Annotated in this window: 70 protein-coding genes and 12 pseudogenes; 54 read left to right on the top strand and 28 right to left on the bottom strand. The window is 59.5% G+C overall.

Features of this window, described 5'->3' with window-relative positions; all coding sequences use genetic code 11:
* The 6 genes and pseudogenes from CGZ66_RS16600 to CGZ66_RS16575 form a co-directional block, all read left to right on the top strand.
* Positions 1-1014, top strand: a pseudogene (locus tag CGZ66_RS16600) (hypothetical protein); the annotation flags it as partial.
* Positions 1011-1448, top strand: coding sequence for a hypothetical protein (locus CGZ66_RS16595; RefSeq protein ID WP_095084957.1), 438 nt, complete (start codon positions 1011-1013; stop codon positions 1446-1448). The pseudogene CGZ66_RS16600 and the gene CGZ66_RS16595, both read left to right, overlap by 4 nt.
* 218 nt (positions 1449-1666) lie before the next feature.
* The gene (locus tag CGZ66_RS16590) at positions 1667-2593 is read left to right on the top strand and encodes an ArdC family protein (RefSeq protein ID WP_095084956.1); all 927 of its coding nucleotides are present in this window, start codon (positions 1667-1669) and stop codon (positions 2591-2593) included.
* Positions 2594-2741: 148 nt separating this feature from the next.
* A pseudogene (locus tag CGZ66_RS16585) lies at positions 2742-2945 on the top strand (zincin-like metallopeptidase domain-containing protein); the annotation flags it as partial.
* Between the two features lie 53 nt (positions 2946-2998).
* Complete coding sequence (locus CGZ66_RS16580) at positions 2999-4843, top strand: ParB/RepB/Spo0J family partition protein (protein WP_095085307.1); 1845 nt, start codon at positions 2999-3001, stop codon at positions 4841-4843.
* 192 nt (positions 4844-5035) lie between these two features.
* On the top strand, positions 5036-5770 hold the full coding sequence (locus tag CGZ66_RS16575) for a metallophosphoesterase (protein ID WP_167392135.1): 735 nt from the start codon (positions 5036-5038) through the stop codon (positions 5768-5770).
* Positions 5771-5811: 41 nt separating this feature from the next.
* Here the strand turns inward: CGZ66_RS16575 and CGZ66_RS16570 are convergent, their stop codons facing one another.
* Positions 5812-6063 (bottom strand): hypothetical protein, encoded by a 252-nt coding sequence (locus CGZ66_RS16570; RefSeq protein WP_095085303.1) that lies wholly within the window; start codon positions 6061-6063, stop codon positions 5812-5814.
* A gap of 121 nt (positions 6064-6184) precedes the next feature.
* Positions 6185-6388 carry a hypothetical protein gene (locus CGZ66_RS16565; protein ID WP_095085301.1) on the bottom strand — a complete coding sequence of 68 codons (204 nt, stop codon included), beginning with the start codon at positions 6386-6388 and terminating at the stop codon, positions 6185-6187.
* A 576-nt stretch (positions 6389-6964) separates the two neighbouring features.
* On the opposite strand from CGZ66_RS16565, the gene CGZ66_RS16555 reads away from it, so the two are divergent.
* Positions 6965-7195 carry a hypothetical protein gene (locus CGZ66_RS16555; RefSeq protein WP_095085297.1) on the top strand — a complete coding sequence of 77 codons (231 nt, stop codon included), beginning with the start codon at positions 6965-6967 and terminating at the stop codon, positions 7193-7195.
* A gap of 10 nt (positions 7196-7205) precedes the next feature.
* Here the strand turns inward: CGZ66_RS16555 and CGZ66_RS16550 are convergent, their stop codons facing one another.
* Genes CGZ66_RS16550 through CGZ66_RS16535 form a run of 4 tightly spaced genes read right to left on the bottom strand, consistent with a single transcriptional unit; the run spans position 7206 to position 10552 of the window.
* On the bottom strand, positions 7206-7517 hold the full coding sequence (locus tag CGZ66_RS16550; RefSeq protein WP_143748772.1) for a hypothetical protein: 312 nt from the start codon (positions 7515-7517) through the stop codon (positions 7206-7208).
* Between the two features lie 14 nt (positions 7518-7531).
* Entirely contained in the window at positions 7532-7894 is a 363-nt protein-coding gene (locus CGZ66_RS16545; RefSeq protein WP_095085293.1) for a hypothetical protein, read from the bottom strand.
* Positions 7891-9852 (bottom strand): type IV secretory system conjugative DNA transfer family protein, encoded by a 1962-nt coding sequence (locus tag CGZ66_RS16540; protein WP_167392134.1) that lies wholly within the window; start codon positions 9850-9852, stop codon positions 7891-7893. Before CGZ66_RS16540 ends, CGZ66_RS16545 begins: the two co-directional genes overlap by 4 nt.
* Positions 9853-9856: 4 nt before the next feature.
* Positions 9857-10552: a transcription elongation protein SprT gene (locus tag CGZ66_RS16535; RefSeq protein ID WP_095085287.1), complete on the bottom strand. Its 696-nt coding sequence runs from the start codon at positions 10550-10552 to the stop codon at positions 9857-9859.
* A gap of 84 nt (positions 10553-10636) precedes the next feature.
* Here CGZ66_RS16535 and CGZ66_RS16530 point away from each other — a divergent pair, with 84 nt between their 5' ends.
* The 21 genes from CGZ66_RS16530 (at position 10637) to CGZ66_RS16435 (ending at position 42647) form a co-directional block, all read left to right on the top strand.
* The gene (locus CGZ66_RS16530) at positions 10637-11746 is read left to right on the top strand and encodes an ankyrin repeat domain-containing protein (RefSeq protein WP_143748771.1); all 1110 of its coding nucleotides are present in this window, start codon (positions 10637-10639) and stop codon (positions 11744-11746) included.
* 406 nt (positions 11747-12152) lie between these two features.
* Positions 12153-12548, top strand: coding sequence for a plasmid mobilization protein (locus tag CGZ66_RS16525; RefSeq protein ID WP_095085279.1), 396 nt, complete (start codon positions 12153-12155; stop codon positions 12546-12548).
* Positions 12529-14097, top strand: a complete 1569-nt coding sequence (locus CGZ66_RS16520) for a relaxase/mobilization nuclease domain-containing protein (RefSeq protein ID WP_095085273.1) — start codon at positions 12529-12531, stop codon at positions 14095-14097. The genes CGZ66_RS16525 and CGZ66_RS16520 overlap by 20 nt, the downstream gene beginning before the upstream one ends.
* Before the next feature lie 105 nt (positions 14098-14202).
* Complete coding sequence (locus CGZ66_RS16515) at positions 14203-14478, top strand: hypothetical protein (protein ID WP_095085269.1); 276 nt, start codon at positions 14203-14205, stop codon at positions 14476-14478.
* A gap of 9 nt (positions 14479-14487) precedes the next feature.
* A complete protein-coding gene (locus CGZ66_RS16510) occupies positions 14488-14736 on the top strand; it encodes a hypothetical protein (protein ID WP_095085261.1) in 249 nt (82 codons plus the stop codon).
* A gap of 133 nt (positions 14737-14869) precedes the next feature.
* Entirely contained in the window at positions 14870-15982 is a 1113-nt protein-coding gene (locus CGZ66_RS16505) for a tyrosine-type recombinase/integrase (RefSeq protein WP_245331123.1), read from the top strand.
* Positions 15983-16650: 668 nt separating this feature from the next.
* Entirely contained in the window at positions 16651-16887 is a 237-nt protein-coding gene (locus CGZ66_RS16500; RefSeq protein ID WP_095085245.1) for a helix-turn-helix domain-containing protein, read from the top strand.
* 52 nt (positions 16888-16939) lie between these two features.
* A complete protein-coding gene (locus tag CGZ66_RS16495; RefSeq protein WP_095085243.1) occupies positions 16940-17701 on the top strand; it encodes a hypothetical protein in 762 nt (253 codons plus the stop codon).
* Positions 17688-18233 carry a DUF1788 domain-containing protein gene (locus CGZ66_RS16490; RefSeq protein ID WP_095085241.1) on the top strand — a complete coding sequence of 182 codons (546 nt, stop codon included), beginning with the start codon at positions 17688-17690 and terminating at the stop codon, positions 18231-18233. The genes CGZ66_RS16495 and CGZ66_RS16490 overlap by 14 nt, the downstream gene beginning before the upstream one ends.
* 11 nt (positions 18234-18244) lie before the next feature.
* Positions 18245-21661: a BREX system P-loop protein BrxC gene (gene brxC / locus CGZ66_RS16485; protein WP_095085237.1), complete on the top strand. Its 3417-nt coding sequence runs from the start codon at positions 18245-18247 to the stop codon at positions 21659-21661.
* 4 nt (positions 21662-21665) lie between these two features.
* Complete coding sequence (locus CGZ66_RS16480) at positions 21666-25040, top strand: Eco57I restriction-modification methylase domain-containing protein (protein WP_095085229.1); 3375 nt, start codon at positions 21666-21668, stop codon at positions 25038-25040.
* On the top strand, positions 25037-27307 hold the full coding sequence (gene pglZ / locus CGZ66_RS16475; protein WP_095085225.1) for a BREX-1 system phosphatase PglZ type B: 2271 nt from the start codon (positions 25037-25039) through the stop codon (positions 27305-27307). The genes CGZ66_RS16480 and pglZ overlap by 4 nt, the downstream gene beginning before the upstream one ends.
* Positions 27308-29356 carry a protease Lon-related BREX system protein BrxL gene (gene brxL, locus CGZ66_RS16470; RefSeq protein WP_206073718.1) on the top strand — a complete coding sequence of 683 codons (2049 nt, stop codon included), beginning with the start codon at positions 27308-27310 and terminating at the stop codon, positions 29354-29356.
* 251 nt (positions 29357-29607) lie between these two features.
* Complete coding sequence (locus CGZ66_RS16465) at positions 29608-34629, top strand: AAA domain-containing protein (RefSeq protein WP_095085221.1); 5022 nt, start codon at positions 29608-29610, stop codon at positions 34627-34629.
* Complete coding sequence (locus tag CGZ66_RS16460; protein ID WP_143748765.1) at positions 34616-36031, top strand: hypothetical protein; 1416 nt, start codon at positions 34616-34618, stop codon at positions 36029-36031. The genes CGZ66_RS16465 and CGZ66_RS16460 overlap by 14 nt, the downstream gene beginning before the upstream one ends.
* Before the next feature lie 290 nt (positions 36032-36321).
* Complete coding sequence (locus CGZ66_RS40790; protein WP_245331122.1) at positions 36322-37311, top strand: FtsB family cell division protein; 990 nt, start codon at positions 36322-36324, stop codon at positions 37309-37311.
* Complete coding sequence (locus CGZ66_RS40785) at positions 37301-37954, top strand: IS66 family transposase (protein WP_425352295.1); 654 nt, start codon at positions 37301-37303, stop codon at positions 37952-37954. Before CGZ66_RS40790 ends, CGZ66_RS40785 begins: the two co-directional genes overlap by 11 nt.
* A 393-nt stretch (positions 37955-38347) precedes the next feature.
* A complete protein-coding gene (locus tag CGZ66_RS16450; RefSeq protein ID WP_095085211.1) occupies positions 38348-39463 on the top strand; it encodes a Fic family protein in 1116 nt (371 codons plus the stop codon).
* A complete protein-coding gene (locus CGZ66_RS16445; RefSeq protein ID WP_143748764.1) occupies positions 39447-40691 on the top strand; it encodes a hypothetical protein in 1245 nt (414 codons plus the stop codon). The genes CGZ66_RS16450 and CGZ66_RS16445 overlap by 17 nt, the downstream gene beginning before the upstream one ends.
* Before the next feature lie 54 nt (positions 40692-40745).
* On the top strand, positions 40746-41258 hold the full coding sequence (locus tag CGZ66_RS16440) for a hypothetical protein (RefSeq protein WP_095085206.1): 513 nt from the start codon (positions 40746-40748) through the stop codon (positions 41256-41258).
* Positions 41259-41309: 51 nt separating this feature from the next.
* On the top strand, positions 41310-42647 hold the full coding sequence (locus CGZ66_RS16435) for an IS1380 family transposase (protein WP_095085205.1): 1338 nt from the start codon (positions 41310-41312) through the stop codon (positions 42645-42647).
* A 371-nt stretch (positions 42648-43018) separates the two neighbouring features.
* Here the strand turns inward: CGZ66_RS16435 and CGZ66_RS16430 are convergent, their stop codons facing one another.
* Positions 43019-43474 carry a hypothetical protein gene (locus CGZ66_RS16430; RefSeq protein ID WP_245331121.1) on the bottom strand — a complete coding sequence of 152 codons (456 nt, stop codon included), beginning with the start codon at positions 43472-43474 and terminating at the stop codon, positions 43019-43021.
* Positions 43475-43573: 99 nt separating this feature from the next.
* On the opposite strand from CGZ66_RS16430, the gene CGZ66_RS16425 reads away from it, so the two are divergent.
* Positions 43574-44887, top strand: coding sequence for an IS701 family transposase (locus tag CGZ66_RS16425; RefSeq protein WP_425352252.1), 1314 nt, complete (start codon positions 43574-43576; stop codon positions 44885-44887).
* A gap of 188 nt (positions 44888-45075) precedes the next feature.
* The gene (locus tag CGZ66_RS40775) at positions 45076-45306 is read left to right on the top strand and encodes a helix-turn-helix domain-containing protein (protein ID WP_245331120.1); all 231 of its coding nucleotides are present in this window, start codon (positions 45076-45078) and stop codon (positions 45304-45306) included.
* Here CGZ66_RS40775 and CGZ66_RS16415 read toward each other — a convergent pair.
* From CGZ66_RS16415 to CGZ66_RS16405, 3 genes and pseudogenes are all read right to left on the bottom strand, one after another.
* Positions 45297-45500 carry a helix-turn-helix transcriptional regulator gene (locus CGZ66_RS16415; protein WP_095085203.1) on the bottom strand — a complete coding sequence of 68 codons (204 nt, stop codon included), beginning with the start codon at positions 45498-45500 and terminating at the stop codon, positions 45297-45299. The genes CGZ66_RS40775 and CGZ66_RS16415 overlap by 10 nt on opposite strands.
* 127 nt (positions 45501-45627) lie before the next feature.
* Positions 45628-46470, bottom strand: a pseudogene (locus CGZ66_RS16410) (Ti-type conjugative transfer relaxase TraA); the annotation flags it as partial.
* Positions 46470-46787 carry a LexA family protein gene (locus CGZ66_RS16405; protein ID WP_095081630.1) on the bottom strand — a complete coding sequence of 106 codons (318 nt, stop codon included), beginning with the start codon at positions 46785-46787 and terminating at the stop codon, positions 46470-46472. The pseudogene CGZ66_RS16410 and the gene CGZ66_RS16405, both read right to left, overlap by 1 nt.
* 33 nt (positions 46788-46820) lie before the next feature.
* On the opposite strand from CGZ66_RS16405, the gene CGZ66_RS16400 reads away from it, so the two are divergent.
* The 3 genes from CGZ66_RS16400 (at position 46821) to CGZ66_RS39150 (ending at position 49600) form a co-directional block, all read left to right on the top strand.
* Positions 46821-47945: an IS630 family transposase gene (locus CGZ66_RS16400; protein ID WP_095085327.1), complete on the top strand. Its 1125-nt coding sequence runs from the start codon at positions 46821-46823 to the stop codon at positions 47943-47945.
* A 325-nt stretch (positions 47946-48270) separates the two neighbouring features.
* Positions 48271-49404 carry a hypothetical protein gene (locus CGZ66_RS16390; protein ID WP_143748762.1) on the top strand — a complete coding sequence of 378 codons (1134 nt, stop codon included), beginning with the start codon at positions 48271-48273 and terminating at the stop codon, positions 49402-49404.
* Positions 49355-49600: a hypothetical protein gene (locus CGZ66_RS39150; protein WP_143748760.1), complete on the top strand. Its 246-nt coding sequence runs from the start codon at positions 49355-49357 to the stop codon at positions 49598-49600. Before CGZ66_RS16390 ends, CGZ66_RS39150 begins: the two co-directional genes overlap by 50 nt.
* A 6-nt stretch (positions 49601-49606) precedes the next feature.
* Here CGZ66_RS39150 and CGZ66_RS16385 read toward each other — a convergent pair whose 3' ends face one another.
* Positions 49607-51139: a Fic family protein gene (locus CGZ66_RS16385; RefSeq protein ID WP_095085198.1), complete on the bottom strand. Its 1533-nt coding sequence runs from the start codon at positions 51137-51139 to the stop codon at positions 49607-49609.
* A 1189-nt stretch (positions 51140-52328) separates the two neighbouring features.
* Between CGZ66_RS16385 and CGZ66_RS16370 the strand changes: the two genes are divergently transcribed.
* The 3 genes from CGZ66_RS16370 to CGZ66_RS16360 all read left to right on the top strand — a co-directional run bounded on the left by CGZ66_RS16370 (position 52329) and on the right by CGZ66_RS16360 (position 56192).
* Entirely contained in the window at positions 52329-53219 is an 891-nt protein-coding gene (locus CGZ66_RS16370; RefSeq protein WP_095085197.1) for a SctD/MshK family protein, read from the top strand.
* A gap of 292 nt (positions 53220-53511) precedes the next feature.
* Complete coding sequence (gene sctV / locus CGZ66_RS16365; protein ID WP_095085195.1) at positions 53512-55647, top strand: type III secretion system export apparatus subunit SctV; 2136 nt, start codon at positions 53512-53514, stop codon at positions 55645-55647.
* Entirely contained in the window at positions 55644-56192 is a 549-nt protein-coding gene (locus tag CGZ66_RS16360; protein ID WP_095085194.1) for a tetratricopeptide repeat protein, read from the top strand. Before sctV ends, CGZ66_RS16360 begins: the two co-directional genes overlap by 4 nt.
* Before the next feature lie 310 nt (positions 56193-56502).
* Here the strand turns inward: CGZ66_RS16360 and CGZ66_RS16355 are convergent, their stop codons facing one another.
* A complete protein-coding gene (locus CGZ66_RS16355; RefSeq protein WP_095085192.1) occupies positions 56503-56751 on the bottom strand; it encodes a DUF982 domain-containing protein in 249 nt (82 codons plus the stop codon).
* A gap of 159 nt (positions 56752-56910) precedes the next feature.
* Positions 56911-57273 carry a DUF982 domain-containing protein gene (locus tag CGZ66_RS16350; RefSeq protein ID WP_095085191.1) on the bottom strand — a complete coding sequence of 121 codons (363 nt, stop codon included), beginning with the start codon at positions 57271-57273 and terminating at the stop codon, positions 56911-56913.
* Positions 57274-57286: 13 nt separating this feature from the next.
* Here CGZ66_RS16350 and CGZ66_RS39905 point away from each other — a divergent pair.
* Positions 57287-57427: pseudogene (locus CGZ66_RS39905) on the top strand (IS6 family transposase); the annotation flags it as partial.
* 145 nt (positions 57428-57572) lie between these two features.
* Here the strand turns inward: CGZ66_RS39905 and CGZ66_RS16345 are convergent.
* The 3 genes from CGZ66_RS16345 to istA are packed head-to-tail and all read right to left on the bottom strand — an operon-like array spanning position 57573 to position 60056.
* Entirely contained in the window at positions 57573-57794 is a 222-nt protein-coding gene (locus CGZ66_RS16345; RefSeq protein WP_095085189.1) for a hypothetical protein, read from the bottom strand.
* Positions 57791-58567 carry an IS21-like element helper ATPase IstB gene (gene istB / locus CGZ66_RS16340; protein WP_206073656.1) on the bottom strand — a complete coding sequence of 259 codons (777 nt, stop codon included), beginning with the start codon at positions 58565-58567 and terminating at the stop codon, positions 57791-57793. The genes CGZ66_RS16345 and istB overlap by 4 nt, the downstream gene beginning before the upstream one ends.
* Entirely contained in the window at positions 58557-60056 is a 1500-nt protein-coding gene (gene istA, locus CGZ66_RS16335) for an IS21 family transposase (RefSeq protein ID WP_095085188.1), read from the bottom strand. The genes istB and istA overlap by 11 nt, the downstream gene beginning before the upstream one ends.
* Before the next feature lie 846 nt (positions 60057-60902).
* Here istA and CGZ66_RS16330 point away from each other — a divergent pair.
* A pseudogene (locus CGZ66_RS16330) lies at positions 60903-61088 on the top strand (IS6 family transposase); the annotation flags it as partial.
* A gap of 184 nt (positions 61089-61272) precedes the next feature.
* On the opposite strand, the gene CGZ66_RS40770 reads toward CGZ66_RS16330, so the two are convergent.
* Entirely contained in the window at positions 61273-64890 is a 3618-nt protein-coding gene (locus CGZ66_RS40770; protein ID WP_245331119.1) for a Ulp1 family isopeptidase, read from the bottom strand.
* A 216-nt stretch (positions 64891-65106) separates the two neighbouring features.
* Here CGZ66_RS40770 and CGZ66_RS16320 point away from each other — a divergent pair.
* Positions 65107-65455 (top strand): annotated as a pseudogene (locus tag CGZ66_RS16320) (DDE-type integrase/transposase/recombinase); the annotation flags it as partial.
* Positions 65456-65565: 110 nt separating this feature from the next.
* Here the strand turns inward: CGZ66_RS16320 and CGZ66_RS16315 are convergent.
* Complete coding sequence (locus CGZ66_RS16315; protein WP_167392133.1) at positions 65566-66333, bottom strand: host specificity protein; 768 nt, start codon at positions 66331-66333, stop codon at positions 65566-65568.
* Between CGZ66_RS16315 and CGZ66_RS39145 the strand changes: the two genes are divergently transcribed.
* On the top strand, positions 66332-66541 hold the full coding sequence (locus CGZ66_RS39145; RefSeq protein ID WP_143748758.1) for a hypothetical protein: 210 nt from the start codon (positions 66332-66334) through the stop codon (positions 66539-66541). The two genes, CGZ66_RS16315 and CGZ66_RS39145, sit on opposite strands and share 2 nt — an antisense overlap.
* 159 nt (positions 66542-66700) lie before the next feature.
* Here CGZ66_RS39145 and CGZ66_RS40765 read toward each other — a convergent pair.
* The 3 genes and pseudogenes from CGZ66_RS40765 to CGZ66_RS39895 all read right to left on the bottom strand — a co-directional run.
* Positions 66701-67045: pseudogene (locus CGZ66_RS40765) on the bottom strand (class I SAM-dependent methyltransferase); the annotation flags it as partial.
* A 21-nt stretch (positions 67046-67066) separates the two neighbouring features.
* Complete coding sequence (locus CGZ66_RS16300) at positions 67067-69475, bottom strand: hypothetical protein (protein WP_425352294.1); 2409 nt, start codon at positions 69473-69475, stop codon at positions 67067-67069.
* 1570 nt (positions 69476-71045) lie between these two features.
* Entirely contained in the window at positions 71046-71231 is a 186-nt protein-coding gene (locus CGZ66_RS39895) for a hypothetical protein (protein ID WP_167392131.1), read from the bottom strand.
* Between the two features lie 102 nt (positions 71232-71333).
* Here CGZ66_RS39895 and CGZ66_RS16290 point away from each other — a divergent pair, with 102 nt between their 5' ends.
* From CGZ66_RS16290 to CGZ66_RS40760, 4 genes and pseudogenes are all read left to right on the top strand, one after another.
* On the top strand, positions 71334-72671 hold the full coding sequence (locus CGZ66_RS16290) for a serine hydroxymethyltransferase (protein WP_095085172.1): 1338 nt from the start codon (positions 71334-71336) through the stop codon (positions 72669-72671).
* Between the two features lie 58 nt (positions 72672-72729).
* Positions 72730-73905 (top strand): methionine adenosyltransferase, encoded by a 1176-nt coding sequence (gene metK, locus CGZ66_RS16285; RefSeq protein WP_095085167.1) that lies wholly within the window; start codon positions 72730-72732, stop codon positions 73903-73905.
* A gap of 104 nt (positions 73906-74009) precedes the next feature.
* On the top strand, positions 74010-75002 hold the full coding sequence (locus CGZ66_RS16280; protein WP_095085315.1) for an adenosine kinase: 993 nt from the start codon (positions 74010-74012) through the stop codon (positions 75000-75002).
* A 239-nt stretch (positions 75003-75241) separates the two neighbouring features.
* A pseudogene (locus CGZ66_RS40760) lies at positions 75242-75552 on the top strand (Ros/MucR family transcriptional regulator); the annotation flags it as partial.
* A 66-nt stretch (positions 75553-75618) separates the two neighbouring features.
* Here the strand turns inward: CGZ66_RS40760 and CGZ66_RS16270 are convergent.
* Positions 75619-76665 carry a YopT-type cysteine protease domain-containing protein gene (locus CGZ66_RS16270; RefSeq protein WP_245331118.1) on the bottom strand — a complete coding sequence of 349 codons (1047 nt, stop codon included), beginning with the start codon at positions 76663-76665 and terminating at the stop codon, positions 75619-75621.
* Positions 76666-76804: 139 nt separating this feature from the next.
* Between CGZ66_RS16270 and CGZ66_RS40755 the strand changes: the two are divergent.
* Positions 76805-76921: pseudogene (locus CGZ66_RS40755) on the top strand (MucR family transcriptional regulator); the annotation flags it as partial.
* A gap of 230 nt (positions 76922-77151) precedes the next feature.
* On the opposite strand, the gene CGZ66_RS16260 reads toward CGZ66_RS40755, so the two are convergent.
* The gene (locus CGZ66_RS16260; protein WP_095085166.1) at positions 77152-78012 is read right to left on the bottom strand and encodes a MurR/RpiR family transcriptional regulator; all 861 of its coding nucleotides are present in this window, start codon (positions 78010-78012) and stop codon (positions 77152-77154) included.
* 1026 nt (positions 78013-79038) lie between these two features.
* On the opposite strand from CGZ66_RS16260, the gene CGZ66_RS40750 reads away from it, so the two are divergent.
* From CGZ66_RS40750 to CGZ66_RS16240, 4 genes are all read left to right on the top strand, one after another.
* Positions 79039-79188 carry a hypothetical protein gene (locus CGZ66_RS40750; protein ID WP_245331117.1) on the top strand — a complete coding sequence of 50 codons (150 nt, stop codon included), beginning with the start codon at positions 79039-79041 and terminating at the stop codon, positions 79186-79188.
* Positions 79189-79388: 200 nt separating this feature from the next.
* The gene (locus CGZ66_RS40370; protein ID WP_206073717.1) at positions 79389-79712 is read left to right on the top strand and encodes a hypothetical protein; all 324 of its coding nucleotides are present in this window, start codon (positions 79389-79391) and stop codon (positions 79710-79712) included.
* Positions 79713-80978: 1266 nt separating this feature from the next.
* Complete coding sequence (locus CGZ66_RS16245) at positions 80979-82259, top strand: M16 family metallopeptidase (RefSeq protein WP_245331116.1); 1281 nt, start codon at positions 80979-80981, stop codon at positions 82257-82259.
* 4 nt (positions 82260-82263) lie between these two features.
* Positions 82264-83664 (top strand): M16 family metallopeptidase, encoded by a 1401-nt coding sequence (locus tag CGZ66_RS16240; RefSeq protein ID WP_095085311.1) that lies wholly within the window; start codon positions 82264-82266, stop codon positions 83662-83664.
* An 878-nt stretch (positions 83665-84542) separates the two neighbouring features.
* Here CGZ66_RS16240 and CGZ66_RS16235 read toward each other — a convergent pair.
* Together CGZ66_RS16235 and CGZ66_RS16230 are read right to left on the bottom strand one after the other, a co-directional pair.
* Positions 84543-85811: a CaiB/BaiF CoA transferase family protein gene (locus tag CGZ66_RS16235; protein WP_095085164.1), complete on the bottom strand. Its 1269-nt coding sequence runs from the start codon at positions 85809-85811 to the stop codon at positions 84543-84545.
* A 260-nt stretch (positions 85812-86071) separates the two neighbouring features.
* A complete protein-coding gene (locus CGZ66_RS16230; RefSeq protein ID WP_167392130.1) occupies positions 86072-87202 on the bottom strand; it encodes a CaiB/BaiF CoA transferase family protein in 1131 nt (376 codons plus the stop codon).
* Between the two features lie 393 nt (positions 87203-87595).
* Here CGZ66_RS16230 and CGZ66_RS40365 point away from each other — a divergent pair, with 393 nt between their 5' ends.
* The 3 genes from CGZ66_RS40365 to CGZ66_RS16215 all read left to right on the top strand — a co-directional run bounded on the left by CGZ66_RS40365 (position 87596) and on the right by CGZ66_RS16215 (position 90394).
* On the top strand, positions 87596-88141 hold the full coding sequence (locus CGZ66_RS40365; protein WP_245331115.1) for a DUF4143 domain-containing protein: 546 nt from the start codon (positions 87596-87598) through the stop codon (positions 88139-88141).
* 665 nt (positions 88142-88806) lie between these two features.
* Positions 88807-89121: a helix-turn-helix domain-containing protein gene (locus CGZ66_RS16220; protein WP_095085309.1), complete on the top strand. Its 315-nt coding sequence runs from the start codon at positions 88807-88809 to the stop codon at positions 89119-89121.
* Between the two features lies 1 nt (position 89122).
* Positions 89123-90394: a type II toxin-antitoxin system HipA family toxin gene (locus tag CGZ66_RS16215; protein WP_095085162.1), complete on the top strand. Its 1272-nt coding sequence runs from the start codon at positions 89123-89125 to the stop codon at positions 90392-90394.
* An 873-nt stretch (positions 90395-91267) separates the two neighbouring features.
* Here the strand turns inward: CGZ66_RS16215 and CGZ66_RS16205 are convergent.
* From CGZ66_RS16205 to CGZ66_RS16195, 3 pseudogenes are all read right to left on the bottom strand, one after another.
* Positions 91268-91416: pseudogene (locus CGZ66_RS16205) on the bottom strand (IS630 family transposase); the annotation flags it as partial.
* 980 nt (positions 91417-92396) lie between these two features.
* Positions 92397-93497: pseudogene (locus CGZ66_RS40745) on the bottom strand (recombinase family protein); the annotation flags it as partial.
* Positions 93498-93710: 213 nt separating this feature from the next.
* Positions 93711-93979 (bottom strand): annotated as a pseudogene (locus tag CGZ66_RS16195) (transposase); the annotation flags it as partial.
* 2260 nt (positions 93980-96239) lie between these two features.
* On the opposite strand from CGZ66_RS16195, the gene CGZ66_RS16180 reads away from it, so the two are divergent.
* Entirely contained in the window at positions 96240-98324 is a 2085-nt protein-coding gene (locus CGZ66_RS16180; protein WP_095085158.1) for a prolyl oligopeptidase family serine peptidase, read from the top strand.
* A 180-nt stretch (positions 98325-98504) separates the two neighbouring features.
* Entirely contained in the window at positions 98505-99200 is a 696-nt protein-coding gene (locus CGZ66_RS16175) for an OmpW/AlkL family protein (protein WP_095085157.1), read from the top strand.
* Positions 99201-99408: the final 208 nt, after the last annotated feature.

The raw sequence follows: 99408 nt of genomic DNA, 5'->3' as shown, positions 1-99408 counted from the left end.
ATGCGCGACAGCGAGGTTCAGGCCATGCAGCCGGGCTGCGTGTCGCTGGTGCGAAGCGCCGACGGCCTGGTCGAACGCTATCGGGTGCGCAGCACCGTCTACAAGCGCCATGGTCCGCGCGGCGTAACGGCCGACTGGATCACGATCGAGCCGGTAGCCCGCGCCGTGGAAGTCATGGAAGTGCTCTCGGCACGCAACCGCAAGGAGAAGGGGCTCTCGTCCCTGTGGGTGACCCTGAAGGACTGGCCCTGGAGCGCCGATCATCTCGGCATAGGTGCGGCGCCGACGCTCAATCTTTTCCGCGACGGTGTCGATGCGCATGCGCAAGACGGGCCGGCCATCCCGCGCATTGGTGACGAGCCCTGGAAGTTCACGACGCGGCAATTGCGCCGCACGGTCGCCTGGTACATCGCCAACCGGCCGTTCGGTACGGTCGCCGGCAAGATCCAGTACAAGCACGCCTCCGTCGCCATGTTCGAGGGCTATGCCGGATCGAGCCAGGCCGATTTCCGGCTCGCTGTCGAGCGCGAGCGCGCGCTCGGCCAGCTCGACGATATCGTCGCCCATTACGAGGCGTTCCTTCGCCAGGAAGGTCCGGCCGGACCGGGTGCGGCCCGATTGCGACGGGAGTTCGTCCGCGTTGAGGGCGAACTAGGCGATCTCCCCGGCCGGATGATGGACCGCAAGCGGCTGCGCACCATGCTTGCCCATCTCGGGCGGACGCTGCATGTCGGCTTCCTCAACGACTGTCTCTTCGAAGCGGCGACCGCGCTTTGCCTCACCGGCGTGTCGGACTCCGAACGAACGGCGCCGGCCTTGTCGCGATGCAGCCCGGACCGCTGTCCCAACGCCTGTCTGACCGTCCGGCACCTCGGGCCTTGGCAGACTTCGATCGCCGAGGGCGAAGCGCTCCTTTCCGACCGGCGCCTGTCGCAGCTGCAGCGCACGGCAATCCTTAAGGACAATGAGCGGAAGCGCCGACTGGTAGCACCCCTCCTGGAGGGTGACGCATGACAGCGCTCGGGCCGAAGAGCGAAGCCGCGTTGAGGGCGGCCATGGCGCGGCTTCTCGACGGCCGCCCCGAGCGCACCGACGGGGCGCTGACCATCGCCAATCTGGCACGCGAGGCCGGCATCAGCCGGGCGACGGCGAACCGGGCCGGTGATCTTCTCATCGAGTTCCGGACCGCCGAGGTCCGCCAGCGACGATCGTCGCCCAGCGCCCTCAAGGAACGCGTCCGCGCTCTCGAAGCGGAGCTGCGCGCCGTGCGCGGTGCCGAGATGGCCGAGCTGCGGGCGCTCGCCCGCACGCTCGCGCAGCATATCCAGGTGCTGACATTGCAGGTCGCCGAGCGCGATGCCGTGATCGACGGTCTGCAGGACGAGCTGGCACGATCCGTTGACGCCAGAGTCGTGCCGCTGCGGCGTCCGCCTCGTGGTGGCGGCTGAGAGCCGCGCGTCATCCTCATCGATCCGGTCTCGGCGCGCCGGTCATGGCCGCCTCCTCAAGCTCGCCCGTCGAGGCAGGGCTCGGGTTGTGGCAGACGCTGCCGGCCCGTCAACCCTGTTCCGCACCAGCACCGAGAACAGGGTGTGACGGGCCGGCTTCCCGCGTCTGCCTCTGCCGCCTCGCCCTCGACGGAGAGGGCGAGCTTGAGGAGGCAGCCATGACCACGAATCGCACACATGAGACCCGGACCGACATCTACGAGCGCGTCACCAGCCAGATCATCGCCGCCATCGAGGCCGGCGCCGACGACTATCGGATGCCCTGGCACCATGACGGATCGGCCATCACCACGCCCGTCAACGTCGCCTCGCAGAAGGCCTATCGCGGCGTCAACGTCATCGCACTCTGGGCCGCGGCTCACGGGGTCGGCTATCCCGCCGGCATCTGGGGCACCTATCGCCAGTGGCAGGCACTCGGCGCCCAGGTCCGCAAGGGCGAGCGCGGCCATCTGGTCGTGTTCTGGAAGATTGCCGATCGCCACGGCGAGGCCGACGCCGAGGACGGCGACGAAGATCGCGACGAGCCTGCCCGGCGCATGTTCGCCCGCGGCTACACGGTTTTCAATTGCGCCCAGGTCGATGGCTACACGCCGCCCGAGATGCCGGTGCTGCCCGAGGCAGAGCGTATCGAGCAGGCCGAGCGGTTCTGTGCGGCGCTTGGCATCGACATCCGGCACGGCGGCTCACGAGCGTACTACAGACCGTCCACGGATCACGTGCAGATGCCCGAGTTTGCCTGCTTCCGCGATGCCGTCGCCTACTACGCCGTGCTGCTCCATGAATGCGGGCATGCCTCCGGCGTCAGCCATCGCCTCGACCGCGATCTCTCCGGACGTTTCGGCTCGGCGGCCTACGCCATGGAGGAATGCACGGTCGAACTCCTGAGCGCCATGATCTGCGCCGACCTCAACCTCAGTGTCGAGCCGCGGCCCGATCACGCCGCCTATGTCGCGTCCTGGCTCGAAGTGCTTCGTGCCGACAAGCGGGCCATCTTCACCGCCGCGGCTAAGGCGCAACAGATCGCCGACTGGATGCACGCCGAGCAGGCGGGCGCTCGCCAACACAAGGTCCGGGGCGCCGCATAGGCCCTCAAACTCGATCGGTTGAGCAGCCGCATGGCGCTCGCACCACCCCTGGAATCTGTCTCACGCGCCCCAGACCGATCGAAGTGCGCGGATCTTCAGGCAAATGCCTCCGCAAAATCCGCCTGAGACAGCTTGACTGTTCAGATAAGTCGCCGAACTTGGTGCCGCGTTTCTCTCCGCCGATCTCGACCTGACGCCGGAACCGAGGCCGGACCATGCCGCCTATATCGGCAACTGGCTGAGCGTCCTGAAGAACGACAAGCGGGCGATCTTTACCGCTGCATCGCACGCGCAGCGCGCCGCAGATTTTCTTTTGAACCTCAACCCCGCCGTCCGGAAGGAGGCCGCGTGACGGCGGGACTCATCCTTTTTTCATTTCAATTTTCAACAACGGAGAAGACGACCATGAACACCGCACTCAATCAGATTGACATTCCCTTGAACAAGCTTGTCCTGTGGGACGGCAACGTCCGCAAGACCGGCATCGAGGCCGGACTCGATGAACTCGCCGCGTCGATTTCGACGCACGGGCTGCTGAATCCGCTGCTGGTCCGAAAAGGCCCGAAGGGCCGATATGCCATCGTCGCCGGGCAGCGGCGCTATCTCGCCATGCAGAGGCTGGCCAAGGCCGGAACGATGGAGAAGGCCGCGCCCGTGTCCTGCCATCTGCGTTCCGACGATCAGGACGACGCCGAATTGAGCCTCGCTGAAAACGTCGTGCGCATCGCCATGCATCCCGCCGACCAGTTCGACGCATGGCGCGGCCTGATCGACGGCGGCGCGTCCGTCCCGGACATAGCCGCCCGTTTCGGGGTGGCGGAATCGACTGTCAGGAAGCGGCTGGCGCTGGCGCGAGTCTCGCCAGCGCTTCTGGCGCAATACCGCGATGGCGCGATATCGCTCGAAGCCTTGCAGGCATTCACTATCACGGACGACCATGCCCTTCAGGACAGCGTGTGGAAAGGCCTCTCGCAATGGCAGCGCGACGATGCCAGCGCTATCCGCGAGGCTCTGACGGAAACTGATGTGCCGCGCCGTGACCGCCGCGTGTGCTTTGTCGGTCTTGAGGCCTACGAAGCGGCGGGCGGTGCTGTGCGCCGCGACCTGTTCGACGCCGAAGGCGGCGGGTACGTGAAGGACGCGGCGCTGCTCGACACGCTGACGCGCCGGAAGCTTGAAGCCGTCGCCGATCAGGTCAGGGCCGAAGGCTGGAAGTGGGTTGAAACCCGTATCGCGTTCGGATGGGAAGAACGGCAGGACTTCCAGCACGGGCGCAAGGCCGAGATCGCGTTGCCTGACGCGGTTCAGGCGGAAGCGGATGCGCTTGAAATCGAACGCGAGGCTTTGCGAGGCGACGATTTTGACAACGAGGACGACGAAGCCAAGGCCTGTGACCGCATCGAAGCCATCGAGTCCCGGCTTGGGGACATTGACGACCTGACACGCGTCTGGACCGATGAGGTCATGGCGTGCGCAGGGGCGATTGTCCACCTGACGCATGACGGCACACCTGACATAGAGCGCGGCCTGATCCGCAAGGGCGATGCCGCCGCGTTGCAGCGGGGCGACGAACACGGCGCGACTGTCGAAGACGGCAGCGCCGGGACAAAGGCCCCCGGTCAGGCATTGCCCGCTGCTCTGGTGGAAGACCTCACGGCCCAGAAGACCGCCGCATTGCGGATCGAACTGGCGCGTTCGCCTGACGTTGCGCTGGCCGCTGTCGTCCATGCCATTGCGACGAGCGCCTTCTACCATTCCAGCGGCTCGGCCCTGAAACTAAGCCTGACGACACGCGGGCTCCAGCGCTCGATCAAGGAGCATGAATCCTGTCGCGCCATGCTGGCGCTCGACGTGGAGCGTGACCGGATCATTGCCCTGCTGCCAGAGGATCAGGCCGATCTGTGGGACTGGTGCCTCAAAGCCCTGCGCGACGATCTGCTCGACGTGCTGGCGGTCGCGGCGGCGCACAGCATCGATGCCGTTGAAAGCAAGGCCGACGCGAACCGTTCCGGCAGGGCGCAGGGCGAGGCCTTGGCGGCTGCGCTCGGCCTCGACATGGCAGACTGGTATCGGCCAACGGCGGCGGGATATTTTGCTCGGATCAGCAAGGACGCGATCCTGACCGATCTTGAACAGGCGCGGCAGACTCCCTGCGCTCCCGCATGGTTCAAGATGAAGAAGGGCGAACTCGCCGTTCTTGCCGAGCGCGACACAGCCGAACGCGGCTGGCTTCCCGCGCTGCTGCGATAAAGGAGTTGCCGGGAAGCGCCGCTGGCGCTTGCCGGTTTTGTGCGGCCTTCGCCGCGCTTTTGTTCGCCGCGCCCCGTGCCGCCCCGCGACCCCGCCCGCCCGGCGAAGTTTCTTCGCCGGGCCTTTCTTTCGTCTCGCCCGCAGGCTTAGTTTGGTTGCCGCAGAATGCGGCCCGCTTGATCGGTGATCGTTGTGCAGTACAGGCTTGTCTCCGACATTCATTCCGAGCTTTGGCCCGAGAATTTCTACAGGGCGGCGAAATTCGCCGACCGCATCCTGCCGCCGCATGCTGAGGATGCGGACACCATTTTGCTGCTCGCCGGTGATACCGGCTCGCATCGTCGGCGCAACGTCTACAAGGCGGTCATCGACCGGCTGTGCGACCGGTTCCGCGCCGTCCTCGATATTCCCGGCAATCATTTCTGGTACGGCGGCACCGATTGGGATGTCTGCGCTGCGCCGAGCGCGCGCGACAACTATCATTTCGGGCACACCCTGTCGGCGTTTGGCGTCATAACGGCGACGCTCTGGACCGACTTCGACGGGGGCGATGCGGAGGCCGAGCGGCAATGCCAGGAGGGCATGAACGACTTCCGGCAAATTCCCTTCCTGACGCCCGCCGTCGTCAAAACGCGGCATGCCGCGCACCTTGAATTTCTACGGGAGAACATCCGGCCCGGATGTATCGTGATGACGCATTTTGCGCCGTCCCGGCAGTCGATACCGGAGGCGGACAAGGCGGACCCCGTGAGCGCCTACTATGCCAGCGACCTTGAAGCGCTGATCGCCGACGCGCGCCCGGCGATCTGGGTTCACGGCCATATTCACAGCCGATCGGACTACCGTATCGGCTTGACCCGGATTGTCTGCAACCCGGCGGGATATGACGGCAAGGGGCACGATCCGGCGCTGACATTTACGGTATAGGGGTTCGCCAGTTCAGATAAGGCAATGGCGGGCGCGTGCTTTCAGCGCCGCGACCGCGCAGCCTCGATCATCCGCCTGACATTGACGAAGGGAAATATGCGCTCGATCTCGTGTTCCCACGGGTACGCCAGCCAAGCATCAGGATCGTCGGGGTCGAAGCCTTGGTCGATCTGGGCAATCTGCCGTGCGTCCATGCCGAGGACGTAGAACAGCAGATGAAACTGCTCTTCCCAGGCGTCTGCATCGCCGTTTGTGAACAGCTTCGGGCGCGGCACCGGCCTGTGGTCATTCATTGATATGCCCGTCATTAAGATTTAGCGCCATGCGATCCGCATCAGCAGCGTCATGGACGCCAGATTGTCGCCCGACATTCATTCGGAATTGTGGCCGGAAACGTCCACCGCGCCGCGAAGGTCAGGGCCCCTTGATGAGATTGTTCAAACGGGCCAGCGCGTATGCGCAGAATTGCGGCGACCGCCCCTTGGCGTGATAGTCACGCGCTATGCTGATCCCGTCGGCGCCTGCCCTGATGCCGAACTGCCGGGTCAGGAAGCCCTGCATCTCCGCCACGTATTGATCGAAGGGGATGCGCTCGCGCTCGTTCTTTGTGTTTTGCATTGTGGTTCTCCATTTGGTTTCGATGGAGAGCCGTGGGGAAAGCGGGGCCAGGCACGGCCAACAACAGGTTACACGGGAGGCCCTTGACCGAAGGGATATGGCCGAATGGATCGGGCCCCTGTTCGTGCAGCCGGGACGCCGCGCTTACGGTGAATTCTCGAAGCCCAGGGGAAACACCTCTTCAAAACGCAACGTGCGATGACGCGCCTTCGCAGCCTTTGTGGCGCAGTGCAGGGTCCATACCTTCCTCATGAATCGGCAGACCGCGACGCGGGCGGTCACAGGTCTATCGCGCGTATCGAAGCCAAGGTCGTGCCGGTGTGTTGTCTGCGAACGCGTTTGCTCCGGAAGCCGCCCTTGCCTGCCATTGAAGCTCCCCTCGATCGGGCTTTGATCCCTCATGCCAGCCTTAGAGTGCCAAACCTGACAGAACGCGGCCCTGGTGGCCGCAAGCACTTCTTCGGTTCCCCCTGAAGGTCTCCCCCAAACAAGTGCTTGCGTCCGGGCCTATGCGTCCCGCCGACGGAAAGGCACGGCTGGCATGAGGTCAGCCCGAAACTCAAAAGGAGCAAGACAATGGCAAACGGCAAAAGCAACACGAAGACGGCACCGAAACGCGAAGCGACACCCCCGGCACTCATCGCCTGGCACATCGCGGAACGCGGGGAAAAGAACTTCTGGACCCGCATCGGCGCAGCCTGGAACCACGAGGACGGCGAAGGGATGACCCTGCAGCTCGACCTCATCCCGGCAGCTGGCGGCCGCATCATCCTGCGCACGCCGAAGCAGGAAGAGGAAGGGGCTTAGGAGCCGGGGCTTAGGAGCCCCTTCTTTCACCATCGCGGGCCGATGCACCCGGAGCGTCCTCCGGGTGCATCTTCAGCCACCATTCGGAGGGATGGTTGACCACGGCTGGCCCGCTCAAGCCAAAGAACATGACCTCCGGGCACTGAAAATTCGGCATCATGTCCGGCGTCACTTTCCACCGGCCGTCGATGCCGAAATATTCGCACTCCAGATAGAATTCGCAGTTTTCATGCCGGTCGGCGATGCAGCGGACCTTGTTCAGGTCATGCGGGGTTCCGACCGTCAGGGCCATCACCGCCAGCCCGACGGCGACGGCGGCCATTGCCAGCACCAACTTCATAGCGGGTCTCCCTTGGTGGCAATGTCGGTGACCGGCCGACGCAGCACTGGATGAGTGCCCATCCCCAAGCCTAGAAGCTCCATGTGGAAGTGCTCGTTCAGGACGAACGCGCAATAATTCCGCGCCAGTACGTGAAGTGTCTGGGGATGGAGTCCCTGCACCGGCCAGGGCGAAGGACCGCCCTTTCCGCGCAGCTCCATGCGTCGGCGCAGCTGAAGCCACGCCATCAGCATTTGCGTCGCTTCCGGCATGTCGAGGATGATGCGGCGCTTACCCTTGCGCTCATCATCCTGAGTCCGCAGGAGCTTCTGGACGAGATCGACCAGTTCGAGGACTTCACGCTTCAATTCTGCAGTCATTGATCCTGCTCCTCTGTTTCTTTTTCCGGTGTGGATTCCGTCTTCGGGCGATCGTCCTGCGCATCTGCCCTGGCGGCGCGTTCCGCTTCCGCTTTCTTGTCGAGCCAGTCGGTCAGCGACTGGACGAGACTGAACGAACCGCGGCTGTTTGGTTCGAGCGGGTCAGGCGAATACTCATTGCGTTTGAACACATGGTCGTAGGCTGCACGTCCCAGCAGGAAGGTGTCGCCCGACTCCGTGAACACCGCCGCCTTGGTGCTTTCGCGGCTGGTCGCCTTGCGAAGCTCAAGAGCGTCGCGCAGGCTGGCCACACCCGAGATTTCCCACTCGAAGCCCTGCGGACCGCGCATCTTCCGCCACAGCACGCGCTTGCCCAGCCGCTCCGACAGATACTGCGCCGTGGCGGCATCGTTCATCGCGAACGCCTGCCATAGCCCCGCATTGCCGAGGAAGGTTTCCCAGTTCTGCGGATACAGCTCCTGCACCTGACCGATATTCTGGATGATCGGCCACAGCTTCACGCCGTATCCGGCCAGCACCCCGGCGCTTTTCGCCAGTTGCTGAAGGCGGCCGAGAGCGTAGAACTCATCCAGCAGAAAGAGCGTCGCATGCTTGCCCTTCCGGCCTTCGGTGGCCGCCTGGAGCGCGAGGTTCACGAACAGCCGCAGAAAGCGACTGTGCTTGTCGAGGTACTGCGGCGGCAGCACCAGATAGATTGTCGTGTTGCCGCCGTTCAGGTCCGTCAGGCTGAAGTCTGACGTGCCAAGAGCCTTTTGCATTGCCGTGCTATCGAGCCACTCAGTGTGGGTGATCGCGGTGAACAGCACGTCCGCCGTCGCGTTCTGACCGCCCAGCAACTGACCGGCAGCGCCCGCCTGCGCCAGGCCGCCAAGCTCCGACATTTCCTTGATCGGCGGGCCGTCCGGATGGACGAGCAGCCCACGCACCGTCGCGAGATTGCGCTCGTTCGCTGGCACGTTCGGCGAGACCACCACGTAGTCGATCAAGCCGCTGATGAGCGCGCGTGCCGCGTTGTCGAAGAAGCTGTCCTTGCCGTCCGACGACGGGACAACAAGAGCGTCCGCAATGACACCGACGCGCTCGGCATAGTCGTTGGCACGCAGATCGAGCGCGGCCAGCGGATTGAAGCGGGCAACATAAGACTGCAATTCCGGGTCTTTGATTTCTCCGAACGGGTCGAGTATCCGCACCGTCTGGCCGAGGCACTCGGACAGGTCGCCGCCACTACCGCGCTTGAGCGCCGTCACACAGGCATTCTGCCCCTTGGGATCGATGACGAGCGCCGAGCCCGGCCACGTCAGCAGATTGGGGATGATGACCGACCGGCCTTTGCCCGCCCGCGTCGTGGCGATGGTCGCAACGTGCCGGTCGTCCTTGATGCCGACGAGCCATTTGGGGTCGTACATCGAGCGTCCAAGCAGGACGTCACCGGGTTCCCACGGGTTTGCCCACTCGTCGAACAGGCCCACGAAACGCGACGACCCGCCCATGCCGAAGTGACGGAAGGAGAAGAGCCTGCGTACAGGGCGCGTGGCGCGGCCAAGGAAGATCTTGGCCGGACGCCGGGCCCTCCACGCAAAGATCGCGGCGATCCCGCTCCCGATAATGCCGGTGTCGCCGTCCAGGGTGCGCTCCATCGATGCCGAGGCGGTGAACAGGGCAGCGTACAGGAGCGCGCCTGCCGTCAGGCCGATTACCCTGCGGACCAGCGCCGAGTTCCAGAGGCCATCGCCCCAGCGGGCACGGCCGATGGACCCGGAGATCATCGACAGAAGAAAAAACAGAACGATCAGGACGCCCGCGAAGATAATCGGTCCGTTCTGGTAGAGCGCCAAGGCGTAGGCAGGCGGGCCGAACATCCCCAGCAGAAGCGAAAACATACCGGCATACTGGAACCAGACGTACCCGAAGGCCGCCATCACGATCAGGCGCAACATGGCGCTACTCCGCAGCTTGATTTTTGAGGTCGGAAGAAGTGTCGCCGGATGCCTCCACGTCATGCGGCAACGGCGGCGTCGTCATGGAGCCGTGCCTGGGGCAGTGCGGCGCGCCCAGATCGGCGAGCCACCGCGCGGCTACCCGCACCGTGTAGCCACACCCCTTCGCAAGGCACTCCGCCTTGAGCATCCGCGTCGTCTGTTTCTTGGGTCGGTCGGCGACTTCGATGCCGGACAGCGTCACGCGGTCGAAGTTCAGCCGGGCGTGCGGCAGGGGGCCGAGGGCGCCCGCCAGCTCGTTTAAACGCTCCCGCAGGGCAGCGCCCGGCAGGGCGTTGCGCATCTGCCCCTCAAGACCAAGACGGAGCGCTGCATCTCGAAACAGCTTGCCGTGCTTCGCTTCCGGTGGCAGCGCGGCATGGGTCAGCTGATGGGCGAGAATGCCGAGCACATCGAGCGGATCGGCGAAGTCCGCCCGAACGATCAGTTCGCAGTGGCCGTCGTCCGTCGCCGAGGCAGGCCACACTTCGCCCGCGACCTTGCTCTTCTTCCCCTGCGAGGTGAAAGCGATCGAGAAGCGGATCGCCTCCGGGATCGCCAGCCCGAGCTTCGCGAAATATGGCCGAAGCTCGTTCGTAGCGGCACGCAGCCAGGCTTCACGGCTGCTGTGATCGTTGCTAGTATTGCGCGGCTTTTGCATGTCCGACTCCAAGTTCCGAAAACCTGAAGCCGACTGTGATGCAAAGGCGCTGGACAAGTCCTAGTCACAGAAGGTGCGCAACGAGTGTCCGAATCTGACGGCCGAATGGAGTTTGATACGGCTGCGCGTGATCGCGTTCGCCGCCAGATTCAGCACTACATGACGGCGCACCGTATCGGGGTGCACCGTCTGGCTGATCGGATTTCAAAGGCCAACACTCGAAAGCCTGAGATACCCATTAAGACGCTGCAACGCTTTCTGGCCGGCCGCCATCGGACGAACGACATGTACGTCCAATTTTTCCAAAAGTTTGCCGAAGGCTTGCCGGAGCCGGACCCGATCGGGGAGCTGGGACGAGCGATGGCCGCGTTTCACGGAACGCAAGAGGCCGGGCCGTTCAGCGGCGAATACATATCCGACATGGTCAGAGTCGGAGTCGGCACAACTGCCGCCGCTTATCGGTCCGATCTAAAAATAACGGCCGACAAAACGTTTTGCCGTGTCGTCGAGCAGGGCGTCGATGGAACAGCGAAATCGTATGAAGGTGTGCTCATTAGCAATGGCGTGACAGCGATCATTGCCCTTCAGGATCGCTCGACCAGAACACCTAAACAGTATCTAATCCACCCAGATGGTTCCGGTTACACGGCAAGAGGAACGGAAGCCATATTCGGTCCAAGCAACAAGCACATCGTCCATTCACTGTCGGGACGGATAATTCCACGTGACGGGCCGATGGCGGTGTTTGTAAAAGGGGTATTCCACAAAGAGGTTTTGCCAGATGATCCGATCAGATCGGGGCAGCTTGTCACGGCCCCTAGCAAATCGACAGATGATGAGAATAGCGAACGGGATGACGTGGTTGATTCAGACTTCGAAGTAGTGATGAGCGACGAGGATATTCAAAGGGCGTTCCTCGTTGCGGCCGATCAGGCTGACGAAGATGAGCTGCGTCGTCTCGTTGAAGAAGTCACAGATATCAATATTCCAGACGCCGCAACTGGCATGACGGCCCTGCATTTGTCGATTGGACGAAACGCGATGGGCGCTGTCCGTCTGCTCGTGGAACGTGGCGCAAAGTTTGTGCCGGACAAGTTTGGAAGGATGCCCTCAACGGTCGCCGTCGAGTGCGAAGCCAGCGATGAACTAATCGACTTCATCGTAGACGCCGAGGCCAGGGCAGAAGGCGTTTAAACGACCTCCAGTCTCTTTCGGCCCCTTTAAGACCCAGCATCACACAGTTCATTTGATGCCAGATCGTTGCCCGTTCTAGTCTGGGACGATCCTGCTGCGTCTCGGTATCTTGGTTGAATTGAGCATTGTTCGATTTGCAAATTTTCACATGCAAAGCCATAGAGTGACAACGAAATAATCATAACACCTAAGTTTGCAGAATTGGAATGAACGTGAAAGTATTGCACTAGAAAATAAATCTGTTTCGTCTCTTGAATGACTTTACCGTCGATCCTTTATTTCTTGTAGTCGGTGGTTTTATAGCCCTAAGCTTGAAGGAAGGGCGATAGCGAGCAATGTTTTTGTTTCACAAAAACGCTCGTCAGGGGGGCACCCCCTGAAACCCCGCTGAAGGGCGACGACTGGCATGACGAACGACACGCCTGTCTTTCGAAAAGGCGGACGGCCTCGAAAACCGGACCTCGACAAGCGCGGTCTAGTCGTCGCGGCGCGTGTGCGTCCCGATGAGCTGGCCGCCATCGAGGAGCGTGCCGCCGCCAGCAACCGGCTCGTGTCCGATTTCCTGCGCGAGCAGGCGCTGACCGGAAAGGTGCTGGTCCGCGCGTTCAACACGCTCAGCGCCATCGACCGGCACGACCTGGCCCGTATCGGCTCGAACCTGAACCAGATGGCCCGCGCTTTCAATACGACGGGCGATACCTATCGCGCCCGCAATATCGAGAGCCTGCTCGACGAGCTGCGCGCGCTGCTCGATCGCCTCAGTCCGGCCGGAGGGTCCGACCATGAACTGGGCGAAAGGTAGGAAGACGCGCGGCCGGGGTACGTCGTTCAAGGGCGCTTTGACCTACGCCCTTCATGACAAATCCGCGACCACGGCTGAGCGGGTCGGGTTTGTCGAACTCCGCAATCTCGCCACTGACGATCCGAACCGCGCCTGGTCCGAGATGATGGCGCTGGTCGATGCGGCCGACGACCTGAAGCGGCGTTCGGGGGTGAAGGCGACGGGCCGCAAGATGACCAAGCCCGTCTATGCCTTTACCCTGAACTGGCACGAGGCCGATAATCCTGACGCGGCCCACATGCGCGAGACGGCGCTTGATGCCTTGAAGGCGCTCGGCATGGAGAACATGCAGGCCGCGATCATCGAGCATACCGATCGCCCGCACAGGCATGTCCATGTCATCGTCAACCTGGTTGACCCCGAGACAGGCAAGGCCGTCTCGTTATCAAATGACGAGCACAAGCTCGATCGCTGGGCCGACGATTACGAGCAGGCGCAGGGGGTCATCCGGAGCCCTGATCGGCGGGCTAAATTCGCGGCGCTCGATCAGGGCCGCGATCCTCCCAAGCGACCGAGCCAGGCGTCCAGCCGCGAGGAGTGGGAAGCCACGCGCGGCGTGAACAGCCCGCAGGCCAAAGAACGCGCCGCCGCCATCAAGGCGGCCTACGCGGCACAGGTCAGCCAGCTCAAGGCTGTCCTCGCTGAACGCTATCGTATGCGCCGGGCGGAAGGCGATCGGCTCTGGAATGGTCATCGGGCCGACAACAAGGCGATCCGGGACCGCTATCAGCCCTTCATCGACGCGATCTACAAATCACGCCGGAAGGCTCCTCCACATCCCTCCACCGAGCAAGCCCTTCGCGACTTGCAGGACACCGCGGAATGGAAGGAACTGGGGCGCCGTCAATTCGCTCGCCGCAAAACTTTCAACAAGCGTGAGCGCCATTTCTTCGGCTTCCTGGCCAACATCGTTAGCCTTCACGATGCTGCTCGCAGACGGGGCGACAGATCGTCTTTCTTCTTGCTGGCGGTCAGTCTCAGCCGCCGCAGGGCGTCGTTCGAGCAAGGACAGGAACACGAAAAGCAGATGCTGCGGCAAACGCAGGCGCAACGCCGCAAGGGCCTTGCCGACACGCTGAGGGCGGCATGCCGTCACGAGCTGGCGCAGCACGCTGGAGAGTTCAAGCAGCGGCGCAAGGCGTTGTCCGAACGCCATGCCGGCGAGGTCGTCGCCGAGAGGTCCGAATGGCGGAACATAGCGGTCGAGCGGGACAAGGCGTGGGCCGAGTTTCGGCGGGAGTTCAGCGAGCGTGATGTTCGGCGGGAGGAGGCGGCACCCACTCTGCGGCGGCAATTCAATGGCGCGGCATCTGGCGAAGAACGCTCGGCTAAACAAGCAAAATCGGACGGGAGGGCCGAGGGCAAGCAGGGTAATGGCTCGGTTGGTTCTCATCCCGTGCAGCAGGAGGAGGCGGGATGGCGCAAGCGGCGCACGGCCGCCGAACGGAAGGCCGATGGAAGCTATAAACCTCGTGAGCGCGGTGGCAGGGATCGGGGCCGGACACGGTAAGATACGCCCCCGCTTCGCTGCACCGCATCAACCAAGGCAATCAGAAAGTTGCGTCGATACACCTAAAGATTGTATTATGGAAATATACTTTAGGATATTTGGATAATGAAGGACTTTAACAGCAAATCCCGAATCTCCGCCACGATCGAGTACGCGGCGCTTGGAACTGTTTCAATTGATCAACTGACGCAGGCGCTTTGGGAAGACGTCAAAGCGCTTCAAGACTTCTACGGGGTGAGGTTTGTCACCGGTGCGAAGCTCATCATTCCATCGACGAACGAGTATGGCCATCCGATGCTTATCAAGCATCCGGACGGGCGGGTCGTTCGCCGCTACGATACGCACTACTACCGCCCTGCCTGTCTCGATTACAAACTGTGAGGGCAAGGCATGCGGCACATTGAATACATCGATATCGACCAGGCACGCGAAGCGCTCATGCAAATTGGCATTGAGCTTACACGGCGTCAGATGAAACGTGCCGCCGACAAAGACGCCACAGGGGTGCGCAAGCTGCCCTTTTTCCTAGATCCCATAGACGGCCGCTTGAAGATTGAGAAGAGCACCCTCTTGAAAATTTACTTCAAGCGCCAAGTAGATGCCGAAAATACTTGGCGAGACGCGGGGCCGACGCTATAAGTAATCATCAATTTTATACTTGGTAAGCATGGCTGATATAACAAAGAAAACTGGGAAGAAGGGAGCGAGTTACCAGGTTCGGTATGCGACACCGTCCCGCAAATCGGGCTATTCCTATAGAACCTTCGCTTCCATGAAGGAGGCGCGCGCCTTCCTCGAAAGCGGGGCGACACAGCGACAGACAAATGTCGCTATTGAAGGTCCGAACACCGTAGAAGCTGCCACTGAGTTATGGCTGCGGATATGCGAAAAGGAAGGCCTGAATGGCCGGGAGCCGGTCACCGCATACACCTGCGAGAACTACGCCTACCGCGCCGAGTTTATCAAAGCCTATCCCTGGTCGAAGCCGCTTCAAGAATTGAACACGCCAGACATCGTCGCCTTCCGCTCCTGGCTTCTCAACGGCGAGGCGAGCCGCATTGTCGCCAGCAAAGTCCTTTCCTCGTTCCACTCCATAATGAAGGAAATGACAATCCGTGGGCACATGCACCACAATCCTGCAATAGGCGTCTCGATCCGAGCCGAGAGCCGCTACAAGGAAGCGGTCAATATCCCCACGAAACGCGACATCGTTGCGCTTCTGGCGGCAGCCGACGCGCTGGCAAACTCAAAGAACCTGACGGTCGGAGGCGCCTGGAAGCGATACCGGCCCATGCTGTATCTCGCTGTCGACTCCGGCATGCGGCCGCAGGAATACATCGCCTTAGGGCGGTCCGCGATCCACCCGACCGGGGTCCAGGTCGAGCGCGCTCTCGATGGCAGCGGACGCTCCATTTCCGTAACCAAGACAGCGGCTGGACGGCGCTTTATCGATCTAAGCCAAGACACGCTGGACATGGTCAACCACTATGCTGATCGTCATGCAGTGGCCAACAAACATGATCTGGTCTTTCCCTCGGAGAGCGGCGGCTGGGTGTGCCGCCGGAACTGGCAGCATCGCGGCTTCGAGGTCGCATGTGAAAAGGCTGGCTTGATGGAAGAGGTCGAGAGCGACGGAGAAACGGTCAGCCGGGCAAAATTCCGTCCCTATGACCTGCGTCACTTCTTCGCTTCGATGCTCATCGAGGAACGCACTAACCTCAAAAAGATACAGAAGCTGATGGGGCATGCCAACATCGAGACGACCCTCAACGTCTACGGTCACCTGATCGAAGACGCGGAGGCGGGGCCAAAACAGGCTGTCGGTCTGCTCGGTCGCCTAAGCCAGAGCAAAGGCGTCGAGACCGTGCCGGCAGCGGCCGAGTGATCAAATATTACGGGTGGAAATTCATATCAAAAAATGCCATGTTTATTGCAAGGTCCAAGTAAATATCGGGCCGAGTACGATTTGTTGTTGCAAATTTGTGGCAAGACCAGCCTAAGACCCGCAGAAATCCGCCATTTTTTATTCATGGGGTGCAAGGGGTCGCAGGTTCGAATCCTGTCACTCCGACCATTTTAAAATCAAAGACTTAGCCAAATACTACGGAAAGAAATGCAGTTGTAGCGCGAAATTTGCCACAACTTGGTGCCCTCCGGAAACCCGCAGAAATCCGCCATTGTCCTAATGGGTCTGGCTCAGCCTGTGGCACGTTTGTGGCAAATCCACATATCGAGCATTCTGCCCACTCTGGCCGAAGGGGTATCCGTCGCGGTTCAGACGGAGCACTGCCCGAATGAGCGAACTCTATGGCTGCGAGACCTCGCTGTCTGCCGCCCTTGCCGGCTCCCAGAAGCGGGTGGCCTGCCACAACTGTAAACGAGGTAGACATATTCCACCGGGGCTACCGGCAACCGCGGCACTGAAATAAGTTACCAATCCGCCATTTGAGAGCGAGAGCCACGTTTCCACAGCTTCACAATTCGTATCTTTTCTCTCCAAATTTCTCTGATTTTCTCTATAATCGCGCGGCTGTAGCGGGGAAAATCAAGGCCATGAGCGAGATTCTCACGGTGCGGGAGGTAGCCGCCCTGCTCAAGATCAATGTGAAGACAGCGTACAAGCTGGTGGCCAAAGGGGAAATTCCCGGCTTCAAGGTGGGCGGATCATGGCGTTTCGACCGGGGTAAAATTGAAAGCTGGATACGACGTAAAATGGAAAGGCACGAGGATGGCGGCTCAACACGCCAATCGAAACGCACGAGAGGCAACACGGATCGCAATGTCGGATAGCACCGCGCCAACTGAGCTCGTTTGGTTTGGTCCCCGTACGAACGTGACCGCAATGGCGGCATTCGGACTGAGGCTCGCCGGAGGCGGTGCGCATCAATCAAAAACGATGATGTTTCAAGAGATCGACGCGGTGCTCGCGTCGGGCTTCACTGATCTCGCGGACATCAAGCGCTCTGTAATCGAAGAGAACATTCTCGGAAAAGCAACGGCGAACAACCGTGCTCTGACCTACAGACACTTGGTATCGCTTTACGCCGTCAGCCACGGAGTTCCGCTTTTTCAGGCTTTGGCGGCGCTGTGGAAGGTCGATGCGCCAGGTCGGCGATTGCTAGCATTGCTGGCCGCATTGGCGCGTGATCCGCTCCTTCGCGATACGGTGCCTCCCATCCTCGGAGCGACAATCGGAGAGCCTCTCCCCAGAGAGCTTTTTGAGGCCGCCCTCCTGAAAGCCAATCCAGAACGGTTCAGCGATAAAATGCTTCGTTCTCTGGCACAAAATTGCGCGTCCACTTGGACCCAATCGCGCCACTTGGAAGGCAAGGTTCGCAAGATTCGACGCCGCGTGACAGCCTCCCCCCAGGTTGCCGCCTTTGCGGCTTTATTGGCGACCGTAAGCGGCTTTGGCGGGCCTGCCATCCTCAACTCTTTGTGGATGCGAGTCCTCGACCTTTCTCCGGATCGCGCCTTGGACTTGTTGCGGCAGGCAGAAGGTCAAGGGCTTGTCCGTGTCCGATCCGCCGGAGACGTGACCGAAATTTCCGTGCGTCAGCCAATGGCAATAGCGTTAGGGATAGGCCAGCTTGAACACGTTTGACGACATTCTGACCGCCTACACCAGGCAAGTTCAGCTTCCATGGGCTGACGACACGCCGCCGGCTGGCCGGGTGTGGATCGTTTGGTATGAGAAGGCCCTTCAGCGCCGCTTCACCGGGCGCCTCGGCGAATTCGAGCATGCGACTTTGTCCGCTGGCCACGGATGGCGTCATCTCAATCTGTCGTCGTGGTTTGGAAATTGGATTGCCCGGCACGAGTTTTTTGGTGCGCTTGTAAGCCAACCACGTGAGTTGCGGGGACTGCTCCCTGACATCGAAAATGAGCTTGTGTCAAAGCTGCGGCAGGAGCTTGCACAATGCACCCGCAACGATGTGCTTGCGGTTGACGGATGCGGATCGCTGTTCGGTGTCGCCCGCGTATCCAATCTAATAGGACGGGCCGCTGACGCCATTCCGGGCCGACTCGTCGTCGGATTTCCAGGGAAGCACGCCGGAAGCGTCTATCGCCTTCTCGATGCGCGTGACGGTTGGAACTATCACGCTATTCCCATTCCGCCAGACAACGCCGCATGAGGCCAATATCAATGCTCAACAAAGATACATTTCAAACGAACCCGGCGGACTACCGGCTTGCCAACCAGGGTGTCGCGAAGATTTCTTTTCCGCCGACCCCGGAGGCACTCGAAACGCTGCGCGGGGAGCTCTCCACATTTGTCTGCGACGGAGCTTATGCAAATGGACTCAGCCGCATCCTTGAAGCCTATCTGGGGTCAGTCGGCAAAGGTGGGAGCGCGCCTGCGGTCTGGATTTCCGGCTTCTATGGTTCAGGTAAATCGCATCTTGCGAGCATGCTGGCTTCACTGTGGACCAATCTTGAGTTTCCCGACGGAGCAACGGCGGAAGGGCTGATCCCGCATCTGCCACCGGAAGTCTCAGCACCACTGAAAGAGCTGCGGATCGCGGCCCGGCGGGTCGGTGGTGTCGTCGCCGCAGGAGACACTTTGGGCGCGGGTCCGACCGACCCCGCCGAAGCGACGTTGGGCATCATCCTCCGGGCTGTGGGGTTGCCGAGTGACATACGGGCAGCGCAGGTCGCGTTGTGGCTTGCCAGCATTGGCATTCTGGATGCCGTGCGCGCCGACCTCGGGCAGACGTTCCAAACAGATATCCGCAACTTTATTCTATCGCCACGGTTCAGTGCCGCCGTCCTTCGCGCCAAGCCTGAATTGGCGGACAACCCACGCGACCTCAGTGCCATGATGCAGGCACAGTTTCCTGAGCCGCCGCCAGTCACGGTCGATCTTTTGGAGACGATGGGGCGGCAGGCTCTTCTCCTGGGCCGCAAGGAAATACCGCTCACCCTTATCGTTCTTGACGAGGTGCAGCAGTTCATCCGTCAAGACCCTGGCCTGACGCTAAACATCCAGACCATCGCAGAGCGGCTAGCGGGCCGCTTTGACGGAAAAGTCCTTCTTGTCGCCACCGGGCAGCAAGCTCTTAGCGATGTTCAGAACCTTCAGAAGCTTCTCGATCGTTTCCCTGTCCAGATCGCCCTAGGAGAAGCCGACGTCGATGCGGTGATCCGCAAGACGGTGCTGCGCAAGAAAACTGGCGCGGAAAAAGACATCAGTGCGATGCTGGCCGCGAATGCGGGTGAGATCAGCCGTCACCTTCGCGGTAGCCGTTTGGCGCACACCGTTCAAGACGACGACGAGGCGGTACTGGATTGGCCTTTGCTCCCGTCGAGGCGACGCCTTTGGGAGCGCATTCTCAGAGAACTCGACAGGACGGGGTTGGGGGGAACGCTCCGTGGTCAGCTGCGCACGACGCTTGATGCCGCCAAGACCTATGGCGAGAAGCCGCTCGGCAATGCCGTCCCGGTCGATTTCCTGTACGGACGCTTTGCCACGGAGGCATACAACGCCGGCCTTCTGCCTGGCGAGACGCGGAACAGAATTGAAGCCTTGAAGGCTGGCTCTGCCGCCGACCAACTGAAGGCGCGCGTGCTCATGCTGGTCTATATGCTCGGGCGCATTGCCCCCGAGGCTGACCATCACGGGGTTCGCGCCCAGCCCGAAACCATTGCCGACCTTCTGGTTGTCGACCTGTCCGGCGATAGCGAATTGCGGCAGAAAGTCCCGGCACTACTCCAGGAGCTTCGAGCCGATGGAGCCGTGATCGAGGTTTCAGGTGAGTGGCGGCTCCAGACAAAAGAAAGCGCAGAGTGGGAATCGGCATACCGCGCCGAAGAGAAAACGAGCCTGTCCGATCAGGCCGGAACGGCCCGGACGCGCCGCGATCTTCTTGGCCAAGCCATAGAAACGGCGCTGACCGGCGCCAGCAGCGTCACGCAAGGGGCCAGCAAGCAGCCGCGCCGGATTCATCGTCTGCAACCGGACGACAAGGCTCCTTCCGATGGTGTTACGCTCCGGCTCCGCAGCGGTTGGGACGAAGACCTAACAGCCGTCGAGAAGGTTATCGCCGCATCACCAACGACGGACGCCACTGTCCACCTGCTTATTCCCCGTCACAGGGCAGATGAATTGGGACGCGCCCTTGTTACACGCAGAGCTGCAGAGCACGTGCTTCAGCTTCGCGGCGTACCGCAAACGGATGCTGGCCGCGAGGCGCAATCGGCAATGCTGTCCCGGTCTGCGAAGGCGCTATCGGCAGCGAATGAAATCCTGCGCGAGGCCATGACACAGGCGCGTGTCGTTCAAGCAGGTGGACGTGTTATCACCGGTGCACCGGCCGATGCCGTCAAGGAGGCGGCAACCAACGCGCTTGCTAGGCTCTATCCGCAATTCGCCGACGGCGATCACAGCCAATGGGACAAAGTGCGCGATCGGGCAATGCGCAAAGACCCGGATGCGATGAAGGCCGTTGATCATGGCGGCGCGCCGGAATCTCACCCTGTTTGCAAAGCGATCCTCGCTTACTTAGGGCCGGGTCGCAAAGGGTCCGACATTCGATCCCAGTTCATCAGCACGCCCTACGGTTGGTCACAAGACGTCGTTGATGGCGCGCTCGTTGTGTTGGCCAATGCCGGCCAGGTTCGTGTAGTCGGCGAAGACGGCAAGCCCGCGTCGCTTCCGGACATTCCACGTCAGAAAATGGGCACCTGCACCTATCGTGCGGAGACGACCATCATAACCGTCGCGCAACGCGTGGCGGTGCGTGGACTCCTGACTGAAGCCGGAATGCCATTTGAGAACGGACAAGAGGCATTTGCCCTCTCCGCATTGCTCGATCGTTTGCAAAGCGCCGCTCAGCAATCCGGAGGTCCCGCGCCTTCACCGGAACCGGACACCGTGCCCGAACTGCCTAGATACAAAACTCTATCCGGAAACGATCTTCTCGCCGCACTGGCTGAGAATGCCGTCTCTCTCCGCGAGAAACTCAAGGCATGGCAGGCGGCGGCTTCAAAGGCGAACCTGCGCTTGCCCAACTGGCATTTGGCAGAACGCTTGGTTCGATTGGGCGCTGACGCTCAGGATTCCGAACTGTCCGCTATGCGCACGGGGCGAAAGCTACTAGTAGACCCCGATCCCGTTCCGCCGCTGGTAAGCGCGGCGGCGGATACGCTCCGCGAAAAGCTCAATGCAGCGCATGCCGCATGGGATGCGGCCTGGAAGCGTGGCGAAGATCGGCTCGTAAACTCCGAAACCTGGGGGCGGCTAACGCCCGACCAGAAGCGTGCGATCCGCGAAGACAACCGCATGCTCCCGGTCACAAAACCCACCGTCGACACGCCGCAAGCCATCGCCGAGGCTTTGGCGCAGCGCGGCCTCTCCGAATGGGAAAACATGAGCAAGGCCCTGCCTGCACGTGTCGATGATGCCCTGGCGGCGGCGGCGGCGTTGCTGGAGCCCAAGGCGCGCACCGTGAATCTGCCAGGCGTCATGATGAAGTCGGAAGCCGAGCTCGACGCGTGGCTTGCAAAGGTTCGAGCCAAGATTGCCGAAGCCCTGGGCGACGGCCCTGTAATTCCGAAGGTGTAGCGGCATGAGCAATCACTATCTGCCTACAGCCTTGCGCCGCGCCTTAGAGAAGACAATCAAGGAGGCGCGTGTTGTTGCCGAAGAGGGGGCACGGGACGCTATCCGCCGTCTAGGTGTCGCTGACGGCAAGGCGCCGAGCTATTTGAACGATGACGAGAAAGAGCTGCGTCGGCGGTTGCGCGCCCATGCACGTGCGCTTGGTGACGAGTTTGATCGCCCGACGGAAGTGCAGGAGACTAAGCACCTTATCGAGGGAGCGGCCTATGCTCATTGGCATCGTATGCTCTTTGCGCGGTTCCTAGCAGAGCGGGGACTTCTTAGGCATCCGGAGCATGACGTTGCTGTGACACTCGAAGACTGCCGCGAATTGGCGGCCGAAGAGGGATTGACGGACGCGTGGGCGGTGGCTGAACGATATGCCGCGAGTATGCTTCCTGCTGTTTTCCGGGTCGATGATCCGGTGCTCGCTCTCGACCTCGACCCGGTGCACACGCAAAAGCTCAACCGCATGGTAACGGGCCTGGACGCAGACGTGTTCCAGGCAGAGGACAGTCTCGGATGGACCTACCAGTTCTGGCGCGCTGCGGAGAAGGACGCGGTCAACAAGTCTGGCGTCAAGATCGGCGCTGATGAGCTGCCGGCTGTCACTCAGCTTTTTACCGAGCCGTATATGGTGCGCTTTCTGCTCCACAATACGCTTGGCGCCTGGTGGGCTGGTAAGGTACTGGCGGCCAATCCGACGCTTGCGCAAACAGCAGTCGACGAAACAGAGTTACGCGCCGCGTGTTCGCTGCCGGACTACAGCTTCGACATGCTTCGGTTTGCACGCGAAAGTGAGAATACGCCCTGGCGACCCGCGGCGGGCAGATTCCTCGCATGGCCGACAGAAGCTAAAGCCATCACCACGCTCGATCCGTGCTGCGGCTCAGGTCACTTCCTTACTGAGGCGTTGGCAATCCTGGCGTCGCTGCGAAGCGTCGAGGAAGGACTATCTGCGGCTGATGCCGTCGCGGCAGTATTGCGCGACAATCTTCATGGACTAGAGATCGACGGGAGGTGCGTTCAAATCGCGGCTTTCGCTGTGGCACTTAGCGCGTGGCGCATCGGTGGCTGGCAAACGTTGCCTCTACCTCATATTGCTTGGGTCGGCGCTCCGCCGCCGCTGCCCAAACGTGAATTCGTCCAGCTTGGCGAGGGCGATCGCGAGCTTGAGTACGCGCTTGCTGCTCTTCACGATCTATTCGATCAAGCGCCTATCCTCGGCACACTTTTGGAACCATCCGGTGGCGATCTCTTCGAAGCCGCGAAAATGAGGCAAGTCGAGCTATTCCTCAAGCCGCTGATAGAAAAAGCACGGCGTGCCGAACCTGAGAAGGCAGAGGGAGCACTCGCTGCACGAGGAATGGCGGACGCCGCTGCCATGTTGCATCGCAAGTTTGTGTTGCAAGCAACCAATGTTCCATTTCTCGGGTACAGAGAGATGTCACAAGATCTGTTGGGATTTATTCAACGGCGATTCCCGGAGACTAAGGGCGATCTTGGTTACTGCATGTGGGATCGTTGCTATCGTCTATCTGAACGCGGCGGCTCAATCGCGCTAATCTCCCTTCAGCATTGGCTTTCCCTGACTTCTTACGAGGCTTTTCGACGGAGAGTGCTGACCACAAAGAGCCTCAACATTATATCTCACCTTGGAAGCGGAGCGTTTGAGACTATCTCTGGAGAAAAGGTCAACGTGACTCTTACTGTCTCCACTAACTCTGCGCCATCAGTCGACACTAGTATGGAACTTATTGACTGCAGTTCTAAGGAATCAATCAATGAGAAGTCGCTTTCCCTAATAAATGAGCTCCCAAATAAAATCCTTCAAAACAAGCAACTGTCGAATTCCTCAGCGACAATTGTATTTCAGGAGCTTGGACCCGGAGTTCCGTTGAATAAGATTGCCGATAGTCTTGCCGGGATAATGAATGGTGATACACCAAGATTTGTCTCGAATTATTGGGAGCCCTTCAGAATCAAGCCAGAGTGGGCATATTTGCAGTCGACAACTCAGGGAGGTTCTTTCTCAGGAGGCTTCTTCAAGATAATTCGTTACGATGAAGAGAACGGTCATCTTCGCGAAGAACGCACGATACGGCGTGCAAACCTTCATGACTCTGATCAGAGAGGCAATAGCGTTTGGGGAAAGCTCGGCATCGCAGTGAATCAGATGGCCGATCTTTCCGTTAATTACTATTTCGGGAACAAATTTGATTCGAATGTTGCCGTTATTTGCCCCAAGAATCCGGAAGACTTGTTTGCCATCGCTGCTTTCGCCGCATCGAGCGACTTCGAGGAACAGGTACGCATCGTCGAAAAAAAAATGAACATTACGAATGCGACATTTGGGCGGGTTCCAATGGACCTACAGAAGTGGCGCGACCGCGGCAAGGTAATCTATGCGAACGGCTTTCCGGGTGCGTTCGCGCAAGACCCGACGCAGTGGACATTTCACGGGCATCCCGAAGCAAGCAAAGATGGCATGGCACTCCATGTGGGTCTGGCTAGGCTATGCGGGTATCGCTGGCCGGCGGAAAATGACACTGACATTCGCGTTTCGGATGAAGCACGTGCGTGGGTAACGAGGGCCGCGGAGCTTCCCCAAGGCGATAATGACGGCCTTCTCGGTGTCCCTGCGGTTGCCGGAGAGAGATCGCTCGCCGACCGACTGCGCGCCTATCTCTCTGCCGCTTTCGGCCAAAAGTGGTGCGACGACTTAGAGCGTCGCCTGGTTGCGGAAGCTGACGAGGTGGTGGACAAAAAGAAGGCCCGCGATGGTTCGTTTGAAGCCTGGCTTCGAGACCGCGCCTTTCGCCAACACTGCGCCTTGTTTGGTCAGCGCCCATTCCTGTGGCATATCTCGGACGGGCTGAAAGACGGCTTTTCGGTTTTCATCCATTACCATCGATTTGATCAGGCCACGCTGCGCAAGCTCACCTACACCATGCTTGGCGACTGGCTTGCGAGGGCAAGGGCCGAGGGCAACGAGCTGCGCTACGAAAAGGGCCGCGAGTTGCAGCAGATGCTTGAGAAGGTGTTGGAGGGTGAGAAGCCGTACGACATTTTCGTGCGCTGGAAATCACTTGACCAGCAGCCGTTGGGCTGGGAGCCCGACCTCAATGATGGTGTCCGCCAGAATATCCGGCCGTTTATCGAAGCGGGTATTTTGACCCACGACTTGTCGAAGATATTGAAGGATAAGGATCGCGGCAATGATGTTGCCTCAGCGCCCTGGTATTCGACGTTTAAAGGTGAGCGCAGAAACGACCACCATACGACACTTGCTGAAAAGCAGGCCGCCCGCGAGTTGGTGAAAAAACGAGTGGGGGCGAAGTGACGACGCCTCTCGATGCCCTCATAGCCGCCCTGCATGAAGCCGCAAGTTACAACGCGGCGGCGGAAGCGCCGCCCGAAACCGTTGTGTGGTGTGACGCAGCCGGAGAGTTTCTGTCGATTTTGCCGTCGCTGCGCGAGCGCCTGCCCGAACTTCTGACCTATGGTGAATACGATCCAGCGACTAGGACCGGCCCGGCCGTATGGATAAGGGGGGTTCTGGCCGGTGCCGTATCGGAAGTGGGTTGGCCCGACAGTGCGGTCCCAATCCTCTATCTGCCGGGGATTGGTCGTGAGGTCCTGAAAGGGGCGGAAGATTGCCCGCAACTGCTGCAACCGCTCGTTTGGTTCACAGTGGCTGGAAATCTGTTTGGTCATGTCAACGGCAAAGACTGGACGCTTCGTGGGTTCCTCGCGGCAGATCGTGGGGCGCTAAGACTGAACATAGCCGACGATTCCGCGACACGGGCGGCGCTGGCGCATGCGGCGGCACGATTCTGCATTCGCCCGGTCGAAGAGTTGCGCAACCGGCGATGGGACGCCGATGCCTTCAACGTGTTGCTCGCTCCCGATCTCGATGCCGACATGCTCGATTGGATGAACGGCGGCTTTACGGAGAAGGCTGATACGGGGCGCTTCGCCGCTTTCGCAAACATCGCCGACAAGGAACTTCGTTTCGACCCAAGGAAGCTATCGCGTCAGGATGCGGCCGGCCGCCTTGCTCAGCGAAAAGGGAAGTGGAACGGGATTTGGAATCGCTTCGCCAGTAGTACCGGCTATGAAGGCATTGTTCAGCTACTTGCTGCCGAAGAGCCGACCGATCTTCTTGCCGACAAGGCTCCGTTCCCGAAGGTCAACGCGCAGGAAGAGAAGGCCCTGCGCGAGGCGCTTGCTAAGCTAGCGGATGTCGCGCCTGCCGAGGCGGCGGCGCGCATCCAGTCACTTGAGATCACGCATGCCTGGCGGCGCGACACCGTTTGGGGCCGCCGGGGTCAAGCGCCCTTGGCCTATGCTCTCGCCCAGCTTGCACTCGTTGCGGATGCTAAGGCGCTTCCAGCCCATGATGGGGCAGCCCTCGCGGAGGCCTACGCCGAGGATGGTGCGCAGATCGACCGGGCGGCAATGGCCGCCCTGGCCGCAGCGCCGCGAGAGCTTGACCGCGTTGCCGTGACGGCCGCCCTCCGCGTTACCTACCTTCCCTGGCTGGACGATGGTGCACATGCGCTCCAGGAGCTTGTCCGGATTGGCAAGGTAAGGCTTTCTGTCCCTAGCCCCGCCACTGGAGCCACCACGATCCTCTTCGTTGATGGGCTGCGCATGGACCTCGCCCAGGAGCTCGTGCGGGTTCTTTCCGAGGAGGGGCTCGCGCCTCAACTCCGGTGGTGCTGGTCCGGTTTTCCAACCGTGACCGCCACCTGCAAGCCGCTCGTTTCACCGGTAGCGCAACGGATGAGCGGCTCCGCAACGACCACGGACGTTCTTCCCCACGCTCCCGACGGCAAGGCTGCCACCAAGCCCGTGCTTTTCAAGCTCATGGAGTCGGAAGGTTGGGCAACCGGCGATGCGCTGTTGGCGGAACAAAAGCTCTGGACCGAATCAGGCCGCTTCGATGAAGAAGGGCACGCCCTCGGCGCTCGCCTGGCCGAACGCCTGGCCGCCGGTATCAGAGACGCGGCCGACCACGTCCTGCAGCTGGTTCGCTCAGGAAGAAACGTGCGGATAGTGACAGATCACGGATGGCTGCTCATGCCTGGTGGGTTGCCCCAGGCCGCATTGGACGTTGGGCTGGTGGAGCCGCAAGGCAAGCGCACCCGCTGCGCGATGGTGAAACCCAAGGCACAGACTTCGTATCTTCAGATACCCTGGTCTTGGAACGCCGACGTGTTCGTCGCTACGGCAAGCGGCGTGCGCTGTTTCTACGCCAGTCAGGAATATTCGCATGGCGGTGTAAGTCCGCAAGAGTGCGTTCTTCCCATCATCGAAATCGCGAGCAAGAGCGAAAGGCCGGATATTTCCATCGTCCAGGCGCGATGGGAGGGCTTGCGGCTTCGCATAGAGGTTCAAGGCGGCGCGGATTCTCATGTCGATCTGCGTCTTGGCGCGGTCACGAGCGGTCCAAGTCTAATCAAGGGTGGCCGTGTACTGGACGAGTCCGGACGGACGTCCGTTCTTGTCAGTGACGAACACGAAGGAGCGACAGCGTGCTTGGTCATTTTGGATGACGACGGTCGGGTCCGTGCCCACCGGACATTAACAGTAGGGGGAGAATAGATGGTGCAGCTCGACGAGTTAGATCAGAAAGCTGCGGCGGCTTTCCCAGGCCATATTGTCCGCAAGGATTTGGTGCGGCGCTTCCGCGGGCAGTTCCCTGTTCCGACCTATGTGGTCGAATTCATGCTTGGCCGGTATTGCGCAAGCACGGACCCTCAAGAAATCGAAGAAGGCCTGCAGATGGTGCAGGCGCAGCTTTCCGATAGAACCGTCCGGGCGGGCGAGGAAGAACTATTTAAGGCACGGGCCCGAGACCGTGGATCAGTCCGCGTCATTGAAATCGTAACGGCTCGCCTGGACGCGAAGACAGACAGCTATCTGGCGACCTTGCCCAGCCTGCGCCTCAATGATGTGCGGATCGGTGACAAGATAGTTCAGAACCACGAACGAATGCTCACGGGAGGATTCTACGCCGAGGTTGAGTTGGGATACGACGCGAGCATCGCCCAAGAGAAGGGCGGGCGGCCTTTCGAGGTTCTGAACCTTCGGGAAATTCAGCTTTCGACTCGCGACATTCTTGAAAAAATTGCCGAAGGCCGCGCCAAGCTCTCGACCCAGGAGTGGAAGCACTTTCTCCTTCGGAGCGTTGGGCTGGAGCCTGGCAATCTTAGTACCCGAGCCCAAGACGCCATGCTCCTCCGGATGGTTCCGTTCGTAGAGACGAATTACAACATGGTGGAGCTTGGACCGCGTGGAACCGGCAAGAGCCATCTATTCCAGCAGGTCTCTCCATATGCCCACCTCGTATCCGGTGGAAAGGCGACCGTCGCCCGGATGTTTGTAAACATGGCGAACGGTCAGCGGGGCCTCGTGTGCCAGTATGACGTCGTGTGCTTCGATGAGGTCTCTGGCATATCCTTCGACCAGAAGGACGGCGTCAACATCATGAAGGGCTACATGGAGTCCGGCGAATTCTCGCGTGGACGCGAGAGCATTCGCGCCGAGGGCAGCATCGTCATGGTTGGAAACTTCGACGTGGATGTTCAACACCAGCAACGTGTTGGACATTTGCTCGGACCGCTGCCTCCGGAAATGCGCAACGACACCGCCTTCATGGATCGCATTCATTGCTACCTGCCAGGATGGGATATCCCAAAGGTGAGCAAGGAGCTTTTCACTGATCGCTTTGGCCTTGTCAGCGATGTCTTGGCGGAGTGCTTCTCGCGGCTGAGATCGCAGACGCGGGTAAACGTACTACAAGGGCGCGTTCATTTCGGCGGAGCGTTGTCGGGTCGCGATCAGAATGCTGTCAACAAAACAATTTCAGGTCTGCTCAAGCTAATGTACCCGGATTCCGCGATCGCCATCCCAGATGAAGATTTGGAATGGGCGGTGCGGCTCGGCCTTGAAGTGCGTAGACGCGTCAAGGAACAGCAGAAGCGGATCGGATCGGCCGAATTCAGAAATACCCAGTTTAGCTATGTGATGGGTATGGACGGGGTCGAGACTTTTGTGGCGACGCCTGAACTTCAAAGTGAGGACAGCATAGGCTCTGACCCTCTACCGGCGGGACAGGTATGGGCGATCAGTCCCGGCGGACAAGATGAGGCGAACGGCCTCTTCCGTATCGAGGTAACAGAGAGCCCTGGAAGCGGCGTTCGAATCCTAAACCAATCGCCGCCCGCTCCCTTTCGCGAATCCGTGAAAATTGCCGAACAAAATCTCTATGCGCGGTCACGAGAATTGGTGGGCGACAGAAATCCCCGAGAGCACGAGTTTGCTGTCCAAGTTCGTTCGTTTGATGCGGCCAAGAACGGCACACAGGTTGGTGTTGGCGTCCTTGTAGCGTTGTGCTCTGCCCTATTGGGGAAGCCGCTCAAGGGTGGATTGATAATCGTGGGTGGGATCAATCTTGGCGGTTCAATCGAACCGATACACAATCCTATTGATGTTGTTGAGCTGGCACTTGAGAAGGGAGCCGCAACGATAATGATGCCCGTCTCCTGCCGGCGCACGCTCGTGGATTTATCTGACGATGTGGCGACGAAGATTCAGACGCTTTTCTACGCCGATGCGGCAGATGCTCTGCGAAAGGCCCTGCACGAATAAACGTTCTCGTGAGCTCCGGTCCGATGAATATGAACAAACCCTGTCCTGAGTATCAGTAGATCGTCGCGGATGACATATGCTGTTCTGAGGACAGAATACCTGATCTATGGAGTGATTGATTAAAATTACGGGAAAGAATTCCGCAGCGACACAGCGCACAGGTTGTGTCCAATGCCACCGTTTTCAGGGAAAAGTCTTTAATAACAGCGGTCGCCTGGTTATATTGAGCAGGTTGAGAGGGATTTAGACCTATGCATGTGACAATTTGCGGTCGCGGCGTTCATAAGCGCGAAGTAAAAAGCATTGAACGGCTGAAGAAAGACTTGCCAGCGGAGTGGTATGGATTCACCAATCTTGATCTGGTTCTGGGCCTGGGAAAGACGCGCGAGGTCGATCTCGTCATCGTCAGTCCGCATCGCATTTTCTTGATTGATATCAAAGAATGGCACGGAAAGATCGAAAACAAGGATGGGCGGTGGTATCAGAACGGCGAAGATAAAGGCCCGTCCCCCGTAAAAAAAATAAGTGATATCTGCCGGGAAGTTCTCCCGTTGCTGTCATCCGCCCTGAAAAGTCGTCCCGTCGACAAGAAGGGCGGTGTCCCGAAGTTAGAGGGTCTTGTGATCCTCTCGGGTTCCGCGACGGCTGCCCACCTTGATGGATTGGAGAGGGCGAAAGTCCTTACGCTGGATCAGTTCGTTAAACTTATGGGCGATGAACGGCGTATGACGGAGATTTTTGGGGAACCTTTCGCGCAGTTTCGGTACACGCCGCTCACGGAGCAAGGCTGGAAGCATATGCTGCATAGCTTCTTCAATGCCTCATCGCCGACATCTCCATTCACCCATGGGAAGCGGCGCTTCCAACGATACGTGGCTGACGATGAGCCTTGTTTTGAACACCCGCGCGAGATTTATCAGGAGTTCGAAGCCAGCGAAGAGGATAGCAAGAATAATCTCGGTATTCTTCGACTTTGGGATTTTACCAAGTGTAGCGACGGTCGGTTTCAAACCGAAGACGGCCGCCTCGAAATAGCAGGGCGAGAGAAGCAGGCTTATCACTGGCTTCTGGACCGAGATCAGGATTTTGAACGCACACTGCTGACGCCGCGTTTGGATGATCCCGATCGTGGCGCACGTTACTGGGAAATCTTCGACCGCCGCCGCCGCATGGCCCGACTCAAGGACTATGCGGTGAGTGAGTCTACTTCATCTTTGCCTGGGGCTCGCGTCGAGCTGGCCCGCCAGTTGGTGGCCGCCGTTGCTTCAATGCATCGTCATAACGCGGCTCACCTCGATCTGGGAGGTCACAGCATTTGGCTCGAGGCGCCGACCTCCGTAAAGCTTTCGCATCTCTTTGCAGCACGGTTTCCCGATACAAAATCGCTAGGCGATGCCCGATATCAGTTCCTGGCCAGCGTAACCGTTCCTGAGGATATTCTTGGCGAGGACAAGGGACCAAAAAGGCGGGATGTTTTCCTGCTCGGCGTCGCAGTTCACGAGCTGTTGTTTGGGCGTATTCCGGCTGGCGATCCTGCTGAATGGGACGAATTAGTCGATACCAGCGGCGAATTCGAAATGCTGCATAGCTGGATCGCTGAGGCATTGGAGATCAACCCAGCGAACCGATTTGCAGACGCAGTCGTCGCGTTGAGCTCCTTCAACAAGGCTACGGCGGCGCGGCCCTCCCTGGAGGAGGTGATGTCCGGATTGGAAGCCCTTCGCGGCTCCATTCGAACCAGCCGGCAACTTTTCCAGGCCTTCCCTGATCAGGGCGACGTCATCAAAGAAAGTGATGCGCTGGATGTGTGGCGCTCTGAGGAGGATGGCGAGCCGGTCATCGTCAAGCACTGGAAGTCAGCCGCGTGGGGGTCGCTCCAGCATGAAGGCCGCACCGTCCTGTCGTTCTTGCACAGGGCATCATCCGTCATGGCAGATAAACTGCCCGGAATGCCGAATGTGCGCGGCGTGCATTGGCTGGGCGACAGTATGGCCATCATCCAGGACTGGATCGACGGTACCGTTCTCGACACCCTGTTGAACAAGTCGTCATCAGAAATGACAGACCCGGTATGGTCAATTGAGCTCGCACGCTATCTGGTGAGGACGGTTGACGACCTCCATGAGCATAATTTTTCGCATGGAGACATCACGCCTTCAAATATAGTTATAAATAACGGGGGGAATCCCATCCTTATCGACGCACTGGATTTTGTGCCCCGCGTGGATGGTGAACTTAGTACGTCTGCCTATGCTCCTGATTCCGGTAATCGCTTCGAGCGCGACCGATTTGCCGTGACGAAAATCGTGGAAGAGATATGCGCGTGCAGCGCGCTAGAGGCGCTGGACGCTGCCAGGCTGTTGGCTGCTGCGCGGGAATGCCGGGACAGGGACCCAAAGCTGGCGACACTTCTGCCGCTGCAAGAGGCTCTTGATCTCGCCTTCGAGCGACTTACCGCGCCGAAGGAAGTTGTAGCGAAAGAAAAGCGCGCGCAGATTGACGTTTCTATCGTGAGAGAAAACGCGGGGCCTATCGAGCCAGATGAAGGCAAACTCTACATTAGTTTGCATCGCCGTCCCGATCGATCCCAGGTAACGCTATCCCTTCGAGGAGCGTTTGAACGCATCGAAGTCACCCTCGACGACACCGGCAAACCTGTGCGCGCTCGCCGTTGGCCCCTTGAACAGTGGCGGATAGCTCAACTTGCGAGGAACGAGTTTCATTCCATTGATGCTGATCTCACCGTCGTACGGTCCGATATCAATGACTTTTCGGCGCTGTCAGGTGTTCTGGAAGACCCGGTCGTTGCAGCGGAACTGCTCACCTATATGGCTGGTTCTACCAATGAGCCGCTGAAGAAGCTGCCGGACGATGCCGACATCGCCCCGGAGGAAGATGAGGCGGAGGACGCGCTTGCTGAGGAGATCGCGAGCGTCCCGGTTCAGCAGAAGCCCGTTGATGTCGATGTCCGTGCTCTATGGCGCACGCTCACGGATGTTGAAAACGAACTTACCACGGATGGAATAGCACTGCTCGACAGCGTGTACGATAGGTCGTTGCAGCGGCATAAAGTTGCTCTGGAACTGGAAACAGGTGACTTTGATTTCTCGCGTGAGGATACAGTGGGCGTCCAGCGGCAGGACCCGAAGGGGAATTGGCGTAGAATCGGCGATCTCGATTTGAATCGGTCCCGGCCTGATTTGGCGGTCATCAGCGCCCACACCGGCAATGCCGTAGGATCGCGCATTGTTGAGGAAGGACAGCGGCTCCGTTTCGTTAGCCATTTCGAATTCCAGAGCCTCAAGCGCAGAACGGATGCGGTTGATCGCATTCTTGAAGGAAACGGGCGGGCGGCGAACCTTCTATCGGTTTTTGACCCGCGATCGGGCGCATCTCCGCAGTTGACCAATCATATTCCAGACGAAGAAGTCTTAAGAACTTACGGACTGAACGAGGATCAGAAACAGGCTTTCCGGCGCATTGTCAAAACCCGGCCGGTCGGCGTTCTCCAGGGTCCGCCCGGAACGGGGAAAACACGGTTCATCGCTGCGCTTGCCCACTATGCCATCACGGCAGGTCTGGCACGAAACGTGCTGCTGGCCAGCCAGTCACACGAGGCGGTGAACACCGCAGCCGAGTCAGTACTCGCACTATTTCGAAATGCAGGCGAAGACCCGAGCTTGCTGCGCGTGGCCATGAATGACGGTCAGGTTTCAGCACTTCTACGGCCTTTTCACACCGCCAGGGTGGAGCAGAGTTACAAGGATCGCTTCAGTGCGTCCTTTGCTGAGCGACTGGCGGTAGCAGGAAAAGCCCTGGCCATTCCAGAAGATGCGATAACGGTAGTTGTAAAACTGGAAACGACTCTGCGGCCGATCATCGTGCGTATAGCCGAGCTCTGCGGTGACAGCGACCCCGATTACCAGCGGATCAACAGCCTAATCCAGACGCTTACGACGTTGCTGGCAGACATCGGCATCAATGTGAATCTGCCAGAGGAACGTATTGAAAGCGAATGGCTTGCGGTCCTTGACGATGTGGCCAAGGCTGTTGCGGATATTGCCCGCAAGGAACACGCTGTGTCCGCTGACAAGATCGCGCGGCTGCGGGCTGTTGCCGGTTTGGGACGAGACTTTATTGGCAGCGTGTCCCGTGCTGAACGCAGCTTTGATACCTTCCTTGCTGGCACGCGTCAGATTGTAGTGGGAACCTGCGTGGGCCTTGGACGCTCGTCGCTTGGTTTGACGGCTACCGCGTTCGATCTTGTCATCGTGGACGAAGCCGCGAGATGCACGGCAGGTGAACTTCTGGTGCCATTGCAGGCAGCCCGCTGGGCGGTTCTTGTTGGTGACCAGGCACAGCTCGAGCCGCAGCACAAAGCCGAAGTCGTCAACCTTGTTGCTGATCGCACAAGGATATCAAAACGAGAGATTCAGCGAAGCGACTTCGAGCGGGTATTCCTGACTGAGTATGGACGAGATGCCGGTGCCAGGCTGAAGACTCAATACCGGATGTTGCCGCCAATCGGACAACTTGTGTCCGAGTCCTTTTATCCTGACCTCGCCCTGGAAGCCGGACGATCGGTGCCGATCATTCCCTCGCAGGTACTGCCAGAGGAACTGGAAAAACCCCTGGTCTGGATCGACACCCAAGGTCTGGGTTCCGCAGGCCATGAGCAATCCGTGGGCAGTAGTCGCATCAACAAGGCAGAGGCCGATTCTATAGTCGGCCTTCTGACCAAATGGCACGAGAACGAGTCTTTCCGCTCGTGGCTGCAAGAGCAAAATACGCACCAGACGGGTGTTGGCGTCATTTGTATGTATGCGGCGCAACGAAACCTAATTGACAGGACGTTGCGACAGTCGCCGCTCGCGTATCTACTGGATCGCCATATCAAAATCGGCACCGTTGACAGCTATCAAGGCAAAGAAAACCCCATAATCCTCCTGTCACTTGTCAGAAACAATTCGGCGGGTCCCATGGAGGCCGGGGTTAAGAAAATTCAAGAGGGCTTCCTGGCTACACCTAATCGTATCAACGTCGCGGCCAGCCGCGCTATGGACCGTCTGGTAATCATAGGTGCGCGGCATCGGTGGCGCGAAGGCGGCCCTATGAGCCTCCTGTCGTCAAGTTTTGCCCGTCGCGCGGTCGAGGGCTCCGCTCAGGAAATCGCGGCGGAAATTTTGTTCGGCGTCGACGAAGTTGCCAATCGCGCTGAGCAACCTTCTTCAAAACCTAGACGCGCCGAAGGAGGTGCCCGTGGGAACGCTTAGCCGTCCGCTCCTGAGCTTGAAGGGTCACGAACTGGTACCGCCCGACGAAGACCGTAAAGTGGAACTGGATATCATAGATGTCCTGCTTCCCTGCCGTACCTATGAGATGAAATACAAGGTCGCTGTCGCGGCCCAGGTCAGCCCCACACTTGAATTTCTTTTGAGGCTGCTGAAGTCGGCGCCAGGGATGAATGAGCCCGACGTGGCGGAGTTTTTCGGTTTCAGCGCAAATGAGTTGGAGTACGTCCTCAACGAAGCCTCCGAGCCTGGATATATCGAGCGCAGGCAGGGTCGTTTGTGGTTGACCACAGCGGGAGACAGTTTGTTTCGCGCGGATGAGAAGGAACCGTCGATCTATAGCGTCGAGTCGCGCCGACGGGGCGTAGGGTTCGATCTGGTGGCTATCGCGCCGCAGCCACGAAAGCGACCGGACTCTATCGAAAGGTTCCTGCCAGAACTCGGTCTTAGCGACCCGGCAGGGTCGGGGCGCATGACACAACAGTTACCGGCGCGCTTTGAGCGGTTCTTTCGCGAGATCGCCGATCAGGTTGATCGAGGGAAAGGCGAGAAGCGTCAGTTATACTCAATCGATCCTGTCATCGTTCCTCAAGAACGGTATCAGGTTCCGTTGCGAATCCGCACATACGCCCGCGCTTCCAGCCCCAGTGTACCTGAAATCGATCTCAGCTCGTGGCGTCCTGAGCATGAGATTGCCGACCGGCCGGAAATTGAGCACGCGGTTGCTTTGTTTATCAAAGATCTCGCAACACCAGTAAGCCAATTGGATTCTATTGCTTCTTATGAAGCTCTCGTCTCATTGGCTCCCGAATTCTTAAAAGAATTCACTGTCAAGGCCGGCCTTAACGAACGACGGTACTGGAGGGAAGCTGTAGGGCGTGCGGGTGAAGTCAGAAGTGACCGCAAAACAATTCCGCTGGTCGGGTCTTTGCTGCTTGAGGATAATCTGCAGCGCTTTCTTTCCATCCTGGAGTACGGCGTAACAAACGCAACGATGGTACCGGAGCGTATCATCGCGGTGGCGCCGCAGACGCGTCATTGGGGAGCAACAACGCAGCTTCGCGGACTGCTCACCCTAATCAAGGAAAAAGTGGGCAAGACTGATGCAGGTGATGCGATTTCCGAGACGCTCAGCACGTGCCTGACCAGAGCTGCGCCCCCGCGTTTCATCGCAGAAACGTTTGATGAGATTGCTGAAGGACACGCAGCGCCCTTCCCGCGCGGGCTGGAGCTTTATCTCGTTCCATCCATCGCCATGGCCGCGATTGTTCATGCACCTGTAGGAGCGTCGATCGGCAATACTGTCCCTCTGGGCATTGCCTCCTTCGATCCGGCAGTGCTGGAACGCTGTGAACAGTACCTCGAAGACAACCGGTCTCGATAGCCGTGGTTCAAGGCGATGCATATTTGCCAGAAAACGCACTGCTAGGGGACAGCGAACCGATACCCGGTCGTTGCACTTCGGGCGAGTTGCTCTGCCCAGAGCCGCGGCGCTTAGCGCGGTCTTAATAATTTATATCGCACAAACAATGACATAAGAGTTCTCAGTTTCATCCTGTCGGGCGCGCCATTTACTGTGAAAACAGGTGGTTAGCAAGGCCTCTTTGTAACCGGGGCAGATTTCCGGGCGGAGGTGGGGTTTGCAGGGGGGCGGGTTTGTGATTCACCCTTTGCGTGACTCTGCCGCCGAATGATTCGCTTGAAGGCCTGTCGCTGGCGGAACTCCGCGGGCTGGTTGGGACGCTGCTCGGCGAAGTGCGGGGTCTTCACGGACAGGTCGAGAGCCTGCAGATGGAGAACCAGGCGCTGCGCGCCGACAACCAGAGCCTGAAGGACGAGATTAAGCGTCTGAAGGACCTGCCTCCGCGGCCGCCAATCAAGCCGTCCAAACCGTCGGGGATGGAGAAGGCGACGGGGGCGAAAGCGGCCAAGGGCAAGCGTCGGCGGCGCGGCGCCAAGCGCGACAGCGCTCGTGTGAGCCGCGAGGTGACGGTTGCGGTGAGCTCCCCTGCGGGCTCCCGCTTCAAGGGGTATGAGACGATCCTGGTGCGCGATCTGGTGTTGTCGGCCGAGGTGGTGCGCTACCGGCGCGAACGCTGGGTGACCCCGAGCGGCGAGACGATCGTGGCGCCACTGCCGTCGGGGATTGTCGGCGGCTGGGGCGCGAACCTGCGCCGCTTCATCCTGGCCTGCCATATTCAGGGCCAAGTGACGACGGAGCGATTAACCGCACTCTTGACGGGCATTGGCGTCGACATCTCGAAGCGTCAGGTGGTGCGGCTGATTTCGGAGGGCCTCGAGGTCTTCGTTGCAGAGGATCGTGACGTGTTGCGCACCGGACTTGCCACGGCGCGCTGGATCACGGTCGATGATACGTCGGCGCGCCACGCCAACCAGGACGGCTACACCGCTCAGATCGGCGATGACCGCTTCACCGCGTTCCGCACCGGGCGATCGAAGTCACGGGGGGCGTTCCTGGCAACGCTGCGCGCCGGGCACGGCGATTACGTCATCAATGACGAGGCGTTGGCCTATATGCGCGGCCGCAACCTCGCTGGTCCGGTGATCGACCGGCTGGCGGCTTTCCCGCAAAAGGTGTTTGCCGACAGCGCCGCCTGGCAGGCGCATCTGGCAGCGCTGGACCTCGACCAGCTTGCTGGTTGAGCCGAACCCGGTCAAGATTGCCACCGAGGGGGCGATGTGGGGGGCGATCCGCCATCATGGCTTTCTTGCCGACGCCGTTATCGTCTCCGATGACGCCGGCCAGTTCCGCATCGCCGACCATGCTCTGTGTTGGGTCCACGCCGAGCGGCTCGTCCACAAATTGGTGCCGATGACGCCAGACCAGCGCCAGGCCGTTGACGTCATGCGCCAGTTGATCTGGTGGTTCTATCACGACCTGAAGAGCTATCAGCGGTCACCTTGTCCGCGTCGCGCGGCGGCCTTGCGTGCCCGCTTCGACCGCCTGTTCAAACGACGAACCGGCTACGTCATGCTCGACAGGCTGCTCACCCGGCTTCACCGCCGCAAGCATGAACTCCTGCGCGTTCTCGATCGCCCCGAGATCCCACTCCACACCAACGGTTCGGAAAACGACATTCGCGCCGTGGTTATCAAACGCAAGATCTCCGGCGGAACCGTCAGTGACGCAGGCAGAGATGCCCGCGATGTCCTGCTCGGCCTGATGAAGACCTGCACCAAGCTCGGCGTCTCCTTCTTCGCCTACCTCGGCCACCGCCTTGGTATCCCCACACAAACCGCCGTTCTGCCGCTTCCCGATCTCGTCAGCCAAGCCGCTCCAGCCTGATCGCCCGGAAATCTGCCCCGGTTACGGCCTCTTTTCCGCAAGAAGAGGGCGGGAAATACGTCGCGGAAGCACCACGGAAGCAGTCGGTCGGGGTGGCGGGCCTAGCTGCTGTGGCTTTATCTCCTGCGGGCCGGTATCTGCCCGCGTTGCCGCCAGCGTGCAGTATTTTTCAGCCGTATTCGGCATCGCCGCCGCGTGTTTTCTTTTCGGCGACCGGCTCGGCGCGATACTCGCTTGAGCTCGGTTTCACGAGAGCCCGTCCGGCTTTGGCGGATGCGCCCCAGGATATGGGTATTTTACGGCCACCTATTGGGTACTGACTGAGGTATAGATAAGATTGCTATAGCTCACTTTTTTCGCTATTATGAGTTATAGAAAGGCGTTCTATAGCTCATGGCATGGAATTGGGAACAGGCCGACTGGCCGCATTTTACCTACGACAAGATGGCATTGGACCCGCTGGAAAGCGAGTTCCTATTGCGATCGGGCGAGTTCCTCGGCGTCTTTCGTCACGTCGGTTCCGAGGATCGCGATCAGATCCGCATCGAGCTTATCAGCGAAGAGGCCTTGAAGACATCCGCCATTGAAGGGGAATACCTCAACCGCGAGAGCCTGCAATCGTCCTTACGGCAGCAACTTGGGCTTGGAGGTGAAAACAGACGCATTCCTCCAGCGGAGCGAGGCGTCTCCGAAATGATGGCCGACGTGTACTTGCATTTTGCGCAGCCGCTTTCGCATCGCACCCTCTACGCCTGGCACAAGATGGTGATGTCGGGTGAACGGCGTATCGAGACTATCGGCAATTACCGCCAGCATGCCGATGCCATGCAGATCGTCTCCAATCGGCTGGACAAGCCCAAAGTGCATTTCGAAGCGCCACCCTCATCGCGCGTGAAGGCCGAAATGGACGCTTTTACCATCTGGTTCAACGATGCCGCGCCCAAGGGCCAGGCTCCGCTACCCGCGCTGACGCGCGCCGGTATCGCCCATCTCTATTTCGAGAGCATCCACCCGTTCGAAGACGGCAACGGCCGCATAGGGCGCGCCCTTTGTGAAAAGGCGCTGGCGCAAAATCTGGGCGAGCCGAGCCTCATCGCGCTAGCCTATACGATCGAGCGTCATCGCAAGGCCTACTACGACAGCCTGGAAGGCAGCAACAAGAGCAACGCGATTACCGACTGGCTGCTCTACTTCGCCAACACGATCCTTGAAGCGCAGCGCGTAACGCTTGCTCGTGTCGAATTCTCCATCGCCAAGGCCAAGTTCTACGAGCATCATCGGGGTCAGTTCAACGAGCGCCAGGAGAAGGTGATCGCTCGCATGTTCCGGGAAGGTATCGACGGTTTCAAGGGCCATCTCAGCGCTGAGAATTACATCGCCATCAGCCAGGCGTCGCGTGCCACGGCGACGAGGGACCTGCAGGATCTGGTTGCCAAGGGTGCGCTGACAAGAACTGGTGAACTCCGACACACACGTTACACGCTGAATATTCGTGACGATCGTGCGTAAATCCCATCAGCGAACGAAGGGACAGGCTGTCAAAGAGCCGGCTTGTCTCAATATCGGTGAGTGGCGGGCAGCTACCCGGCAGGAAGTTGTGGAATGGGTTACCCGCGACCGGAAGCCTAAGAAAAGAGATGGCGGTGCCATTCTCGCGGTCAGGGCACGGCTCAAGCCGGTAGACATCTATTGTTATCTGAAAGCTCGCTTTGGCGAACCGAATGGTTTTCAAAACTTCCTGCGCAAGGACGACAGCGATAACTGGATACACTGGGACTACAGCCTCAAGGCCGGCGGGACCGACGTGTATGTCTGCGGCATGTCGCGCGAGATTCATATCATGGTCGGCGAGGCGCTCACGCACCAGCAGTGGCGGGACCTGATTGTCGGTATCAGAACGGATTATGCGAGGATCGGTCCGCAGAAATCCGCCGTACTACAGAGCCTAGAAAAATTCGTCGTCTTCCAGAACAAGTTTGTCAGTATCGCAGGCCTGTGCGCCGACTTGCACGCAGCTATTGTCGATGCCCCGGCAAAGACTGCTTTTCCAAAGAGATCGCCGGCTGCCAAATCGCGGTTGAAAACTTTGGAAAAAGCCATGCAAGGCGTATCCGCACGCGCAAACGATCTCTTCGGCAACTGTCTAAAGCTTCACCTTCTGATGCCGGTTATGGCCGAGGCCTTCATCAATATGGTGATCCTCATGTTCACGCGCGATGAGATCCGAAATGCCCCGGAGGCCTATCAGGCCTTTATCCGGGCCAAGATTCCCGACCGCCTCGCGCTGCTCAGCCAGCATTGCGATGGCTTTGCACGCGACATCGACAAAAGCACCAACGCCTATGCGCATTTCATGCGCGTCGTCGATAGGAGAAATTTCGCATTGCACGGTAATGTCGATCCTATCCGCGAGCAGATCGAGGTGGTCTATTTCGATGGCAGACGCCCGCTCTTCAATACGCCGGGAAACCATGTCGAACGATTCTTCGAGCATCTCGAAGCGATTCATCGGCCCGAAGAGGTCGTCTCCGATTATGAGGCCGTTCACGCATTTCTGTGGGAAATTACGGAATGCCTGAACCCTCGCACGCAGGCTTTCTTTAAGCAGGTCATTGGGGATGCATACCCCGGGTTCGAAGTCCATAAGAAGCGGGCTACCCGCATCCTGCCCGACCACGTGATGATGGGTATGTTGCCAAGTATGCTCTACGACGACGACCTGAATGTTAAGTGGTGAGCGAGGAGAGTTCTTTGGAACAATTGCTCTAGCCCACATAAGAATTTGCGCGACATGACAAACATGGAATTGGAAAACGCAGGGCGACCAAAGGCGCGTTCTCTCGAAAAAATATTTGATGACTTGCGTGTTCTCGCGCAGAGCGCTGGGGCTTTGCATGATATTTCTGCTATCGTGTATCGCGATTGGATCGTTGCTATTGATTTGCGCGAAGGTAAGGTCGCCGACGATCCAGAAAAGCGCTGGTCTACCACCAAGCTAAACAGCAATGAGTTCATGCTCTTGCTCGGGCTGATGGTTCAGTCCGCGTCGGATCGCACCTACTCCGTTGTCAATCTTGAGAACGATTTTGCTGACACAGCCGACAAGCTTCTCAGAGAATTCCACGACCGGCTTACACTGGATTCGATGCCGGATTTCAGTGATCCTGCAAAGATCGAAAGGGCTCTCGGTGCCGCTGCTCGGGAAGCCATTTACTATGGAGCTGACAGCTTTCTTTCTCCATCAGCTAGCCCGGAAAATTCATGGGGGTTGGCGGATGTGGTGCAAGCCGTTGAAATGACGTAGGATTTGGTTGCTTAAGCCGATCCGAACCATTTCCCGGAGACCACACCCGCGATGAATGATCTTATGCTGCCGTTGAGCGGTTTGTCATCAGTCGGCGGCAAGTCCGTCGTCGCCCGTTTTGACGGCGGCATGCTGTCGTCCAACAGTGGGGTTCTGGCTCTGGCCGAGGTGGAAAAGCGGCTGCGTGTCGCCGAGCGTCTGGCGCGCTGCATCGATGATCCGCGCCGCCCGGACCAGGTCATCCATAGCGTGGCCGATATGATCGGCTTTCGCATGAAGATGATTGCCGCCGGCTACGAGGATGGCAACGACGCCAACCGGCTGCGCTGCGATCCGATCTTCAAGATGGCCCAGGATGCGCTGCCTTCGGGTCGGGATCTGGCCTCTCAATCGACGATGTGCCGGCTTGAGAACCTGCCTGGCGTGCGGGAACTGGTCGTTATGGGCCGTGCGATGGTCGACCTCTATTGCTCTTCCTTCCGCCAGGTTCCGAAGCGGATCGTGCTCGACATTGACGACACTTTTGACGCCGTGCATGGCGGCCAGCAATTGCGGCTGTTCAATGCCCATCACGACGAATACGGCTTCCAGCCGATTGTTGTGTTCGATGGCGACGGCCGGTTCGTCGGTGCGGTCCTGCGACCAGCGAAGCGGCCGAGCGGGGCAGAAATCCGCCCCCACCTGCGCCGCCTGGTGCGGGCGATCCGGAGCAATTGGCCGAACATCCGCATCCTGATCCGGGCCGACAGCCACTATTGTAGTCCGCAGGTCATCGACTGGTGCCGCGCCAACGATGTCGACTTCATCCTCGGCGTGGCGCCCACCACGACCCTGCGCAAGCATGTCGCGGACCTGGAGAGCAGCACGATGGCGCGCCTTGAAGCATCGAAGACGAACAAGGTCCGCCGCTTCAAGGAGTTTTTTGACGGCGCCGCCAGTTGGAGCCGCGTAGAGCGCATCATCGCCCGCGTCGAGGTCGGCGCCCAAGGTGCCGATACCCGCTTCATCGTCACCAACCTTGCAAGTGGCAAGGCCAAGGCGCTCTACGAGGATGTCTACTGCCGGCGCGGCGCTGCCGAGAACCACATCAAGTCGTGGAAGACGCATCTCGCCGCCGACCGCACCTCCTGCACAAGAGCGACGGCCAACCAGTTCCGGCTGTTCCTGCATGCCGGCGCCTACTGGCTGATGTGGGGCCTGCGCGCCGCGATGCCGAAACGCTCGAGCTTTGCCGTCGCCCAATTCGACACGCTGCGATTGCGCCTCATCAAGATCGCCGCCCGCGTAGTCGAGATGAAAACCCAGATCCGCCTGCACCTGCCGACATCCTGCCCCGACCAGCGCATCCTGCGCATCGTCCTCAATCGCATTGCGCGGCTCGTGACATAGCCGACGGGGCGCAGACGTCCCGAAACAAACCCGCCGACCTCAACCCGCAAACCCCCTTCCATCACGACGGATGATCGCCGGCGCCCGACGAGGCTTGTCAAAATGCACCCCAAGGGCGGCCAGATGGCCATGCAGGCCGCCGAAAGCCGATCGCCGTGCATCAAGCGGGCTAGAGCGTTTTGCCCGAGACCGGTAAGGTTGAACACGCAGCTCGAGTGCTGTTTGGGATGGCGGTTCAAGTTCCAATGCGGGAGGGGTGCACGGGGAACCCCAAATGAAGACTAGCGGCCTGGTTTTCCAGATCGATCAGGTTGGCCGCCATCGCTTGATATTGCCTGCAGTCCGCCTGAACGACGGATCGCTCAGGCCGTTCAAGCGGCAGGCTCCCGGCGATTTCCTTTAAGTCGGCAAGGACCGAAGCAATATGCGGCCAGCGAAAAGTCTGTTGGATCGTCGATGTCACGATCCGCGCCAGCGATGATTTCGAGCTTAGCGACTACGCCAAGAAGCGAATGCGCCCGTATGTCAGGGATTTTGTCTTGAAGCTTCAAGGCAGCAGTCGTGGCCTCGACTTCCGCTTGGCAGGCGATTGAATAGCCGACCTTCTTATCCATCGCGTTCGGGGCCGCAGCGTCGAGCACGCGTCTCTCTAGACGCTGTTGAAGTCGGCAAAGGACATTCGAAACGTGCTGTGCCCGCGACCAGCCTCGCAGCAGCAGAATTGCTGGGTCTGTATCCTCAAAATGTCTTGACGCATTTGCCGTCTGCCGATCGCGTCGGCTGGTCGTGACGGAAGGCAAAGTCGTGCTATTGTCGGAATCAGTCATGATCCGAGCTCCTAGCACTACTTTGGCATTTTTTTTAGCAACGGGTGAGTTTTTGTGATTCCCAAGAGAGGGTTTGCGTGATTCATGGGAGGTCGGCTTATGGAGGGCCGATCAATGGAGGTGGACTGGCAAGCCGATCTGGATCGCTGGCTCGGGCCGTTTGTCGCGGCGCTACGGCACAAGACGAGGGCACGGATGTGTCCGGCCTATATCGCTGGGTTGATTGGCCCAGGAGACCGCAAGAGCGTTCAGCCGATGGCGGCGCGCGCTGGCGAGGTCGGCTACGATCAGCTTCATCATTTCGTCGCTGCCGGAGTTTGGGACAGTGCTCCACTCGAGGCTGCCCTGCTGAAGGAGGCAGATGGCCTGGTTGGCGATGAGGCTGGCTTTCTTGTCATCGATGACACGGCGTTGCCCAAGAAGGGACGTCACTCGGTTGGCGTCGCGCCACAATATGCCTCGTCGCTTGGGAAGACGGCCAATTGTCAATCGCTGGTCTCGGTAACGCTGGCCTCGCGCGAGGTGCCGGTGATGGTGGGCCTGCGGCTATTCCTGCCCGAGAGCTGGACAGATGATCCTGAGCGCATGGCGCGAGCCCATGTGCCGAAGGATAGACAGACTGCTCTGACAAAGCCGGAGATTGCGATCGAGGAGATCGACCGCGTCATCGCCTCCGGTGCGCGTTTTGGCTGTGTGCTTGCCGATTCAGGGTACGGCTCCAGCGGGCCTTTCCGTCAGGCTTTAAGCGAGCGCGGTCTGCTGTGGGCGGTGGGTCTGTCGCGACGCCAGAACGTCTATCCCGCCGACGTTGCCCTGATTTTCCCCGTCGCGAAGACCGGAAAGCCCCGCAAATACCACATCCCTGATCAGCCCCCGGTCTGTGCTGAAGCGTTGTTGGCCGGAGGGAAATGGCAAAGGGTCAGCTGGCGGCGGGGCACCAAAGGTCGGCTGACATGTCTCTTCGCGGCCCGCCGTGTCCGCGTTGCGGATGGCCATAAGCACCGCATGCTCGATAATCGTATGCAGTGCATGCCCGGCGACGAAGTCTGGCTCGTCGGCGAGCGCCGGTCGACTGGCGAGCAAAAATACTATGTGTCGAACCTGCCGGCCGATGCGAGCCTCAAGATGCTCGCTGCCACGATCAAAGCCAGATGGGTCTGTGAGCAGGCGCATCAGCAGCTCAAGGAGGAACTCGGCCTCGACCACTTCGAAGGCAGATCCTGGACCGGGTTACACCGACACGCCCTGATGACCATGATCGCCTACGCCTTCCTCCAAGCCCGCCGCCTCAAAGCAGCGGGCCGGAAAAAAAAGAGTCGGAGGACCGCCGCCACAACCGAGCATGCCGGCCATCAGGCAAGCCATCCTCGACCTCTTCGCACGGCCGCCACCCAGGCGATGCCCCCACTGTGAGAAACTCCTCGCCGACGCCGTCGAACCTAAAGTGCCAAAGTAGTGCTAACAGCTTGGGGCGTGGCAAGGCTGCTGAGGGTGGTCGTAACACCATCAGCAGCCGCAGTAAGCGACTCCCATAATCGTATCAGGGTTACGATATATCAAGTGGCGATGCAGATCAACATAAATCGTATCGATGTTACGAAATGAACATCATCCAGTGCAAGATGGCGCGGGTTGCCCTGGGTTGGGGGACGAGAGACTTGGCTCGGAATGCTGGAGTTTCACCGGATACTGTCGCCCGGTTTGAGCGGGGAGAGCAACTGAAGGGCACTACCGTCGCAGCACTCCGGAACACATTTGAAGCCGCTGGGATAGAATTCATTCCGGAGAATGGCGGCGGTCCTGGTGTTCGTTTGGCTCGCACTCAGAACTGACGCCCTGTTCGCCATGCAACAGGATCGGCGATCCATCGATCGACATCGGATTCTCTCCAGCCCGCCCCGTTTATGCTGATCTTGATCTGCGCGGGGAACGTGCCTTCGGCAATCTTGCGATAGAGGGTTGAGCGGGACAGGCCAGTCCGGTCAAGGACGGTTCTGAGGCGTATGATACGATCTGGCTCGGGCATAGCTCGCCTGCTTTTCAACGGCTGTTGCCGGCATCCGCTGGGACAACAGTGCGAACCAATGCTGGACGCAATCAGACTTTTCGCCTGACCCGCCTCTGGCGTGGAAACGGCGGCAAATCGGAGGGGTTCAGATTCCTATTCCGCGTCCCCTGCCGATGCCATAGCTAAATGCGAGCTCCGCAACGAGGCTACGGCCGGAATCGGTATGAATGCCAAGATCACGTTTGCGGTTGGCAAGGAGCGATTCCAGCTGTGGATCGCGTTCAAGGCTCTTGGCCATGTCGGACATGGCCGAGCGGGTCGACTGGTAGCCCGACATGTCGCCGGCCTGGTATTGCGTTAGGCTCGTGCGATCGAGCTTTTGCCAGCGTTCCACGAAACGGGCGGCGCGGCGGCCCGGATCAGTGTCCAGCCCAGTGCGGATTTCGGTTTCAAGCTGGAGAGCCAGCACGATGCGGTTGACCCGGCCGGCCCCCGCCTCACGGACAAGCTCGGGATTTTTCGCATAGGCCGCTTCGGCATCGCGCCAGCCGTGCGGCCGAACCTTCTCGAAAGCACTGCGGGCATCCCTCAATTCGCGCATCTGCTCGGGACTACCCTGCCCGTCCGCATTTCCAGTGCTGAGGATCGCGTCGAGCGCGCGTGCGTGGCGCACAAGCGCGTTCGTGCGAGCGCGGCGCAACGCCGCTTCCGCGTCCATCGGCATATCCGTGTCGCGCGACACTCCCTTGGCGGGAGTATTTCTTTCGGGCGTGGAGCCAGCGTCAGCGATTTGCGCTCCAACATTCTCCCTTCCCGGACTGCGTCCACGGTCCTGGCCGGGCTCGGCGTCTGCGGGCGAGCGCCACCCGTCCAGCAGCCCGTCGATCCGGTCGCGGAGCTTTTCCGGAACAATCCGGCGCACGATCTCGACCACACGCTGGCGGAAGGTGATACCGCGCCGCTCGGCATAGCTCTGTACCGGATCGACTAGTACCTCTGCACAGAGGTTATGACGGGTTGAACCGGCTGAAGTTTGGGTAGGATGTCGTGGTCGACGAGCAGTTGGATGCTGCGCGCGACACCTGGTTGCCTGCGGATGAGGCCGGAGCGTTCGAGGGTTAGCACCATCTGGTGGACGGACGGCGGGGTGACACCGAAATAGCGTTGCATGTCGCGTTCGGCCGGCGGCTGGCGGTTGATCTGCATATAAGCCCAGATGAAGGCGAGGTACTGGCCCTGTTTTTCGGTGAAGCTGGGACCCGCAGGCGTTTGCCCGTCAAGTAATTGATTCAATTTTCGATTCATCCGGAACCCTTGGCAACCGAGGAGGCTTTCTGGATGAATCTACGCTATCGTGTCGATCTCGACCAACCCGAACGCGATGAACTCACAGCGATGCTGGCAGGCGGCAAGCAGCCGGCTCGCAAGCTCAAGCGGGCGCAGATCCTGCTCGCCGTCGACGCGGGCTTGGGTGACGAGGCCATTGCCGCGACGGTGGTGGTCGGCGGCTCCACTGTCTATCGCACCAAGCGCCGCTTCGTGGAGATGGGTCTGGAGGCGGCGCTCAGCGAAGAGCCACGCGCAGGCGCGCAACGCAAGCTGACGGGCAAGGAAGAAGCCTTGCTGGTGGCCACCGCCTGTTCCAGTCCGCCGCCGGGCCGCGCCCGCTGGACCCTGGAACTGCTGGCCGGTGAGTTCGTCAAGCTGACCGATCACCAGGAACTGTCGCGCGAGACGGTGCGCCGACGCTTGGCAGACAACGATCTCAAGCCCTGGCGCAAGGACATGTGGTGCATCCCCAAGGTCGACGCCGAGTATGTCGCGCGCATGGAGGACGTGCTCGACCTCTATGCCGAGGCACCGGACCCGAAGCGACCGGTGGTGTGCTTCGACGAAAGCCCGACCCAACTCATCGGCGAGGTGCGACAGCCGATCCCGGCCGAACCGGGCCGGCTTGAGCGGTATGACTGCGAGTACAAGCGCAACGGCACCGCCAACCTGTTCGTCTTCCTCGACGCACACCGCTCCTGGCGCAAAGTCAAGGTCACCGAGCGGCGCGCCGCGGAAGACTTTGCCCATTGCATGCGCGACCTCGTCGATATCCATTACCCGCAGGCCGAACGCGTCAGGGTGGTGCTCGACAATCTGTCAACCCACTCGGCCGCCGCGCTCTACCAGGCTCTGCCTGCTTCAGAGGCGCGACGCGTCCTTCGACGGCTGGAATTCCACTACACGCCCAAACACGCCAGCTGGCTCAACATGGTCGAGATCGAAATCGGCGTCCTGCGCGGCCAGTGCCTCGATCGTCGCATCAATAGCTATGATCGCCTCGTCGCGGAGACCGCTGCCTGGGAGCACCTGCCAAACACCAGTGGCGCTCGCATCAACTGGATGTTCTCTACCGAAAACGCACGCCTTAAGATGGCCAAAGCCTATCCCAAGCCGACTTCCAAAGAGTCATAACCTCTGTGCAGAGGTACTAGCTCGTAATCGGAAGCCATGTCCTTGGCGCGGTCACGCGATAGCGTGCGGACAAGCCGTTCGCGGGTCGCGAAGTCGTCGCCGCCGTAATGCAGGTCCATCCCATCTCGATGCCGCGACAGCGCAACGTAGCTGCCATGTGCGTCCAACGTCGGCCACAGCCACCGACGTTTCGTGGGAGTTGATACTGGCCCACTGGGATGACCAAACGGAACTGCTTTACATTAGCAGCACTGGGCCGACTGCGTCTGATCAGCTTGCAAAAGCGCTCTGTGGCGATGACACGACACGCATCAGGGATCAGGCAGTGTTTCGTTGCTTCCACGATTTCAACCAGCTGGTCATCCGCAACTTGGGCATGACGCACCGCCAGGGCGGTGGAACGCGCTACTCCATGCTCATGGGGATCGACGTTAGCGACGGTATAGACAGTCTGATGAAGGCGGAGCGCATTCAGAACAACATCTTTGGTTGTGGCTATGAAGACGGCGAGCCGCGTACGTTTGGTTGTTCGATCAAAGGAAAGTTCTGGTCACAGTCCCGCATCCACGATCTCACCGACTGGACTGCGTGGTGTCATCGCCTGGGTGCGCTCCTTGACAACGACACCATCCCGGAGTCAGCGGCGTTCGCGTCTGCCATGCGACCCCGCCTCATTGCTGTACGCCCAGATGCTCACCCGCTGGTGATTCATTGGCCTATGAGCCTTCTGCTGTCCTTCGAGGAGCGAATTGAAATTTCATTCGGCGAGAGTTCTTATCCGTTTGCAGAGTGTGATCTCGCACTCTCGAACAACGCTCGTAGCGGTGCGCTCAAGTTTGACGTGCGCGCGCACGACAAGAAGGCGGAGTTTGAAATCGGCTTCACGGCGACCGACGCGACTTATAGGCAAACATCGGGTCCGCCTTGCCGGATAAAAACGCATCGGCATGACCGGACGATGGCGGAGTCTTTTGCGGACGATGCTCCGCAAATCGACTTTGGCGACGGATCGTTCCTGATCTACTCACATCTCTACGTTCCGCCGAAGGAACTGGACTTAACGCCCATAATGGATAGTGCCATTGTTCCTTGGGACTGGACTGGAACAAACCCGCGCATCGAATCGCAGGGTCCGGAGCGCCGTACGGACTCTGTACAGTACCGCGTCATTCAAGAACTGAAGAAAAGCGATTACGACATCATCTTCGATGACGACGGTACCGGCGAGTTTGCTGACGTTATAGCGATCAAAGTCCGGGAGACATCGGTCGATGTGCTGATGTGCCATTGTAAATATGCTGGTACCGATGCGGGCAAGGCGCGGCTGGACGATCTCTATGAGGTTTGCAGGGCAAGCGTTGAAGTCAGTGCAGTTTTGCCACAAGCCAAAACGCTTCCTTCGGAATATGATGAACCGCGAGAAGCGTCGGCTGGAGCGTGGGGAGTCGACACGCTTTGACCGTGGTACGCTGGGGGTCTTGAGAAGGCTGCATGCGAGCTGGAATCAGTATCGCTTCGAATACAAGGTTTGGATCGTGCAGCCAGCAATCTCAAAAGCTGCAGCGACGCAGCCTATTCTCCAGTTGCTTGGCTTCGTGGGAAAGGCGCTGATCGATCATCGCCGCATCCCTCTGACCGTCGTCACCAGAAGCTGACGCTTCTCAGGCGCTTCGATCGGCAGACCAAGTAACCCGCTCGGCCAGAAACGCCGCAAACGGCTTCACATTCATGTTGCCGCTCGCCTCTTCCAGGCCCGCCAGGTACGCCTTGCGGTCTTCCACCCTGACAACAGTCCACGGATAGCCACCGGACGCCAGCATGGCATTCATGAGGAACCGCGCCATACGGCCGTTGCCGTCCGGATAAGGGTGCACATAACCTACAAGCCAGTGCCCCAGCACGGCGCGCACGGAAGCGTCTTTCTCCGTTTCCAGCAAGTCAAACAACTCGTTCATGCCATCGGGAACAGCCTCTGTTCGCGGCGGTACATGCTGCGAACCGCGCAGGTACACCGGGTGGTTCCGATAACCGGCAAGTGCACTCGCCCTGAGTATGCCAGCCGTCACGGACGGCGCGAACAGCTCCCGGTACCACTCCCTGTGTGTATCGCGCGTCAAGGCTCCTGCTGGCGCGCCATCAATGATGGCCGCCACGGACTCTTTGACTTTCTGAAACGCGAGATAGTAGCCGCGCGCGGCGAGCGCATCGCGGTTTTTCCGGTCCGCTTCATCGATCTCCGGATTCCAGCTTCCTTCGCGCACGCGGTCGATGAGCTCGGGCGTCACGCTGTAGCCTTCGATCGACAGCGAGTGATAAGCGTCGCTCTCGTAGATATCCTCCACGAACTTCATGTAAGCGTTCTTGTCGGACGGAAGGCCCGGCGCCTTTGGGAATATCTCTATGATCGCTTCGCGCTGGGATTCCCAGATTGCGCGCAGGCGCGCGACCAGCGGCGGCACACCCGCCGCTATGGTCGTAACCCCGGTCCGACCCGCGAACGGATCGGACTCGCGCACGTCGTACCCGGCCGCTTTGAAGGTTGCCACAATTTCATCAGCGAAGGCATCACGCCCTACGCGGCGGAATGCGCCCGCGAGTCGCCCCGCCACGGCGGAATGGCCGCCATCAAGAAGGAGGGCCAGTACCGTCGATACATCGCGCACGGACGCCATGGCGACCTGCATTTCGATAGGCGCGCGCTGGAAGAATCCTTCCGGTACACGGATAAGCGCGGCCTCAACGGTAAGCACCCGCTGACCGTTCTTCTCCGTCAGCTGTTCCGGCATTTCCTTGACCGCAAGGTCGTAGAGGGAGGTGCCGAACAGCAGGTCGATCCTGTTGTTCTTTCCTTTCGGGGTATTCACCACCACCTGTGGAGGGATGGTCGGCGCTTCCGCATGCAGCAGGAGGGACTGTTCGGGAGACAGGAACCAGTCTTTGCCGAACCGGTCATTGCAGTACAGCGAACAGAATTCCCAGAAGCTTGGGTACCAGGGGGTGGTGTCCTGTTGCTGGGCCTGAGGGCCGGTGGACATGACCCAGCCTTTGATCACATCGCGCAGAAATCCGTTCGCCACCAGCCGCTCCCGGTGGACGCGCGTCAGCTCGTCTGACTTGAATATGCGCCGCCCTTGCTCCTGCAGCTCTTTGAGGATGGCTAGGGGCTCTGCGAGTTTTTCATGGGGCTTGGCCACGGACGTGCCTTTGCAAGTTTTTTGTGTTGTGCGAATACAAGTATATAATGCTGCACCAGCACAAGTCAATGATGCCGTGTAATCGCAAGTTTATTAAGTTGTGGAATCGCAAGTTTATTATGCGAAAAAGATTTAAAATATAATTTCTTCAATGCGTTAGCCTCGCAGGACGCACCCGGCCGACCGCCGAGTCCCTAGAGGCTTTTAAGAGGCCAGCAGATAGCTAAGGCTCCCGAAGCTAAACCTCTACGCCCAATAGGGCTGCCGCCTTGGGATCGTACCGGTAGCCGGTGATGGTCCTGTTCCTGATGCGGTCAACGGCCTCGTCCACACACAAGATCGTGCGCGACCATTCATTTTGCAACAGCGCCGCAGCCGCTTTTTGTTGAGACTGGTCAGCTTCTCGAAAGCTCGCCCTCCTAACGTTTGATGAAATTGATCTTCTACGCCTCGCCGTTAACGGAAACAGATGTGGGAATACCTGATGATAGCAGCAATTGGCGATAGACTTGGATCCTTGGCCCGCACCGGGCATGGACATTCGAATGGACAGTCGCGGCACGCATCCAGCGAGCCCTCTGGTCATAGCAGCGGGCCTTCTGGTCCTACCAGGCCGGGTGGCGAGATCGGTCGAGCGGACAGTCCGACCTTTTCTGGGGATGGCTCGCAAGCTGCATCTGAAAGCGATGCCTTCGAGACGGCTCTCCGTTCTGTTGCGCTAACTATTGTGAACGATGCCATGGCTGATGCCGACGACGCTCTGGCAGACACTGAAGAAGATGCCTGACGTTGGGTGGTCCGCGTCGGGAGGTGCGTGCCGTCGGTGACGGCACAGTTCGAACAGAAGGGAAACGATATGAGTAAAATAGGTACTCTTGGTAGTTTGGGTGGTGCTGGCGCTGCGGCTGGTGCGGACGTAGCTTCCAAAGCCGCTGGGGCTGCCGCATTCCAGCAGCAAATCCAGGAGCTAACGGCGGTTAGCTTGGAGGCTACGGCTAGGAGTATAGAGCTGCGCACTGTTACGACCAACTTGCAGACAATCAAGAAAGCGGCCGACGAACGCGTTCAGTAATCTCGGAAACGGGGTTCTGGAAACCCTCGATCGCTGCCCTGGGTGGCGCGATGTGTGACCGAAATGAGCCGCATGGTAATTGCCATGCGGCTTCTTTCCTGATTCGGGAGATCATCCTTGAATGACGCTGTTTCCCTTCATTTCGAAGTTCTGTCGGGGGTCTATTGCGGGCTGACCGGTAAGCCGACTCTTGAAACGAACTTAATCGGCAGTGGCCTCGACGCCGATATAATCTTCGTCGAGCAAGGACTGGCGCCACATCATTTTCGTATCACTCTTCTTGGGAATTCGATCGAGGTTGAGGCGCTTGCAGGCGGACTCAGCATCGAGGACAATCGGAATATTGCAGCAGGCGAGTGCGTTGTGCTGCCCCTTCCTGTCATCATTCACGCCGGCGCGATGTCCATTCTCTGGTCAGCGCAGGATGCAGCGCCGACTGGTTCGACCGCCAGACCACGCCTCTCGATCCTTATGCTCACCTTGGTGTTACTCGGCTCTCTCGGGATCGGCGCACTCTCGGCTATGTTCTCCTATTACGGCACTGCTGATGCATTGAACGCCAAGTCGCCAGGTGCCGAACTTGAATTCAAGCTGACCAATAACCGCGCTGATGATCAGGCTACCGTGGCTGTGGCCAAAGACCTGCAAGAGGAAGTCGATAAAGCGGGCCTTCACAATATTATGATCGGCTCCGCGAAGGGCGTCGTGACCGCTGAGGGCACCGTCACGTCAGCATCGATCAGCAGTTGGCAGAGGGTTCAGCAGTGGTTCGATCATCGCACGAACGGCGCTCTCACACTGGTGAATGGAGTGGTTATCAAGGAGGAGAAGGCGCCATCCGCCATCGCGGTTGAAGCAGTTTGGCGTGGGCCCCTTCCGTATCTGATAATCGCTGGCGAGAAGTATTTTGTCGGCGCGCTTTTGGATGATGGCTGGACGGTCGATCGGATCGAGGAGGGTCGTGTGCTGATGAGCCGAAATGGTCGCGTTGCTGCTCTGCCGTATTAAGGGCTTTCAGCTTCGCGGGCCGTATTCAGGAGAACTCCAATGCTCAAGCTATCCCCCTGCTGCGGCTTCTCGCCTATCCGCTCATCCCGGAAGGTTTCGGCGATGAGGCACCGATGGTCCTGACCACACTGGATACGCCTAACCGGGGATCCTCGCGCTTTCCTCTGACTACCCTCGCGTGGCGATGCGCTGCGTGGGACCGGCCGCAGGGACGAGGCGCGCGCGGCCTTCGAAAGCTACGTTTCACTGCGTGGTAGCCCAGTAATTCTCAAACGACCACAAAGGGGCCCACATGCCCAACGTCCTGCGTAACTTCATCGACCGTGCGCCGGCCAACCCCGACTTAATGGTCGCGTTGATGCTGCTGCTGGCGATAGGTATGATGGTCATGCCAATCCCGCTCGTGGTTGTCGACACGCTTATCGGATTCAATTTGGGTTTGGCCATATTGCTGCTGATGGTTGCCCTGTATGTCAGCACGCCGCTTGATTTTTCGTCTTTGCCGGGCGTCATTTTGATTTCCACGGTGTTCCGTCTGGCGCTTACCATCGCAACGACACGACTGATCCTGGCCGAGGGAGAGGCAGGCAGCATCATCCACACGTTCGGCGACTTCGTAATCTCAGGCAATATCTTCGTCGGCTTTGTCATATTTCTGGTCGTGACCATGGTCCAGTTCATGGTCCTCGCGAAGGGTGCCGAACGCGTAGCGGAGGTGGCGGCCCGCTTCACGCTCGACGCTCTGCCGGGCAAGCAAATGGCGGTCGACGCAGAGCTTCGCAACGGCCACATCGATGCCAACGAATCTCGCAGGCGGCGTGCCGCATTGGAGAGGGAAAGCCAACTTTTTGGCGCGATGGATGGCGCGATGAAATTCGTAAAGGGCGACGCCATCGCCGGGCTCGTGGTGATCTGCATCAACATGCTGGGTGGAATTTCCATCGGCCTGCTTTCGAAAGGCATGTCCTTCGGCGAGGTTCTGCAACACTATACTCTACTGACCATAGGTGACGCGTTAATCTCGCAGATTCCGGCCCTGCTGCTTTCAATTACAGCGGCAACCATCGTCACGCGTGTAACGGGGGCCGCGAGGCTCAACCTTGGGACCGACATAGTCAATCAACTCACGGCCAGCAAGCGAGCATTGCGGCTGGCGGCCTGCGTCTTGGTTGCGATGGGGTTTGTTCCCGGTTTCCCTCTGCCCGTCTTTCTTACGTTGGCCGCAGTCCTCGCCGTCGCAAGCATTGCCAAGGGCGATGGGCAGGGCGCCGACAATACCAATGCTACAAGTGCAGATCAAGTAGAGCCTCAAAAACAAACCGTGCCTGCGCAGGCAAGCCCGCTCGCCTTCTTTCTTGCGCCGAGCCTTACGCATGAGATCGACCAAGCCGAATTGGAACAGCACATTGCACGCGTTTCGCAACTCGTCTCAGCTGATCTCGGCATTATCGTTCCGCGCATTCCAGTTGCGGTCGACGAGCAGCTGCCCGAGTCGCAATTTAGAATAGATGTCGAGGGCGTGCCAGTCGAACAGGATTTGATTGATCCGACACTGCTAGAACTCGCAGACGGTCTGGCGAACATTGAACTTAGCGGCATCCCCATTCGGCATGATCCAGAAGCGGACAGAATCTGGGTCGAACAAGGCCATGCACCGGCTCTCAACGCTGCCGGCATCCGCTATCACCGAGCGAGCGAACTCCTTGCCTCGCGTGTCCATGCGACGTTGACCCGCTATGCACCGCACTTGGTGGGTATCCAAGAGACCCGCGAATTGCTGGGCCGAATGGAGCACGATTATGCTGATCTGGTGAAGGAGGTGCTGCGCACGACGCCTGTTCCCCGGGTTGCCGATGTGCTGCGCCGCCTGCTGGATGAAGGTATCCCTATCCGCAGCACCCGCCTCGTCTTGGAGGCATTGGCCGAATGGAGCGAACGTGAGCAAAACGTCGCGATGCTCACGGAATATGTTCGCTCCGGCATGAAGCGGCAGATCTGCCACCGCTATGCCAACACACAAGGTATCGTGCCCGCCTTTATTATCGAACGTGAGAGTGAGGATATGGTGCGGAGTGCGGCTCGAGATTCGGCTGCGGGCCCCTACCTCGTGTTAGAGGATCTGCAAAGCGAAGCGCTGCTGTCACAGATGCGCAGCATCTTTTCCAGCACAGCACCGGATCAGACCCGCCCCGTCATATTAACTTCGATGGATGTTCGACGCTTCGTCCGCGGCTTTCTCACCCGAAACGGGATCGATCTGGCTGTGTTGTCTTATCAGGACCTTGCCTCCGACTTCACGATTCAACCCGCCGGATCCGTCAAGCTCCCCCCTGGAACAGAAGGGGAAATGTCGGGGGACTCTCGCAGTATCCGCGTTGCCGCCAACTCAAAGGCACAGCACTCTATGACAGCTGAGAACCAAACATGAATTCACATGAGAATATTGCCACTCCGCCGTTACTTTCATCTCGTCTGCGCTCAGTTCTCTTCTCAGTACTCGCCATTGTTCCGCTCGGAGGTTGCGCTAGCTGGAACAAGCCAGTTCTTTCAGTGAAGGAGACGTCGCCCCCAGAGTTGCTCGGCGCTGATCAGATCGATCCGGCCATACGCGAGCGCATTTTGCGCGCAGTCGGTCAGGATGCGCAAGAGCGGGCTTTGCGGGATGATCTGAAGCAGCATCCGGACAATGTCGATGCGGCAATCCGTCTTACGAAGGTCTTGCTGGCGCAGAAACGCCCGAATGAGGCGCTTCAGGTACTCGACAACCTCTTGGTAGCAGCTCCAAGTAATTTGCGGGCGTTGAACGCGAAGGGAGTTGTTCTGGATTTGGAGGGGCGACATGACGCGGCAAGAGCGTTATATCGGCAAGCTCTTGAAACAGAGCCAGGGAATCTGATGTTGCGCCACAATCTCAACTTGTCGCTTGGGGTAGACGGGAAGGCCGAAAGGAGTGCGTTGGCACGATCGCGATAGCCGTGCAAAAGGCCCCGGACTGGCACACCGGAAAACGGAATTCCAACCGGGACGTCGTCAGTTGGATGTTTGCCGTTGATGAACAGCACTGGGAACAGAATGTGCCCTTGAAAGGACGGCCGATCATGCTCTTACGCGCCATTCTAAAGACACATCTGGGCGTTGGCGCGGGTTGTAGAGTATACCCGGCTGAGTGCTTCTTAGGAATGGCGTTCTTGTGCGTGGGTTGGATACCGCACTTCTGCGATCGTCTTTTTGTGCGAGAAACCAGCAGCGAAGCAACGAAGAAATTCCTGACCATCCTAGTTAATCAATCGCTGCGCAGAATCTTTGCTTCGAGTGCAGCAGCCACGAAAGCCCTTCGAGCAGCTGGCGGATGAATTTCACCGCGCAATACCTGCAGACAGGCGTTCATCGCCACCTTCCGTTTCTCGGTCTGACGATGAAGGTCACGCAGTAGGATAGCGGCCGCGTCATTAACATCGAACACCATACGCTCTGAGCTGTGGCGGGTAACCTGGATAACGACCGGCCTCTCAAATCTGCTCGAGCGGGTCATGTCTGTACCCACATGCGGCAATAGCCTTGGTCGCACTTGCTTGCCCAGCCGAACAATTCTCGCCTATTTTCGAGCAGCGCTTCCGCTTTCGCCATGCATGAAATCTCGACACATTGCCCTCCCTCGGCGCGCCCAGCACCAGCCGCATGGCGCCGAAGCCTAAACTTGTGCTTTCCCGGTGCCCGACTTGCAAGCAGCGAGCCACTGCATTGCGGAGGTTGCATCCTCCAATATGTTGGCCCGTTTCGCAAAGCCGAAAAAGGCATTACGCGCGGCGCTCACAGGTTTTCGTCCATCGTATGCATCATAGCACGTTCTGAGGGCGGCTTCGTGGATTAGGTCCCTGCGATCTTCTGGCCATTCATTGAGGAAGTCGACAGCGTCGGCTAGACTGGCAATCTCTTGCACGATGTGAGTTGCGCGCTTCACGAAAAGTGGGCTGTTGAAAGATGATGCGTCGAGTTGGAATGATCTGGGATTAGCGGAGCGTGACCGCCAATGGCATGACAGCGTCGAATGCATTTCAGCGCAACAGCGCGACCTGCCGTCGGCCAAACGCTTCTTCAGAAAGGCGCTGGAGCCTCATGGCCAACCGGATTGCGTCGTCATCGACGGTAGCCAGAGCAATCGAGACGGGATCGTTTCCTGCAAGACCACAAATCGCTTGCAGGATCGCTCCTGGAGCCGATCTGGATCCGCCGGAGCCAGTATTTTGTTGATGGCTTTTCAAAAGCGCGTCTAAACGACGACAAGCGTTTGGTGCTTGTGGACGGAACAAAAAGGCGGCCTTTGCAGGCCGCCGAGTGTGGAGGATGTGTGCTTTAGAGCGAGGACGGGGCTTTTTCGATATCGCTGTGATCGGTCGGTGTTCGTTGCTGCTCCTGGATAAGTTCCTGGAGTTGGACGCCGTAGTGAGACCAGATGCTATCGGCGAGATCGTTGAGGAGCTCGAAGACAGCGAGCGCCTGTTCGGGTGTCCATTCGGGATTGATGAGGAAGTGGATACCACGACTGAGGCCGGACGGTTGAGGATCTGGTTTCATGCTGCGGGCACCTTTTCGCCGGAGGAGCGGCTGGTGCGTTTTTCGCGCTGTGCCTTTGATCGCTCGGCCGCTTCCTTGAAGCGGTAGGAATCGCCTTCGATGGAGATCACCTCGGATCGGTGCATGAGGCGGTCGACGAGGCTGACGACGCAGGCGGCATTGGGAAAGACCTCCGACCAATCAGCGAAGGGTCTGTTGGTGGTGATGATGGTTGAGCGTTTTTCGTAGCGCCGGCTGATGAGTTCGAACAGCAGGTCCGCATGACGGTTCGAGTAGGACAGATACCCGACCTCGTCGATCGCAAGAACGTCGGCGGCGGCGTAGTGGTGAAGGCGTCGGCGCAAGGCTGCGTCGCTGTCGAGGGCGGCGAGTTCGCCGAGCATCTCGCTGGCGGTTCGGAAGACGACGGTGTGACCGCAGATGAGCGCCTGGTGAGCGACATTGCGAGCAAGTGTCGATTTCCCGACGCCGTTGGGGCCGATAAAGACGATGTTGGCGGCATCGTTCATGAAGGACAGGGTCATCAGATCCTCGACGGCGGCGCGGTCGATGCGGCGAGGCCAGTGCCAGTCATAATCGGACAGTTGCTTGAAGTGGCCGAGCCTGGCGGCACGCGTGCGTCGCCGCATCGAACGGTCGGAGCGCTCCTCTTCTTCCCATTGAAGGACGGCGGCCAGCCAGTCCGCGTCAGCGATTTCGTCCCAATGGGTGATCAGGCCATTGAGGCGCAACGCCTTGGCCCGGTTGAGCAGGATGTCGGGATTATTCATCATCTTTGCCTCCAAGGGTCAGTTGGTCGTAGCTGTCGAGGCGATGCGGCCGTACCGTCGTATCCTTGCGCCGCACGTGTTCGGGCAGGCTCGTTTCGACCGGCGGCGGAGCACCGCGGGCGACCCGGCGGCGTTCCAGTACGTCGCGAACCGACCTCGAATGGGAGGCGCCGGCATGCAAAGCTTCCTCGACGGCGGCCTGCAGTTCCTGCGCGCCGTACAGGTCAAGCAGTTTCAGCAACGCGTTTGTGATCGCACCGATATTGGAGCCACGCTCGGCGGCCCGGATCATCAGGGTCTGGCAGGCCGGCACGGCGCGGGTCAGGCTGTTGAGGCCGCGATGCTGGCGCGCCTCGCGCTTGATTGCGACGAGTGCCTTGAGGTGCTGAGGGTCCTCGATCTGCTGGTCGCGATCATAGCTGCGACGGTGACTGGCGATCATCTTTGCGCCGTCGAAGACGCGGACCAGGCCGAGATCGGCGCGCACGCTGAGCGTGCGCCGGACATGAGCATGCGGTACCGAGTAATCGTTGAGGTCGAAGCGCACATAGGGCGTTTTGCCAACCTTGGCGGCGACCTGCTCCTCGACGGGGTATGGGTTGGCGGGCAGCGGCAGAAGCAGTGGCTGCTCTTGCGCAAACGCCTGGCGGACCGTCATCGTCCGGTCCTCGGGGCATGGCCGGTCGGCTGCCTGGTTGCGGCACCACTGTTCGGCCTGGGCGTTCAGATCGTCGAGATCGGTGAACTTGCGGGCGATGAAGAATGCTTCCCTTATATGCCGTATGGCGCGCTCGACGCGGCCTTTTTCGTTGCCCCGGGCAACCGCGACAGGACGTGGCTCGAACCGATAGAAGCCGGCGAAGGCAAGCAGCGTCGGATGGAAGCGGATCGCATCGCCCTGGCGCTCGAGCACCGCACTCTTGAGATTGTCGTAGAGCAGGACCCTGGGCAGCCCGCACCATGTGTTGAACGCGCCGACGTGACCGCGCAGGAAGTTTTCCATGCGCGCGTCGAGGAAGAAGCGCAGGTAGATGTCGCGTGAGTAAGAAAGCACCATCACGAACGCCATGAGCGGCCGGCGGGCGTTGCCGATCTCGATGTGACCGAAGTGGGCCCAGTCGACCTGTCCCTGCTCGCCCGGCAATGTGCGCAGCCGCAGGAACGCCTCGGCCGGCTTGCGGGGACGGTGCAGGGCGACCAGGTGCCGAAAGTGCGTCGGCAAGCCCCGGTAGCCGCGCTCGCGCACCATCGCATAAAGGCGGCTGGCGGTCAGCGAGGGGAACTTTTCCAGCGTCTGCTCAATGAATGGAAGATACGGGTCAATGATTGAGGCTCTCTGCAGCGGCTTGTGCCGGGGCAATCCCGCCTGGGCCAGAACGCGATGCACCGTCGTGTGATGGACATGCAATTGCCTGGCGATGGTGCCGCAGCGCCACTTCTCGGCGTGATACAGGCGCAGGATCTGCGCTTCCAGTTCGGGGCTGATGGTCATGATACGGGCTCTCCGTCTGCGTAGTCAGCTTCACGGGCATAACGAGGCCCCCGGCGACGCACGAAGCCGGTGCGAACGAACGGCGACAGTCGACAGTCGCAGCGCCGACAGCACGGCGTGGGCATGACCGATGTCGTCGCCCGCCCGGCGACGTCAGCAAAAGCAGCGACGACATCGTTCGAGGGACTGACCAGTAGTGAACCGGCAGGAGATGCAGGTGGAGAATGATGCGTCACTTTATTGTGCCGAGCCCGATATCGTCGGGCCCGGACCGCATGAGCCAGGCGTCCCCGGCGGCTGCGCTGATAACGTCGCCCCGCCTCGCGCACACTCTCGCGGCGGGCAGCACGGGCGCAGTCCTGGCCGCAGTAGCGCTGTCCCCGGTCGCAGCTGCGGCAGATCGTTACCTGCGAACGGCAGCGGCCGCACAGAAAGAAGCGGCCCGTGAGCATCCGCGACGATCCTTTCGGAGCGCCGCTGGGAGTTCGGGGAAAAGGTCGACGGAATGCGCTGACAATGCGATAATGCAGTCGCGCACCGTCAGTGGAGCGTGACACCGAGCCCGGACTTGCCAGTTGAGATCGGTGTTACGCCGGATTGTTTCTGCGGCGCTGATTACCCGCAGATCTACCACAAGGCACGCGCATGGCGGGGTACGTCGAAAGCCGCCTCAGGGCGGCTGGAGACGTGCCCCGCGTCTATCCCTTCAACCTCCCATGATCAGCACCGCGCCGCAAAGGCGGCCGCCCGCTACAGCGCTAGTTGAAGAGCGCGCGGGCGGCCGCCTTTGCTCTTCCAGCGCTTCAGATCTTGTCGTCGTTTATCAGCGGGTTTCGACCGTCTTCGACACAGTATTTGAAGGATCGAGCAGGACATCGGCACTCCAAGCGCCGCGCCCGGCCGATGCTCGGCTTCAAATCGGCGGCCACCGCCACAACCATTTTATCCGGCATCGAGATGATCCACATGATGCGCAAACGACAGGCGAGGCACAGCTACAGTCCGAACGCTTCGATCGCCGAGCAGTTCGAATCCTGCCTACTGATAGACCTCGCATCAGTGCCTCTCTGCGCCCCTCTTCAGCCGTTGCAACAAGACCCTGCGAGGGCGCTGATTACGCTCCTCGTCGGCGAGAAGCGCTCTGCCAGGCTCTATGAGAGAAGGCCGAGAGGGGACCGCGCCGGGTTGTTGGCCGCGCCCCTCAGCCGTATCGCAATCAGCCCCTGAGACGGTTTTGCAGTGCCCGCCGATCTGCGACGAGGTTGTCGAGGTTCCGCAGGTCTGCTTGCCGTCTTCCCGCCAATCGCCTAACCAGCGCCCGTGTGCCATCCACTGCAAAGACGCCGCAATCATAACCGTTTTTCTGCTGAGCCATGCTGGCGTCTTGTAGGTCGGCGCCCAGCCGTGCTGCGAGCCGTGCTGCAGGTTCATCATTGTGTCCCCGGAGGGAGTCGTAGTGATAGGCGACCGGCCTTTCCTGATTGCGGCGATCAACCAGCAGCAGCGACCAATGGTCGCCTTCGCGAATAGCACTGGCATTGTTCACTGGCAGGAACAGGAAGTCGGCTGTATCGTTACCATTCCGATCATGGACAATGCGATGGAATGCGCGTAGCGCGTCGCTATCGGCGCCGTGGTTAAGCTGAAAGGCTATCAGAGGATCCACGAACCGCGTCCGGGCGGCGAGATCCGGATTAGTCCCACGCAACTCCTGCGCCACGAACTCGTAATCCCGCTGAATATGATCGTCGCCGAGCCATTCTCTGGCTCCGAGCACCCGTCCGCGGTCGTGGGAAGAGGCACTCGTAGCCGAAGCACCGATCTGAGCATCTGGAACCGAGGATGGGCGAGGATGATGGATAAATTGAGCATCGCGGCGCCCTCGCGGCCCCAACGTGATAGAGTAGGTCTCACCGTTGATAGAGACAGGCCGCGGAACCATGCGCGGACTCGGCAACAGCATCTTGTTGTCCAGTACATCGAGCAGGAAGTCCGGAACCGGCTGCGAGCCATGCTGCCAATCCTCGCCGACGAGATATCCGATATCCTCGAGCTCCAGAGGCTCGCCTGATGGCCCGATGAAGAACGGCGGACTGGCGGCCGGACCAGGCACCTGCGCTGACTGAGCGTCGTCACGCGTCTCCTGCGGTGTGGACGGCAGATCAACGAAAGAATGGAGGCCGCGGTAGATCTCTGACGACCGAGCTGGCGCGCCCTCCGGGGTTGGCCGCATACTCGCCTCAGAGTCGGGCGGCACTCGCGGCGACCGGGTCGAGCTCGACACAGCCGTTTCGTGTCGTCCGGCCTGCGGGCCTTCCGGCGTCGGCCACTCATTTAGGTCAAAGTCTGACGGCACCCGCGGCGACCAGGTCGAGCTCGACACAGCCGTTTCGTCTCGTCCGGCCTGCGGGCCTTCCGGCGTCGGCCACTCATTTAGGTCAAAGTCTGACGGCATCCGCGGCGACCAGGTCGAGCTCGACACAGCCGTTTCGTGCCGTCCGGCCTGCGGGCCTTCCGGCGTCGGCCACTCATTTAGGTCAAAGTCTGACGGCACTCGCGGCGACCAGGTCGAGCTCGACACAGCCGTTTCGTGCCGTCCGGCCTGCGGGCCTTCCGGCGTCGGCCACTCATTTAGATCAAAGTCTGACGGCAACCGCGGCGACCAGGTCGAGCTCGACACAGCCGTTTCGTGCCGTCCGGCCTGCGGGCCTTCCGGCGTCGGCCACTCATTTAGATCAAAGTCTGACGGCAACCGCGGCGACCAGGTCGAGCTCGACACAGCCGTTTCGTGCCGTCCGGCCTGCGGGCCTCCCGGCGTTGGCCACTCACTTGGGTCAAAGCCGGACGGGACGTGCGGCGACCACGATGGGCTCGACCCTGCAAGCCGGGGTTCCCGACTCGGCTGCTCAGGGAAGGCCACACCCAGCGCTCTGTTTGCCTCGACGACTCGTAGGTACTGCCCAAGCTTCTTGAGGTTCAAGCCAGTTCTTCCTGTGGCTTTGGTGAAGTCCCGATAATCTGCGTTCAACGACCGTCGCTGCCGTTCAGTGCCGTTGATTCGGCTTACTATGCTCTCCCTACCCGTACTTTGGAGCCAATCACTAAAGCTACGTTGGTACGAAGCAGTATTCTGGATAGCTTTTTTTCTATTTTGGGACGCCGGGTCGGATCCGAGCTTGCTCAGATCGTCGCTGACCAGGCCATCAATGATGCTGACGTCGTCAGTATAGGCATTCCCTAAGTATTTTCTAAGCTTATCGAACGATGCGGTCCGATTTGTTGTTTTAACGTAGTTCTTGTAATCCGCGTCCAGCGACGCTTTCTGCCGAGAATTGCCGCTGATTCGGCTCATTATACTACCCCTGCTCTCCCTTTGGAGCCAATCGCTAAACGAACGTAGCTTGGAAGCCATGGTTGAGGCGGGGGCCTTCTTTGCGCGAGTCGCGTCGGGTCCCAGATTGGCCCAGGCTTCGTCTTGTAGGCCATCGATGGTGGGGGCGTCCTCCGGATAAGGGTGCAATATTTCGCGCCCCATCAGGCGGGGTCCGGCACCGACTGCTTGGAGCCCCTCAGCTCCGAGCCTCCGGAGGTGAGACAGTGCCGCGTCGAGCCGGTCACGATGGTCCCCACCAGTTGCGGTGTACTCCTCGATGTCGAGGGCTAGTGACTTTGGCTCGTTAAAAGCCCGAGTAGTCAGTGGACCCTTGTTCTCTTTTAGGAGCCAACGAGCAAACGCCCTAAGAGCCTGCACATTGCTCTTGATGGTAGGCGCGGGAACCCTTCCGGCCCTTCGACCGCTGCCGCCATTGTAGGCTTTGACTGCTTCCTCGAACTGTCGGATCATCCGCTTGTCCTGGGGATGCATCGGTTGGTCTTGCGTGTCCACCCACGCGGGGGCGGATATGGGATTTCCGGCCCGGAAACGCTGGAGCACGTCCAATGCTCCACCCAAATGATTCCTGCTATTGGCGCTCGCCACTTTCGCAAAGTCATCCTTTTTGGCTTTCAGCAGATCAGCGTCGCCAAGTAGCTTTTCCAGTGTCACGCCTTCGGGTTGAAGGAATTCGCTAAACATTCTGAGAGCGGTCACGTAGTTATCAATGGTTTTAGGCTTGCGGTTCTCGCCGACCAACGCCACCTTGAATTCTTCAATGAGGCTCAGGTCCGCATCGGACTGGCGGCTCCGCTTGGCAAAATCCATGCGAGGCTCTGAATGGATCACGTACGACAGTGAGTCGCCGGACGACTTTTCGTGACGACTGCCCCCGAAGGCTTTGCCGAGCCCTGATTTAATACGAGAAAACAGTCCACGGCTCTTGCTATCCTTCGTCCGCGCCGCAAGCCGCGCTTCCGATGGTGCTGTGTAGCGCGTGCTACTGAATGGCCTGTCACGCAAGTCAGACTGCGAGGCCTTCGCAGCCGAGCCAAGGTGAACGCGAGGAATATCGACGCTGTACCGTGTACTGCTGACCGAATTGTCCAGTAGGCTGGAATGCGGCGGCATCCGCATCGAACCGCCGACGTTAGTGCGCTGGATACTTCCATGCGCCACTGCGGATCGAGTGTCGGGCAAACCAGCATCCCCGGAGCTCTCGTCAGGGGAACTGAGCTGCAAGTCGCTCAATTGCCGCTCAAAGCTCGCTTGGCCAGCAGGCTTATTGTCCGACTTTTGCCTCGCCCGCTGCTGCTCTTGCAAGGCAGCGTACTGGTGCATCCAAGCGTTGGTATTGAATGGATCGTGATTGGATTCCATGCCACTCTCCTTGATGAGATAGAACTGCCGCGTCAGATGGGATAGAATTGCCGCTTCGAAGACCTTGCGATGGTCAAACATCCATGTCTTAGCAGCGCTAGCTTTCGACGAGCTGACCACCTCCTACGGGGGCCTGTCGCGACGATCCGGGTAGCCGACAATTCGCAGATCGCCATGCCGCCTTCAGACTTTGTAAGCCTTGTGAAGTCCGAAGAGACGCGCAAGCTGGTCGATTTGGTCGTCGACAGGGATACGTTGCAACGTTTTGTTACTCGTGAGCGGCAAGGCCGATCACATCACAAGACCATCCACCGCTTGACCGCTCGTTTCGCGCCGCTATTGCTGGAGCGCTTCCACCGCAGCAAGCGCAGCGTGACCGGCAAATGGCATGTCGACGAGATCTCCACCAAGGTCCGTGGCCAGCGGATGTATCTCTATCGCGCCATCGACAATGTCGGCGATACCGGCGAATTCTATTTCGGCGAGCAGCGCTGGAGCGTCGTGGCCGACCGGACCGCATCGACATCGACGGTAGCCAGACCAATCGGGAGGCGATCGTTTCCTGCGACACCACAATCGCTTGCAGGATCGCTCCCGGCGCCGGCTGAAGCCGATCCGGATCGGCCGGAGCCAGTGTTTGACGGATGTATGGACAAGGGCCGTTCTGCTCCAATGTCCTGGGGGTGCTCTGTCCTGGGGGGTGCTCTCGAGCGCACAAAAAGGACAAAGCAACCACCGGTGATTCGCTCTCTTTCATTACCGATCCTGGTTCAAATTGAGATTTTTGAAATACCAAGACGGGTCATCATCGGACGAGTTTGTCTCAAAGCTTGCTTCGCTGGAATTGGCCCCAATGCTTACTTCGCTATCGGCATCATAGCCCTCGGCATTGGACAGATATAGAGGAGGTTTGTCAGCCCGCTGCCATTCACCGTCACTATTCTTCGCCCATTTTTCGGGATGCTGTGTAGGATCAAGTATCCACCGATTGTCACCCACGTGAACAAAGCCCATTTGGTCTAGGCGGGCTTCATTTTCCGTCGCGGCAGGTCGTGACATGACCAGCGCCTGATTGCCGTCGAGCCGAAGTTGATGTTCAAGCAAAATATCGCCTGCATTGTCGGCTAGCGGATGAGTAACCCGAAGGTCTACGACGGATGTGATCCGATCTTTCCCAGGAAACTGTTCCCGCCACGATTCTCCTTCGATGCTAAATCCGCCTTCTGTTCTTAAGATCCCAACGCTTTTTTTGCCTAGCTGATAACTAAAGTATCGCGCCTCTTCCGTATCATCGTGGGTACCACCGCAGAGCCTTGCAACCATTACCGTGCGCGCGGCTTTTGAGGACACGAAATCCGTGTACTCTTGCGGATTGTCCGCGATTTGTTTGATTTCATCGCCGTAAAATTCCCTCACTTTCCTACCGAATGAAGACCTGTCGATCTCGACGATAGGAGGCTGGGAAACGAGCGCGTATGGCCGTGCGGGCGCTGAAGACGAACTAGCATGGAGATCAGGCGCCATGCTTGCAATTGTTTCCCCAAAGCTATCACTGTCGTTAGACGGCGTTGTTTCGTTAGCTTCGCAGGCGCTTGTAGATGAGCCACTGATTCGACTGTACATGGCAATTCGTTTCCCTTTTTGGCATGAATCTTTGGAAGTGAGCTTGGGGCGTTGGGTTGCGCTCGAAAAGATACTCGAACGAGCTGACAGTGAGCTGATCCGCACGTAAGAGTCGTTGCCGCGCGGCGACGCGCTGTTTGATCTGCACGTTCTCATCCAATTCCTGGGCCTTCAGCATCTCTCGCAGCGCATCGCGGAGCGGAACAGCTTGCGGATTGATGCTGGCGCGCTTATCGGGAATGCTGCCGGCTCGATGCCGGCATCAGCCTCGGAAACTATCTTCGGGCAGTCGAACGGCAACGACGAGATTGGTCGACCTCGCAATACGCTCTCGCGCTCGGCTATCGATCTTGTCCATGATGTCGAATACGTCATGAACACTGCGAACCCGCCCGGCTTCAAGAGATCGATCGAGCGCGATGCAGTAGTCATGAAGACGCAAACCCATCGAGCGATAGGCGCGCTCGCATCGTACCGCGCGATCGTATAAGGGCGGACCAATGGGGATCGAAACTCGCCGGCAGCTTGGTGCGGGCGAAGTCGCCGGTGAGGATGCGCGCGGCTGCCGCAGCCGGACGACGCGTGCGATCACCGGATCGAGCTCGATCCCGGTGGCACCGCGAGAGGTCCCCACCTATATCCAGCGTCGAGCAGCCCGCACCGACCGGTGCTCCGCCTCGGCAAGCGGGTGGCGTGGCTGGCCGCCAGGCACTGTGGTCAACAAGGACTTACAGAACGCAGGGGTGAGCTTGCCGCGGTGGATCACGACGTTCTCGTGACCGATCGCAGCCCGGGCGTCCTGCCACTGCCGATTGTGGCCGCGCTGTTCATTGGACTTGACGTGGCAAGCGGCGAAGTCGGCGTCATCCAGCATCGCCAACTGCCCTGCAAATACCGGTTGCTGTGTATGGATGTGCACCCACATCGGCCTCGGCATTGCACCATTGCGCAGCGCCTTGGGCTGCAGCCTGATCTCGAACAGTGTCCCTGGCTCGTCCCTCAACGCGCGTGGTCGATCGGCAGGCGTCAACTCGTTGGCCTCCCGCAAGTGTTCAAGGTACTTTTGTGACGGAAAGGCGTAGGTCTTCATGCATTCGATCGAAGTAGAGGCCTTTTCCTCGGTCAAAGCCTTGGCCAGTCCCCGCGCTTCGGACAACATCCCCTTGAGCTGGACTGTTTTGTCGTGCACTTCGACCACTTGCGCAGGCGTGAATAGGCCGCGTCGACGAGGTTCCTCCAACGCAGCCAGACAGGCCTGCATCTCGGTGGCCTGCGTCTGCAGGCGCTCGACCACGGTGTCCACGGCGTGGTCGGAGTCCTCGGGTTTCATCTGGCGCGCTCGCGAGACGGTCCGTTGCTGACTAGCCAGATCGAACTGCAAAAGTTCGTCCAACCGCGTGAGTCGTCCCGTCAGGGCCGCCCTCGACGCCGGGGTCTGCCAGATCGCCAAATGTGCAGCCGCCGACGACGCACTTGCATGCGCCTCCTTTGCGCTCACGAGCTTCTTCGTACCTAGATCCGAGCGCACGAGAACCTTGGTTGCTGGCGCCGTGACGCTGCCGCCGGCAGCGACTTGCGGCCGCCCGGTAGCCGAGCTGCCGGCGCCAGCGGCCTGCTTGCTCTTGCCTTTCCCCTTCCTGCGCGATGCAGAGCCTTCGGCCACTGCAGCCTTGCCGTCGGACGGTATCGCAGCGCCGGCGTCAGCCCACGGTGTAATGACGGCTGAGGTATTCGGCTGCAGTGCCAGCAAGTGCATAACCTCGTGCGCAGTGATCCAAGCGTCGTCCACGATCTGGCCCAACAGTTGCAATGGGAGGTCGGCACCTGTTCGGCCATCGCTTAGCTTGGCAACGATGTCGTCTTGCAACGCCAATGCAAATTCCGAAAGCCGCTCCATGACGCCTTCCAGAACGGCACAGTGCTCTGCGTCGAGTGGGCGCCCATTGCTCTTCAGAACAGCGTCGGACGTAGAGAGGAATGCCGGAAAAACGTCACCGACGAAGGTTCCCAGCAGACGCACCCGTCCCTTCTCATCCATGAGGATGTCCCTCACGGCTGGTTCGAACGTGCTCGCCAGCGGCTCAATCTTGACCTGCGCGAGAGAGATCCGCGATTGCACCAGCGTGACCTTGTTATTCACTAGCCAGCCGGTGTGCAGCCGCAGGGCGGCCTCTTCGACCTGTCGGATCTCGGTAGTTGCACTTGGTAAGTTGACAGTGGCCGCGCAGACGGACCGCATCCGTTCGCAGCGCCATGTCTTCTTTTCCCACCACTCCATGCTGAGCACATGGGGCTGCGCTAGACTGGAAACCGATCGGCTCAGCTGGTCGCCGGTAGCGCTGGCTTGGAGCCCCCTGAGCAGGGCGGTCGTACGCTCCTTGCTCTGTTCCAAGGCGTAGATAGTCGGTCTGCCCAGTTGGTCGCATTGGTCCGCCGCATCGAGCACAGTGGAGCGGACTTGACGCGCTTCATCGTCGGACAGAATGCTCCGCGCCACAGCCTGTGGCAGGCTCGCGTAGTAGTCCAGAACTGCTGAGCCTGCATTGACCACCCGATCGATCAGCTCTTGCGCCTCCTCCAGGTTCCGGGCCTTCATGGCCGCATTGCGGCAAGCCTCCAGTTCCTCCTGCAGGCCGTCCACTCGTTGCTTTGCCGCGTTGATTTCTTCGCCTCTCAAGGAAATGGGGACTGCCACATCCCAGGCTGGCGGCTGGCTGGCTCCAGCCTCGGACATTGAAGGATAACCGCGGCGGCGCGCAGTGACAGCCCGCCTCGTAGTGGCTGTATGTGGGCTTCGATGCGCGCCAACGGAGGGACCGGAAGGCCCATCGCCAAGGACATCATCGGCACCGGGCGGAACGCGAGCGAAGGATGTGCCGCTATCTTGAGGTCCAGAGCGCATTTGCTCTACGACGGAATCGAACGATTGGCTGCCTTCCCCAGGGGCAAGATTTGATTGCGAGCGTGAACTGCTCGATGCCCATGTGCTGTCGGTTCCAGCATTGCCCATGCGCGATCTTCCGGGTCGGCCAATGCCCGTCATATTCCATCTCCGATGGTGTTGGGGCTGATCTCGGTCAGCCGTGGTGTTTCAGAACTTCGGCGTATAAGTGCGATCGCCCAGATGAAACGTGGCATGAGGTGTGAAGACCAGCAGCATGGCCGTCGACCGTCGCGGTCAGCCCGGGGCCGGACGGCGCGGCCTACATCCTGGCCAAGCTCACCTTAGCAGTAGCGGCCAGGACTCGCAGCGATCGCCTCATGCCGCACGTCGACGCGATCTGGCGTCGCAGATCTTCTGGAAACATGCCAGGATCGAGCCCGTCAGACCAAACCACGAAAGCCAAAATCTGACATGCTTTCCTTCCTCCAATTGTTGCCCAAGGCTCCTATTAGGAGGTCTAACTTTCGAGAAGCTGACGACTCCAAGAGCCAATGATGGCGACATTGATTGGCCCTATGGGCGGTGCATCCTGCGTCCGAGCATCCCTGCCCGGCAGGATCAGCAGAGCTTGCGAGTACTGCGCAGGATTCACAGGTCTGAACGCGAAAGGCGACAAGGGGAGCAGCTCTCGCTCGGTTGCGAGTTCGCCTTCTCTTGCTGGTACCTTTTCTTGCCCGGCACCGCCTAAAACGCCCCTGCGGTTCAGGCCGGCGCGACCCAAACTATTGCTTTATGGTCGTCGTCCCAAAACCACTGCGGTCTTTGGCGGATATGCATTAGCCAATAAAAAACCGGCCTCAGCGTGCTTCTGATGCCGGCCATTCAGGTCTTGGGATCGTCGCACCCGATTTCCAGGGAAACCGAGTTGGTTCGATCCGACGCTGACCCGTAGTTGGAGGGCTGGGGGTTTACGAGCCGGTGCCGGACCGAACCGTCTCAGGCAACGCCGACTGTCTCGTTGGAGATTGAGGCGGCGGCGCAGCTAAATTCCGGCGACAATGCGTCAAAGCATCACCAATTCCAACAGCCACTTCGCAAACGTGACTGGATGTTTCCGAAATAGCGGTGCCGGCTCTCGTAGCCGGCCTTGGTGCCGAGCGATGGGGCGAGCATGCCGGATCACGGTGGCGGGACGCAGGACGCAAACCATCCGCAATATTGATCCGTCTGCATGAGCCGGCCACGCGCGCGCCGCGATTATAGCCGTGCGCTTCGGCCAGCGCGAACTCGACCAGATCCTCAGGCCTACGAACGTATGGCAGCAGTCGTTGCAACAAATCCTTCAAAGAAATTCGTAGAGTCTTTGCAACTCCACCCCCCCGCGAATGGTACGCATGTCGCATGATGGAAGTGGGGATCAAATCATGGTGCTGCATGCTCTCCGAGGGCCGAACAGCATGCATCTCGGTTTTGAAGGCAGGTCAATAAAAGCCCCCACCTTGGTTGCGGCCCAACGTGTAAACCTTGGTCCAAGAAGCTATTGGTTTCGGAAGCTGTAGCATCTTCGGAGACGCCAAATGACGAAGTCAGCAGGACCAGTGCCGCAATTTTTGATGTGGCTTGATGCTTACCAATGATGACACTAGTCAATCGCCTGAGGACGGCAGCGCATCTTGATCGACTTCGAATCCTTGGCCTTTGCGCACACGCGAGCCTAACGGTTTGCGAGCTAGCGAAAGTTCTGGGGTTGCGGCGCGAGCTTGTTGGACGAGACGTCCGGCGGCTCGCCAAGGCTGACTTTCTTTGCTGCAACGAACAACGTCGGGAGTATTCGTACCACCTCAAAGCGGGAGGCAGGGACGGCGGGCTGGTTCAATTGTTGATTGATCTCCTGCCCCACGACGATGGCTATCATAAACGAGACCTGCAACGCCTCGAAGAGATACGAGATGCGCGGTCCAAGGAGACCGCCTGCTAGCCGTGAGAAGGATCAATCCAATTGGAACGGGAAACTGCCATGGGAAATTCCGCTGCCAGTGCAAGCGCGCCGCTCGACACCTACGGACGGTCTCCCCTGGCCGCGGTTGATTCCCGCGTTCACGAACTGCTTCAAAAACAGGTGCGGCAGGAGCGTACGACGCTCAAACTCATCGCATCGGAGAACTTTGCCTCCTCGGCGGTGCTGGAAGCGACCGGCTCGATTTTCACCAACAAATACGCTGAAGGGTACCCTGGTGCGCGCTATTACACGGGAAACGAGATCGTCGATGAGCTGGAGAACCTCGCTATCGAGCGCCTGAAGGCGCTATTCGGCTGTGAGCACGCTAACGTCCAGCCTTATTCCGGCTCGCCGGCCAACCAGGCCATCTATCGAGCACTTTTGAGCCCCGGGGCTAAGGTCATGGGCTTGCCCCTCCCCGAGGGAGGCCATCTCACGCATGGTTGGTCGGTCAACTTCTCCGGCAGTGATTATCAACGCGTCCCCTATGGCCTGCACGAAAACACGCAGCAAATTGATTATGACGGCTTGCGCGACACGGCCAAACGGGAACGGCCGAAACTCATTTGGGTCGGCGCAACTGCTTATCCGCGTGTCTTTGACTACGCGGCAATGGCCGAGATCGCTTTGGAGGTGAACTCCTATCTGGCGGCCGACATCGCACACATCAGTGGCCTGATTGTCGCCGGAGCCCACCCGAATCCTGTCGGCCATTGCGACGTCGTCGGCAGCACGTCCCACAAGTCGATACGCGGTCCACGCGGTGGGTTCATTTTGTCAAGGAATGAAGACCGCCATCAGGCGCTCCATCATCCGAAGAACAAACACAATCTCGCCAAACGCATAGATCGCGCGGTGTTCCCTCTCCTGCAAGGCGGGCCCCATATCAATATCATCGCCGGGCTAGCTGTCGCTTTGGAGGAAGCCTCTCACCCGGCTTTCCGTGTCTACGGTCAGCAGATCGTCAAGAATGCCAAGGCTCTGGCCGAGGCGCTTCTGGAGCGAGGTTATGAGCTGGTCACCGGCGGGACCGACAATCACATGCTGATCCTTGATCTTCGGGATCGACCATTGTCAGGCAAAGCCTATGCCGAGCGACTGGCAAAGGCGGGCATCATTACGAACTTCAATATGGTGCCGGGCGACCCGCGAGACCCGGCGGTCACAAGTGGTATCCGCTTAGGCACACCAGCAGTGACGTCCATGGGCATGCGCCAGGGAGAAATGGTGCAGATCGCCGCTTTCATCGACCTGATCTGCCGCGAGCCCGCCGACCCAGATGTTCATGCCTCGGTGCGAAAAGACGTTGCCGACTTCTGCGCTGCCTTCGATGTCCCTGGTATCACCGACCGATAAGACGGCCGAATCCAGCGCACTCCCATACAACTCCAGCACCCAGAAGCGAGGGCATTCCATGACCAGGCAATTCGTGTTCACTTCCGAATCCGTCGGCGCGGGACATCCAGATAAGATGGCCGACAACATCTCGGATTCCATCCTCGATGCAATCCTGCGTAACGACCCCAAGGCGCGCGTGGCCTGTGAAGCATTGGTCAAGACCGGAATGGTCGTTCTGGCTGGCGAGATCACCAGCAGTGCGCAGATCGATTACAGCCAAGTTGCCCGCGATACGATACTCGATATTGGATACGACGACGATGCCATCGGCTTTGATGGTCGGCGTTGCGCCGTCGTTCTGGCTCTCACCGAGCAGTCGCCCGACATTAGCCAGGGCGTTGACAAGGGTCGAGGACAGGATCTCGAGCAGGGGGCGGGGGATCAGGGCCTCATGTTCGGGTACGCATGCAACGAGACCGATACATTGATGCCTTTGCCGATCCAACTCGCTCACCATTTGACGAAAAGGCAGGCAGAGGTCCGGAAAACGGGACAGCTTAGCTGGTTGCGTCCGGACGTAAAATCTCAAGTGTCCGTGCGCTATGAAGGTTTGCGCCCGGTGGCGCTGGATACCATAGTCCTGTCGACGCAGCATGACGAGGTGGTCTCACAAGAAACAGTAAGAGAAGGCGTCATTGAGGAGATCATAAAGCCGGTTTTGCCGCCCCACCTGGATACGACGGGGCTCAGGTTCCTGGTCAATCCAACGGGCCGGTTCGTGATTGGTGGGCCGCGCGGCGACTGCGGGCTCACCGGACGCAAGATCATCGTCGATTCCTACGGCGGGATGGGGCGCCACGGCGGCGGCGCCTTTTCGGGCAAGGACCCATCCAAGGTTGACCGGTCAGCTGCCTATGCGGCGCGGTACGTTGCGAAGAATATCGTAGCTAGCGGACTTGCGCAGGTGTGTGAGGTGCAGCTTGCCTACGCCATCGGCGTGGCCGCGCCGGTGTCTATTCACGTCAACACCTTCGGGACCGCAAGGATCGATGAAAAGCGGATCGAGCGCCTTATTCCCGAGTTATTCGATCTGCAACCGAAAGGCATTATCAAGATGCTTGATCTCCTACGCCCGATATACCGCAAGACCGCGACGTACGGGCACTTCGGCCGTGAAGAGCCCGAGTTCACCTGGGAGAGGACGGACAGAGCCGACGACTTGCTGCGTGAGGCAGGACCTGCAGCAGCTTGAGGGCCGACGCTGGATCAAGCGCATGCGGCACCCATTCCAACTCGCTAGACCCGCGCCCGACCGGCATGGCAAGAAGCCGGCTGGGTTTTTTGGCGGAGACATTGATGCCGGATTATGACGTGCTTTGCATCGGCAATGCCATTGTCGACATCATCGCCCAGTGCGACGAGGAATTCCTCGAGACCAACGGCATCATCAAGGGCGCGATGAACCTCATCGACACCCAGCGCGCCGAACTGCTCTACAGCCGCATGGGCCCGGCGATCGAAGCGTCCGGCGGCAGCGCCGGCAACACGGCGGCCGGCGTCGCCAGCTTCGGTGGCCGCGTCGCCTTCTTCGGCAAGGTTTCGAACGATGCGCTGGGCCAAATCTACGCGCATGACATCCACGCGCAGGGCGTCGCCTTCGACACCAAGCCGCTCAAGGGCGAGCCGCCGACGGCGCGCTCGATGATCTTCGTCACTCCCGACGGCGAGCGCTCGATGAACACCTATCTCGGCGCCGCCATCGAACTCGGGCCGGAGGATGTCGAGGCGGACAAGGCTTCCGGCGCCAAGGTCACCTATTTCGAGGGTTATCTGTGGGACCCGCCGCGGGCCAAGGAAGCGATCCGGCAGACGGCGAAGCTGGCGCACGCGGCAGGCCGCGAAGTGTCCATGACACTCTCGGATTCGTTCTGCGTCGACCGCTACCGCGACGAGTTCCTCGAACTGATGCGCTCGGGCACCGTCGACATCGTCTTTGCCAACAGCCACGAGATCAAGTCGCTCTACCAGACATCGTCGTTCGACGAGGCGCTGGCGCAGATTCGCAAGGATTGCCGGATCGCCGCCGTGACCCGCTCGGAAAAAGGCTCGGTCACCGTGCGCGGCGACGAGACCGTGCTCATCCAGGCGACCGCGATCAAGGAACTGGTCGACACGACAGGCGCCGGCGACCTCTATGCCGCCGGTTTCCTGCACGGCTACACCACCGGGCGCAGCCTCAAGGATTGCGGCGATCTCGGCTCGCTGGCGGCCGGGTTGGTGATCCAGCAGATCGGTCCGCGACCGCGGCAGAATTTGCGCCGGCAGGCCGAGCAGGCGAGCTTGCTTTAGGTGGACATTTCAAGGAGGAGCTGCCTGCTTCGTCCTTGAGCAGGCTCGCCCGCCGTGAATGAAATGCCCAAACGCAAGTGACTACTCCTCAAGTGTTTAGCAGGCTAAGCTTCTCTCCCAACGCGACTATCGATGCCATGACGACAGATAGCAGCTTCTTCAGTTCCACATCCCTCCGAGACGCACGATCCCCTGACACCATCTTCCGTCATAGCTCTTTAAGCCGCCCGGAGAGTTTCATGACAGAACAAGCCGACAAAAACATCGACAACCTCATCGAGCTCACCGCCGATGTCGTCTCAGCGTATGTCTCCAACCAATCCGGTCCCGGTGGGGGATCTCCCTGCCCTGATCGGCTAAGTGCACGCAGCCCTGAGGGGCACGGCCGCAAGCCTCTCGGCAGAAGAGCCGGTTACCCTCAAGCCTGCTGTGCCGATCAGGAAGTCGGTGACACCGGACTACATTTTCTCCCTTGAGGAACGGGAAGAAATTCAAATCGCTAAAGCGCCATCTGTCGACCCATTACAGGCTGACGCCGGATGAACATCGCGGCGATCGGGCCGTGTTCCGCACAGTGACGAAGGTGATATCCAGCCGTCGAAAAGTTCGGCCCGACTCAGTACATCCTTTGTGTGGTGACTGTCGACAAATGCTGCCCGTTTGGGTTCCTGTAACGATTGGTGAGGCTTTGGAACAATGAAGCCATCTCGCGTGATCCAACAGTAAATTCTCCATAGTTAGGATCGAAGAGCGTGGTCATTCCATTCGACGCCGTGGTCGCAATTGTGTGTGCACCACCTTGGGCGAAATACAGGCTCAGCAAATGGGTCGATCCGTCTTCGGTGATTTTGTCAAGCATGCGCGAGAAGCTCGAAGGCTCGCCGAATTTGTGTTTCTTCTCTTTTCCGGATGGTGCCAATCCCGCCTCCTGCAACACGGTGTTTTGTGCCTGAAGGTCGGCCTGAGAAGATCCTGCACCCTCGCTTCGCAATACATCCTTGAGGTCCTGATACTGCTGCTGCCGCACAGCCGCTGAGGCATGCCTTTCCGATCCAGGTATTAGCGCATTCATTCGGGCTGACGCGCTGTTGTTGCGATTGAGTAGCCACTCCGCAGTCAGCCCAACGCAGATGCCGTTTTCATTCGCCTGGCTCAATTCGGCCGTCCTGTATTCGAACACGGAGGTGCTCGGCCTCGCCGGAGAAGATGTACTGGCGCTCGTGGTGGAGGAGTTTGAACTGTGAAAAGTTGCATCCGATGTGTGTGGCTTGCTGGCGCAGAGCCCCATTTTGTTGGGCAACGCCTCAGGTGGCAGCGTCCTCCACGGCGCGAGATTTTGCTTGGTATCCGTTGCTGGCGATGTGGGATTCACCAAAGACGGTGGGACTTTGGGATAGCCGTCACGGTCACGTAGCTCCTTAGCATATTTGACCCGCTGATCGCTATCGAGCATAGAAATCGTTTGACCAAAGGGCTTAAGCCCCCCAGAGGGATTATGGCGCTCCATAGTGAGGGGATTTACGGCACCGGCTTGCGGAGCCTTGTTTAGGTGCAGTTCAAAGTCCCCTTGCCCAGCTTGGAACGCTTGCTCCTGGTGCGTCATGGCGTAGGACGCTGCGAAATTTGGATCCAAGGGAAGATCGAGATTGCGAAATGGGTCCATGTTGCCCTCCGAACGGGGTTGGGTTGACTAGCCTTGGCGCTCTGATGTTATCCGGCTTAGCTTTCGAGAAGCTGACGAGCACTCTTAAGGTTTCACATGAGCATTGCCAGGCGCAGTGTTCTTCCGAGGAGACTGCCGTGCGCCAAATTACGCCGCGGCATGCTCGGCATTGGCCAAGACGGTGGGGGTCGGCCGCAAACCGAAACAGCCGGAAATGCCTGAGCCGGCGCCGGCGAAGCGGACCCTCGCGGCTTAATTTCATTGTCTGGACTTTTTCCGAAGCGCGCAGCTGCCACCGGCATGATCTGCGCAGAATATGAAAGGCGGGATTAGCCGCGCTATTTGCGCGGCGTTTGCCGAGGCGTCTACCCTTTTGCGGCTGGATTAGGAGCTTGGTAGGCGTTGTCGGACGAACCATCTGGACGACCTCCGGAAAATCACTGTTGCCGGCAGCCTGGCTGGCGCCATGCCCGTTCGATCCAGATGCTATCGGCGAGGCTTCCAATAAATGCCGAAAGCGGCAAGCCGCTCTTCCGATTGTTTTACCCGCTCTGCGGCATCCGTTTCGGACCGCCCGGCCGTCAGTGCCGCCAGAAGCTCGACGGCGGCGAACGCCGGCGCCATGCTTCGGAAGAACGACTGCGAATTCGACGTAACGATGATGGTTTCCCGCGCGATCCGGGCCAGCGGTGACACGCTGCTGTCGGTGATTGCCACCACGCCGACCCCCTGCCGAGCCGACTGGCGCGCCACGTCGACCGTCGTACGTTCATAAGGCGACATGCCCACAGCCAGAAGCACGTCGCCACGTCCGGCGTGCTGAAGGACATCCAGACCCTGTCGGCCCATCTCGCTGACAAGCGTCACCTTGCGGTCACCGCCAACCACAAACGACATCATGTGAACGAAGTGGCTCGCGACCGGATGAGCGGAGCGCGAGCCGAGGCCGAACAGATTGCGTGATCTTGCAAGCAGGTCGGCGGCGGCGATGAACTGCATGGCATTGCCGTATTCACCGAGGCTTGAAATCTGGGCCGCGAGCGTGTCGGCAATGACCCCGACAGTCGAACATCCCAGAGCGCCATCGTTTTCGACGCCCTGTCGCGCCGGCTGACCGGCGATTGTCTCACGCAGCGCCCGCGCGTAAAGGCTGCGCATATCCTCGTAGCCGTCAAGGCCAAGCCATCGCGCCAGCCGCATCATGGTGATATGCGAAACGCCGGCCTGGTTCGCCTGCTCGCGCATCGACATCAGCGCGACATCCTTAGGATGGTCGAGCACGAAACACGCAGCGACCCGCAGCTGCGGCGGCATATTCTCGAACTGTTCGACCAACAGCTCGGCCAAAGGACCCTTTTCCAATCTGAAATACCTCATTCGCCCAATTGCATATCTCTAGAAACAATTGGAACTTGTAGTGCCCTTAAGTATCGCAGCGTTCCGGCACTTTGCCGACGCAGGGGTCGATTCCGCTAATGCGCACGGTAATACCTTGCTGACAGCCGCGCACCGAACTCGAGAGCACGATCCCGGCTGCGAACGCAATCTGCGGCGTTGCCGCTACGCCGGCCTCGCCATGACCGGAATGTCGCCCGTCCACATATCGCCCTAGCACGGCTTGCGCGAGATTTGGATCGAATGGATCGAGCTTGCGAACTCGTGATTACCCCTTCAAATAGCGGTAGGTTGGTTAGCTAGCGGTAGGTTGGCTAGCCTTTCGCGTTCGCATGCTATTCGGCTCAGCTTTCGAGAAGCTGACGAGTCCTCTTGAGGAATTCCAAAAGCAAATTGCCTCGCCATATGTCTTCAACAGCGCGTTGCGGCACGTTTTGGCGCTCTATAACTGGACCATCCGAATGCAGCTGGTCGACATGCGCAACTCCTGCAGTCCAATCCGCGCGCGGAAGATGGGTGCGCCGCCGCCGGGATTACTCCACGGAGCAGATCCGGCAAATTGCGGCCCACATCTTCTATCCCGTGTTTGAGGCGCCGCCTGAAATAGATCACCTAGAGGCGCCTGCAAGCCGAACATGGCTCCAGTCAAGAGGCAGGTGTTAACCGCCAACGACCAGATGCAGGAGCTCTGCAATTTCATGGGCATCCGGTTTCTGACCATGCCCCACCCGCCCCAGCGACCTGGCCAAGGCGGAATTCGGCCATTTCGATCTGGAGAAGCTTGTCTGGCCCAAGCACAACGCCAAAGGCATCAAGCTGCCCGTTCGCTCTACGAGTACACCTACCGTGCGGTGCCGATCCATCTCAGGGTTGCTGGGATGGTGCAGGCCCAACGTCTGCGCTGGCCTAAAATCAAAATCCTGTTCCCGCGTCCCCGACCACCAGCTCTACGACCTCAAGCGGATCGCGATCTCTCTGATGTTGACGGGCCAGGGAGTATCGCATGAGGCCATATCGCACTACGTCGACCACAAGGGGGATCTCGAAACGACGATGATCTACGATCTTGGCTTGATCGACCCCTTGCTTCCGGCCACCGAAAGGCTCGGCGCCCTTTTCGGCATTTAGGCTCTGATCACAGTAGGAAGCTCGAACAGCATTCTTACCTCGGGCCGCCGTCTCCTGATCGGAGAGGCAGCACGAGAGCGCTGAGGGCTTGGATTGCGACCAAATCAACTTTGATCTGGATCACAATCGAACGATCCGTCAGATTCGGGTCAGGCTCGTACACTACGAGTGCGATGATTGCACACTAGGAGTACGTTGATATGGGCTACCAGAAGAAATCAGAAAAGCGAGTTGGCCGCTCACATTTGCAGTTGGCCACCATCGACGGCGCATTCCTGCCTACTCTACAATTGTCCCTCTACCAGCGGGAGGGTCCTACGCCGACGAAGAAGTCCTTTTTCCAACAATTGCTCCTGGATTTTGCTTTCGCTTGCGAACTATATTATCCGGTTCAGCAATATGAACGTTTCGCAATGGAGGAGGAAGATAGCCGCGATGCACAGCCTCAATTCGAATCAATCCACGCACCCAATTCCCGCACGTCCCGCCTCACCCCGAAGATTCAGGAACCTCGGAATCCGTGAGCTATGATGATGCCTTCCACAATGCCAATGCTCGCCAGTCCCGCAGCCAGTACCTTTGCACAGAGGATTTGACGGTTTCGGCGGGTTGTAACCTGGGTAGGCTGTCGGGTTCGACGAGAGGTTTGACCTGCTGCCAGTTCAATACCGCGCGAGGCCAGGGTGGATCAATCGAGCGCGCTCGAGGGTGAGCCACCATCTGATGGACAGAGGGCGCGGTGACGCGGCAGAAGAGCTGCGTGTCGCGTTCGGCCGGCGAGCGACCGTTGAGCGCTGTAGGTCCAGATGAACGCGAGATACTGGCCTTGCTTTCGGTTAAGCAGGGTAGCGGCTGTCTGCCAAGGAATTGATTCATTTTCTGATTCTTCCAGAACCTCCGCAATTGAGAAGGAGGCCATTCCGATGAATGCACTCTATCGCGTCGATCTCGACCAACCCGGACCTGTCGACCCACACGCCCGCGCCTTATCAGGCTCTGCCGCCATTGGAGGCGGGAAGCATCCTGCGACGGCTGGAATACAATTACACGCCCACGCATGCCAGCAGGCTTAACAGGTCGAGATCGAGATCGGCGTCCTGCGCAGTCAATGCCCCGACCGCCGTATCGAAAGCTGTGACAGCCCATTGCCAATCGTCGCCGCTAGGGGAAACCAGCGAAATAACAGCGGCGCCGGCGTCAATTGGATATTCTAAAGCGAACAGGCCCGCCTCAAAATGGCCAAAGCCTATCCAATGCCCACCGGCAAAGTGTCATAATCCCTGTGCAGAGCCACGAGTGGCCGCACGCTCAATGCCCTTCCGCGCCAGCAAAGTATCGTCCCAAACCGCAAGCGCTCGCATCCAGCGCCGTCCGATATCCGACAATGTGGGATACGCGACATTCGCGTATCCATTGCTCAGAAACGGTTCTCATTTGGCACGGGACGTGCGTGCAACCAAACCGCGTGCCCGCCAAGGAGAAGCTGTCGCATGGTCACATCACCGAAAAAATCCGCCGCCGGTCTCCCGGCTCGGGAGAAGGACGCACGAGTAAGCCCTTGCAACATGGATCCGATTGCTCACCCGAGTGGGCGCTGCCCGCTGCTCCACCTTCTCCCACAAGGAAAGACGGACACCGAGCACCTTCAACATGAGGAACAAATCACCTTGCCTGGAACCTTGCCGATCATCTCACCGCCACAATCGGAGCCGTGGACCAAAGTTCCGTTTCACCGGCTGCGCAGGGCATTTATTGCGACCGCGTTGATTCTCGCGACGACCGCTCCGGTTTTGGCTGCCAACGACGACGGCAGGGTGACGTTCCTGCTCTACAACGGAATGGAGGTGGTCGTCATCCCCGATCATCATGCGCCGATCGTCACTCATATGGTGTGGTACAAGATCGGCAGCGCCGACGAGTCGCCCGGCAAGTCCGGCATCGCGCATTTCTTCGAGCATCTGATGTTCAAGGCTACGGCCAATCACGCCGCTGGCGAGTTGACCCGCGCCGTAGCCGAGATCGGCGGATCAATTAACGCCTTCACCAATCGCGATTTTACCGCCTTCTTCGAGACAGTAACACCGTCGGCATTGGAGCAGATGATGGGCTTCGAGGCCGACCGTATGCGCAACCTCATCCTCACCGACGACGTCGTCAAGATCGAGCGCGACGTGGTCCTGGAGGAACGCCGTTGGCGCATCGAGACCAATCCGGGGGCTATACTTGACGAGGCGGTCGATGCCACACTTTGGCAGAACCAGCCCTACCGCATCCCGGTCATCGGCTGGATGCATGAGATTGCGCAGCTTAACCGAACCGACGCCGTCGCCTTCTACAACAAATATTATAGCCCCAACAACGCCGTGCTGGTGGTAGCCGGCGACGTCGAGCCGGAAACGGTGAAGGTGCTGGCCGAGAAGACCTATGGCAAGGTCCCGCGTGGACCGGAGCTGCTGCCGCGAGTCCGGCCGGTCGAGCCTCAGCAGAACACGAAGCGCACAGTGACGCTGACCGACGCGCGCGTTTCGGTGCCTCGCTTCTCAACACATTGGGTGGTTCCGTCCTATCGCACGGCCGAGCCCGGCGAGGCTGAGGCGCTCGATCTGCTGGCCGAGATCCTCGGCGGCGGCAGCCGCAGCCGGCTCTATCAAGCGCTTGTGGTGAAAGAGGGCGTCGCCACCGGGGCCAGCGCCCGATTCCAGGGGGCCTCGCTTGATGCCACGAAGTTCGCGATCTCCGTCTCGCCGCGCGGCGATGCAAAGCTCGCCGATCTGGAAGCCGCGGCGGGTGCCGAAGTCGCCCGGATCGCCAAGGATGGCGTTGGCAATGACGAGTTGGACATGGCTAAAGACCGCTTAAACCGCTCGGAGATCTTCGCCCAGGATCAGCAGTCCTACATCGCCAACATATATGGATCCACGCTTGCCACCGGCGGCACTCTGAAAGATGTCGAGGAATGGCCGGACCGCATCCGCAAGGTCACCGCCGATCAGGTCAAAGCCGTTGCAGCCCGCTATCTCGTGCCTGGCCATTCGACCACCGGCTATCTCGTTCCCAAGACGGAGAATTGATGTGATGACGAACCACCAACACCGCGGCACCTTTGCATCTGCCTCCCCTGCTCTCCTTGTGGGAGATGGGAGGACCGCACGCCACGCCACCCTGCTGGCCATCCTGCTCCTCGCCGTCGTCTTCCTCATCCTGCCAGGGCTCACCGCCCAAGCGGCTGCGATGAACCTCCAGGTGGTGAAATCTCAAAAAGGCATCAACGCCTGGCTGGTAGAGGACCATACGGCACCCATCATCACCATCGGCTTTGTCTTCGATGGCGGCACCGCGCAGGACCCGGTGGGCAAGCTAGGGCTTGCCAATCTAATGGCCGGCCTCTTCGACGAAGGCTCGGGCGAACTCGACAGCAATGCCTTCCAACTGAAGCTCGATGGCGCCGGCGCCGAGATGGGCTTCAACGCATGGCGCGACGGCATCTATGGCTCGATGCGCATGCTTTCCGAACGGAAGGATGCGGCCTTCGACCTGCTCAGGATCGCGATCAACAGGCCCCGCTTCGATCAGGAGCCGGTCGACCGCGTCCGCGCCCAGATTCTTTCCAGCATCATCGCCAAGGAGCGCGAACCTCATGCGATCGCTGAGCTTGTATGGCGCCGCAGAATCTACGGCACGCATCCTTATTCGAGGCCGAGTAAGGGCACCAAGGAAAGCCTCGCCGGTATAACGCCGGCGGATCTAAGCGCCTTCCACACGGCCATGTTCGCCCGTGACGGGCTACACGTTGCGGTCGTCGGCGACATTGATGCCAAGGCCCTGAGTGAAAAGCTCGACCAATTGTTCGCCAATTTGCCTCAGAAGCAGGCGCTCGCCCCGGTCCCCGACATCGCCCCGAAGCTCGGCCAGTGGACGTTGGTCGCATACGACCTGCCGCAGACTTCGCTTCAGCTGGCTTTTCCCGGCATCGGACCCAACGACCCGGAATTCTATGCTGCGCAGCTGATAAACGATATACTCGGAGGCTTGCCATTTACCTCACGTCTGTTCCAGGAGGTGCGCGAAAAGCGCGGCCTTGCCTACGATATCGGGTCCAACCTGGAAGGCTACCAGCATTCCGACGCGCTTGTCGTGACCACGTCGACGCGCGCCGACAGGGCCGCCGAGACGCTAGGCGCAATACGTCAAGTTATCAAGGAGTTGGCGGAAACAGGGCCGACAGAGACCGAGCTCGAGGCGAGCAAGAAATATTCCATCGGCGCCTATGCTATCAATAATCTGGATTCCTCCAGCTCGATTGCAGCCACGCTCATCGGTTTGCAGCTCGACAAGCACGGCATCGACTACATCCAGCGCCGTCCCGCGCTCATCGAGCAAGTGAATCTCGACCAGGTCAAGGCGACGGCGAAGAAGCTGCTTTCGGCCGAGCCCGCCATCATGGGCGTTGGCCCGCGGCTGGACATCAAAGGATAAAGCCTGGATTCCAATTTCGCCGTCCTTCTCCCGCTGAGAGGCTTTCGGCAGAAGCGCAGTCCGGCCCCGTGGCTAATGGGATCTCATAAGATCGGCGAAAGGCAATTTCGCGGACCAAATGAGCCCTTACCAGCCAAGTCGCCAGATTGCGGCAAGCTCCTGCCCATACGAGCCTCTCTTCGCGCGGACTGGCCAATGAAAGTCGGCGCGGGGTCGCCAGCATCCACCGTCTGCCGCTGGCGAAAACATGTCGCATTGCTCAATTTTTTCAGCGACGAAACCCGAGCCGTCGACTAGCGACTTCAAACGTACTTCCTTCCCACTCGGGGACGGTAGTCTACCCGCTGTTTCGTCAAGGCCCTATTCGGACCTGGAAGTCGCGGAATACACACTGCCCATAATCGCTGCGTTAGGAAGGTGACCGGTATTGCCCCTGTGCCTGCCATGATCCGCCACCTGAAATCGCCCGACCTGTTTGGCGCGATCGACCGTGTGCCTGCGCTTGGTATCCTCTTCCGACCAACGCTCATGTCGTCTGAGCAGAGCGCTGGGGTGCCCCCTGCGACCCGCCCTTTGGACGAGCAAAGGGACGCAAGATCGCACCCGAGCACGCGAGTAAAAGAAGCGCCCAAGGACCTCTTGGCCGCGGATCTTAATAATGTCGTGGTTCGTGTCTTAGCGGAAACGGCGGATCGCGATCGCAGGAATTGGAGCATGATGCCGCGACGTTCGACAGCGCGAACACATTTGTATCGGCGTAGCAGGCTTCGGCAGTGGTATGCCGACGGGCAATCCTGTGGCTTTCGTGATGGCGTCTTCGCTGGCATTCAAGATCAGCAGCGACGCAAATGTCCTATATTGCGTCTCGGTTCGAATCGCTATGTCCGATTCTCCGGGCTGCCGGGCACACGAACTGCGCCGCTAGCAATCATCGCATCGATGCGGTCTTGATTGATCCCCGTCTCGCGCAGAACCTCCACTGAATGCTCGCCGAGATCGGGGGCAGGACGATTGAAAACGAGTGCAGAGCCTGAAAGCTTCAGCGGCTCCAGCGCGACGCGATAGCGGCCGCCGTAGCTGTGTTCGACGTCGCGGACCAGTTCGCTGGCCACATCAGGATCGGCCAGCGCCTGATCGATACTGCGTACAGGGGCCAGCAGGATACCCGTGGGTGCAAGGCGCGTAAGCGCATCATCGCTGGTCAGCTGACGCAGACGACCTGACAGGATACCGGCGATCTGGTCCCGGTTTGTCCAAGGGCCCTTCCCCGCCAGCAGCGGTATGATCTGCTTGCTGAGGCCCAACGCGGCGGCAAGATCGGGGAGGGATGCGGAGTAAGCCACCAGAGCAATCGCCCCGTCCAAGGTGGAATAGATGCCGTAAGGCGCTGGCTGGTGACTGTGGCTAATGCCATTTCGCCCTCGACTTGCCGGCTCCTGTGCGTTCAGCGCATAGCAAGACTCCGACGCCAGCAAGTGAAGCGCGCACGACATCATATCCACACGCACCCACTGACCAAGCCCTGTCTGATCGCGCTGGCGCAATGCCGCCTGAACGCCGATGACTGCTTGTGATGCTGTGTAGGTATCAACAACGTAGGCACCGGCAGGAACGGGCGGACCATCGGCTGCCCCACCCAGGCTGGCGATGCCCGACAGGGCTTGGATAATCAGATCCAGCGCCGGCTTGTTTCGGCTTGGGCCTGCAGGACCATAAGCAGCTATCGAGCAATAGATTATTCCAGGGTGCTCCGCGAGAACGGCGGAACTGCCTATACCCATCCGCTCCAAGACTCCGGGTCGGAAATTTTCCAGAATGACATCCGCCTGGGAGATCATCTCGCGAATGACCGCTTGTGCCTCAGGCGTTTTCAGATCAATGGACAGTGAACGCTGGTTGCGATTCATGCCCAAGAAATAGGGGCTGGGTGCGTCTGGGTCCGCCGTCGGCTCCTTGATCCATTTACGCTGATAATCGCCGGCCGGCGCCTCGATCTTGACGACTTCCGCCCCAAGCGAACCAAGATACTGCGCTGCGATTGGTCCTGCCGCGTAGTGCGTGAATGCCAAGACGCGAATACCCTTCAGTGGGGGCACGTGATCCTCCTCCTGCGGGCGGGCTTTCGTTCCTATAGAAGTATTTTGCATTTGAGTGCCTCCATTGGTCCCGGTTTCTTTGCCGATTCATAGCTGCGGTTGTTCGTCGAGATGTGCTCCCAGAACCCACCCACTCGCGCTCGTCCCCTGCTCACACGGCAAACGCGGCGCACGCGTCAAGCGCCGGCGCGGCGCCCCCATGATCGCCGCGATATGGACGACCGTGAATCAAATGCCTGTGGCCGAACTATCAGGAATTGCTCAAGTTGCGGGCACTCCCAGGGATAGTGAGAGAAGTGTCCCGCGACTGATCAATTCGGGTGGTCGCGTCCGGTCCTGCTGGATTCGCAGCGGGACAAAATTTCCTGAGTGTGCTCGCCGAGCTTTGGCGCGGGAAGCCGAATTCCGGTTTTGTAGCAGTCGAATTGTAGCGGTTGGTTCAGGTGCCATTCGTCGCCGTCCTCCGAGCTAAGCCGGACAAATAGGTCTCGTGTGCACAATTGCGGATCTCTCGCGACTTCATTCAGGTGAAGCACATCCCCCCAAGGAATCTCGATCGTATTAAAAATATCTGCCCACGCCTTTCGCGTTTCCTTGGCGATCGCGGTAGCAAGTTGAGCGCGATAGTCAGAAGCGTATTGTAGGCGGTCCTGACGGCTTGCCGAGGCCAGTTGCGCCAGACCAGTCGCCCGGCACAAAGCCTGCCAGTAGTGATCTTCATGCACGATGCTGAGCGTAATGAGCTTGTTATCTGCGCAAGCGAACGTCCCATTGGCGGGTTCGTCCGTGTACACCTCTGCCATTGGTCTTCCGTTTAGGCTCGCGTAGAGATACGGCGTCATCCATGACACCAGACTATCGGTCATAGCCAGATCGATGTAGCAGCCGAGTCCGGTTCGCTCCCGCGCCAGTAGAGCCGAAACCACACCCAGTGCTGCCAGGGTGCCCGAGGCGAGATCGGCAAGGGGCAATTGAAACTGTGCTTGCGGGTGACCGGTTCGACCCTGCTGAATTAGAACCCCGGCCAACCCTTGGCAGGTGAGGTCGTGGGCTGGGCGCCTGCGGTAAGGGCCATTCTGACCGAAGCCAGTCAATGAGAGATATATCAAACGGCGATTTACAGAACTGAGTTCCTCGTAACTCAATCCGAGTTTTTTCATTACGTCCGGCCTATAGCCTTCGATAATAACGTCTGCAGTTTTACTCAACTCGAGTAAGGATTCCTGACCGGCTGCTGACTTAAGATCAAGGACGACACTTCGCTTGTTGCGGCTCAACGAGGAAAAAAGGCTTTTGTGCTTTCGGGCCGGATCACCTCCGTCGGGCCTTTCGATCAGAATGACATCTGCGCCTAGATCTGCAAGCAGCAAGGTAGCATACGGACCAGGATACTGTTCCGCCAGGCTGAGTATTTTCACTCCTTCGAGTGGTGATTCGGTCACGAGAACCTCCACACAATCTTTTCCAAGTGTTGAGCGCGGCGCTTGTGGCGCCCCGTAAATTATGATGAGGGGAGCTTACCCAATTCAATGTTGCAACAGTGATAAGAGTTCGCGAAACATCGTAACTCACGGCCATTCCCGTATCGACGGTTGATGGGGCTTAATCGACCGCGGCCGCCGCGTTGGACGAAAAGCCGGCCGCTTCTTGCTCTTGGGATCGGCATGGATCGATCTCCTGAAGCAGTCGGGCGAAAGCCTCGCCGGCCGCATCGCCTATCTCGAGATGCGCCCGATCGACGGTCTGGAAGTCGGCGCCGCCGCTCTTGGGCCGCTATGGGTGCGCGGCGGCTTTCCAGACAGCTTTCTGGCCACTAACGACCGCACCAGTCAACGATGGCGGCAGGATTTCCTCCGCACCTATCTGGAGCGCGACATCCCCCTCCTCGGTCCGCGCATTCCGGCCGAGACGCTGCGCGGCTTCTGGACAATGCTGGCCACCACCAGGCCGGCCTACTCTACGCAGCCGAGTTCGCCCGCGCGCTCGGCGTCGACGGTAAGACCGTCGCGTCCTATCTTGATCTGCTCGTCGATCTCCTGCTGGTGCGCCGGTTGGAGCCGTGGCACGCCAATGTCGGCAAGCGTCTGGTCAAATCCCCCCGCGTTTATGTCCGCGACAGCGGCATCACCCATACGCTGCTCGGTCTCGCAACTCAGGAAGACGTGCGCGGACATCCAGTGGCCGGCGCCTCCTGGGAAGAGTTTGTAATCGAAGGCCTCACTGCCGCCGGCACCCTAAGCAACTTCTACCGAACAGTTGCGGGTGCGGAGATTGACTTGCTACTAACGCCGCCGGGCCAGCGCCTCTGGGGCATCGAAATCAAGGCGCAGCCTGACGCCAAGGGTGGAAAAAGGGCCTGCGAGGACCTTATTCCGGAGTAGCGCTTCGTTGTCTTTCCGGGATCGGAGCATTTTCCGCTCCAGCATGGCGTCGAAGCAGTGCCCTTGCAGGATCTGGGCCGGGCCGTACTTGACTAAGCATGATGCAGAAAAGTTCTGGCATTTCGGTCAGGGCGAAGCTCAAGCTCCCTCCACCCCACGATTGCGGCGGCTAGCCTTATTTGTGATCGGCCTCATCGGCCTTACGTTCGGCTTCACCAGCCTAATGGGGGATCCTCGCCTCAAGGCGGTCCATCGATGACACGAAAGAGAGGTGGATCGCACTTAATAACGTTTGAGGAGAGTGATTTCCAAAGCACGGTCCCAGGCCTTCGGGAATAATCAAACTTTTTTGTGGGGACGGGCGTATGCTTTCGATCGGTATAATATTTCTTTGGGCAGTTTTGAGTGTCTGTCACTTAGTGATTTACATTATTTCGGAATTAGGTAGCAAGTGCCACCAACCATCACCTCAACATTACTGGGTTCGTCTTCCAATCCGTGATGCTCAGGACGGGATCAACATGGCTTACAAGCCGCGTTGATGAATGCATGAGGCTGCGTCAGAATCTTTTCACATTCGTGGAGGTAGGTAGCCAACCCTTGAATTCGGCTTTGAAAAGAACATATATGTTCTTATACGACGGAGTATGAGGAACCTTACGTTTATGTCAAAGAGCTCCACATCGCTTGAAATCCTCACCGATGCAACGGTGGTTGCGCTGGAAACACTTGGCTCTCATCTGCGCATCGCCCGCGAGCGTAGAGGAGACAGCCTGAAGACCATGGCCGCGAGGATGGGGACTTCGATCCCTACGCTGCGCAGGATGGAGGCGGGCGATGCAAAGGTGTCGATAGGTGTTTATGCCGCGGCGCTTTGGATTTTTGGGAAGTCCGAAAAGCTTGCTGAGGTTCTCAAGCCCAGCGAGGACGAGTACGCTACGATGCTCGATGTGAACCGGGCGAGCCGAAAGAGAGTATAGTATGAACGACTTCCGGGAAAACTTTCTTGCGGTCTGGTATCTCGAAAATCCGATCGGGCCGCGCCTCGTCGGCCGGGTGAAGCTCGAGGCGGGCAATCGGAGATGCCTTCTTGAACTGGATGAGGAGTGGAGGCGTTCGGGATTCCCTCTCTCTCCGGATCTCACCCATGACAAGAAGGTGCATGCTCCCTTGAGGGACATGGTGACTCCTGGCGCAATCGAAGACGCTATGCCGGATCGCTGGGGGGAGCGTATGATCAGGGTCGTCTCTCGCCCCTCGCGCATGAGCCCACTCGACAAGCTCTGGTATGCGGGCGACCACCGTTTCGGTGCGCTTGGGATGTCTTCCAGCTTCGATGAATATCGTCCCGTCGACGAACAGCCGCTCATGAGTGTGGATTCCCTTCAGGAAGCGGAGGCGCTGATTGCACGCGTCCTCGAGCGTGAACCTCTCAGCGAGCGAGAAAGACAGCTCATCGCCAGCGCCGGCAGCATGGGCGGCGCCCACCCCAAGATGCTGATCGAAGCTGATGGAGAAGAGTGGATCGCCAAGTTTCCTCGCGGCAGCAACGTGGATCAACTCCTTGTCGAGCATGCCTGCATGGAACTGGCGCGCAGAGCCGGATTACACGTCGCATCGTCACAGGTCATCCCCGGCGGTATCGATCATATTCTGACGGTCCGTCGTTTTGACCGTGTTGGAGGTCTGCGCGTCCACGCTGTTTCAGCACGCACGATGCTGGCCTCGGAGGCCGACGACAGCTATGCCACCATCGCGGCGATCATCCGGCGCCATGGAGTCGCCCACTGCATCCAATCGATGCAACGAGAACTATTCCGCAGAATGGCGTTCAACATCATGATAGACAACACTGACGATCACACGAAGAACCACGCCTTTCTCCATACCGAGGACGGATGGCTGCTGTCGCCGGCTTTCGACATTCCGACGCAAATGAACGGTCTCGGACAACAGGCGATCCAGATCTCTCCGAACCCCAGGTTTCTGAACAACTTCAGTATCACACACGCCATGGCGGCGGCGCCTCACTTCGGCATGTCAAAAGAGGATGCTCAGCACGAATGGAACCAAGTGGCCGGATGGATCGGAAGATGGCAGGACATTTTTTCAGAATTCGGCGTCGCCGGGGTCGACATCGACTACCTTGGAGACATCTTGGATTCGCCAGCGATGCTCGAGCATCGTCGAGAGGCCATAGAACCGTCTAATATCGGTTCACCTGATACGCCGAACGACAGATGTCGCCCCTAGACTGGCACGTTTCGCGGGGGCTGAACTTGGTGGCAGTTGCTACCTAATTCTGCATTATTTCGTAATAATTTCTGGTATTATCCAGATTGTGTTTCTGACCAGATCACGTTTTTCATCAAAACCAGAAGAGTAGGCGCTCCCAAAATGGCGGCGTGACCCTCGCCTGGGTCTCTTCTTGATAAGGAATGAGCCGCTGATAGGCGCGCAAGGCCTTGCTCTTCCACTCCGCCGTCTTGTCCTCGCCGGCATCGAGGTCACCCGCGGGACGTGATCTCGGTGGTGCGTGGTCTCCTTTCCGGCGCTCTAACGCCGGATGATCCAGGTTTGACATCCCCGGAGACTACGCCGACTCCCAATTCCAACCACTTCCCAGACAGCACCATCGGATGCCCGGCAGGAGACTGAGCTCACTGCCGGGCCGGGTACGCCTTGGGAGGTGGCGTAAGTCAGCGGTTTTCGTGGCCGTGGGACGACTTCCTCAGCCCGAACGCGGTTTGCCTGTAGCCTTGCATGTACTGTGCCAAAGCAAAAAGGCGTTCAAATACATCCGATAGATCAGAGTCTGCTGCGTTGCGTATCCGACATTGTCAGGTATCGGACGACACTGAACGGGTCTGAACGTTTGAATGGCGGATGAACCAGCTTCTCCGGGGAAATCTGTGTCCATAATTCCGGAGACGGCGCTGAGCAAGCGGTACCTGCTGCAGGCCCGGCACGCCATTATCGATCGATTGCGACGGCTCTCTCCTGCCCATTGACCCACAGGAAGGCGGCCATCCGCCGCGATCGCGGCCACGACCACCGATGGCTTCCTGCCTGCCGGCGGTGTTGAGGCGATGATTGCGACCGCAGAGCTCCTAGAGCACGTCCTGTTTAATCTTGGTCATATCCGGCGGCCTGGAAGTAGTTGGCGTGAACTGATCAAGGAGCGAGCCGACCGCGTCCCACAGAGCCGTGATGGTTCTCTCGGCCTTGGCGCGCAGGAGTGCCTTGAGTTTTGAGAAGGCGTCCTCGATCGTGTTGTCATGATGACTCTCCAGTCCGGATTCCTGTTGAGGCGTGAGACAGGCTGGCGAGCCAGATACGTTGTGTCCCCACTTTGGCGATACGCCCCTTGAGCTTTCCGCGCCGGAGCCAGCCGTAGGCGGTCTGGCGATGGACGCCGAGCTGTTCGGAGAGTTCCTGCAGTGGTCACCTCGTCGGCATTGCGACGGGGAACATTGCCGGACCAGATGGGTCGCTTCTTTCCAAGTCCCTTTCGTACCAGAAGCTTCTGGACGATCAACGCGTCGAACGTTGGCTTCTTCGCAGGCGTCCAGCCTTTCGCATTGAGATCGTCGGCGATCTGTCGAGCGGTCGCCCCCTCGGCACGCAACGCCGCGATCCGATCCAGTATTTCGTCGTGATGCTCCAGTTGTTCAAAGCGTCTTACGGTTCGGACAATCGGATGCGTCGTCACGATCTCTCCGGCCCAGTGGCATTTTACCTCGGCACGCTCGGTTTCTCCAAACACCCGGATGACGACGCGATCGAGCATCATACGGGCGATGGTTTGCCGGTCGCGTGATGTAGTGGACTGCGCCCTCCACAGGGCAGGCACATCTTCTGCCAGCCGGCGGACCGTGTCCTTTTCCTCCGCCGTTAGCCGCTCAGGTTGGCGCGCAAGGGCCCGCTGGTGATCATCCGCGAGCGCCTGTTTCGTCGCCATTGCTGCTTCCCAATCCCGTTCAAGCGTCCGCGCGACCAGACGGTTGTCAGGATCGACAGCTTCGTAGCGCCGACGTGCGAGTGATGTTTCATAATCTGCGCGTTCCAGTCGCTGCTTCCAGCCGTCATGGAGCTGCTGTCGTTCGAGTTCGATATCCTCGGCAACTTGAAGGCTGACGTCGATTGCTGCCGGCGAAAGGGCTTCAAGAATCAACGCGGCCAGACATGTGTCCACCGGACGGGCGCTGATCGACTGGCACCGTGGACCGCCATAGGTGGTGGCCTCATAGCTGCAGCTATAGCGCGCTTCCCGTCCGTCATCATTGTAGCCGGTCACCATTTTGCGGCCACACACGCCGCAGATCATCAAGCCGCCAAGCAGTGCTGCGCCACCACGCGGGACGCCGGTATATCGAGAACGGTTTGCCGCCATCAGTTCCTGATTCCGCTCATAGGATTGCCAGTCAATGTACGCTGGATGTGCGTTTTGGTGCAGCACCATCCATTTTTGTGGATCGCGAACGAAGCGTCGGCCGCTATGCGGCTTTCCGGGAAGCCGGAGGCGTCCGTCATGGTGACGGCGCCCGAAGACATAGGCACCGGCATAACCAGGATGACGAAGCATGTCGCTGAGAGTGGCCGTATTAGGTCGGTTCCAGCACACGTCGCCCTTTTCAGGGCCGCTCCGTATACGATCGGGAAGTGCGATGTCATGGTCCACGAGGTATCGCAGGACGCCACTGATCGAGCGACACCTTTCAAACAAAGCGAAGACCAGGCGTATGACCCTTTGAACCTCCTCGTCCGGGTCCAGTGCCACTTCGCCTGAGGGCTTCAGCACATAACCGCGCGGCAGACCAAGGATGAGTTCGCCACGACACGCCTTGGCCTTGCGCCCTTCGTACATCCGAGCTTTCAGAATATGGAGCTCAGCTTCACTCATCGTGCCCTTCAGGCCGAGCAACAGCCGGTCATTGTAGGTGCTCGGATCGTAGATGCCGTCGGCATCGCCAATCAGCGTATCAAACAACGCGCACATTTCCAGAAGTTGATGCCAGTCACGGCATGATCGTGCGAGGCGGGAGACTTCGATGCCAATGACCATTCCGACATGACCGAGCCCAACCTCCGCGACGAGACGCTGGAAGCCGGGCCGATCAAGCGCCGACGCGCCCGAGCGGCCCAGATCGTCATCGATCACCGTTATCTGGTCACGACGCCACCCCAGCCGGAATGCCCGGTCCGCCAAGGCGTATTGAAGCCGCGTTGACTCGCGGTTGTGTTCGACCTGTCGAACCGTCGACTGCCGAACGTACACGATGGCCTGGCGATCATTGTGACGGCTGTGGATCTTTTCCGGCAACGTGAAGGTGAGCAGGCTCGGTTCTGCATTCATGACCGATCTCCCGATCCGTCGACACATTCCGTTGTATCAGGCTGCTGATCAGCGCTACGAGGCGACGACGGCGATCTGCCGGCAAATCCGTCCAGCGGATGTATATTCGCTTCTGGCTCATCACGATTCGCCATCCATTGGGTCAACAGAATCAGCGCTTTGTGGCCAATGCGTGGTATCAGCGGAACCTCACCTCCAGAGGTTTCCTTACTATGCGCTTTCGACGGGATTGAAGTCGGGGCTGTAGGGCGGCAGGAACATGAGCCTTGCGCCGGCGGTCTCGATCGCGTCCCGACCGCCGGCCGCCTTGAGGGCCGGCAGGTTGTCCATCACGACGATGTCGCCCTCCGACAGGTCGGGACCAGCACCTGCTCGATATAGGCCAGGAATACGTTGCCGTTCATGGCGACGTCATAGACGAACGGGGCAGTCATGCCCGTCAGCCGCAGCGCTCCGGTGAAGGTCGTGGTCTTCCAGTGGCCAGCCCCAGCCGCGTCCAAGGGTTCTGTAAACAGGGCCGGATCAATCGCCTTATCTGGTCCGGAAGCGACACTCATCGCCAAAGGGCGGTACCATCCTTTGATGTCCGACCCAGCTTGGCCGCCAACGCCACTGTGATCTTTCGAGTGTGGAGCGATGCGACAGAATTCCGCTTCGGCAAGGAGCCTACCGCATTGGCGGCGTAAATCGCGACGAATAACGAAGGAGCAAGAAACCAAGCTTTCGTCCGAAAGGACGTGATCCGGATCGTTCCCGTGGGGACGACGGGCAAGGCGATCTCGTTAGCAGGCACGATCCTGGGCGAACTCTCCCAAGGTCGTTCAACAGATTGAGACGCCTCGCTCTACTGACCCCATCATGCGGCGGCCTTACGTCGACCGCGAAGAGAAGCGAGTGACCCGCGGGGCGACACGATCAAAAAAAGACGCAGGAGCAACTTGACCTCAACGACCCCAATCAGAGAAGCCTGCTAGTCCTGTTTGCTCGTCGTGTATCTGACACGAAAGACTCAAATTCAACGGCCCAGCTCCGACCCCAATGCAAGAGAGCTCCACTTGCCTTGCTCCTACAGGTGTTTCCCGGCCAGGCGGCATGTTCGCGGCAAATATCGGCTTGCGCCCCTCGCGGGCGTTATCGAGCTCCGGTCCTGACCGGATTTGCGACAATTGTCCTGCGCGTTCGGGCTATCGAACATAGACGCCGAGCATTCCAACCGGTGGCAATCGACGGGTCATGGTGGCGACATGGGTTGGGGGGCTCAACGCATGTCCTTTCCGCCGGCCTCCACGACCACGTCGCCATCACTCGACACGGTTGCCAGGCCCATCACGTATTTGAAGCCGGCGCATGATGCGCCGGCCTTTCGGCGGCTTGGTGGCAGGCAAGGGCGCGGTTTTCACCGCGGCGTCGGGCATTTTCGGTGCGCATGAAATCATGGACGACGTTTCTCGCTGATACGTTCGCAGAATCCCGTGCATAGGCCGTGCCAAAGAAGGAAATCAGATCAAAGCAATTGGTTGGCGGATTTTCAAACCTGTCGGAAATCCGACATTGAGGGGTGCGCCTCACGGCGGCGCCCGATTCGCACGTCGATGTCGCCCTTTTTCGAAGAGCCAATCCGTCACCTTTTGAACCAGAAGATTCGGAACAAGGACGGTGTCTTTATCATCGGACGGTGCAGGCCCTTGTATCTCCAGCTGGACAGACCGCGACATGCCTTGTCATCAAAGTCGGCAGTCGCAAGAGCAGCCAGATTCTTCACCAATCATGCCGTTGCACTGGGTCGATCACGACATCCTCGAAGGCAGCGATGATGGCGGGTGACGCCATCTCATTCCCGCCGCGAGGCCTCTCTCATGGGAAAGCAATTCGCTCGGACGATGCTCTTGATCAGATGGTTGCGGATGGGCGCATGCCCAGACCTAAGCGCATCAACTATCGCACTAGCTGGGAACCTCACCAACTGCATTGTCGACCGTATAGAGATAGCCGGAAGAGCTTTGCGCTATAATCACATTGCCAACCACGCATCCAAGAGAACAAGCGCCATTTGGTCCCTGCGACCCAATCTAGGCGCGGAGGGATGAGGCCGCCAAGCAACCTTTTGCGCGCCCACAGGTAGGCCAGGATCACGGGCGCCGCGATGCGCTCGGCATTATCGAAGTGAATTGCGTTCTCCGTCGCCGCGAAATGAGAAAATTGCAGCAATGCCCTTGATGTCGCCGCGAACGATCCGGTGCCCTCAAATCCGACAACGCTGCTCGCCAAGAGCTCCATGTTGCCACGGTCGGCGCCATCAATGCGAAAACACCCCTGAAAAAGCTCGACCTACGGTTTGGCGATCTGCCTCAGAAGCAACCGATTGCCCCGTGGCCGAAGTCGATCCGAAGCTCGGTCAGTTCGCGTAGAGCTTCACTGCTCGAGTTTTCCGCGGTGCCCACGGAACCCGCACAGGAGACCGATCATGCGTCTACGGCTGCACGCGTTGTCGGGTCTTCGACAAAGTCGGACATGAGACACAGCGCCATCAGAGCCATCTCATTGTTGTGAAACGATTTTCTCATTTGGCACGACACGTGCTGCACTATCCACATACGCACTTCGGCGCGGATAGAGGAGAAATCATTCCATGATCACGCTGGCCGAACATGTGGTCGCCCCCGCGAAAGCCGAGCTTTCCCGAGCCGACGGAGAATCTTGCGCTTGTTTTCCAGTCCACATCATTCTTCAGGTTATCCGGACATGACGGCATTCGATTTGCGCCCAACGCTGAATGCTCCCGACGATGATCCCTATCTTTGGCTTGAAGATGTAGAAGGCGAACGGGCACTTGACTGGGCGGCCAGCCAGTCGGCCAGGACCTTGGAGCACTTCGATGGAACACAGTTCGAGCGCGATCACGATGCCCTGACAGCGATTTTCGACCGTCTCGACAACATTCCCCTTATCACTCGCCGCGGACAGCACCTCTACAATCTCTGGCGAGATGCCCGAAACCCGCGCGGACTGTGGCGGCGAACCACCCTTGCCGCCTATATGACGGCCGATCCCCAGTGGGAGCCCCTGCTCGATCTCGACGCGCTCGCCGCCCGCGACAGCGAGGACTGGATCTGGGGCGGCGCGTCGGTCGAGCCTGACAAACGGGAACGAGCCGTTCTGCGCCTGTCGCGTGGCGGCAGCGCCGCGGTCGCGCATCGCGAATTCGATCTGGGCACTCTGAGCTTAGTCGCCGACGGTTTCAATCTCCCGGAGGCGAAGGGCGGCATCAATTGGCTCGACCCCGACACGCTTCTGCTGTCCAGTGCCTTTGGTGATGGCATGGCCACCCGCTGCGGCTACGCGCGCACCGTGCGGCTGTGGAAGCGTGGCGCGGATCCGCTCACCGCGCCGGTAATCTTCGAAACCGGTTCCGAATCCCTCGGCGTGTCTGGCCATCTGGATCGCACCGCCGAGAGCGAGCGCCTTTGGTTCATCGAGAGGCCGGCCTTCTTCGAGAAGATAATCCGAATCGGCGACAGAAGCGGGCCGAAGATGCAGATCGACCTTCCTCGGGACGCCTGGTGGAATGGCTTCGGCGACTGGCTGGCGGTAAAGCCGCGCAAGCCCTGGACCGTGGGAGGGACGACCCATGCCGCCGACACGCTGATAGGCATCTCGCTCTCTTCCTTCATCGCCGGAAAGCGTGATTTTAGCACCCTCTTTGAACCAGGCGACAGGCGCTCCCTGCAGTCCTTCTTCTGGAATGACTGCAAGCTCATCATCTCCTATCTCGTCAATCTCGTTCCGCGTTTCGAGATGTTCACCCCCGGCCGTCAGGAATGGACACGCCTAGCGCTGGAGACAGTACCTACCGAAGGAACTGTTTCTCTCTGGCCGCTCGATGCGGAACGGCACGTTTCCAATGGAGAGGTCCTCGTTTCGGCTCAGGACCCGATCACGCCGCCGCAGCTTTTCCTCTTCGACCTCAATGCCAGGCCTCTCGGCGCTCCAGTGATCCTGAAGCGCCACCCGGAGAATTTCGACGCATCCGGTCTAGCGGTCACGCGACACGAGGCAGTCGCGACCGATGGTGAAATGATCCCCTATACGCAGGTCGGCCCGGCGAATAGCGACGGGGATGCTCCGCTTCACCTCACCGCCTATGGCGGGTTCGGCATATCGTGCCTGCCCTCCTACAACTCCCCGCTCGGCAAGCTATGGCTCGAACGCGGCGGCACTTGTGTGGTGGCGAATATCCGAGGGGGCGGCGAGTTCGGCACCCGTTGGCACGAGGCGGGTCGTAGGGAGGGCAAGCGTCTTGCGCATGACGATTTCGCCGCCGTTGCCACCGATCTCGTGCGAAGGGGCATCACGCGGTCGAGGCGGATTGCCGCCGAGGGCTGCTCAAATGGCGGTCTGCTGATTGCCAATATGCTGACCCGCTATCCCGAGCTTTTCGGTGCGCTGTTCTGCGCAGTTCCGCTTATCGACATGCGCCGCTACACCAAGCTTTTTGGCGCAGGCGGGATTGGCGAATATGGCGATCCCGACAAGCCGGAGGATTGGACTTTCCTCCGGGAAATCTCCGCCTATCACGCCGCAACGCCGGGACAGCCCTATCCGCCGATCCTGCTTGCCACCACGAAGCGGGACGACCGCGTCCACCCGGGCCACGCGCGCAAGACGGCCGCAAAGTTGCAGGCTCTTGGCTATCCGGCTTACTTCTACGAGGCCAGCGCGGGCGGGCACGGCTACGGCAAGAACAATCGGGAGCGGGCCGCATTCGTCGCCCTGGGCCACAATTTCCTTCGCAGTGCGATCGGCTGGCGCGCCGATAGCGGTCGATAGGTGGCCGGGATCAACAAGAGCAACATTTCAACAAGTAGCACAGGTCGATTTTTGTGAGCACACGCAGAACGGGTGCTCGGTCTCACCAACATGAGCAGGAGGCTCATCCGGTCTCAGCAAGTTCGAGCAGGATCTTTCATAGTGCAGTGCGTCATCTCTGAAGAGCAAGGAAAGAACATCATGGCGAAAAAGCGAATGGGCGTGGCGCGGGAGGTAGCAGCGGCCCTCGTCCTCATTGTGGTGGGACAGCAGGCCGTCGCGGCGGACCTGGTGCAAGCCGCGAGCGTCCCGCAGGCAGGAGCCTCGGTCACGGAATGGCCAAGCCCTTGGCAGGTCCGCCTGCGCGCGTTGGGGGTCATCACTGAGGATTCAGGCCACGTCAACGCGGTGCCCGGCTCCGGTCTTTCCTATTCGGACTCCCTGACACCGGAACTCGATATCTCCTATTTCTTCACCGACAACATCGCCGCCGAACTCATACTCGGCACGACCTACGCCAACATCGACGGCCAAGGAACGATCGGTGGGCTGGGCAAGGTCGGCAAGGTTTGGCTGCTGCCGCCAACGCTCACACTGCAGTACCATTTTACCGATTTCGGCGCCTTCAAGCCCTATGTCGGTGCCGGCGTGAACTACACGATCTTCTATAACCAGGATGCCGGCAGCGCCGATGCTCTCAAGGTTAAGAACACGTTCGGCACCGCGCTACAGGTCGGATTCGACTACATGGTGGATCAGCACTGGGGTGTCAACTTCGACGTGAAGAAGCTTTTCCTGAAGCCAGACTTCGACGTCACGGTAGGCGGCGCGAAGCTGACAGGCAAGGCCGCGCTCGATCCCTGGTTGATAGGCGCAGGTGTCACCTACCGTTTCTGATACCCGCAGCGAAGGTCGGTTGCGACAGCCGATCTGAAAGGAGGGGCGCCTCGTGCGCCCTTTTGCCGTCCGCCCTGCATCTCGACGGGCAGCAGCCAATTGCGAGACTACACTTGAAGAAGCCGTTGTCGAAAGGGGGCCTCCCCGCTCCCACAGAACAAAGAAGGGTACGCTTGGTCAACGCGACCTGGACTAACGCCTGAAATGG

Source organism: Mesorhizobium sophorae, from assembly GCF_002270415.1.
Classification (GTDB): Bacteria; Pseudomonadota; Alphaproteobacteria; order Rhizobiales; family Rhizobiaceae; genus Mesorhizobium; species Mesorhizobium sophorae.
This window is presented reverse-complemented; position numbering and strand designations above follow the sequence as displayed.

Excerpts from the sequence above, each read along its gene's own strand:
- CGZ66_RS16595 (WP_095084957.1), top strand. The coding sequence starts at position 1,011 with ATGACAGCGCTCGGGCCGAAGAGCGAAGCCGCGTTGAGGGCGGCCATG.
- CGZ66_RS16590 (WP_095084956.1), top strand. The coding sequence starts at position 1,667 with ATGACCACGAATCGCACACATGAGACCCGGACCGACATCTACGAGCGC.
- CGZ66_RS16580 (WP_095085307.1), top strand. The coding sequence starts at position 2,999 with ATGAACACCGCACTCAATCAGATTGACATTCCCTTGAACAAGCTTGTC.
- CGZ66_RS16570 (WP_095085303.1), bottom strand. The coding sequence starts at position 6,063 with ATGAATGACCACAGGCCGGTGCCGCGCCCGAAGCTGTTCACAAACGGC.
- CGZ66_RS16565 (WP_095085301.1), bottom strand. The coding sequence starts at position 6,388 with ATGCAAAACACAAAGAACGAGCGCGAGCGCATCCCCTTCGATCAATAC.
- CGZ66_RS16555 (WP_095085297.1), top strand. The coding sequence starts at position 6,965 with ATGGCAAACGGCAAAAGCAACACGAAGACGGCACCGAAACGCGAAGCG.
- CGZ66_RS16550 (WP_143748772.1), bottom strand. The coding sequence starts at position 7,517 with ATGGCCGCCGTCGCCGTCGGGCTGGCGGTGATGGCCCTGACGGTCGGA.
- CGZ66_RS16545 (WP_095085293.1), bottom strand. The coding sequence starts at position 7,894 with ATGACTGCAGAATTGAAGCGTGAAGTCCTCGAACTGGTCGATCTCGTC.
- CGZ66_RS16540 (WP_167392134.1), bottom strand. The coding sequence starts at position 9,852 with ATGTTGCGCCTGATCGTGATGGCGGCCTTCGGGTACGTCTGGTTCCAG.
- CGZ66_RS16535 (WP_095085287.1), bottom strand. The coding sequence starts at position 10,552 with ATGCAAAAGCCGCGCAATACTAGCAACGATCACAGCAGCCGTGAAGCC.
- CGZ66_RS16525 (WP_095085279.1), top strand. The coding sequence starts at position 12,153 with ATGACGAACGACACGCCTGTCTTTCGAAAAGGCGGACGGCCTCGAAAA.
- CGZ66_RS16520 (WP_095085273.1), top strand. The coding sequence starts at position 12,529 with ATGAACTGGGCGAAAGGTAGGAAGACGCGCGGCCGGGGTACGTCGTTC.
- CGZ66_RS16515 (WP_095085269.1), top strand. The coding sequence starts at position 14,203 with ATGAAGGACTTTAACAGCAAATCCCGAATCTCCGCCACGATCGAGTAC.
- CGZ66_RS16510 (WP_095085261.1), top strand. The coding sequence starts at position 14,488 with ATGCGGCACATTGAATACATCGATATCGACCAGGCACGCGAAGCGCTC.
- CGZ66_RS16505 (WP_245331123.1), top strand. The coding sequence starts at position 14,870 with ATGAAGGAGGCGCGCGCCTTCCTCGAAAGCGGGGCGACACAGCGACAG.
- CGZ66_RS16500 (WP_095085245.1), top strand. The coding sequence starts at position 16,651 with ATGAGCGAGATTCTCACGGTGCGGGAGGTAGCCGCCCTGCTCAAGATC.
- CGZ66_RS16495 (WP_095085243.1), top strand. The coding sequence starts at position 16,940 with ATGGCGGCATTCGGACTGAGGCTCGCCGGAGGCGGTGCGCATCAATCA.
- brxC (WP_095085237.1), top strand. The coding sequence starts at position 18,245 with ATGCTCAACAAAGATACATTTCAAACGAACCCGGCGGACTACCGGCTT.
- CGZ66_RS16480 (WP_095085229.1), top strand. The coding sequence starts at position 21,666 with ATGAGCAATCACTATCTGCCTACAGCCTTGCGCCGCGCCTTAGAGAAG.
- brxL (WP_206073718.1), top strand. The coding sequence starts at position 27,308 with ATGGTGCAGCTCGACGAGTTAGATCAGAAAGCTGCGGCGGCTTTCCCA.
- CGZ66_RS16465 (WP_095085221.1), top strand. The coding sequence starts at position 29,608 with ATGCATGTGACAATTTGCGGTCGCGGCGTTCATAAGCGCGAAGTAAAA.
- CGZ66_RS16450 (WP_095085211.1), top strand. The coding sequence starts at position 38,348 with ATGGCATGGAATTGGGAACAGGCCGACTGGCCGCATTTTACCTACGAC.
- CGZ66_RS16440 (WP_095085206.1), top strand. The coding sequence starts at position 40,746 with ATGACAAACATGGAATTGGAAAACGCAGGGCGACCAAAGGCGCGTTCT.
- CGZ66_RS16435 (WP_095085205.1), top strand. The coding sequence starts at position 41,310 with ATGAATGATCTTATGCTGCCGTTGAGCGGTTTGTCATCAGTCGGCGGC.
- CGZ66_RS16430 (WP_245331121.1), bottom strand. The coding sequence starts at position 43,474 with ATGACTGATTCCGACAATAGCACGACTTTGCCTTCCGTCACGACCAGC.
- CGZ66_RS16425 (WP_425352252.1), top strand. The coding sequence starts at position 43,574 with ATGGAGGGCCGATCAATGGAGGTGGACTGGCAAGCCGATCTGGATCGC.
- CGZ66_RS40775 (WP_245331120.1), top strand. The coding sequence starts at position 45,076 with ATGAACATCATCCAGTGCAAGATGGCGCGGGTTGCCCTGGGTTGGGGG.
- CGZ66_RS16415 (WP_095085203.1), bottom strand. The coding sequence starts at position 45,500 with ATGCCCGAGCCAGATCGTATCATACGCCTCAGAACCGTCCTTGACCGG.
- CGZ66_RS16405 (WP_095081630.1), bottom strand. The coding sequence starts at position 46,787 with ATGAATCGAAAATTGAATCAATTACTTGACGGGCAAACGCCTGCGGGT.
- CGZ66_RS16400 (WP_095085327.1), top strand. The coding sequence starts at position 46,821 with ATGAATCTACGCTATCGTGTCGATCTCGACCAACCCGAACGCGATGAA.
- CGZ66_RS39150 (WP_143748760.1), top strand. The coding sequence starts at position 49,355 with ATGAACCGCGAGAAGCGTCGGCTGGAGCGTGGGGAGTCGACACGCTTT.
- sctV (WP_095085195.1), top strand. The coding sequence starts at position 53,512 with ATGCCCAACGTCCTGCGTAACTTCATCGACCGTGCGCCGGCCAACCCC.
- CGZ66_RS16360 (WP_095085194.1), top strand. The coding sequence starts at position 55,644 with ATGAATTCACATGAGAATATTGCCACTCCGCCGTTACTTTCATCTCGT.
- CGZ66_RS16355 (WP_095085192.1), bottom strand. The coding sequence starts at position 56,751 with ATGACCCGCTCGAGCAGATTTGAGAGGCCGGTCGTTATCCAGGTTACC.
- CGZ66_RS16350 (WP_095085191.1), bottom strand. The coding sequence starts at position 57,273 with ATGCATTCGACGCTGTCATGCCATTGGCGGTCACGCTCCGCTAATCCC.
- CGZ66_RS16345 (WP_095085189.1), bottom strand. The coding sequence starts at position 57,794 with ATGAAACCAGATCCTCAACCGTCCGGCCTCAGTCGTGGTATCCACTTC.
- istB (WP_206073656.1), bottom strand. The coding sequence starts at position 58,567 with ATGATGAATAATCCCGACATCCTGCTCAACCGGGCCAAGGCGTTGCGC.
- istA (WP_095085188.1), bottom strand. The coding sequence starts at position 60,056 with ATGACCATCAGCCCCGAACTGGAAGCGCAGATCCTGCGCCTGTATCAC.
- CGZ66_RS40770 (WP_245331119.1), bottom strand. The coding sequence starts at position 64,890 with ATGTTTGACCATCGCAAGGTCTTCGAAGCGGCAATTCTATCCCATCTG.
- CGZ66_RS39145 (WP_143748758.1), top strand. The coding sequence starts at position 66,332 with ATGCTTGCAATTGTTTCCCCAAAGCTATCACTGTCGTTAGACGGCGTT.
- CGZ66_RS16315 (WP_167392133.1), bottom strand. The coding sequence starts at position 66,333 with ATGGCGCCTGATCTCCATGCTAGTTCGTCTTCAGCGCCCGCACGGCCA.
- CGZ66_RS16300 (WP_425352294.1), bottom strand. The coding sequence starts at position 69,475 with ATGACGGGCATTGGCCGACCCGGAAGATCGCGCATGGGCAATGCTGGA.
- CGZ66_RS39895 (WP_167392131.1), bottom strand. The coding sequence starts at position 71,231 with ATGATAGCCATCGTCGTGGGGCAGGAGATCAATCAACAATTGAACCAG.
- CGZ66_RS16290 (WP_095085172.1), top strand. The coding sequence starts at position 71,334 with ATGGGAAATTCCGCTGCCAGTGCAAGCGCGCCGCTCGACACCTACGGA.
- metK (WP_095085167.1), top strand. The coding sequence starts at position 72,730 with ATGACCAGGCAATTCGTGTTCACTTCCGAATCCGTCGGCGCGGGACAT.
- CGZ66_RS16280 (WP_095085315.1), top strand. The coding sequence starts at position 74,010 with ATGCCGGATTATGACGTGCTTTGCATCGGCAATGCCATTGTCGACATC.
- CGZ66_RS16270 (WP_245331118.1), bottom strand. The coding sequence starts at position 76,665 with ATGGACCCATTTCGCAATCTCGATCTTCCCTTGGATCCAAATTTCGCA.
- CGZ66_RS40750 (WP_245331117.1), top strand. The coding sequence starts at position 79,039 with ATGTTGACGGGCCAGGGAGTATCGCATGAGGCCATATCGCACTACGTC.
- CGZ66_RS40370 (WP_206073717.1), top strand. The coding sequence starts at position 79,389 with ATGGGCTACCAGAAGAAATCAGAAAAGCGAGTTGGCCGCTCACATTTG.
- CGZ66_RS16240 (WP_095085311.1), top strand. The coding sequence starts at position 82,264 with ATGACGAACCACCAACACCGCGGCACCTTTGCATCTGCCTCCCCTGCT.
- CGZ66_RS16235 (WP_095085164.1), bottom strand. The coding sequence starts at position 85,811 with ATGCAAAATACTTCTATAGGAACGAAAGCCCGCCCGCAGGAGGAGGAT.
- CGZ66_RS40365 (WP_245331115.1), top strand. The coding sequence starts at position 87,596 with ATGGCGGCAGGATTTCCTCCGCACCTATCTGGAGCGCGACATCCCCCT.
- CGZ66_RS16220 (WP_095085309.1), top strand. The coding sequence starts at position 88,807 with ATGTCAAAGAGCTCCACATCGCTTGAAATCCTCACCGATGCAACGGTG.
- CGZ66_RS16215 (WP_095085162.1), top strand. The coding sequence starts at position 89,123 with ATGAACGACTTCCGGGAAAACTTTCTTGCGGTCTGGTATCTCGAAAAT.
- CGZ66_RS16180 (WP_095085158.1), top strand. The coding sequence starts at position 96,240 with ATGACGGCATTCGATTTGCGCCCAACGCTGAATGCTCCCGACGATGAT.
- CGZ66_RS16175 (WP_095085157.1), top strand. The coding sequence starts at position 98,505 with ATGGCGAAAAAGCGAATGGGCGTGGCGCGGGAGGTAGCAGCGGCCCTC.